The organism is Nonomuraea sp. B19D2, assembly GCF_040137845.1.
Taxonomy (GTDB): Bacteria; Actinomycetota; Actinomycetes; order Streptosporangiales; family Streptosporangiaceae; genus Nonomuraea.
This window is the reverse complement of record NZ_JBEFAK010000003.1, coordinates 395,687-506,760: the sequence shown is the minus strand read 5'-3', so window position 1 is coordinate 506,760 and position 111,074 is coordinate 395,687. Positions and strand designations below refer to the sequence as shown.

Sequence of the window (111,074 nt, the reverse complement as noted above, 5' to 3'; positions counted from 1 at the left end):
GTACACTCCACCACCAAATACCTGTCCGGGCACACCGACGTGGTGGGCGGGCTCGCCGTGTTCGCCTCCTCCTCGCTCTACGAGAAGGTGTGGCACTTCGCGATCGAGCTCGGGGCCTCGGCGGATCCGTTCGCGGCCTGGCTGTCGCTGCGGGGGCTGCAGACGCTGGGGTTGCGGATGGAGCGCCACTGCTCCAACGCGCGTTTCCTCGCCACCCGCCTCGCTGAGCACCCCGCCGTCACCGCCGTGCACTGGCCGGGGCTCGCCTCGCATCCCTCGTACGAACTGGCCGGGAAGCTGCTGTCCGACTTCGGCGGTGTCCTCTCGTTCGACCTCGCCGGCGGGCGGGGGGCCGGGGAGAAGTTCATGAGCTCCGTACGCCTGGCGCTGCTCGCTCCTTCGCTCGGGGGCGTGGAGACGCTCGTCCTGCACCCCGCCACGACGTCGCATCGTGCGCTGAGCGCCGAGGAGCTGGCCAGGAGCGGGATCGGCGAGGGCACCGTACGCATCGCGGTGGGCATCGAGCACCCCGAGGACCTGTGGGCCGACGTGTCCCAGGCCCTGGCATAGTGGCCATTGTGGATTATTCGGATGTGCTGACCGCGGCCCATCGCATCGACGGGCACGTGCTCCACACGCCGGTCCTCGAGGTCTCGCCCGGGGTCTTCTACAAGCTCGAGCTGCTGCAGCACTCGGGGTCGTTCAAGGTGCGGGGGGCGTTCAACCGCATGCTGTCGGCCGGGGAGCTGCCGCCCAGCGGGGTGATCGCCGCCAGCGGCGGCAACCACGGGCTGGCGGTGGCCTACGCGGCGCGGGCCCTGGGGGTGCGGGCGGAGATCTTCGTGCCCGAGGTGACCAGCCCGGTGAAGGTGGCGGGGCTCGCGGCGCTGGGGGCGGACATCACGCAGACCGGTGCCATCTACTCCGACGCCGCCGAGGCCGCCGCCAAGCGCGCCGCGGAGACGGGGGCGCTGGTGGTGCACGCGTACGACCAGGCCGAGGTGGTGGCGGGGCAGGGGACCACGGGGCTGGAGATCGTGGAGCAGACGGGTGGCGTCGACACGGTGGTGGTCGCCGTCGGCGGGGGCGGCCTCGCCGCGGGGATCACCCTGGGCACCTCCGGCGGCGCGTCGAGGCGTTCCCCCGGGGCCGCGTCCGGCGGCGGGCCGGGACGTTCGCCGGGAGTCGCCGCTGAACCCGGGGCGGTGGCCCGGCCGCGGATCGTCGCGGTGGAGCCCGAGCGGATCCCGACCCTGCACGAGGCGCTGCGGGCAGGGAAGCCGGTGCCGGTCGAGGTCGGCGGCGTGGCGGCCGACGCGTTGGGCGCCACCAAGCTCGGCGCCATCCCGTTCGGGATCCTTTCGTCGCCGCGGGTGCGGAGCGTGCTGGTGAGCGACGAGGCGATCCTGCAGGCCCGGCGTACGCTCTGGGCGCGGCACCGGGTGGCGGCCGAGCCCGCGGGCGCGACCGCGTACGCCGCCCTGCTGTCGGGCGCCTACACCCCGGCGCCGGGGGAGCGGGTGGCAGTGGTGCTGTGCGGCTCCAACACGGACCCCGCCACGCTCACCACCTGAGCCGCCCCTCGTTACGGAACGACGTCCCGCGTCAGCTGTACGTGTGCTCCGGAGCGGGGAAGGCGCCCGAGGCCACGTCGGTGGCGAAGGCGCGGACGGCGCGGTCCATCTCCTCGGCCAGGTCCGCATAGCGCTTGACGAAGCGGGCCGGCCGCGGCGTGAGCCCCATCATGTCCTGCCACACCAGGACCTGCGCGTCCGTCCCCGCGCCCGCCCCGATGCCGATGGTCGGGATCGCCAGCGACGCCGTCACCCGCTGCGCCAGGTCGGCCGGCACGCACTCCAGCACCACGGAGAACGCCCCCGCCCGTGCCAGGTCCTTCGCGTCCGCCATGAGCTCGTCCCCCGACTGCCCGCGGCCCTGGACGCGGTAGCCGCCCAGGACGTTCACCGACTGCGGGGTGAGCCCGAGGTGGGCCATGACCGGGACCCCGGCCGAGACCAGCGCCTCCACCTGGGGCAGGACGCGACGGCCGCCCTCCAGCTTGACCGCGTGGGCGCCCGCCTCCTTCATGAAGCGCGCCGCCGACTCCAGCGCCTGCTGCGGCGAGGACTGGTACGACCCGAACGGCAGGTCCGCGACCACGAGGGCACGTGACGAGCCGCGCACGACGGCCGCCGTGAGGGGCAGGAGGTCGTCGACCGTCACGGGGAGCGTGGAGTCGTACCCGTAGACGACCATGGCCGCCGAGTCGCCCACCAGCAGGACGGGGATGCCCGCGTCGTCGAACACCCTGGCCGTCATCGCGTCGTAGGCGGTGACCATGGGCCACCGCTCTCCGCGCTCCTTGGCGGCGGTGAGGTCGCGAACGGTGACCCGGCGCCCGGAGGCGCCCCCGTACAGCGTGGTTGAAGAGGACATGAGTGTTGAACCCTCCAGAAACGTCTCGAGGCGCCCCAGCGGCGTCCCCGGACTTCTTCCGATGATGTCACGCGCCGTCAGGCGGCCGAAAACCTGTGGCGAAACTGTCGGTGCCTGTTGCCAGAATCGGTGAGGAGGTTGACAACAACATGGCTCTCGACCCTTACCGACGACTGCTCAAGATTCCGGGTGTCCCCGCGTTACTGCTGGTGGGGCTGCTGGCGCGGATTCCGTCCACGGCGATGGGCATGACGCTGACCCTGCACGTCGCCGTGGCGCTCGACCTGGGATACGGCAAGGCCGGCCTGATCACCATGGCCAACACGATCGGCATGGCGATCGGGTCGCCGCTGTCGGGGAGGTTCGTCGACAAGCACGGCCTGCGTCCCGTGCTCATCGTCACGACCGTGGCGCAGGCGGCGTTCTGGGCGTGCGCGTGGGCGCTGCCCTACCCCGTCCTGATCGGGGCGGCGGCGCTGGCCGGGCTGCTGGCGCTGCCGGTCTTCAGCGTGACCAGGCAGTGCCTGGCCGCGCTGGTGCCGGTGCCCCAGCGCCGCAGCGCGTTCGCGCTCGACTCGATGCTGGTCGAGCTGTCGTACATGGCGGGTCCCGCCCTCGCGGTGGCAGGGCTGACGGCGTTCGGCAGCGGGGTCACGATGATCGTCATCGGGGTCGGCACGACGGCCGCCGGCCTGGGCCTCATCGTGCTCAACGCGCCCACCCGATCGGCCGACGAGCTGGCGGAGCAGGCGGTGAAGGTGCCCAGGCGGCAGTGGATCACGCCCGGGTTCGCGGCGCTGCTCGGCACTACCGCGGCGGCCACGTTCGTGCTCATGGCGACCGAGCTGTCGCTGGTCGCGACCATGAACCAGGCCGGCCAGACCGAGTGGGTGGGCCTCGCCGTGGCCGTCTGGTGTGTTTACTCCCTGATCGGCGGCTTCGTGTACGGCGGCCTGTCACGTGGCTTCTCGCCCCTGACGCTCATCGCCTCCATGGGCCTGCTCACCATCCCGGTGGGGCTGGTGAGCGGCGGCTGGCAGTGGCTGGTCCTGGCGCTCGTTCCGGCCGGGTTGCTCTGCGCGCCGTCGCTGTCGGCCACGGTCGACCTGCTCTCGCGGTGGGTGCCCACCGGGGCGCGCGGCGAGGCGATGGGCTTGCACGCCACGGCCCTGCTGATCGGCGGCGCGGCCGCGGCCCCCATCGTGGGTGCGGTGATCGACGGGAGCGGACCGGTGTGGGGGTTCGTGGTGGCGGGCGTGGTGGGCGTGGCCATGGTGCTCGCCGCCGCCCCGTTCTGGTCCCGGCGCCCTCCTGAGCAGCCCACGCCGCCGCTTGGGGAGGAAGGGGCGGCGACGGGCATGCCGGCGACGACTTCATCCTCCGGGGGGTGAGGCGGAGTTCACCCAGAGTTTACGAAACGGGACCGTTGCGTATCGGAATAGCTTGCGATACGGTGTCGTTGCGAAACTCAGGCGTATCGAAATTAAGGAATGCTGCCATGAACGACACAGTCGTGGACCCGAGGACGGGCCATCCACGCCGCTGGGGGATCCTCGGTGTGCTGGTGTTCAGCCTGCTGGCCGTCGTGCTGGACAACACCATCCTCAATGTGGCGATGAAGACCATCGCCGACAAGACGGTCGGTTTGGGGGCGACGCAGAGCGAGCTGGAGTGGGCGATCAACTCCTACACGCTCGTGTTCGCCGGTTTGCTGTTCACGTTCGGCGTGATCGGCGACCGAACAGGGCGAAAGCGGATGTTGTTCATCGGCATGGCGCTGTTCGGGCTGGCCTCACTTGCCAGCGCCTACTCCCAGGATCCGATGCAGCTGATCCTGGCGAGGGCGGCGATGGGCATCGGCGGCGCGGCGATCATGCCTGCGACGCTGGCGATCATCTCCAACATCTTCCCTCCCGGCGAGCGGGGCAAGGCGATCGGCATCTGGGCCGGTGGCGTGGGCCTCGCGGTGGCGATCGGACCGATCACGGGCGGCCTGCTGATCGAGCACTTCTGGTGGGGCTCGGTCTTCCTGATCAACGTGCCCATCGTGATCATCGCCATGATCCTCATCGCCACCTTCGTGCCCGAGTCGCGTGACCCGAAGCCGTCCAAGCTCGACCCGGTCGGCGTGGTGCTGTCCATCATCGGGCTGGTGGCCGTGGTCTACGGCATCATCCGCGGCGGCTACCTGGGCACCGTGGCGAGCGCCGAGGTGCTGGTGCCCACGCTGATCGGCCTGGTGGTGCTGGGCGTGTTCGTGTGGTGGGAACGGCGTATCGACCACCCCATCTTCGATGTGCGCAACTTCGGCAACGTCCGCTTCAGCTCGGCCATCGGCATGATGGGCATGGTCTTCTTCGCGATGATGGGCGGGATGTTCTTCCTGACCTTCTACCTGCAGATCGTGCTGGGCTTCTCGCCGGTGCAGGCGGGGGCGTTGATGATCCCGTTCGCCGCCGCACAGCTCATCTTCGCGCCGCTCAGCCAGCGCGTGAACGAGCGGTTCGGCGCCAAGCTGTCGGCCACCGTGAGCATGATCGTGGTGACGGCCGCCCTGGCCAGCTACGCGCTCATGGACCAGGACACGCCGATCGTGCTGATCGAGCTCGTCTTCTTCGTCCAAGGCGCCGCGATGGCCAACATCATGCCGCCCGCCACCACCGCCATCATGGAGTCGCTGCCCAGGGAGAAGGCCGGTGTCGGCTCGGCCATGAGCAACACCGTCCGCCAGGTGGCCGGTGCGCTCGGCGTGGCCGTGCTGGGCTCGGTCCTGTCGTCCAACTACCGCAGCGAGATCAGCCCCTCGCTGGCCGGGCTGCCCGCGAACGTCCAGCACACCGCGGGCGAGTCGCTCGTGCAGACGATGGGCGTCATCCAGGGGCTCGGTGACAAGGGGCAGGCGCTGATCAAGCCGGCGTACACCGCGTTCATCGACGGCATGCACGTCACGGCGCTGGTGTCGGCAATGATCGCGTTGGTCGGCGTCGCGGTCGTGGCGAAGTGGATGCCGGGCAAGGCACGCCCGGTGCAGCAGGCGGAACAGAAAGAGCCAGCGGTAGTGTGAGGCCCACGATGACGATCCAGGAATCGGGGACTGCCCGCCCGGCGGGGCGTCCACGTAGCGAGAAGGCCGAAAAGGCGATCATTGAGGCCACCCTCGATCTGATCGGCGAGGGCATGGGCATCTCCGAGCTGTCCATCGAGGCCATCGCGTCGAGGGCGGGCGTCGGCAAGACGACCATCTACCGGCGCTGGTCCAACAAGGAGGACCTGGTCGTCGACGCTCTCGCCACGCTCAAGGCGCCGCTGCCCCCGCTTGCCGGCACGTCGGTGCGCGACGACCTGATCTCCCTGCTCGACCTCATGCGCCGGGAGTCGGGCGACACCCGCAACCGCTGCGTGATGAACATCGCGATGAACGAGTCCGACCGCTACCCGCAGTTGAAGGCGCGCTTCATGAAGCGCGCCGTCGAGCCCCGCAGGGAGGCGATGCGCGCCGTGATCGAGCGCGGCATCGCCACCGGCGAGCTCCGCGCCGACCTGGACGTCTCCATGGGCATGGCCATGCTCACCGGCGCCATGATGTGGCACACCAAGTGGGCCCCGGCCGGAGACCTCGCCCCGGATCTCGCCGAACGTGTCGTGGATGCGGCCCTCGCTGGAATGGCGCCTTAACGGCTTCCACGGCCACCGAAGGCTTGCCGGACCCCGAGGCTGGGGAGGCCCATGTACGGCTTCCTCGCCTCGGGCCGCCCACGTGACCGCCGCTCCGGCTACCGGTGGTGGCGAGCTTGTGCTCCTTGACCCTCACTTGGAGTGCTCCCCACGGATGAATCCGAGGGATTCCGGCCGTCCCAACCGTGCGGCTATGCGCATGGTCGCGACGCTGTTGCTTGGCGGTTCACCTTCCGGCCCCGCATTCGCGGGTTTCCACGCCCCAACTCACGATCCCGTTCTGGGTGACGCGAGCTCCGCCCTCCCGGCGGTGAGTAGGTACTGCCTCGGCCTCACGCGTGGGCTTGGTTATCACTCACATGTTTCGACCGCGACCCACCATACCCGCACGGGGTGCGCCACCGCAGCCTGTTCCCGTCCAAGCACGCTTCCGTCCTGGCGGGCACTCCCGCGCCGGGCTTCCCCCCTGGCTGAAGCCAGGGGTCCGCGCCCGGCATCCTCGATTGACGTGATGTGATGCCTTAGCTTCTGATCACAACAACGGAAAGGAGCCGATGATGCCTGGAGCTGTGATCATCGGAGCGGGGCCGGGGATCGGCCGGTCCGTCGCCCGCCGGTTCGCGCGGGAGGGGCTGCCCGTCGCCCTCGTCTCGCGTACCGGGACGGCGCTCGATCTGGACGGGGTGCTCACGTACAAGGCCGACGTCGCCGACGAGGACCGGCTCCGCGAGGCCCTCGACGCGGCCTCCGCCGACCTGGGCACGCCGGACGTCGTGGTCTACAACGCCGCGATCATCCGGCCCGACCCGCCCGGCGAGGCGAGCGCGCGGTCCCAGCTGGAGGCCTGGGCGGTGAACGTGGTGGGCGCGCTGGTCGCGGCCGCGCACGTGGCGCCCGCGATGGCCCGGCGCGGCGGCGGGTCGTTCCTCGTCACCGGCGGGATGCCCGAGCCCAAGGCCGGGTACGTCAGCCTGTCGCTCGGCAAGGCGGGCGTGCGGACGCTGGTCGAGCTGCTCGACCAGGAGTACGGGCCGTCCGGCGTGCACGTGGCGAGCGTCACCGTGGCCGGGCCGGTCGCGCCGGGCACGGACTTCGACCCGGACGACATCGCCGAGCACTACTGGCGCCTGCACACCCAGCCCCGCGACGGATGGGAGCGGGAGGTCCTCCACGCCGGCGGTGGCGTCAGGATGTGAGCTTCCAGAGCCAGTCGACGACGGATAGGAACGGAGGCCCTGCACACCCGGTGGCGTCAGGGCGTGAGCTTCCAGAGCCAGCCGACGGCGGGGAGCCCGAGCCGCCCGGCCACCCGCTGGGAGGAGTGGTTGTCGGCGCCGGTGCTGTAGAAGAGGGGGATGTCCGGCAGGAGGCCGGCCCACATGGCGGTGGTGGCCGCCGCGTACCCGCGGCCGCGGAAGGCGGGCGACGTCCAGGTGCCCGCCTCGGCGCCCTCGGGGGTCAGGCGCGCGCTGTGGCAGACGGCGGCGACCTGCCCGTCCTCGACGATCATCGCCCACGGCGCCCCCTCGCGGCCGCCGAGGAGCGCGTCCCATTCGCCGGGTGTCCAGTTGGCGGGCCGCAGCGGGCGTACGCGCTCCGCGTGCGCCGGATCGTCCGACCCGAGGACCTCGGCAGGCACGTCGAAGCGGACCGGCGGGCGGATCAGGTAGCACGGCCCTCCGGACACCGCATGGCCGTCGCCCAGGAGCGCGCGGCACCGCGCCAGGACGTCCGGCGGGTGTCCGGGAGGCGACGGGACACCCCGGGAGACGAGGTCGAGGAGGCGCGCGGCGAGCGCATCGGGCACGCGCCCGGACACCGCCGCGGTCATGCCGTCGGCCGCCACCCCGATCACCACGTCCTCCGGCCCCGGCAGGCGGCCCCGCTCGTCGAGCCGCCAGATGACGCCCAACTCGACACGAAGCAGCTCCACGCTCATGGCGCCTCCAGTGTGAACGCCGCGACCCTGCGGAGCAGTTCCACGCTCATGGCGCCTCCGGTGCGAACGCCGCGACCCTGCGGAGCAGGCCCACGCTCACGGCGCCACCAGCGTGAACGCCGCGCTCGCCGCGACCCGGCCGTTGACGATCACTTCGAGCTCCCTCGCGCCCGGCGGCTCGTCGCGGGTGGTGACCGGGCGGAAGGAGTGGCTCTTGCGCGCGGTGAACGTCGCCCCCGCCTCCGCCGCCTCGCGCTGGGCCAGATGGAACACCCGCCGCGACCCCGGCCAGGGCCCGCTGGGTGAAGCGGGCCCGCGGGAACGGCGCCCACGCGGCGGCGAGCCCGTCTGCCAGCACGGCGACGGATCCGGCGTTGATCAGGTCTTTCAGCGGTTGAGCCACGGCGGCCACTGTGCCAGCCGCCACCGACAATTCCCTGTCACGCCTGGCCGGTGGTTTCCCGCCACCTGTTGGTGATGGGGAGGCGGCGGTCGCGGCCGAAGTTCTTCGGCGTGATCTTGGGGCCCGGCGGATACTGGCGCCGCTTGTACTCGGCCAGGTCCACCAGCCTGATGATCCTCGTGACCAGCGCCGGGTCGTGGCCCGCCGCGATGAGCTCCTGCGAGCCCATGTCCTTCTCCACGTAGTCGTCCAGCAGGCGGTCGAGGATCTCGTACGGCGGCAACGAGTCCGTGTCCCGCTGGTCGGGGCGGAGCTCGGCGCTGGGCTCCTTGGTGACGGAGTTCTCCGGGATGGGGGTCTTCGCCTCGAGCAGGAACTGGGGCAGCGAGTTGGCGTTGCGCCACCTCGCCAGCTCCCACACCATGGTCTTCGGCACGTCCTTGATGGGGGCGAAGCCGCCGGCCGAGTCGCCGTACAACGTCGAATAGCCGGTCGCGAGCTCGCTCTTGTTGCCCGTGGTCAGCACCAGGTGGCCGTGCTCGTTCGACAGGCCCATGAGGATCATGCCGCGCACCCTCGCCTGGAGGTTCTCCGCGGCCAGGCCCGACAGGTCGATCTCCTTCTCGAAGGCGCTGACGATGTCGGCGATCGGGACGATCTGCGAGGTCACGCCCTGCCTGCGGACCAGCTCTTCCGCGTCGGCCAGCGAGTGGTCCGAGGAGTAGCGGGACGGCATGAGCACCACGTTGACGCGCGACGGGCCGATGGCGTCGGAGGCGATGGTGGCCGTCAGCGCCGAGTCGATGCCGCCGGACAGGCCGAGGATGACCGACTCGAAGCCGTTCTTGGCCACATAGTCCCGCACGGCCAGGACCAGGGCCGAGTAGACCTCGGCGGGCAGGTCCAGGCGCTCCGAGATCGTCGACGGAGCCGGCTCATAGGGCTCCACGGGGGTGGCGGACAGCACCATGCGGTCCACCGTGATGGTCGTGCCGTCGCCCGCGTCGTACGGGACCGAACCTGTCTCCGCCTCCGAGACCGGCAGATCCAGGTCCACGACGAGCAGCTCCTCCGTGAACTGCCCCGCCCGCGCCACGAGCGAGCCCGAGGCGTCCACCACGATCGAGTCGCCGTCGAAGACCAGCTCGTCCTGCCCGCCGACCTGGTTCACGTAGACGAGCGCGCATCCCGCCTCACGCGCCCGCCGCGCGCACAGCTCCAGGCGTACGTCGTCCTTCTCCTTCTCGTACGGCGACGCGTTCGGCGCGATCAGCAGCCCGGCGCCCGCCTCGCCCACGACGGACACGGGACCGCCCTCCTGCCAGAGGTCCTCGCACACCGCGATCGCCACGTCCACCCCGTGCAGCCGGAAGATCGGCATCCGGTCGCCGCGCACGAAATAGCGGTATTCGTCGAACACCCCGTAGTTGGGCAGATGGTGCTTGGCCGTCCGGGTGACCACCTCGCCCTTGTGGAGCAGCGCCGCCGCGTCCAGCGGGGCGCCCTTCGGCTGGCCCGCCCGGGGCGCGAGCCCCGCGCGGTCGACGTAGCCGACGACCACGGGCAGGTCTCCCAGGCCCTCCTGCTCCAGCCTCCGCGCCACCTCCTCCAGTGCCCGGATGCTGGCGTCCACGAAGGACGTACGCAGTACGAGGTCCTCAACGGGATAGCCGGTGAGGAACATCTCGGTGAAGACCACGAGATGAGCCCCGCGCTCGGCGGCGTCACGGGTCCACGTGATCAGCCGGTCGGCGTTCGTGTCAAGGTCGCCGACGGTCGGATTCGTCTGTGCCAGGGCAATACGCAGTTGGGCCACGCCGCCAAGCCTAGTACGGTGGGATTTTTATCGTCAAAGCGACGAAAAGCAAGGTTTTTCCCCGGGTGTCACTAAACCTGACTCGTACGCGGCCATGACCAGCTGCGCCCGATCGAGCGGGCCTCCCTATGGGGTGCGCGATCGGGCTCGAGGCGCAGACGGGAGACACGTACCGTTCCTTGGCGCTGAGCAGGATTGAGTCCCGCGCAGTGGCGCGCCCCGAACGGTCTTGGGCGCACCGGTCCCCCACATACAGCCCTGGGCGGCGACGCACGTCCCGCGTGCGGTCCGATCCAGAGCGGCGGGATTCCGGACGACCTGGTTATGTCCGGCACGGCCACAGGCAAGCGGGGAGGCCCCGACCCATCGCTCCGGTGGAACGGAGGCCCCGAAAGCCGATGCCGTGCCAGCTGTCCCAGATCGCATACGGAGCGTACATATACCGTTCTGTCAACGGACCTGCCCACAACCGCTGATCGCGGTCAGCGGCGTCTGATGGCCGGCCCGAGCAGGAGCATGCCCGCCGCCGACACCATCCCCACCCCGCCGATCGTGAACCACAGCGCCCACGTCCCGATCTCCAGCAGCGGCCCGCCGATCAGCGGCGCCAGCACCGCCGCCAGCGACCAGGCGAACCCGAACAGGCCCGAATACCGCCCCCGCAGCTCGGCCGGGGCGAGCGCGGCCACGATCGTGCCGGCGATGCCCGCCTGGATGATCTCGCCCATCGTCCACACCGCGATCGTCACCGCCAGCCCGAAGGTGTCGTGGACGAACGTGGTCATGGCGAACCCGAGCGACATCACCGCGACCCCCAGCGCGAAGGTGCGGGAGGCGTCCCTGCGTCCCAGCCACCCCGACACCAGCGGCTGGACGACGACGATCAGCACCCCGTTCAGCGCCATGGCCAGCCCGTACTGGCCCGGCGACAGTCCCACGACCTCCGTCATCGCCACCGGCAGCATGGTCATCGTCTGCGAGTAGACCAGCGCCATGGCCATCGTCACCAGCGTGAAGCTCACCATCACCCGGTCCCGCAGCACCACGCCGAACCCGCCGGCGGACTTCTCGGCCGCCGGCCTGGTCTCCGGGACGGCCCGCCACACCAGCACGGCGAAGGCCACGCTCGACAGGGCGTCGATCCAGAACAGCCAGACGAACCCGAGCCCCGCGAGCCAGCCCCCGGCCGTCATGCCGACCGCGTAGCCGAGGTTGATCGCCCAGAACAGCAGCCCGTACGCCCGGGGCCGCTCCTCGGCCGAGACCAGGTCCGCGACCAGGGCGTTCGAGGCGGGCCGGTAGATGTCGATCACCAGCCCGAGCACGAACATCGAGGCCAGGATGGCGGGCAGCGAGGTGCTGTAACCGAGCGCCAGCATGGTCACGGCCGTGGCCAGCATGCCGCCTGACAACGTGGCCCGGCGCCCGATCCGGTCCGTGAGCACCCCCGCGAGTAACTGCGACAGCAGCGAGCCCGCGCCGAACAAACCCATCACCAGGCCGGCCGCCGTCACCGACAGGCCGCGGCTCTGCGTCAGGTAGACGCCGGTGAAGGGCATGACCATGGTGCCCAGTCGGTTCACCAGCGTGCCGCCCCACAGAGCCCAGAACGGGCGGGGCAGCCCGCCGAGCTTGGAACGGAGGAAGGATGCACGGTCAACAGTTGCGCTTGTCACGCGACAAAGCTTGATGTTCCGGGTTTGTCGGGTGCGAACGATTTAGTGCACGCTAAAAGCATGTCCGTCTCGTGGGTGATGAAGCCGGAGGACGTGGCCCGGATCCGGTTCGCGTTCTCGCCTATGTGGGAGCTGGTCGCCAGCCTGCGCACGCTGCAGAAGCCGGCCCGGCACTCGATCCACCTGCCCTGGCTCAAGGCCGTGCGCCCCCGCCTCGCGGGGCTCGACCTGGCCGAGCTGTTCGCGCTCGTGCCCCTGACCGGTTACATCGCCGACTTCATCACGCCGCCCCCCGACACGCCGATGCCGGAGTTCGCCGCCGAGCTCGACCGGGTCAGGCGCACGCCGCCTGAGCTGGCCCGCCAGGAGGCGGCGAAGATCGTGGGCACCGACCGGGCGCTGCTCGAGCGGTTCATGGCCGACCCGGAGGCGGGCGTGGCCAGGGTGGCCGGCACGCTGCAGGCGTACTGGGAGAGGGGCTTCGCGGAGTTCTGGCCGCGCGTCTACGGGGTGCTGGAGCGGGACGTGCTGCGCCGCTCGCGGCAGCTCGCCCAGGGCGGGGCGCACGAGCTGTTCGCCGCGCTCGATCCGGCCGTGGTGTGGACGGGGGAGCGGCTGATCATCGACCGGCCGTGGTGCGAGGCGGGCGGCCTGCACGGCGACGGGCTGGTGCTGGTGCCCAGCGCGTTCTGGGCGCCGGCCGTCGCGGTGATGACGGCGCCGTACCAGTCGATGCTGGTCTATCCCGTGCTCGGCGTGGGCACGCTGTGGGAGCAGGGGCCGCCGCCCGCGCCCGGCGCGCTCGCCGCGCTGATCGGCAAGAGCAGGGCGCAGATCCTGCTCGCGCTCGCCGAGCCCGCCACCACCTCCGCCCTGGCCGCGCGCATGGCGCTCACGCCCGGCGCGGTCAGCCAGCACCTCAGCGTGCTCAGCGGCGGCGGTCTCGCGGTGGGGATGCGGGTCGGCAAGCAGGTCGTCTACCGCCGCACCCCCACGGGCGACACCCTGGCGGGTCAGGCGTAGCGCTTGGACTCCAGGAGCCAGTCGAGGTGGGCGCGCGGCGCCGCCAGGTACGCGCACGCGACCTTGCTGACGTCCCGCGCCTGCTTCGGCTCCAGGTCCTCCAGCGGCAGCCGCCTGGCGGCCTTGTGCATGTCCTGACAGCGCGCGGTGATCCGGTCGAGCACCCAGGCCGTCGCCTCCCGCTCGCCCAGCCCGAGCTGGCGCATCGCGAGCACGACGAAGTTGTGCACGTCGCCGCGCTCCTTCGGCCGCGAGGCCACGTCGTTGCACCACGCCGTGACGTCGCTGCAGGCGCTCACGAGCTGCTGCCACGGCTCGCCCTCATGCACCCACGCCGGCACCTCCACCCGCAGGCACGGCTCGACCAGGTCATAGAGGTACGGCCCCACCGTGCCCCTGCGCAGCGCCGGGTACTCCTCCAGCGTCGGCATCCGGCCCGCCGCCCTGTTGTCGGCCTCGGTACGGCAGGCGTCGTGCTGGCGCTGCAGCCCGACCGCGAACCTGGCCCGCCACCGGTCGCTCATCCGCGCGCTCGTCACCCGCCACAGGTCCGCGAACGCCGCCTCGAGCGGATGCCGCGCCGCGCCCCTGAGCATGCCGTCGAAGATGTCCAGCGGGCACGACCCCTCGTCCAGCTCGTCGTCCAGGTGGAACAGCCACGTCAGCCACTGCGCGAACAGCGCCGCCGCGGCCGCGTCGAACTCGGCGAACGCCCGGCCCGCCATCCGGTGGTAGCCGACGCCGGGCGCGGCGCGCAGCCCGGTCCTCCTCGCCCAGTCGATGACCGCGGCCTCGATCGCGTACACGGCCGGGTGCATCCTGCACGGGGCCGCCATCGCGGGCACCCGCTCGGTGAGCGGCAGCAGCGCCAGCGCCGCCGAGCCGCCCCTGCGCGGCAGCGGCAGCATCGAGGTCAGGGCCGAACGCAGCGCGGTGCGCGCGCTGGCGAACATGGTGGCGAACACGGTGGTGCTCGTGGTGGTGTTCACGGAGGTCTTCACAGAGGTCTTCACGGAGGTTTTCTCGGACGTCTTCACAGCGATCTTCACGGCGCTCTTCACAGGGGGCCGAAAAGCCAGTTGCCCGCGGCGCTGGGGTCGTCGCTGAGGTAGTAGTCGGCGGCGGCCAGGACCAGCTCGTCCACGGTGAGCACGCCCCTGCCCGTCCGGTCGAGCCGGTCGAACGCCTCGTCCACGTCGTCGTAGGCGACGCCGAACGCGCTCAGCATCGTGCGGAACTCGCCGGGGCCGATCTCCCCGTCCCGGTCGGGGTCGCACAGCTCCGCCACCGCCACCGTGGCCGGCCGGAACACCGCGTCATACCGGTCGCCCGTGACGAACGCCGCGATCATCCCGGTACGGAAGTCCGGGCGCGCGATGGCGAAGTCGGGGTCGCGCTCGAGCGTCTGCGACAGCGTGGACCAGATCCCGTCGAAGCTGTCGACCAGGCTGGCCCCGGTGAGCGAGGTGGGGGACTCTCCGAAGCCCACCAGGATGCGGGCGCCCAGCCCCAGCAAGTCCTCACGCTCGACGACGCCGTTGCCGCCCGCGTCGATGTGGTCGAATGCCCGATCGAGCTTGTGATTGAGCAGGTCGATGGCCACCAATGCCTCCCCCGAGACTGACTGCGTGATCACATTAAGTCGGGGCGGGGGGCTTTGTCAGTGAGGCTCGCACCGGCACCCCCCGTAACGTGTGTGAAACACGGACACGGCATGCTGGTAGTTAGACCCGTACTGTCAGATAGAGGGGACGCCGTGGACCGCCAGCAGGAGTTCGTGCTCCGCACGCTCGAGGAACGCGACATCCGGTTCATCCGGCTGTGGTTCACTGACGTGCTCGGCTTCCTCAAGTCAGTCGCGATCGCCCCGGCCGAGCTGGAGGGCGCGTTCGCGGAGGGCATCGGGTTCGACGGCTCGGCCATCGAGGGCTTCGCCCGCGTCTACGAGTCGGACATGCTCGCCAAGCCCGACCCGGCGACGTTCCAGATCCTGCCCTGGCGCAGCGAGACGCCGGGCGCGGCGCGCATCTTCTGCGACATCCTCATGCCGGACGGCTCGCCGTCCCACGCCGACCCGCGCTGGGTGCTCAAGCGCACGCTCGCCAAGTGCGCCGACATGGGCTTCACGTTCTACACCCACCCGGAGATCGAGTTCTTCCTGCTGAAGAGCCGGCCCGAGCCCGGCCAGCGGCCCGAGCCGATCGACTCCGGCGGCTACTTCGACCACACGCCCCACAGCGCGGGCCACGACTTCCGCCGTCAGGCGATCATGATGCTGGAGTCGATGGGCATCTCCGTCGAGTTCAGCCACCACGAGGGCGCGCCCGGGCAGCAGGAGATCGACCTGCGTTACGCCGACGCGCTCACGACGGCCGACAACATCATGACCTTCCGCCTGGTCATGAAGGAGGTCGCGCTCGAGCAGGGCATCTGGGCCTCGTTCATGCCCAAGCCGTTCACCGAGCACCCGGGCTCCGGCATGCACACGCACATGTCGCTGTTCGAGGGCGACAGGAACGCCTTCTACGAGGCCGGGGCCGAATACCAGCTCTCCAAGATCGGCCGGTCGTTCATCGCCGGGCTGCTCAAGCACGCCGCCGAGATCACCGCCATCACCAACCAGTGGGTCAACTCCTACAAGCGGCTCTGGGGCGGCGCCGAGGCCATCGCGGGCCAGGGCGGCGAGGCGCCCTCCTACGTGTGCTGGGGCCACAACAACCGCTCCGCCCTGGTCAGGGTGCCGATGTACAAGCCGCACAAGGGCGGCTCGACTCGCATCGAGTTCAGGTCGCTCGACTCGGCGTGCAACCCGTACCTCGCCTTCGCGCTGATCCTGGCGGCCGGGCTGAAGGGCATCGAGGAGGGCTACGAGCTGCCCGCCGCGGCCGAGGACAACGTGTGGACGCTGACCAGCGCCGAGCGCCGGGCCCTCGGCATCCAGCCGCTGCCCGGCTCGCTCAACGACGCGATCGCGGTCATGGAGCAGAGCGAGCTGGTGGCCGAGACGCTGGGGGAGCACGTCTTCGACTTCTTCCTGCGCAACAAGCGGTCGGAGTGGCGCGAATACCGGCGCCACGTCACCGAGTTCGAGCTGGGGCGCTACCTGCCGGTGCTCTGAGCGTCCCGATGCTCGCTCGCGCGCGCCTCGTCGAACACGATCTCCTGGAGCAGGTCCGCCCCCGCCCGGTCCATGATGTGCGCGCCGATGGCGGGCGCGGGATCGCCGCTCTTCGCCCTGCTCACCAGGCTTTCCCAGCTGCGCTGATGGCGGGCGAACGTCTTCGGCGCCACCACCCGCCCCCTGGCCCGCTGTCCTGCCAGCGCCACCTCCGGCGGCGCGTCCAGCAGGAGCAGGTGGAAGCTCGCGCGGTGCCTGCGGGCCAGCCAGGCGAAACCCCGCAGCACGTACGGGCCGCAGCCCCGGTTGTGCGCGATGACCGAGTGGCCGCGGGTCAGGGCCTGGCGGATGCGGCTCAGATGGGTGACGAAGACGACGGCGCGGCGTACCGGCTGGGGGGCCCAGCCGAGCCGCCCGTACCAGTGCCGTTTGGCCTGGAACGAGTCGATCACCGCGACCGTGCCCATGGTGACGGGCAGGCTCTCGGCGCCGTGCAACCCGTACAGGCGTCGCAACAGGGTGGTCTTGCCCGCACCCGGAAGCCCCGTCAAGATGACCAGGGATCCTGACGGATACCGCAACCGTGCCCCCTGCACAGGCCCACCCCCCGCTTTCTCTCGCATCGCCGTGCCCCTACAGCCTCCCCGAGGCCCGCCGAAGATGCGCACCCCATCGGGCACCGGCCCGTATCGGCGGATTGGTCGCGGGGCGGGGGGAAGCCGGGATAAGGTACTCCCAACGCCTTGATCGGCCTCACTCTAGGTGCAAGTCCGGAGTGAGGCCGATTTTCGTTGCTTCTGACCCCCGAGTCACATCCCGGCGATGTGCGGCACATAGCGTCTCGATACACCTGGTGGCAGGCCGGTCGGGATGGGTCGGGAAGTTTCGGGCCCCGTCGAGGCGTTATGTGGTGGTGCCGATCAGCCTCAGGACCCCCGAGATCTGGCGAAACCGGGAGTCCAGTAAAATCGGCCTACTCCTTTTGGCATTTCCGGACTTCTCGCCATATATGGCGATATTGGAGGATGTGGCATGACGACGGCTGCCCTGCAGACCGTGTTGACCGTTCCGGAGCGTTTCCGGGGCCCCGCGGGAGTCGCCAACGGCGGCTGGATAGCGGGCACCATGGCGGAGGCGCTGAACGGTGGTCGATCAGCCGTCGAGGTCACCCTGCACGCGCCCACGCCCCTGGAGACCGAGCTGCGCCTGGAGCACGTCGCCAACTCCGTGTCCCTCTCGGACGGCGACAAGCTGCTGGTCGAGGCCATCCCCGTGGCGGAGGACCTGGAGGGCCCGGGGTTCGTGCCGTTCAACGACGCCGCCCGCGCCGAGGCGGGGTTCGTGGGCCTGAAGGCGCACCCGTTCGCCGAGTGCTTCGCCTGCGGCCTGCGCGAGCCGGGCGACGGCCTGCGCATCTTCCCCGGCCCGGTGGAGGGCACGGACCTGGTGGCGGCCGGCTGGCGGGTGCCGTTCACGGTGACGGGCGAGGACGGGGTGCCCGTGTCGATCGTGGGCGCGGTGCTCGACTGCATCACCGGCTGGGCCCACTTCGGCCCCGGCGAGTCCGCGCTGCTCGGGCGGCTCGCGGTGCAGATCCACCGCCCGGTCAACCCCGGCGGCCGCTACTCCGTGGTGGCCCGCCCGACCGGCCGCGACGGGCGCAAGATGTACGGCCAGAGCGCCATCTACGAAATGGACGGCACGCTCGTCGCCGCCGCCCGCGCGACCTGGATCACGCCACGCTGACCTGCGCCACCGAACGGCCCCTGAGCAGCTGGCAAGCAGCTCAGGGGCCGTTTCGCGCTCAGGTCACGGCACCGTGCGCCCGCACCCACGCGCCCCCGCTCGGAGGTGGCGAGGTCCGGCGTTCGGGTAGCGGGAATCAGGCCGGTGAGGTGAGGTGGGTGACGACGGCCGACGCGCAGCGGTCGTCGAACAGGATCGTGTAGTGGTTGCAGTCCGGGATCACCTCGTCCCGCAGCCCCGGGAGACGGGCGGACCAGGGGCGGGCCAGATCGTCGGGAAGGAAGCCGGCGTCCTGGTTGAGCAGTCCGCGGGGCGCTCTGAGCAGGGAGAGCGGTGACCGGACGGATTCGAGGGCGGCCGCGATGGCCTCCGGCTCCAGCCGCAACCAGCGCCCGTCCTGCAGCACCGCCTCCTCGACCGCCCGCGACCGCAGCGCCCCGTCGGGGCCCGTCAGGTCGTAGCGGACGTACGCCTCCACGTCGGCGTTCCAGTGGCCGGCGAAGGCCGGATGCGCCTTGAAGAAGTCGGCGTACGCGTCGGCGGTGGGGAACGTCTGGCGCAGCCGGGCGATCGCGGGTCCGAGCGTGGCTTCCATGACCTCGTCGACGTCCGCGTCCTGCGGCAGCGGCGGCAGCGGGAGGCCGCCGTCAACCAGCACCACCCGTGCGAAGTCGCGCTCCGCGGCGGCCAGGGCGGCGACGTACGCGCCCATCGAGTGCCCGGCCAGCACCGCGTCCGGACCCGCCCCGATGTGGTCGGCGACGCGCAGGACGTCCTCGGCGTGCCTCGGCAGCCCGTACGGACCGGGCAGTGCGGCGCTGTGCCCGCGACCGCGCAGGTCCATCGCGACCAGGCGCCATCCCTCGGGCAGCCGCCGCCCCACCGCGCCCCACGCCATCAGCGAGGCCGTGATCCCGTGCACCGCGATGATCGTGCGCGGCCCCGTTCCGAAGGTTGCGATGCGCTGACCGGCGACTTCGTCGAACTCGAATCCCATAACCGGAGCTTAGGGACAAATATCACACCACGGTATGCACGGGCCTAGATCGGCAGCCTGCCCACGTGGCGGATAAATTGCCTGATATGCGTATCACCGTGATCGAGCACGAGGCCGAGGCCGGCCTCGGGTACCTCGGCGAATGGCTGGGGCTGGCCTGCGACGTCGTACGGCCGTACCTCGGCGAGGAGATTCCCGCGCGCCCGGCGGACGGGCTGATCGTGCTCGGCGGTGCGTCGGCGGCCTGGGAGGACGAGCGGAGCCCCTGGCTGCCCGCCACCCGCGACCTGCTGCGCCTGGCCGTCGAAGAGAGCACGCCCATCCTCGCCATCTGCCTGGGGGCGCAGCTGCTCACCCTGGCCTGCGGCGGCACGGTCGAGCGGGGCGCGAACGGGCTCGAGGTGGGTGCTCGCGAGGTGGTCGCCCTGCCCGCGGCCGGCGATGACCGGCTGTTCGCGGGGGTCGGCACGGCCGTGGCGGTCCAGTATCACCAGGACGCCATCACGCGGCTGCCCGACGGCGCGGTGCCGCTGATGACCGGCGCCCAGTATCCGAACCAGGGCTACCGGCTCGGTGCGGCCGCGTGGGCGGTGCAGTTCCACCCCGAGGCCACGCCGGAGATCTTCGCCTCCTGGACCGCCGAGCCCCGCCTGGACGCGGCCGAGGAGCTCAACGCCGAGGTCAAGGCCGCCGAGGGCGCGCTCGTCGCCACCTGGCGGCCGGTGGCGGAGGCGTTCGCCGAGGTGATCAGAGCCGGCGGTCGCGCCTGAACCTCGACCTCCGGCGCCGCCCCCACCGGCCCTTCCCGGCCGCCATGATCGGCGCGGCGCCGATTCCGGGGGTGCGCGATCGGACGAGGGCCGTGCCGGCGCGGGGCACGGGGGTCCGTGCCGGGGCGGGAGCCGTGGCGGTGCCCGTCCCGTGCGCACGGGGCCGGGTGAGCGCGTGGGCCAGGGCGTGGACGCCGCCCACGACCAGCGGGAACGCCGCCGGTCCCGCCCAGCCGGAGGCCCCCGCCCGCACCGGCACCCCGGCGGCCCGCAGGCGCCGCCAAGCCCACACCGAGAACGGGATGACCACCAGGGGCGCGGTCACGATCCCCGGCGTGTAGCCCCGCGCCACCGCGGCCTGCCCCAGGTGCGCCACCCCATGGGCGCCGAACCCCAGCAGCGCGGCCTGGAAGACCGGGCTCCGCCCGCCCGTACGCGCCCCCAGCGCCGAGGCCCCCGCCACCACCCCGCCCATGAGCCCGATGGCTACGTTCACGTGCCGCTGCGACACCTCGGGGACCCACGGCCACCGCTCCCGGGCCTTTCGCGCCCAGCCCGCCATGGTCGCCAGCTCCTCCGCGTCGTGCACCGCCCAGGCCACCAGCAGCCCCCACGTGACGGTCGAGGGAACCATCGAAGCCACCTCCATAGAAACGCAACGCAACGTTGCGTTTCTATGGTACGCCGGAAGTGGCTGTCAAGATGGAGGGGTGCCCAGGATCGAATCCACCGCCGCGAGGCTCGCCAAGCTCGGCTTCGCCGATGGCGCCCGGGCCGCCCAGCTCGTCCGGCAGGCAGGACCCGACGTGGAGGACCTCCTGGAGTTCCTGGTAGACGTGGCCGACCCGGACCAGGCGCTGGTCTCGCTGACCCGCCTGGCCGAGCGCGAGCCCGCCGTGCTCGACACCGTCCGCGGAGACGGAGACCTCCGCGCCCGGCTGCTGGCCGTGCTCGGCGTCAGCGCCGCACTCGGCGAGCACCTGGTGCGCCACCCCGGCCAGGTCGCGCTCCTCGCCGAGCCGCAGCTGGGCGACGCCCGGGCGGAGCTGCTGCGGGCGGTCGGCGCCGAGCCGGGGGAGGCCGCCACCGGCGACGACCCGCTGAAGGCGCTGCGCGTGGCCTACCGGGGCAGGCTGATGCATCTCGCCGCGCGCGACCTCATGGGAGAGGCCACGCTGACCGAGGTCATGGCGGAGCTGTCCGACCTCGCGGGCGCCGCGCTGGAGGCCGCGCTCGCCATCGCGCGGGCCGAGGTCGACGACAGCCAGGTCCGCCTGGCCGTCATCGGCATGGGCAAATGCGGCGCCAGGGAGCTCAACTACATCAGCGACGTAGACGTGATCTTCGTGGCCGAGCCGCGGGAGGGTGCCGACGAGACCAAGGCGCTGCGCACGGCGACCCGGCTGGCCCAGGCCATGATGCGGGCCTGCGCCGACACCACGTCCGAGGGCTCGCTGTGGGAGGTGGACGCGGGCCTGCGGCCCGAGGGCAGGTCGGGCCCGCTGGTGCGCACGCTCGGCAGCCACCTGGCCTACTACCGGCGCTGGGCGAAGACCTGGGAGTTCCAGGCGCTGCTCAAGGCCCGGCCGGTCGCGGGCGACATGGAGCTGGGCGCCGCCTATGTCGAGGCGGTCAACGAGCTGGTGTGGTCGGCCGCCACCCGCGAGCACTTCGTCGAGGACGTGCAGGCCATGCGCCGGCGGGTCGAGGCGCACGTGCGCGCGGAAGGGGACCGCCAGCTCAAGCTGGGGCCGGGCGGGCTGCGTGACATCGAGTTCGCGGTGCAGTTGCTCCAGCTCGTCCACGGCAGGCTCGATCCCCTGCTGCGCCGAAGGGCCACCCTGCCAGCGCTGGCCGCGCTCTCCAGGGGTGGGTACGTCGGCCGCGAGGACTCGCGCGGGCTGGCGGAGGCATACTCGTTCCTGCGCCAGGTGGAGCACCTTCTGCAGCTGCACCGGCTGCGGCGCACCCACATCGTGCCCTCCGGCGAGTCCGATCTGCGCAGGCTGGGCCGGGCGCTCGGCATGCTGCCCGACCCGGTGGGGGAGTTCACGGCGAGGTGGCGGCGGCACGCCAGGGAGGCGCGGCGGCTGCACGAGAAGCTGTTCTACCGGCCGCTGCTGCAGGCCGTGTCGAGGCTGCAGGAGTCGGAGGCGCGGCTGTCGGCCACGGCGGCGAAGGCCAGGCTGGAGGCGCTCGGCTACGTCGATCCCGCCGGTGCGCTGCACCACATCGCCGCCCTCGCCTCCGGCGTGTCCAGGCGGGCCGCGATCCAGCGCACGCTGCTGCCCGTCATGCTCGGCTGGTTCGCCGACACGCCCGACCCCGACGGGGCGCTGCTCGGGTTCAGGCAGGTGAGCGACAAGCTGGGCAGCACGCCGTGGTATCTGCGACTGCTGCGCGACGAGACGGCGGTGGCGGCCAGGATGGCGCGCGTGCTGGGCACCAGCCGCTACGCGACCGGCCTGATCCTGCATGCGCCCGACGCGGTCGCGATGCTCGGCTCGGACGAGGAGCTCGCCGTGCGCTCCCGGGAGTCGCTGCTGAACGAGGCCTCGGCGGCGGTCTCCAGGCACGCGGGCGATCCCGAGAGCGCCGTGGCGGCCGTGCGGGCGCTGCGCAGGAAAGAGCTGTTCCGTACGGCCGTGGCCGACATCTTCGGGCTCATCGACATCGAGCGGGTCGGGAGCGCCTTGTCGGCCTTGACGGATGTGACCCTCCAGGCCGCGCTCGACGCCGCCCTCGCCAAGGTCCCGGACGTCACGAGGTTCGCCATCATCGCCATGGGCCGGCTCGGCGGCATGGAGTGCTCCTACGCCAGCGACGCCGACATCATGTTCGTGCACTCGCCGCTGCCCGGGGTCGAGGAGCGCGAGGCCACGGACGCCGCGTTCGCCGTGGCCAACGAGGTGCGCCGGCTGCTCTCGCTGCCCGCCCCCGACCCGCCGCTGATCATCGACCCCGACCTGCGTCCCGAGGGGCGGCAGGGGCCGCTGGTGCGGACGCTGGCCTCCTACCGCGCCTACTACTCGCGCTGGTCGTCGCCGTGGGAGTCGCAGGCGCTGCTGCGGGCCAGGTTCTCGGCGGGCGACCGCGAGCTGGGCGAGCAGTTCACGTCGATGACCGACGAGCTGCGCTACCCGCAGGGCGGGCTGCACGACGACGCGGTCAGGGAGATCAGGCGGCTCAAGGCCCGCATGGAGGCCGAGCGCCTGCCGCGCGGCGCCGAACCGGCCCTGCATACCAAGCTCGGGCCGGGCGGGCTGTCCGACGTGGAGTGGGTGGCCCAGCTGCTGCAGCTCCGCTACGCGGGCACGCTGCCGTCGCTGCGCACCACCCGTACGCTCGAGGCCCTGCGCGCGGCCGCGGGGGAGGGCCTGCTCGCGCCGGCCGACGAGGCCGTGCTGGCCGAGGCGTGGCGCTTCGCCTCCCGCATCCGCGACGCGATCATGCTGGTGAAGAGCCGCGCCGGCGACAGCGTCCCGCGCGACTCGGGGGAGCGCAAACTGATCGCCCAGACGCTCGGCTACCCGCCGGACGGCTCGGAGGACTTCCTGGACGACTACCGGCGCGTGACGCGCCGCGCACGACAAGTAGTGGATAGAGTTTTCTACGGGGCTTGATCAAGCCTTCCAACGGGTGTATCAAGGCGCGGTGTTATCCGTTTACGTGGATCTGGCCCTCGGCCTGGTGGTGTCGTTCCTGCTGCTGTCGCTGCTGGTGAGCGGCCTGAACGAGGCATTCGTGCGGCTGCTCGCCATCCGCAGCAAGTTCCTGTGGGCCTACCTCAGGGACACCATGGACGGCTCCGACAAACAAGGCAGGTCATGGCTGCCGGCCAAAGTGCGTGACGTCTTCGCGGCGTTGCCCTTCGTCCGCGACCCGCGCCCCAAGCACAGCGACCAGCCCGCGCCGGCCGAGCCCGGGGTGGTCCCGGCGCAGGAGAGCAAGGCCGAGGACGCCATGGTCAACCTGCTCTACCAGCGCGTCCAGGAGATCGACCACCCGAAGCGGGGCCGCACCAGCATCGCGAACATCCCGCCAGGACGCTTCGCGGTGGCGCTGATGGAGCTGGCGGCGGGCGAGCCGGACGGCGTCGAGGGGTTCCTGGCGAAGCTCAAGGAGATGCGCAGCCCTCTCTACGGCCACCTCAAGGGCGTGTGGGAGACGGCGCAGCGCGACCTCGACCGGTTCAGGCAGGGGGTGGAGACCTGGTTCGACGGGGAGATGCAGCGGCTGTCCATGCTCTACAAGCGCTACGTCAAGTGGGTCGTCGCCGTGCTCGGCCTGCTCGTGACGCTGGTGTTCACCATGGACGGGCTGGAGTACGCCAAGACGCTGCTGCGCGACAACGCCTTCCGCGCCTCCGTGACGGCCGTCGCGGAGTCGGGGCCCGACGCGTACAACGAGCTCAAGGCGCGCTGCACGGGTGGTGACCCGGTGCCGTGCGTCACCGAGACGCTCAGCGAGCCCGCGCTGGTCAGAATGCTCGGCCAGGCGCTGGTCAGCGTGTCGATCCCGGAGCAGGGCGACCCGTCCATCCAGTGGAACGGCGCCCTGTGGTGGGACCGGATCACCACGCCGAGCCACTGGCCCGGCTTTCTCCTGACGTACGTGGCGCTGCTGTTCGGGGCGCCGTTCTGGTGGGACGTGCTCCGGCGCATCACCGGCATCAGGTCCCGGCGGTGAGCCCCCTCCGGCCGCCACGGAGATCCCGTGCGCGGCCGGCGTGACCAGGGCGCTTTGCGGGACATTGGCCGATCAACCGTGCGGTCCTATCGTGGATCGGATGGAGACGCAGCGTTTGATCATGCGCAGATGGCGCGATGAGGACCGGGAGCCCTTCGCCGCCATGAACGCCGACCCCGAGGTGATGGAGCACTTCCCGGCCCCACTCACCCGCGCGGAGAGCGACCACTTCGTCGACAGGATCGAGGAGGAGTTCGACAAGGCCGGCTACGGGCTGTGGGCGCTGGAGGTGCGCGAGAGCGGGGAGTTCATCGGCTTCACCGGCCTGATCTGGCAGACGTTCGACGCGCCGTTCCTGCCCGCGTGGGAGGTGGGGTGGCGGCTGGCGCGCCCTGCCTGGGGCCACGGGTACGCCATCGAGGCGGCCAGGGAGGCCGTCAGGTACGCCTTCGGCGAGGCGGGGCTGGACGAGATCATCTCCATGACGGCCAAGCGGAACACCCGGTCCCAGGCCGTGATGAAGCGCCTGGGAATGAGCCATCTGGCCGATTTCCACCATACGCGGCTCGACCCGGACAGCCCTCTCTACCCCCACGTGGTTTACCACCTCAAGCGTCCCTAGGCACGTCAGGCGCTCATGGCGTAGAGGACGTCGCGCAGGGCAGGCTCGCGGCCGCGTAGCCAGACCAGCCGCAACGCCAGCGCCGGCGCGTCGAAGTCGAGCGCCACCAGCGCGCCGGAGGCCAGGTCGGGCTCCAGCGTGAAGTCCGGTAGGAGCGCGCTGCCGAGCCCCTGCCTGGCCCATTCGCGGGCGGTGGCGATGCTGGTCAGCTCCCTGCGCGGCACCTCCACGCCGAACACCCGGTCGGCCGCCAGCCGGATCGAGCAGCCGTCGGCGCTGACCAGCAGCGGCTCCCGGTCGCCGTCCGGCGCCGCGACCAGCAACAGCCTGACCTCGCCCACGTCCAGGAAGTCCAGGTCGGGTGCCGGGCTGGGCCTGAACCGGTATCCGGCGGCGGACCTCGGTCCGGCGGTGGTGGTCTTCGGCCCGGCGGCGGACCTCGGTCCGGCGGTGGCGCCCGAGCCCGTACTCTCGGGCACGGTGAAGCCGAGCCCGCCGATCCGCAGGCCCGTGTCCAGCAGCAGCGCCGCGTCCACCTCGCCGCTCGCCACCGCGGCCAGCAGCGGCTGGCGGGTGAGCGAGTACACGTCCACGTCCAGGTCGGGGCGGCGTTCCGACAGGCGGCGGATCACGGCGGGCAGCCGGGCCGCGGCCAGCATCTCCAGCGCGCCGATCCGCACCCGGCGGCGCTGCCCGGTGACGGCGCGGCGCACCTCGTCGGCGTGGTCGAGCAGCCCCTGCGCCCGCGCCAGCAGCGTGGCGCCCTGCTCGGTCAGGCGCATGCCCTGGGGCGTGCGCTCGAACAGGGAGACCCCGAGGCTCTGCTCCAGCCTGCGCACCTGCTCCGACACGGTCGCGGGGGCGAGGCCGAGGCTGTTCGCCGCCCCGGTGACAGTGCCCGCCCCGGCCACAGCGACAAAACCCCGTACCTGGCGCAGATCCATAGATGTCAGCATACGGTTTTCCCGAACGCCCCCTCAGATCATGCCTGTTGAGGGCGGATGCGGCGGTTCAGCAGGCTGAGGCGCATGATGTTCGGATTCTCCCTCGCCTACTTCCTCGTGATCCTCGACACGACCGTGCTGACGATCGCGCTGCCCGACCTGCGGGCCTCGCTGGGCGGCTCGCTGGCCGGGCAGCAGTGGGCGGTGAACGCGTACACGGTCGCCTTCGCCGCCTCGCTGCTCACCGGGGGAGCGGTGGCCGACCGGTACGGCGCGGCCCGGATCTTCAAGGCGGGGGTGGCGGCGTTCGGCGTGATCTCGCTGCTGAGTGCCGCGGCGCCGCACCTCGGCGTGCTGATCGGGCTGCGCGCCCTGCTCGGCGTGGCGGGCGCGCTCTGCACGGGCGGCTCGCTCGGCCTGCTCGCCCAGCTCTTCCCCGACCCGGCCGCCCGCGCCCGCGCCACCGGCCTGTGGGCCGCCATCACCGGCAGCGCGCTCGCCGCCGGCCCGCTGCTCGGCGGCCTCCTCGTGGACCTGTACGGCTGGCACGCCGTCTTCCTGCTCAACCCGCCCATCGCCCTGATCAGCCTGCTGAGCATGCGCCGGGTCCGCTCGCCGCGCGGCCACCGCCTGATCGACTGGCAGGTGCAGGCGCTGGCCTGCGTGTTCCTGGGCCTGGTGGCGGCGGCCCTGATCGACGCCTCGCTGGTGGCGGGCGCTCTGGCGCTGGCCGCTCTGGCGGCGCTGGTGCTGGCGGAGCGCCGCAGCCACGCACCGGCGCTGCCCGGCGGCCTGCTCGCCGCCACCTGGCCGGAGCTGCTGGCGGGCACGGTGGCCAACTTCGCCTTCGCCGGCGCCCTGTTCGTCCTCACCCTCCTCCTGCAGGACACCCGTCACCTGACCCCGCTGGCCGCCGGGCTGGCCTTCCTCCCGCTGACCCTCCCCATGACCGTGAACCCGCTGCTCACCGGCCGGCTGGTGGCCCGCTTCGGCCCCCGCCCGCCGATCCTGGCCGGCCTCGCCCTGCTCGCGACCGGCCTGACGGGCGTCGCCTGCACGGACGCTCTGGCGCCGTGGCTGGTGGTGACGGGGTTCGGGCTGTCGTTCGTGCTGCCCGCGCTGATGGCGGGCATGGTCAACAGCGCGCCTGCGGGCACGGCCGGCACGGCGGGCGGCGTCCTGAACGCCTTCCGCCAGGTCGGCGCCACGCTCGGCGTGGCGGTCATGGGCGTCATCGGCCACCCTCTGCCGGCGGCGGCCGTCCTGACCGCACTGACCTGCGCCTGCTACGCGGTGGGCGCCCGGCGTGCCCGCCCGGCCGTCCTGACCTGACGCACCTGCGCGGGGTATCGTGATCGGCGCGGCGAAGGGCCGAACGGCCGAGTTCCACGACGGGGATGACGAGGTGACCGTGCGTTTCCAGCATTCGAGCGACATCTGGCGTGACTTCCCGGAGCTCGTCCCCGGAGTGCTGTTCGCGCAGGGCATCACGGCGGACGTCTCCGTCGATGACCAGGTCGCCCGGTTCGGGGAGCTGGCCGCGAAGCGGCTCGCGAGCTCCTCGGAGGGGGAGTTGCCGGAGATCCAGGCGTGGCGGCGGGCGTTCTCGAAGATGGGCCTCAAGCCGACCCAGTACCGCTGCGCCTCGGAGTCGCTGCTGCGGCGCTTCAGGAAGGAAGGCGCGCTGCCGCGCCTGCACCCGCTGATCGACCTCTGCAACGCGGTCTCCATCGCGTACGCCATCCCGGTGGCGGTGTTCGACGTCACGAAGATCTCGCAGTACGTGGAGGTCAGGTATGCGGCGGGCGACGAGACGTACCTGACCTTCTCCGGTGAGACGGAGCACCCGCCGCCCGGCGAGGTGATCTTCGCCGACGCGGAGGGAAGGGCGCACGCCCGCCGCTGGACCAACCGCCAGAGCGGCCACTCGGCCGTCCGCGACACGACCTCAGAGGTCCTGATCGTCGCGGAGGCGCTGCACGACACGGCCGGTACGGACATCGAACGCCTGACGGCCACCATCGCCGACGAGCTGGCCGCCCTCTGGCCCGGCGCCTCGAAGGCGGCGACCCTGACCCCGTCCTCTCCCCGTTTCGAGTTCTAGCTGTTCATATGGCTTCCTCTTCGCTCACCGGCGTGAGGCCGGCGGCGCGGAGCCGGCGGGCCTCCCCGCGGGCGATCTGCCTGTGCAGCACGGCCAGCTCGCGCGCCTGCCGCTCCAGCTCGCTCTCCATGCGAGCCATTGCGCCCTCGTAGGTCTCCCTGGCCCTCTTGTAGGCGTCGGCCTCGACCTGGTGCAGAGCGGCGCGCTCGGCGGCCTCGGCGTTCTTCCCGGCGCTCTTGGCGGTGGCGATGGCTGCGGCGACGGCCGCGATGATGCTGGCCACCGCGCCGATGACGGCCACCGTCACCGCAGTGAGGTCCATCGGGGCCTCCGGCATCGAAGGGGGTTCAGGCCCGGCGGCGGGGCTTTATCGGTCATGGGGGTCATCCCACCTCCCCGGTGTAGCGAGATGTTGCGTCCCTGTTTCGGACGCTACAACATGCAACATCACTACATCAATGCGCAGCACCGGTCGGCTCATAATGCGCTGATGTTGGAGCCGAAAGCGTCGGGGCGCAACATCTGTGCTACAACTTGCAACATGGGCGATGACGGCAGGCGGGCGGGTCCCGCGCGGCCCTTCCATGAGCGCGTCAATCAGGAGCGGATCAAACGCGGCTGGACCCAGCTGAAGCTGGCGGAGCAGTCGGGTGTCGACCGTGCCACCATTCACCGGATGCGGGCGGCGAAACCGCAGCCGGACACGGTGTTCGCGCTGGCGGCGACGCTCGGCATCGACCGGGATGAGGCGCTGCGGCTGGCCGGTCTGGTGCCGGGTCGCGTGGGCGGCCAGGGCGAGTCGGTGCCCGCGCTGGCTGAGGACCCCGAGATCGAGGAGTTGCTCGCGAAGCTGCCGGCGCGGCGGCGCGCGATTCTGGAGCAGTTCAGGGATTCGGAGCGTGACCGCGTTCGGCGGCTGCAGGAGCAGGCCGAGGCCGAGGCGGCCGAAGCCGGCAGGCGTTTCAAAGAGCTTGTCCGCGTTGAAGTAGAGGAATCTGAATAGTCCTGAAAGCGGGAATCGCTGCGTTCTGCGGCAATTCTCTCGACTACTCTTAGTGGCCACCTGGCTGCACCGAGTTCTTTTACTCGACGCGATCTTCGACGCAATGTATTTCGGAGATTATTTAAGCGATGCTACGAGCAGCGGAAACTGCTCCGCACCGTACAAAAGGGGGGCCCAATGCGTCACATCCTCCCCATCGCCGCAGCGCTCCTGTGGCTCGCCAACATCGTCTACGTGGCGGCGATCCCCTGGATGCCTCTGGCGTGGCACGAGAGCAGCCACCTGGAATCGGTCCAGTTGCTCACCGTGGGGGCCGCCGTCGCGGCCACCATCGCATGGCAACTGCACCGGCAGGGGATCGAATATCGGATCGGATACCGGCACGGCCGCGCCGATCGATGAACGTACGGGGCACGGTGGACAGAGCGCGACAGCACGGGAACCGGCCCAGGTACTCCTCCACGGCCTCGGCCACCGGCTCAGAGAAGGGAATCGTCCGCTCGCGATCATGCTTGGCAGACCGAACAACAGCTTCGACCCGAGCATCTTCACCTGCTTGGCCACCTCGCCGTCTTGAACATCTCTGACCACTTGATCGGAATTTTGCAAGGGGGTCCGCGCTTCGGTAAAACCGGCCAGCAAACGGGGGACGCGCGGATCGGCGTCAAGCCACCCGGTCGATCTTCCACTTCTGGGTCGGGGTACGAATAGACCCACAGGCCAGCCCTTGTCCTAGAACCACCTTCTCTGACTTCTTCTCCGACGAGTTGTGGATTCCCACACATCCACCCTTTCCGAAGTTTGATACCTCGAAGTGGTCGCCTTTATTCTCCCAGTGCCAGAACTGGGTGGCATCACGCGGGGGACCAGGGGGTGAGCACTTGCCTGTCACCAGTGCCTGCGGGAGTCCCTTTAACGGTCATGCCCAGGCAGAGACCATTATGTTTGTTGCTCAGCTGTGCAAAGGCATCGCCGGAGGCGCTCTTGAAGGGAGCTCGCAGGATCCAGATCTGTGACGGGTCGGCGGCGGCGGTGGCGTTGCATGGCAGCTGCTCGACATCTGACGGCGTACGGCTCGGGTTGCCCGCGGCCGTGATGCTAACTCCCATGCACATGTTGGTCCCCTTGTTCCTGAATCTGCGGGCGGCTTGGGCGGCGTTTTCGGTTCCTGTGTGGCGCTCGGTTAGTTGATTCTGGGTCGAAGGAGGCGCGTAATATCCGCTCCCTGGCGTGGAGGCTGAAACGACAGGCGTGCTCGCGACCAGGAGTGCAGCGGTCGTGCCGGACAACGTCGCAGTCCGATGAGCGATTCGCATGATTCCTCTCCAATGTCTGGATATATGACCTTTCTACCCGAGATGCCCGATATATACCTCGTCGTGCATCGTGTCCTGCACATGTGATGTCAGCCTCTTGGCCATAACCTTCCGATTTGCGGGGGCGCATCCAGAGAATTTGGCGTGCTGTTGGAGAAGCGCGCCATCCTCGCCGAATCCAGATGGCGGATGAGGAGGCGGATCGGCGACGGGCTGGGACATGGTGGGATTCGGGCTGTGGTGGCGGTGGCTGGGGCATCCGAGTCCACGGTGCGCGCCGGGGTGCGCAGATCTGCTGCTCAACCCCTTGTCCGTGGCTCTGGCTAGTCAGCGGCAGAGCAGGTCGTTCATGACTGCGGGGAGAGCGTCGGGGGTGGTGGCGTTCCACGACGATGCCGTCGGGCCGGACCAGGAGCGGGCCGTAGGGCCAGCCGTCGATCAGTTGGGCACCGGCCGTCGCCCACACCGAGTCTCCCGCGTCCGTGAGCACCGTGAAGCATGAGCCCGCCAGGTCGAGCGAGGAGACGCCGTCTGCGACCCACAGGTGTGGGACGCGAGAGCCGACCGAGCCGTCCAGGTCCAGCGCCAGGTCCTCCGTCGAGGGCCTTGAGGCGTTGTCGATGCGCAGGGTGGCTGCCGAGCTCGGCTCGGGCACCACCTCGGTCTACCGGTATGTGACCAACCGCGATGAGCTGCTCGACCTGATGGTCGACGCGGTCAGGGGCGAGGACCTGCCGCATCTGCCCTCGGGCGACTGGCGAGCTGATCTGGCGCAGATCGCGTATGGCCAGCGCGAGTTGATGTTGCGCCATCCGTGGCTCGCTACCCTGCTCGGTTCCCGCCCGGCGCTCGGCCCGCACTCGCTGCGCCAGGTGGACTACGCGCTGGCGGCGGCCGAGTCCGCTGGCTGCGGATCCGACACGGGCGGCCAACGTCGTCGCTGTCATCGGTGACTACGTGCTCGGTGCCGTGTCACGCGAGCTCGCCGAGCTCGAGGCCCAGCGCCGTACAGGACAGAGTGAGGACGAGTGGCGCGCGAGCGTCGCGCCGTACATCCGCAAGGTTGTCGAGAGCGGTGCCTACCCCCACTTCGCCAGACGGGTCGTCGAGGCGCGCGACCCAAGTTTCACTGAGCAGTTCACCTTCGGGCTCGAGCGCATCCTCGACGGCATCAGCGCAGGCTGAACCCCGACCAGCAGGCCTCCGGGGCCTCCAGGGCGACCTGACTTTGCGTCTGTGACACGGACTACCTGGGGCCTCGAACCGGCATTCGGCCGCTGGTTGAGCTCAGCCGGATGTAGGCCACCAGGTGGTGGAGCCACTTTCCGACACGCTGGACATCGCCGGCGTGTGGCTGGCCGGCCGCTGCCTGGCGATGAGGTGACATGCCGCCCGTTGTCCACGGCGGCCGCCATCCGTGGACACTGGCGTTGCTCGGAGGAAGCAGCGGAACGCTCTGGTCGCACGTGCCCGACCTCAACGCCCTAGTGCAGGCAGCGATCGAACGTCGTGCCATCGAGCACGCCAAGCGCGAAGCCGAGGGAACGGCACATTTTCCGCGGGGTCCCTGGGCCCTTCCCTCGGTTATACGGCGTCGTACAAGGGGATGATCTCGCCGCTGTCCTTAGCCAGCACTGTCCGGACATGCCAGCCGATGGCCGCCGCGTAGCGGCCGACCAGTTCCATGGTGGCCACGTCGCCGCGCTCGATCTGTGAGACTCGGCCCTTGGTGACGCCCATGCGTTCGGCCACCTGCGCCTGCGTAAGCCCTTCCTGCTTGCGTTGTTCGGCGAGCCGTTGGCCGACCACGTAGGCGTCGATCTCACGCCGCGCCTGCGCCCGCTCCTCCGGCGTGAACTGGGCCGCGACCGCTTCCCGATCCCACTTGCTGTGTCCGCTCACCGCTGCCCCTCTTCCGCTTCCCGTTCCTTTAAATACTGCTCGTAGCGCGCTTCCGCCCAGGGGATCCACTTGCGGTACCAGCCCAACCAGTTACCGGACTTGTCGCCGCCGATCAGCAAGTTCGCCTCACGCCACGGGTCGAACGCGAACAGAATACGGATCTCGCTGCCCCCGACGATCCTGGCCGCAACTCCTTAAGGTTGGCTATCTGAGTTCATTTCAGGGTATCTATCAGGGGTCGCCCCAGAGCTGGGCCGGTCTCGGCGATTAGGTCGACGGCCTCGATGATCCGGAGCTGACTAGCACGGTCGAGACCCTGGAACCAGTCCCAGAGCTCGTCGGTCTTGTTGATTTCCCATGCCACTCTTGAAGTATAGGTTTTTCTATACGTATAACGGTAGCCGGAGCCGCGACAACATGCCAGATCCGACCGCCGGAATTGCGAAAGGCCTGGAGCCCTCATCGGGCCCGGGCCTTTCGATCAGATCGGATCAGACGTCGTAGTAGAGCTCGAACTCGTGCGGGTGCGGGCGCAGCCGGATCGGGTCGACCTCGTTCTCGCGCTTGTCGGCCACCCACGTCTCGATCAGGTCGGGCGTGAAGACGCCGCCTTCGAGCAGGTAGTCGTGGTCGGCCTCCAGGGCGCTGAGGACCTCGGGGAGCGAGTCGGGCACCTGCGGCACCTTTTGGGCTTCCGCCCGACCGGATACAGTAGAACTGTTGGAAAATCCGACAGTTAGAGGAGCCATCGTGTCTGTTATGTCAGTGGCTCGCGCCAAAGTACGTACCAAGGCGCAGCTCACCCTCCCCGATGAGATCCGTCGAGCCCTGCATATCGGCGAAGGGGACGAGGTCGAGTTCGCCGTGCACGACGACGGCACCGTGACTGTTCGTGGCTTCGTGTCGATTCCCGCCGATCAGGCGTGGTTCTGGACGCCTGAATGGCAGGCTGGCGAGGGGCAGGCGACGGCCGACATAGCTGCCGGCCGTACCACCTTCCATCGCTCTGCCGAGGACATGTTCGCTCACCTTGACTCAAGCGACGACGACTCGAGCGACGACGCCTGATGCCCACCTTTGAAACGGCCGGCCGCTTCGAGCGCGACTGGCGAAAGCTGACTGCCGAGCAACAAACGAGATTCCGAAAGGTGATCACCGAGGCGTTCATACCCGACATCGTTGCTGACGGGCCGTTCCGCGGGGGGCTTCGCGTGAAGGGCGTGACCGCCTACCCGGGCGTGTTCGAGATGACCTGGGCTCCGGACGGTCGAGCCACCTTCGCTTATGGTGACGAGCGAATCCCCGGTGAAGTGCACATCGTCTGGCGCAGGATAGGCACTCACGACATCTTCACTCCGCCGCCCGGTCCGTAGGACACATCCGGTCATGCGAAACGGCCCAGAACCGCAGCCGGTTCTGGGCCGTTTCGCGTGGGGCCAGACTAGATGTCGTAGTACATCTCGAACTCGTGCGGGTGCGGACGCAGCCGGATCGGGTCGACCTCGTTCTCCCGCTTGTACGAGATCCACGTCTCGATCAGGTCAGGCGTGAAGACGCCGCCCTCGAGCAGGTAGTCGTGGTCGGCCTCCAGCGCGCTGAGCACCTCGGGCAGCGAGCCGGGCACCTGCGGGATGTTGCGGGCCTCCTCCGGCGGCAGCTCGTAGAGGTCCTTGTCGACCGGCTCCGGCGGCTCGATCTTGTTGCGGATGCCGTCGATGCCCGCCATCAGCATGGCCGAGAACGCGAAGTACGGGTTGCACGACGGGTCGGGCACCCGGAACTCGATGCGCTTGGCCTTCGGGTTGGAGCCCGTGATCGGGATGCGGACGCAGGCCGAGCGGTTGCGCTGGGAGTAGACCAGGTTGACCGGGGCCTCGTAGCCGGGGACCAGGCGGTGGTAGGAGTTGACCGTCGGGTTGGTGAAGGCCAGCAGCGACGGGGCGTGCTTGAGCAGGCCGCCGATGTAGTGGCGGGCCGTGTCGGACAGGCCCGCGTAGCCGACCTCGTCGTAGAAGAGCGGCGAGCCGTCCTTCCACAGCGACTGGTGGCAGTGCATGCCCGAGCCGTTGTCGCCGAAGATCGGCTTCGGCATGAACGTGACCGTGTGGCCGTACTCGAGGGCCGTGCTCTTGATCACATACTTGTAGAGCATCAGGTTGTCGGCGGTCTTGAGCAGCGTGCCGAACTTGAAGTCGATCTCCGCCTGGCCCGCCGTGCCGACCTCGTGGTGCTGCATCTCGACGTCGATGCCGCACTCGATGAGGTTGCGCACCATCTCGGAGCGCAGGTCGGTGAAGTGGTCCATCGGCGGCACCGGGAAGTAGCCGCCCTTGTAGCGCGGCTTGTAGCCGAGGTTGCCGCCCTCGGTCGCCTTGCCGGTGTTCCAGGCGCCCTCGATGGAGTCGATGTAGTAGTAGCCGGCGTTCTGCTTCGTCTCGAAGCGCACGTCGTCGAAGATGTAGAACTCGGCCTCGGGGCCGAAGTAGACCGTGTCGGCGATGCCGGTGCCCTTGAGGTATTCCTCTGCCTTGCGCGCCACGTTACGCGGGTCTCGGCTGTAAGCCTCGCCGGTCAGCGGGTCGTGCACGAAGAAGTTGATGTTGAGCGTCTTGTGCTGGCGGAACGGGTCCACCACGGCGCTGGACGGGTCGGGCAGCAGAAGCATGTCGGACTCGTGGATCGCCTGGAAACCGCGGATCGACGAGCCGTCGAACATGAGTCCGTCGGTGAAGACGCTCGCGCTGAAGTTTTCTACCGGGAAGGTGAAGTGGTGAGTCGTCCCCGGCAGGTCGGTGAACCTGACATCGACGAACTGCACCCCTTCGTCACTGATGAACTTCAGGACGTCGTCGGCGGAGTTGAACACTCTCGAACCTCCCTGGGGACTGGCCATCATGCCGACGCTAGGACGTGGCCGTTTCCGTATGGTGTCTCGTTTGTTTCGCACATGTTACGCAGGTCAGGTGGCCTGTGACGCGGTGCAACCCGTGCCTTCATCCTCTTCCTGCTCATACGGATCCTTCGGCAACCCCGTGGGCGTGACGCTTTCGGGAGGCGAGTCCTTGTAAACGGGATGCACGAACGCGTCGTGCGTGTCGCAGCTGGCCGGGGTGGTGCTCGGGCTCCAGGGGTCCGGCCAGACGACCATGCGCCCGGATTCGCGATAGAGCAGCACACTGCCGATGGGCTGGGCGACGAGCCTGATGGTGGTCTCGGGCCGGCCCGGGCGATGCACGGCATAAACGACCAGATGGTTCAGCCTCACCTTGACGCCGTGCCTGCCGTCCTCCTTGAAGGTGTCCAGCGTCGCTCGTCCGTGCACCTTGATCACATCGGTGGCGAGCTCGGCCGTGCCCGGCGCGAAGCGGATGACGTATCCCAGAGCGCCCTCGTCGTTGTGCCGGAGGTTGTCGAGAAAGTCCGCGCGCAGCTCGGCGGGCAGGAGTTCGGCGAACGCCGCCGCCTTGCCGCCCATGAGCGTCTTCTTGTCCAGGAAGGCCGCCGCGAGCAGTTCCCGCGTGCGCTCCAGGCCCTTGGCCACGTCCTTCTCCGACAGCCCGCCCAGCGCCTTCGCCTCCGGCATCACGAAGCCGGCGACCCCCTCGGCGTACTTCTCGGCAGGGGATCCGGCGAACGGGCTCGGCGGCTCCTCCTTGCCGCCGTCGGCCCGATCGTCGCCCGAGCCCTCCGCCGGACCCACCGTGAGCTCGAGCGACGGCGCCGTGCCCACCGGCTCCTCGGGCACCGCGCCCGAGGGGGCGAGCAGGTCGGGGCGGAAGGTCACGACCACGCCCGCGGACGCGATCAGCCCCGTGATCACGGCCATCGCGATCCAGGCCCGGCCGATCCGCCGCCGGGGGGCCGCCTCCCTCTCGGGTAAGCCCGAGCGGCTCTCCCGGGCTGAGCGCCTTTCTAAGCGGTCTGCACGCCGCTGCTCTTTCGCGCCTTTGACGGCCGCGGCCCGCATCCTGCGCTGTTGCTCTTCGTCGATCTGCGCGACCAACTCGTTGAAGCGCGCATCAAGGTCATCCCCGTGTGGCATGGCGTACATGATGACCGCTGCGCGACGCGGTTGGGTCACAACGCGGACCGGCCCACCGGGCGGCTACCGTTGAAGGCATGAGCAGCAAGGAGCCTCGCTGGACGCAGACCTGGCTGGGCGGGGTCAGGTCCGCAGGGGTCGATCTCGGATACCCGGGGCAGCGTCTGGGCCTGCCCGAGGAGGGCAGCGGGTCGATCGCCGGCTGGGGCCGCAGGATCGCCGCGCTGGTCATCGACTGGATGATCTGCACGTGGGTCGTCGTGCAGCTGCTGCTCAGGATCGACCCGGCCGAGCAGCCGTGGGCGCCCGCGACTGTCTTCGCCCTGCAGTACCTGATCCTGGTCGGGTTCATGGGGCAGACCTTCGGGCACCGGCTGGCCGGCATCAGGGTGGCCGCGATGGACGGCGGCGACCCCCGCTGGCTGCCCGTGCTGGTGCGCACCGTGCTGCTGTGCCTGGCCGTGCCCGCCCTGATCTGGGACCGCGACCACCGCGGGGTGCACGACCGCGTGTCCAACACCATGGTCGTCCGCATGTAGTCCGCCGGCCTGCGCTGCCCTCATGGGGCCCGGCGGCCGGGCGCGCGATGGGTAGCATTGCAGGGCAGCCGACGGAGGAGCGACGGGATGGCCGTTCTGATCCGCACGAGTGACCTGCCCGCCAAGCAGCGCCACGACGCCTGGCGGACCATCGTGTGCGACACGCTCGGCCCACTCGACCTCCGGATCGACCCCGACGCCCCGCTGCGGGGCGAGATCGAGGCCGGGCAGCTCGGCCCCGTGAGCGTCGGCAGGGTCAGCACCTCCACGCCCCACAGCGTGCACAGGACCCCGGGCCTGATCCGCCGTGACAGCCCGGAGCTCTACCGCGTCGTCCTGGCCATGGCGGGCAGCCCGCGGGTGGCCCAGGACGGGCGGTACACGCAGCTCAGCAGGGGCGAGTTCGCGATCTACGACTTCACCAGGCCCTACGAGCTGGCCTACGACTCGGCGGTGCAGCTCGCGGTGTTCAGCCTTCCCCACGACCTGCTGTCCCTGCCGAACGGCGCCTTGGACGCGCTCACCGCAGTCCCCGTCACGGCCGAGTCGGGCACCGCCGCGCTGGCCGTGCCCCTGCTGCGCCGGGTGGCGGCGGACATCGAGACGTACCGACCGGAGAGCGCGGCCCGGCTGTCCACGGTGGTGACCGATCTGATCAGCACCGCCGTCGCCGAACGCGTCGAGCAGACGCGGTCGTTACCGCAGGACTCCCGGCAGCGCATGCTGCTGCTGAAGATCCATGCCTTCATCGAGCAGCGGCTGGGCCAGGCCGACCTCGACCCGGCCACCGTCGCGGCCGCGCACCACGTCTCGGTGCGCTACCTGCACCGGCTCTTCGAGTCCGAGCACACCACGGTGGCCGCCTGGATCAGGCAGCGGCGGCTGGAGCGGTGCCGCGCGGAGCTGGCCGAGGGCGGCACCCGGTCCGCGAGCGAGATCGGAGCACGGTGGGGGCTACCGGACTCGGCCCACTTCAGCAGGCTGTTCAAGCGCGCGTACGGGATGCCGCCCGCCGAGTACCGCCGCGCGAACATGGTGCACTGAACGTCAATCCGCCTGGCACCCAGATCCAAGACCGGCGACCCCTTCCATCGGCAGACTGAAGGCACATCGAAGGAAGGGATGAGGAAATGCAGCTGTTCGTCAACCTGCCGGTCAAGGATCTCGAGCGGTCGAAGAAGTTCTTCACCGAACTCGGCTTCAACCTGTTCGGCATGGGCGAGGAGATGGCGTCGGTGGTCATCAGCGAGGAGACGCAGGTCATGCTGCTGACCGAGCCGACGTTCAGCTCGTACATCACCAAGGAGATCCCCGACGCGGGCAAGAGCACGGAGGCGATCCTGGTGCTGGGCATGGAGAACCCCGCCCAGGTGGACGAGCTGGTGGACAAGGCGATGGCGGCCGGGGCCACCCCTGCCGGGGTCAAGCAGGAGGACGGCATCAGGTACCAGCGCGGTTTCGCCGACCTCGACGGGCACCACTGGGAGGCGCTGTGCCTGGTGCAGCCGGCCGGATGAGCGGCAAGGCGACCTCCGCGGACGGCACCGTCATCGCCTTCGACCGCTACGGCGCGGGACCGGCGGTCGTCCTGGTCCACGGCGCGTTCACGGCCAGGGGGCATGCCACGCTGGCCGGTGTGGCGGCCGGCCTGGCGCCGTGGTTCACGGTGTACGACTACGACCGCAGGGGGCGAGGCGACAGCGGGAACACCCCGCCGTACGCCGTCGAGCGGGAGATCGAGGACCTGGCCGCCGTCATCGGGGCGGCGGGCGGGTCGGCCATGGTGTTCGGCGGCTCGTCGGGAGCCGCGCTGGCGCTGGAGGCCGCGGTACGCAACCCGGCGATCTCCAAGCTCGCCCTGTGGGAGCCCCCGTACCACGTGGACGACAGCGCGCCCCCGCTGCCGGACGACTTCGCGGCGCAGCTCGACGCGCTGGTGAGGGCGGGCAGGCGGGGGGAGGCGGTGGAGCGGTTCCTGGTGGAGGCGGCCGAGGCGCCCCCGGAGGCGGTGGCCGCGATGCGCGCGCAGCCGTCCTGGCCGGAGCTCGAGGCGCTGGCCCACACCCTCGCCTACGAGGCCGCCGTGCTGGGGCCGGGCAACGCGCTGCCCGCCGAGCGGCTGGCCGCGGTCAGGCAGCCGACGCTCGTGCTCAACGGCGAGGACAGCCCCGGCTGGATGTCCGACGCGGGGCTGGCGGTCGCGGAGGCGGTGCCCGGCGCGGTGCGGCGGGTGCTGGAGGACCAGGCCCACAACGTGGCCCCCGAGGCGCTGGTCCCCGAGCTCCTGGAGTTCTTCGTCGCCGCCTGAGTCGCGCCGCCAACGACGTACGGTCCGGTCTTCCGGACGTCCGGCGACCTGGTGAAGACTGCGGTGGTGGACTTCGACGAACTCATCGCCAGGCTTGACCTCAGCACCAAGATCCGCCTGCTCACCGGGGCCGACATGTGGTCGCTCCCGCCGCTGCCCGAGATCGGCCTCGACCGGCTCGTCATGAGTGACGGCCCGATCGGCGTACGCGGGGAGCAGTGGAGCTCGGCCGACCCGTCGATCGCGCTGCCGAGCCCGACCGCGCTGGCCGCCACGTGGGATGTGGACCTGGTGCGGCGGGCCGGCGCGCTGCTGGCGCAGGAGGCCAGGCGCAAGGGCGTGCACGTGCTCCTCGCGCCCACGATCAACCTGCACCGCTCGCCGCTCGGAGGCCGCCATTTCGAGTGCTTCTCCGAGGATCCGTACCTGACGGGGGAGATCGGCGCGGCCTACGTCGAGGGCGTCCAGGAGGGCGGCGTCGCCACCACGCCCAAGCACTTCGTGGCCAACGACTTCGAGACCGACCGCTTCACCGCGGACGTCCAGGTGAGCGAGAAGGCCCTGCGGGAGGCGTACCTGCGGCCGTTCGAGCGGGTGGTGCGGGCGGGAGCGTGGGGCCTCATGACGGCCTACAACTCCGTGAACGGCACCACCATGACCGAGCACGCCGAGCTGGTGAACGGGGTGCTGAAGGACGAATGGGGGTTCGACGGGTTCGTGGTGTCGGACTGGACGGCGCTGCGTACGACCGAGGCCGCCGCCATGGGCGGCACCGACGTGGCGATGCCCGGCCCGTCCGGCCCATGGGGCGAGAAGCTGGCGGCGGCCGTGCGGGAGGGCCGCGTGCCGGAGTCGGTCGTGGACGATCGGGTGCGCCGCATCCTGCGCCTGGCCCAGCGCGTCGGCGCCCTGCGCGGCCCAGAACCGCACTCTGCGCCGCCTCCCGCCGGGGAGCGCGTCGACGGGGTGGCGCTGGCCCGCGAAGTGGCCACGCGCGGCTTCACCCTGCTGACCAACGACGGCATCCTGCCGTTCCGGCAGGTCCGGACGGTCGCCGTGATCGGGGCGGCCGCCGCGGAGGCCCGCATCATGGGCGGCGGGAGCGCGCAGGTCTTCCCCGACAGGATCGTCTCGCCGCTGCAGGGCCTGGCCGAGCGGGCCGAGGTCCGGTACGCGCTCGGCACCGACCCCCGGATCCGCCTGTCGCCGCTCCCCGGCCCGGTCACGGCCACGTTCCTCGACGCGGAGGGCACGGCGCTGGCCGAGCAGCCGCTGGCCGCCGCCGAGGCGCGGTGGATCGGCCAGCTGCCGCCCGGCGTGGACGGCGACCGGCTGAAGGCGGTCCGGCTGCGCACCACGTACACGCCGGACATTTCGGGTGAGCATCAGCTGTCCGTCGCCGGGGTGGGGGCCTTCACCGTCGTCGTGAACGGCGAGACCGTCTTCGACGAGGCCCTCGAGGCGGACGGTGACGACCCGGCCGCGGCGTTCCTGTCACCGCCCGAGCGGCGGGTGAGCCTGCCCATGACCGCCGGGGAGCCGTACGAGGTGGTCGTGACGCACCCGGCGGGGGCGTTCGGCGGCATGGCGTTCGTGTCGTTCACGGTCGGCCACGCGGATCCGAGCCCGGGCGAGGAGGCGCTGCTGGCCGAGGCCGTGCGGGTGGCGGCGGAGTGCGACGTGGCGGTGGTCGTGGCCGCGACCACGCCGGAGGTGGAGAGCGAGGGCTTCGACCGCAGGGACCTCAGGCTGCCCGGACGGCAGGACGAGCTGATCCGCGCGGTCGCCGCGGCCAACCCGCGCACCGTCGTGGTCGTCAACGCGGGCTCGCCGGTCGAGATGCGGTGGACCGAGGAGGTGGCGGCCGTGCTGCTCACCTGGTTCCCCGGGCAGGAGGCGGGGGCGGCGCTCGCGGACGTGCTGTTCGGGGACGCCGAGCCGGGCGGGCGGCTGCCCACGACGTGGCCGCGGCGGCTGCAGGACGCTCCCGTGGTGAACGTGACGCCGGTGGACGGTGTGGTGGCGTACGAGGAGGGGGTGTCGATCGGGTACCGGGCTTGGGAGCGGTCGGGGCGCGCGCCCGCGTTCTGGTTCGGGCACGGCCTGGGCTACACGACCTGGTCGTACGACTCGATCGCGGCCGAGGGGACGAGCGGGGCGGCTGCCGTCACTGTGGCCGTCACCAACACCGGCGATCGTGCGGGCCGCGAGGTCGTGCAGGTGTACGTCTCCGGGGTGCTGGCCGGGTTCGACGTGGTCGAGGCCGCGCCGGGGGAGACCGTGCTCACCACGATCTTCCTGCCGGAGCGGGCCTTCCAGGTCTGGGACGGCGGCTGGCGGACGGTCGAGGGCGAGTACGCGGTCGAGGCGGGCCCCAGCGTGGGCGATCCTCGTCTGTCGGCTACCGTAAAGGTGTAAGCCGCGCGAGAAATGGCCGGGTCGCGTTTTCCGTACCGCACCAGTTGGTTTGTATCCTTCAGAGCATGGCAAAGTCCGAGGAACCAGAGAAGCCGGGGCGCATCAAGCAGCTCCGCATGATCGCGCAGATCATCAAGCAGGCCAACCCCAAGGGGATGCCCCTCGTCTTCCTCTCTGCGGTGGGCACGCTGGCGGTGGTCGTCGTGATCGGCCTGGTCACGGACTACTTGTGGTATTCGCTGTTCATCGGCGTGCTGGCCGCGCTCACGGTCGGGTTGGTGGTGTTCGGGCAGCTCGCCCAGAAGGCCCAATACTCGATCCTGCACGGCCAGACCGGCGCCGCGGCGGCGGTGCTGCAGGGCATGCGCGGCAACTGGCAGGTCACCCCGGCCATCGCGGTCAACCGCGACCAGGACCTCGTCCACCTCGTGGTCGGCTATCCCGGCGTCGTGCTGGTGTCGGAGGGGCCCGGCAACCGGGTGGCGAAGATGCTGGCGGCCGAGAAGAAGCGGGTCGCGCGCGTGGTGCTGGGCATCGAGATCTACGACATCCAGTGCGGTGACGGCGAGGGGCAGGTGCCGCTCGGCAAGCTGCAGCGCCACCTGATGAAGCTGCCGCGCAACCTGAAGAAGCCCGCGGTCAACGAGGTGAAGGACCGCCTGCGCTCGCTGCCGAAGAACATGCCGATGCCCAAGGGCCCGATGCCCAAGGGCGCCCGCATGCCGCGCGGCCCCAAGATGCGCTAGTGCTGTCGAGTTCGTCGCGGGCCAACCGCTGGTGGTGGGACGGCAACGCCGACGACTACCAGGTCGAACACGGCGAGTTCCTGCGTGACACGGGGTTCGTCTGGTGCCCCGAGGGCGTGGACGAGGCCGACGCGCGCCTCCTCGGCGAGGTGCGCGGCCGGCGCGTGCTGGAGATCGGCTGCGGCGCGGCGCAGTGCGCGCGGTGGCTGGTGACTCAAGGGGCGCGGGTGGCCGCGTTCGACATCTCTCACCGGCAGCTGCGCCACGCCCAGCGCATCGACCTCGACACCGGGCTGCACGTGCCCGTGGTGCAGGCCGACGCCGAGTCGCTGCCGTTCGCCGACGACGCCTTCGACGTGGCCTGCTCGGCGTTCGGCGCGCTGCCGTTCGTGGCCGACCCGCTCGCGGTGTTCCGCGAGGTGCGCAGGGTGCTCAGGCCGGGCGGCCGGTTCGTGTTCTCGGTGAGCCACCCGATCCGGTGGGCGTTCCCCGACGACCCGGGGCCGCGCGGGCTGACCTCCGACCGGTCCTACTTCGACCGCTCCCCCTACGCGGAACGGGACGAGAACGGCACGGTCACCTACGTCGAGCACCACCGCACCATGGCCGACTGGGTGAACCTGCTGGTGACCTCCGGGCTGACCGTCACGGGGCTGCTGGAGCCCGAGTGGCCGGAGGGGCACGAACGGGTGTGGGGCGGCTGGAGCCCGCTGCGTGGCCGCCACATCCCCGGCACGGCCATCTTCAGCACTGTCGCCTAGCCGGGCGAGGCCCCGCATGAAGCAGCCCCAGGACCGCGTGTGGCGGGTCCCGGGGCTGGCGGGTGGTGGTCAGGCCGTCTGGCGGGCCTGGATGGCCTGCTGGTAGAGGCGGCCGGCGCGGTACGACGAGCGCACGAGCGGCCCGGAGAGCACACCGGCGAACCCGATGGCCTCCGCCTCCGCCTGCAGCTCCACGAACTCCTCCGGCTTCACCCACCGGTCCACCGGGTGGTGGCGCGGCGTGGGCCGCAGGTATTGGGTGATGGTCAGCAGGTCGGTGCCCGCGGCGTGCAGGTCGCGCATGGCCGAGACGACCTCCTCACGCGTCTCGCCCATGCCCAGGATCAGGTTGGACTTGGTGACCAGCCCGGCCTCGCGGGCCATCGTGATCACCGCGAGCGACCGCTCGTACCGGAACGCGGGACGGATCCGCTTGAAGATCCGCGGCACCGTCTCGACGTTGTGGGCGAACACCTCGGGCTTGCTGGAGAAGACCTCCTCCAGCTGGTCGCGGTTGCCGTTGAAGTCGGGCACCAGCAGCTCGACGCCGCAGCCGGGCAGCAGCCCGTGGATCTGGCGCGCCGTCTCGGCGTAGAGCCAGGCCCCGCCGTCGGGCAGGTCGTCGCGGGCGACGCCGGTCACGGTCGCGTACTTCAAGCCCATCTGCTGGACGGACTCGGCCACTCTGCGCGGCTCGTCGCGGTCGTACTCCTTCGGCTTGCCCGTGTCGATCTGGCAGAAGTCGCAGCGGCGCGTGCACTGGTCGCCGCCGATGAGGAAGGTCGCCTCGCGGTCTTCCCAGCACTCGTAGATATTGGGACAGCCCGCCTCTTCACAGACCGTGTGCAGGCCCTCCCGGCGCACGAGCGATTTCAGCTCGGTGTATTCGGGGCCCGTCTTCAGCTTGGTCTTGATCCACGGGGGCTTGCGCTCGATAGGGGTTTCGGCGTTACGCACCTCCAGGCGGAGGAGCTTTCGGCCTTCAGGAGCAACGGTCACCCACTCAGCTTACGTCTCCCCGGAAACCGGCCTGTTCCTGGGTCAGGAGATGAGGCCGAATCCGCGGATGGCCCGCGTGTAGTGGCCGAGCAGTTCCTCGTCGACGCGTTCCGACTCGCACGTGCCGAGCCGGTCATCTGCGGAGAAGGTCCTCTTCGTGGAGTTCGTACGACTCCATGCCCAGCGCCTCGGCCAGCCGCTTCTCCGCGATCGGCATGACCTCCTCGACCACGATGCGACGGCCCGTCTCCGCCGACAGCGAGGAGACGCCCACGTCGGGGAGGCCGCACGGCGCGATGCGGTTGAACCAGCGGGGGTCGTTGGCGCAGTTGAGCGCGAAGCCGTGCATGGTGACGCCGCGCGCGACGCGCAGGCCGACCGCGCCGAGCTGACGGTCGGGCAGCCCCAGGGTGGCGTCGCCGACCGCCCAGACGCCGCCGCGCCCCCGCACGCGTCTCGCCGTGACGCCGAAGTCGGCGCAGATCTGGATCATGGCCTCTTCGAGGCGGCAGGCGTAGGTGACCACGTCGGTGACGGCGACGATCGGATAGGCCACGAGCTGCCCGGGACCGTGCCAGGTGAGGCGGCCACCCCGGTCGACGTCGATGACCGGGGTGCCGTCGGCGGGGCGCTCATGCGGGGCGGTGCGCTTGCCCGCGGTGTAGACGGGGGCGTGCTCGAGGATCAGAACGGTGTCGGTCAGCTCTCCGGCGACCCGCTTGCCGTGCACCCAGCGCTGCAACGACCAGGCCTGCTCGTAGGGGACGTCGACACCGAGGCGGACGATGGCGAGTGCGTGGGGATCGTCCCCGTGGATGGGGCGCATGAGCCTATTGTGCCGTTCCCTCACCCGCGAAGGGTAATCAGGGGGTCAAGAGTCGTGGCTCGATCCTGAACTCCTTGACGCCGCCTGCCCCGTCGCTCTCCACCCGGTAGGCGTAGCCGCCCGGCTCGACGGTCACCGCCTGGATGAACTCCGTGCCCACGTAGTGGAGCCCCACGCCCTCGTCGGCGGCGTACCCGCTGGGCAGCTCGCCGCTCGCCACCGACTCCTGCAGCAGCCGGCGGCGCTGCGGGTCGGAGTCGTAGTGGACGCCGCACGAGTAGGGCAGGAAGCCGAGGCCCTCGGCCCACACGCGCAGGTCGGGACCGAAGGAGTCGGTGTTGCCGCCCACGTGCCAGCACAGCGCGCCCGCGCTCTGCCCGGACAGCACCACCCCGGACCGCCACGCCTCCTCGAAGGCCTCGTCGTAGCCGTGCAGCCGCCACAACGCCATCAGGTTGGCCACGCTGCCGCCGCTGACGTAGATCATGTCCTGCTCGAGGATCCAGGCCTGCGGATCTTCGACATTGGGCATGGGGAACACCGTCAGGTGGCTCAGCTCGACGTCCCACCCCGCGAAGGCGCCGTACATCTTGAGCAGCCACTCGTCGGAGTCGCCTGTCGCGGTGGCGAGCAGCCCGAGCTTCGGCCGGTCCTGTCCCGTGAGGTCGAGGCCGTAGCGCAGCAGCGGGCTGGCCTCGATGAAGCTGTAGCGCCTGCTCGGGCGGAACGATCCGCCCCCGATGGCGAGGATGTGTGACTGTCCTGACCGGCTCATGTCAAGATTCTCCCACCTGTTGAAGGACGCACGGCTCCCTAGAGTACGGCGCTCAGCGCCTCGTCGAGGCGGGTATGGGCGAACCCGTAGCCGGTGTCGAGCAGCTTCTTCGGCTGGAGGCGGTGACTGGGCAGCAGTGCCTCCCGCGCGAACTCGCCGAGCCCCGCGGACAGCGCGAAGGCCGGCACCGGGATCGGCATCGTGCCCTTACGCAGGGCTTTTCCGAGTGCGCGGGTGAACTCGGCGTTGGTGACGGGCGATGGGGAGGTGAAATTGACTGGCCCGGTAATGTCACGATTTTTCAGCACATGCACCGCCGCCCCGACCCAGTCGTCCACGCTGATCCACGACCAGTACTGCTTCCCCGACCCGAGCGGCGCTCCCAGCCCGATCCTGAAGATCGGCACCACCCGCTCGAGCATCCCGCCCTCCCTGCTCAGCACCAGCCCGGAGCGCATCAGCACCGTCCTGACGCCGGCCTCACCCGCCCGCCTGGCCTCGCCCTCCCATTGTTCGCACATGTCCGACAGGAAGCCGGTGCCCTTTCCCTGGCTCTCGTCGATCACCCGGTCGCCGGTGTCGCCGTAGAAGTCGACCCCTGACGCCGACATGAGCACCTCCGGCTTGCCGGACAGCCCGGCGATCGCGTCGACGAGGACCTTGGTGCTCTGGACCCGGCTGGCCAGGAGCTCCCGCTTGTACGCCTCGCTCCACCGCCTGCCCCCGATCGACGCCCCGGCCAGGTGCACCACGGCCTGCGCGCCGTCGAGCGCGGCCTGGTCGATCTCCTGGCTGCTCGGCTGCCAGTACGCCTCGTCGGCCGCGCGCGGCTCTCGCCGTACCAGCCTGACGACCTCGCGCCCCTCGTCCCGCAACGCCCGCACCAGCGCCGACCCGAGCAACCCCGACGAGCCCGTCACGATGATCGCCATAACGCCACACTACGCCGCCCCGCCGCCCGCCCGCCGATGCGCCGTCGATGCGCCCGCCCGTGTCGCGCGGCACGATGGCGCGCATCGCACGACCACCGCCACCGAACGGGGCGCGTCGCACGGCATCGCGCCACAGCGCGCGACCACCGTGGGCGCGTGTCGCCGGCCCCGGCCTCGACGTCCCAGGAAAGCGAAAGGCCGGGCGGCCCCGGAAAAGGGAGCCGCCCGGCCGGGCGAGCCAGTGGCTACGCGAGACCGAGCTGGGCCTCGAAGCGTCCCTCCTCCAGACGGCGCTTGACCGTCGTCAGGAAGCGGGCCGCGTCCGCACCGTCCACCAGGCGGTGGTCGTACGTCAGCGCCAGGTACACCATCGACCGCACCGCGATGACCTCGCCCTCAGGCGTGTCGATCACCACGGGCCGCTTCACGACGGAACCGGTCCCCAGCATGCCGACCTGCGGCTGGTTGAGGATCGGGGTGTCGAACAGGGCCCCGCGGCTGCCGGTGTTGGTCAGCGTGAAGGTGCCGCCCGTGATCTCGTCCGGCGTCACCTTGTTGGCGCGCGTGCGCTCCGCCAGGTCGGCCGTCTTGCGGGCCAGCCCGGCGAGGTTGAGGTCGCCGGCGTTCTTGATGACCGCCGCGATCAGCCCGCGCTCGGTGTCGACCGCGATGCCCAGGTGCTCGACGTCGAAGTACGTGACCTCCATGGTCTCGTTGTTGATCGTCGCGTTGAGCTTCGGGTGCTGCTTGAGCGCCTCGACGGCGGCCATCTCGAAGAACGGCATGAACGACAGCTTGACGCCCTCGCGGCGCAGGAAGTCGGCCTTGGCCTGCTCACGCAGCCGCGCGATCTTGGTGACGTCGACCTCGACCACCGTGGTGAGCTGGGCCGCCGTCTGCAGCGACTCGACCAGCCGCTTGGACATCGTCTGGCGCAGCCGCGTCATCTTCTCCGTACGGCCACGCAGCGTCGTGTCGACCTCCACGGGCTCGGGCGCCGCGGCGACCGGAGCCTGCGCGGCCGGAGCGGCGGCGGGAGCGGGCTGAGCGGCGGGCGCCGGAGCCGGCACCGGAGCGGCCTGGGCCGCGGCGGCCTTCTCGCGCTGCGCCTTGGCGGCCTCCAGCACGTCCTGCTTGCGGATGCGGCCGCCGACGCCGGTGCCGGTGATCGAGTCGAGGTCGACACCGTGCTCGTTGGCCAGCTTGCGCACCAGCGGCGTCACGTACGGGCTCTCACCCGACGGCAGCGGCGAGGGCTCCGCGACCGGGGGAGCGGCCTGCGCGGCGGGAGCCGGGGCAGGCGCGGGAGCGGGCGCCGGCGCGGGGGCCGGAGCCGGAGCGGGCTGCGGGATCGAGGAGACCGGGGGAGCCGGCGCGGGCTCGGGCTCGGGCTCCGGCTGCGCAACCGGCGCGGGGGCGGCCTCGGGGGCCGGGGCGGCGGCGCCCGCCTCGGCCTTCTCGTCGATGACGGCGAGCTCGGCTCCGACCTCCACCGTCTCGTCCTCGGCCACGACGATCTTGGTGAGGACACCCGCGGAGGGCGACGGGATCTCGGTGTCCACCTTGTCGGTCGACACTTCGAGGAGCGGCTCGTCGGCTTCGACGCGCTCGCCCTCCTTCTTCAGCCAACGGGTTACGGTGCCCTCGGTCACGCTCTCGCCGAGCTGGGGCATCTGTACGGAGACCGGCATCGTTATCTTCTCTCGCGTTCTGATCTCGAGGGCTTGGACTAGTTGTGTACGTGCAGCGGCTTGCCGGCCAGGGCCAGCATCGCCTCACCCATGGCCTCGGACTGGGTCGGGTGTGCGTGGATGAGCTGGGCGACCTCTGCGGGCAGCGCCTCCCAGTTGTAGATCAGCTGCCCTTCCGTGACGAGCTCGCCGATGCGCCGGCCCACCATGTGGACACCGACGACCGGGCCGTCCTTCTGGGCGATGACCTTCACGGCGCCCGAAGTGCCGAGAATCTGGCTCTTCGGGTTTCCCGCGAGGTCGTAGACCTGTTCGACGATCTCGATGCCGCGCTCGGCCGCCTGCGCCGAGGTGATCCCGACGGAGGCCACCTCGGGGTCGGAGTAGGTGATGCGCGGCACGCCCGCGTAGTCGATGGGCGGCGGGTTGAGGCCGGCGATGTGCTCGGCCACCATGATCCCCTCCGCGAACCCCGCGTGCGCGAGCTGCAGGGTCGGGATCAGGTCACCGATGGCGTAGACGCCGGGCACGGAGGTCTGGCAGTGCTCGTCGACCACCACCGCGCCGCGCTCGATGGCGACGCCCTGCTCCTCGAAGCCCATGCCCGCCGACACCGCGCCCCGCCCGACCGCGACGAGCAGCAGCTCGGCGTCGAGGGTCTTGCCGTTGGCCAGCGTGACGACCACGCCCGTCTCGGTGGTCTTGGCGCCGTCGAAGAAGACGCCCAGCTCGTACTTGATGCCGCGGCGGCGGAAGGCCCGCTCCAGCAGCTTGGAGCTGGACTCCTCCTCGGTCGGCAGCAGATGCGGCAGCGCCTCGACGATCGTGACCTCGGCCCCGAACGAGCGGTAGACGCTGGCCAGCTCGACGCCGATCACGCCGCCGCCCAGCACGATGACGGAGGTGGGCACGCGGTCCATCTTGAGCGTGTGCTCGCTGGTGATGACGCGCTCGCCGTCGATCTCCAGGCCCGGCAGCGTCTTGGGCGCCGAGCCGGTGGCGAGGACGAGGTTGCGGCCCTCGTAGACCTCCGAGCCGACCTGGACGCGGTTGGGGCCGACCATGCGGCCCTCGCCCTCGACGATCGTCACGCCCGCGCCCTTGAGCAGGCCCTGCACGCCCTTCCAGGCCCGCGTCACGATCTTGTCCTTGAACGCGTGCACGCCCTGCACGTCGATGCCGTCGAAGCGCGCCTTGACGCCGAACGACTCGCTCTCGCGGGTCTCGTCGGCGACCTCGGCGGAGTGGAGCAGGGCCTTCGTGGGGATGCATCCCCTGTGGAGGCAGGTGCCGCCGATCTTGTCCTTTTCGATCAGCGCGACCGACTTGCCCAGCTCAGCCGCCCGAAGCGCGCAGGCGTAACCGCCGCTGCCGCCACCTAGGACGACGATGTCATAGGCCACAGGAAGGCTCCTTGTCGGGGTGTTCGTGATGCCGTCATCTTTTCATTTGTTTCAGATGCTCGCGTGCCGCTCTGCGAGTCCGATGAGAGTGCGGGTGATGGCGCCCGTGCCGCCCTTCGGGGTGTAACCGTACGGCTCGCCCTTGTTGAAGGCGGGGCCGGCCATGTCGATGTGGGCCCAGCGCACGCCCTCGGGCACGAACTCCTTCAGGAAGATGCCCGCCGCCAGCATGCTGCCCCAACGCTCGGGCTGGAGGTTGGCGATGTCGGCGACCGGTGAGTCGAGGCCCTTGCGCAGCTCCTCGGGCAGGGGCATGCCCCACGCCCCCTCGCCTGCGGCGCCGGCGGCCTCGACGACCAGCTGCCTGATGTCGTCGTCGTTGGACATGACTCCGGCCGTGCGCCAGCCGAGCGCGACGATCTGCGCGCCCGTGAGGGTCGCCACGTCGACGATCAGGTCGGGCTGGTCCTCGGCGGCCCTGGCGATGCCGTCCATGAGCACCAGGCGGCCCTCGGCGTCGGTGTCGAGCACCTCGACCGTCTTGCCGCTGTAGCTGTGGATGACGTCGGAGGGGCGCTGCGCGGTGCCGCTCGGCAGGTTTTCCGCCAGGCAGAGGTAGCCGACGGCGTTCACCGGCAGGCCGAGCCTGGCGATGCCGATCATGGCGCCGAGCACCGCGCCCGCGCCGCCCATGTCGGACTTCATCCAGTCCATCGAGGCCGACGGCTTGAGCGACAGGCCGCCGGAGTCGAACGTGATGCCCTTGCCCACGAACGCCAGCCGCTTGCCGGCCTCCGGGTGGGTGTAGGCGAGGCGGACCAGGCGCGGCGGGTTGGCCGAGCCCTGGCCGACGCCGATGAGGCCGCCGTAGCCGCCGTCCTTGAGCTGCTTGTCGTCGAGCACCTCGACGGTCAGCCCGACCTTGTTGCCCTCCTGCTCGGCGATCTCGGCGAACTTGGCCGGCCACAGGTGGGAGGGAGGCGTGTTGACCAGGTCGCGCACCAGGGCGACCGAGTCGGCCAGGACGCCGGCGCGCCCGGCGACGGCGCCGGCCTGGCCTGAGACCACGGTGAGCTCGGCGACCGGCGCCTTCTGCTCGCCGTTCGTGCGGTAGCGGGAGAAGGCGTACGCGCCGAGCAGCGCGCCGAGCGCCACGGCCTCGGCCTCCTCCGGGGTGTCGGCGGGCAGGGCGAGCGCGGCCCTGGCGGTGCCGGCGAGGGACCGTACGGCGGCGCCGGCGGCGCGGCGCAGCCCCTCGGTGTCGGGGGAGTCGCCCAGACCGACCGCGACCAGCAGCGGGGCGGCGATGGCGCCGAACGTGGGCAGTTTGGCGAGCTCGCCTGCCTTGCCGGAGAAGGCGACGGCCTTGAGGGAGTCGGCGAGCTTGCCGCCGAAGGCGGCGTCGAGGGACTCGGCGCCCGCGGCGGCCCGTGGGCCTTCCTGGCCTGACCTGAAGCCGACGATCAACGCGTCGGTGTCAAAGGAGACTGGATCTGCTGAGTTCAGCCGCACAGTGGTCACGTAAACCGATGCTATCCAGGTCTTCTACGTACTCACAAACAGGGGTTCATCCTACCAATAGACAGCATGTGCGATGGTGCTAGTGTCATTAGCACCATGTTGCTGACGCTGGACCTGAACGACGCGCGGCCCCTGCACGAGCAGGTGGCCGGCGCCATCCGCCGCGCCATCGGGGAGGGGTCGTACCGCCCCGGCGACCGCCTGCCCCCGGCCCGCGATCTGGCCCAGGATCTCGGCATCAACTCCAACACCGTGCTGCGCGCGCTGCGCGACCTCCGGGACGAGGGGCTGCTGGAGTTCAGGCGGGGCCGGGGGGTCAGCGTGGCGGGGCGGGCGGACGGCCGCGCCCTGCTCGCGCAGCGGGCGCGCGAGCTGCTGGAGGAGGCCAGGAAGTACGGCTACGGCCGCGAGGACCTCATCACCATCCTGGAGGAGCTGCCATGAATCCCCGCCGGCTCGAGATCGGCGTCGACGACGCCGAACGCGGCGCATCCCTCATCAACGCCCTCATCGCGGAGCGAGTGGACCAATGAAACGACCTCTCCTCATCTTCATCGTCCTGGCCTTCGGGCTGTCGTGGGCGGTGGCCCTGCCCCTCTGGCTCGGCGACGGACTGGCCTCGCCGCAGCTGGCCTGGGTGGCCACGCTCATGATGTTCACGCCCACGGCCGGCGTGCTCGGAGTGTGGGCCGTCTCACGCACGCCGTTCCGCGAGTGGGCCAGGCAGACCGGGCTCACCTTCGGCGACCGCAAGAAGCGCACGGCCGTGCTGCTGGTCGTCACCTGGCTCGGGGTGCCGCTGCTGGCGTTCCTCGCGATGGGGCTCAGCGCCGCCGCCGGGCTGGTCTCGCTGGACCTCGACCAGCTCAGCTTGCTCAGATCCGCACTGCGGGCGCAGGGCGTGCAGGCGCCCGCCGACCTCGGCACGGTGGCCGTGCTCCAGATCGTGGTGGCGGTCGTCGCCGGGCCCGTGCTGAACGCGATCCCGGCACTGGGGGAGGAGTGGGGCTGGCGCGGCTGGCTGCTGCCCCGGCTCGTCTCCTCGAACGGCATGCTCGCCGGGCTGGTCTTCACCGGCGCCATCTGGGGCGTCTGGCACGCCCCCCTCACCCTGCTGGGCTACAACTACCCGCGCCTCGGCTCCTGGTCGGCGCTGTTCTTCATCGGCTTCTGCGTGCTGTTCGGGGTGCTGATCGGGTGGCTGCGGCTGCGTACGGGCAGCGTGTGGCCGTCCGTCGTGGCCCACGGCTCACTGAACGCGGTCGCCCCGCCCGCGCTGCTGCTCGGTGACGCCGCCGCGCCGCCGAACGAGGTGCTGGTCGGCGTGACCGGCCTCGTCGGCTGGGGCCTGCTGGCACTGGCCGGCGCGGCCCTGCTCCGCTTCTCTCCGGTACGCCGGGCGCAACCGGCCGCCTGATCGGGCACGCGCTCAGCCGGCTGTCGCGTACACCACCAGCGCCGCGGCCGTGGCGGTCTCCACGAGCGCGCCCAGCACGTCACCCGTGATCCCGCCGAGGCGCCGCCGCGCGTGCCGGAGCAGCAGCAGGGCGGCGCCCAGCCCGGCGAGCAGGCCGAGCGGCAGCAGGATCACGCCCCACGCCACCGGCTCGCTGTTCGAGAAGACGACGCCCAGGGCGAGCGCGGCGACGCCGAGCAGGGTGACCAGGGTGACGAGCCAGACGGCGGGGCGGCGTACCGTACCCGCGACCATCGCTCCGAGCCCGTCGGGGCGTGCGGCGGGGACGCCCGCCCGGCAGGCCCACGTCAGCGCCAGCCGCCCGGCCACGCAGGCCGTCACGAACGGCGCGAACCCGACATCGGCCACCGCGGCGACCTGGATGGCCAGCGTCAACACCAGGGTCATCACCCCGAACGGCCCGATGTCCGACTTCTTCATGATGTCGAGCGCGTCAGCGGCGGGCTTGCCGCTGCCCAGCCCGTCGGCCAGGTCGGCGAGCCCGTCCAGATGCAGCCCGCGGGTCAGCACGGCCAGCAGCCCGACCGCCAGCGCCGCCAGCAGCAGCGGCGGACCGGGCAGGAGCAGCGGCAGCCCGGCGACGAGGCCGAGCGCGAGCCCGACTGCCGGAGCCAGTGCCATCGCGTGCCCCGCGACCTCCCGATCCACCCGCACGACCCGTGCCGGGAAGATGCTGAGCGTGCCGATCGCGAGCCACAGCCCGTGCCCAAGGCGCATGGCCGACGATCCTAGGCCCACTAGTGTGGCGGGATGCACGTGGTTGAACTCGAAGGCGTAGGTGTCCGAGTTGTCGGAAAGTCGCTGCTGGACGGCGTCGATTGGCAGGTGGACTACGGCGACCACTGGGTGATCCTCGGCCCCAACGGCGCGGGCAAGACGACGCTGCTCTCGCTCGCGGGCGCCGTACGGCATCCCAGCGAGGGCACGGTCAAGGTGCTCGGCCACAGGCTCGGCCGGGTGGACATGCGGGGGCTGCGCCGCCACATCGGCCTCGTCGCGGCCAGCCAGCGGCTGATCGACGAGGAGCTGATGGAGCAGGAGGGGGCGACCGCGCACACCGTGGTGCTCACCGGGCACACGGGGACGAGCGTTCCGCTCTGGGACAAGTACGGCGACGCCGAGCGGGACAGGGCCAACCGGCTGCTGGCCGACCTGGGGTGCAAGGACCTCGCGGACCGGCCGTTCCGGGTCTGCTCGCAGGGCGAGCGGGCCAGGATCAGGGTGGCCAGGTCGCTGATGGCGGACCCGGCGGTGCTGCTGCTCGACGAGCCGTTCGCGGGGCTGGACCTGCCGGCCAGGGAAGACCTGATCAGCGCCGTCGAAGACCTGGCCACGACCCGGCCCGTCCTCACCACCGTGACGGTCACCCACCACCTGGAGGAGGTGCCCGCGACGACCACGCACGCCATGCTCATGCGGGACGCCAGGGTGCTGGCCGCAGGCCCGGTGGACGACGTGCTCACCCCCGCCCACCTCTCCGACTGCTTCGGCCGCCCCCTGCACGTGGACCGCCTCGACGGCCGCTGGTACGCCAGAGCCGTCCGCCCCTGACCGCTCCCGGCTCGCCCCAGCCCGGGCGAGCGTCCCGCGCCCCCTGGCCGCTCACAGCTCGAGAAGGCGTCCGGCGACCACCAGCGCCACGTATTCGGATTCCGCGGCGAGGCGTTCGTTGAGGCGTCCGAGCGCGTCCCTGAACGCCCGCCCGCTGGCCGTGGCGGGCACCACGCCCATCCCGACCTCGTCGGACACCGCCACGATCCGCACCGGCGCCTGCCGCCACGCCGCCACGAGCGCGTCGCAGCGCTCACCGACCGGGGCGCGGTCCCCCTCCCAGGCCCCGTGCTCGTCGAACACCGCCGCCAGCCATGTCCCGAGCCCGTCGACCAGCAGCGGTGTGGAGGCGTTCCGGATGGCCGCGGCGAGGTCGGTGGTCTCGACGGTGGCCCAGTGCGCGGGCCGCCGCTCCCGATGCGCCCGCACCCGCGCCGCCCACTCGTCGTCGCCCGCGCCGCCCGGTCCTGTGGCGACATAAGTGACGTACGGCTCGGCCGCCAGCCGCAGCTCCGCCTCGGCCGACTTCCCCGACCGCGAGCCGCCCAGCAACAGCGCCCGCCACGGCGCCCCACCCTCCGGGAGGGCGGGTGCTGGCCGGCCGGGCCCGACCTCCAACTCCGTCCCGTCGGGAACGGCGAGCGCGCCCCACAACCGCAGCCGCCTGGCCAGTTCCTCCGCCGAGCGGACCCGGTGATCCAGCCCGACGGCCACCACCAGGGTCCGGTCGTCCACCAGCCCGGCCCGCCGCAGCTCCCCGAGCCGTTCCGGCCGGTCGAGCAGGTCGATCAGCACGATGTCGTATCGGGGAGGGCCGTCCGCGGGGACCGCGTGGCCGGGCGGGAGGCAGAGCAGCCGGGAACCGCCGGGGCAGACCAGCCCCAGCCCGCCGGCGCAGGACCGGTACCCGGCCGGCAGGTCGCCGTACGGGAACCGGACCACGCCATCCACGATCAGCTCGAGCGGGCGCCGATTGCCGGACGGGAGCCCGGCGCACGAGGCGCACCGGCACCCGGGCTCCGGCCACCCCGTACCGCCTGCCGTGCCGGAGAGAAGGATTTTCACCGCGCCGAGCGTACAAACCGCCGCACGTTCCGCCCACGGCCGGGTTCCGGTCCGGCCGTCGCCGCTGGAACGTTCCAGGTCAGCGGCAGGGGCGCGCGCACATGGAGCGTGTGGCAGACGGATCAGCAGGGGCGGAGTGGGGGAAAGGAAGTAATGCGGCCCCGAGGGCGGCTCCGGCCGCAACACGATACGCGCGCAGCATCGATTGACCTCCGAACTCGGGAGTAGGGTTCCAGTGCCTGCGGAGGGTGCACAGGCGGACCCGCGGAAAAGGAGCGTATGGCATGACATGGCGGTGGCGTTATGAAAATGCAAATGGTGGTGAGGTGACGGATCGCCCTTTGCCGCGAGAAGTTTTCCCGAGCCAGGCGGATGCGGAGTCCTGGCTCGGTGAGAACTGGCGTGACCTGCTCGAATCCGGAGTCGAGCAGGTGGCGTTGCTCGATGAGGACCGCGTGGAGTACACGGGATTGTCATTGCGCCCCGAGTGAGTCCGGGTAATTGAAAAACCCCTTGAGCGCCATTGTGGCTCAAGGGGTTTTTGTCTGGATACGGGTTACGGGCGGGTACGCGGGCTCTGCGTCTTGGCCGGGTCGCGCTCCACGACCGGGCCGAGCACGTCGTCGATCCGCTTGAGCACGTCGGCGTCCAGCTTGACGCCCGACGCCTTCACGTTGTCGCGCACCTGCTCGGGCCGGCTGGCGCCGACGATGGCGCTGGAGACGTTCGGGTTCTGCAGCACCCAGGCGATGGCCAGCTGCGCCATGCTCAGGCCGAGGTCGGCGGCGATCGGCTTGAGCTCCTGGACGCGGGTCAGGACGTCGTCGTTCATGAACCGGGCGATCATGGCGCTGCCGCTCTTGTCGGTCGCCCGCGAGCCCTCGGGCGGCTGCTGCCCGGGCAGGTACTTGCCCGTGAGCACGCCCTGGCCGATCGGCGACCAGACGATCTGGCCCACGCCCTCCTTCTCGCTCAGTGGCACGATCTCGCCCTCGATGATCCGCCACAGCATCGAGTACTGGGGCTGGTTCGAGACGATCCGGTCGAAGCCCATCTCGTCGGCGATCTTCAGGGCCTGGGCGATCTGGTCGGCGTTCCACTCGCTGACGCCGATGTAGAGGACCTTGCCCTGGCGTACGAGGTCGTCGAACGTCTTGAGCGTCTCCTCGAGCGGCGTCTCGTAGTCGAAGCGGTGCGCCTGGTACAGGTCGACGTAGTCGGTCTGGAGGCGGCGCAGCGAGCCGTTGATGGACTCGGTGATGTGCTTGCGTGACAGGCCGCGGTCGTTCTGGCCGGGGCCGGTCGGCCAGTAGACCTTGGTGAAGATCTCCAGCGACTCCCTGCGCACGCCCTTCAGCGCGCGGCCGAGCACCTCCTCGGCCTTCGTCGCCGCGTAGACGTCCGCGGTGTCGAACGTGGTGATGCCCTCGTCGAGCGCCGCCTGCACGCACAGCTTGGCGGCATCCTCCTCGACCTGGGAGCCGTGGGTCAGCCAGTTTCCGTAACTGATCTCGCTTACTTTGAGACCGCTGCGACCGAGGTGTCGGAATTCCATGGGTCTGACTTTAATGCCGACCCATGTGGTGATCGGTTTCGGGATAGGGTGCGCGACGTGCTGAAGCTCGTACGGCTGGCGCTGACGGCGGCCATCCTGACCGCGATAGCGGTTCGGCTGCGCCGGCGCGCCCAGATGCCCGACAAGCAGCCTTCACCGCCCCCGGCGCCGCGACTGGCAGGGAGCAGGCGGATGGGCCTGGTGTGGGCCGCCATTGCCGGGATCGTGGCGCTGACGCTGGGGGCCGCCCTGATCCCTACGGAGTCGCAGGAGGCGGCCGCGTCGGAGTGGCGCGCCTACCAGGCCGGGCAGGCGGCGCTCCCGGCTGGGACAGAGCGCTCGCCCACTCCCGCCACCGGACCGCCCGCCACGAGCACCCCGCCGCCGGTCGCCACCGCCGTCCCCAGCCGGCCGCCGGCCGAGATCCCCGACCCCAACTGCTCGCCCGTCCGGCGCCCGGTCACCGTGCGGCCGATCGACCCTGAGGTCAAGCGGGCCGTGGACCGGCAGTGGCGGCGGATCGAGCGGTGGCTGAGGGCGAACGCGCCCAGGACGTACCGGACTCTCGCCGGACCTGGCAGGGCGCGCACGATCGCGATCGCCGAGTCGCAGATGGGCGTGGACTTCCCCGACGACCTGAGAGCCTCACTCCTGCGCCACAACGGCTCGCGGGGACGGTCGGTCTTCGGCTTCTGGTACGACGGCGCCGACGCTCTCGGCGTCCGCCAGATCAGGGACACCTGGCGCCGGCTCTGCTCCTGGGAGCGCACCGACCTCGGGAGCGATCCCGCCGTCGAATACTGGAACGGCCGGATGATCCCGTTCCTCCATTTCGCCGAGCGTGACTCGGAGAACATGGAGTACGCCGTGGTCGACTCCACCGGGGGTGCCGTCGGGTGGGACGACACGATCTCCGGCATGGGGCCTCGCCTGCAGTCCACGTACGCGCTGCTGCGGGCCGTCGCCGACGCCCTGGAGCACGGCAGGGCGGTCGACGGCTGGCGGCCCGCCGTCCAGCGAGGGGTGCTGCGCTGGGACGACGTCGGGGACGGCAGCCCGTGAAGGCCGGTGCGGCTATTTCCCGGTGCGGCTATTTCTTCGGCGGCACCGGCTTGCCGCCCGGCAGCACCGTGGGCGGCGGGAAGCGGAGCTTGCGGATCTGCAGGGCCCGCATCGCCGCGTAGAAGCCCACGCCCCTGAGGCTCTCGTCGGGCAGCTTCGCCGCCACCTCCCGCTTCACCTTCCAGGCCACGTAGACCGAGGTGAACAGCACGCCGATCATCATGATCGGCCACCCGATGGTGACCACGTAGCCCAGCACCTGGGCGCGGATCGTCATCGGCCACGGAATCCACGTCGCCAGCAGGATCAGCAGCGAGAAAGGCAGGAAATACTGGCTCGGCAGCCGCCGCGAGTCGACCCAGTTACGCGCGAACTTGCGCGCCGGGCCCTTGTCGCGAACGGGAAGATACTTCTCCTCGCCTGCCAGCATGCCCTTGCGGGCCCTGTCGCGCTCGGCGGCCTGCTTGGTCCGCATTTGGCGATAGGCCTCTTTGCGGTCTTTGGGCGCATGGACCGGCTGGCGCCGCCTGCTTTCCTGCTCACGGCGCTTGGGTGTGGGACGACCTTTACCTTGGGGCTTAGGATCGTCATCGGGGACGGGGGTGTCGTCCACGGAGGTTTGGGAACGGCGTCGCAACACGACGTCAACCCTACCTGGACTGCAACTTAGTGACGCCCTCGTGCGTTATGCGTAGGGTAATCCCAAGGCGGCTGCGCTGCATTGGGTGAACACCAGCACGACCTAGAAGGGGACGGCCGACGCGCATGAGCGTGATGAAGAGACTTTCGATGATCTTCAAGTCCAAGGCCAACAAGGCCCTGGACAAGATGGAGGATCCACGCGAGACCCTTGACTACTCCTATCAGCGGCAGCTCGAGCTGCTGCAGAAGGTGCGCAGGGGCGTTGCCGACGTCGCCACGTCGCGCAAGAGGGTGGAGCTCCAGATGACCGGCCTCGAGAAGCAGGCCCAGCGCTACGAGGAGCAGGGCCGCAAGGCGCTGTCCGTGGGGCGCGAGGACCTGGCCCGCGAGGCGCTGCAGCGGCGCGCCAATCTGCAGACGCAGATGGCCGACCTCAAGCTGCAGCACGACAATCTGCAGGCCGAGGAGGAGAAGCTGACCACGGCTTCCCAGCGGCTGCAGGCCAAGGTCGACGCCTTCCGTACGAAGAAGGAGACGATCAAGGCCACCTACACCGCCGCCGAGGCGCAGACCCGCATCAACGAGGCGTTCTCCGGCATCTCCGAGGAGATGGGCGACGTCGGCCTGGCGATCCAGCGTGCCGAGGACAAGACGGCGCAGATGCAGGCCCGTGCGGGCGCGATCGACGAGCTGCTGGCCAGCGGCGCGCTCGACGACTTCACCGGCACCCGCGGCGACGACATCCAGGCCGAGCTCGACCGCATGGGCGGCGGCATGGACGTCGAGCTGGAGCTGGCCAGGATGAAGGCCGAGCTGGGCCAGGGCCCCGCGCCGCAGAGCGCCATCGAGCAGGGCCAGCCGCAGCAGCAGGCCCAGCCCCAGGCGCAGCCGCAGCAGCACGGTCAGAGCCACACCCAGCAGCTTCGCCAGCCCGGGGAGCCGGCATGATTGTCAGGATCATGGGCGAGGGCCAGGTGGAGATCTCCGCCGACGACATCGCGGTGCTCAACGAGCTCGACACCGAGCTCGAGGCGGCCATCGAGGTCGGCGACGAGCCGGTCTTCCGCGCCAAGCTGCACGCGCTGCTCGACAAGGTGCGCCAGGTGGGCAAGGCGCTTCCCGACGACAGCCTTGAGCCGTCAGAGCTGATCCTTCCCCCCGCGGACGCCTCGATCGAGGAGGTCCGGGAGATGCTGGGCGACCAGGGCCTCATCCCGGGCTGATCCCCATGGGCACGCGGTTCGCGTCCGACCGCGGGTTGACCACTCGCATGGCCGTGACGATGTTCCTGCTCGGGTTGCTCTATGTCGTGTTCGTCGGCGTCCTGATCGCACTCGGCGTGCGGGCGCTGACCGTGCTGGTGATAGCTGGGGGTCTGCTGTTCGTGCAGTACTTCCTGTCCGACCGCATCGCGCTGTTCGCGATGCACGGGCGGGAGGTCTCGCCGCAGGAGGCCCCCGAGTTGCACGGCCTGATCGACCGGCTGTGCGCGCTCGCCGACATGCCCAAGCCGCGGGTGGCGATCGCGGAATCCGACGTCCCCAATGCGTTCGCCACCGGCCGCAACCAGAAGAACGCCGTCGTCTGCGTGACGACCGGCATCCTGCGCCGCCTGGAGCCTCAGGAGCTCGAAGGCGTGCTCGCACACGAGTTGTCGCACGTCGCGCACCGCGACGTCGCCGTCATGACCGTCGCCTCGTTCCTGGGCATCGTGGCGGGACTCATGACCAGGTTCGCCCTCTACACGGGCCTCGGGGGCCGCCGCAACGGCAACCAGGGCGGCGTGCCCGTCGGCCTGATCATCCTGCTCGTCTCCGTCGCCGTGTACGCCATCAGCTTCCTGCTCACCCGTGCCCTGTCGCGCTACCGGGAGCTGTCGGCCGACCGCGCGGGCGCGCTGCTCACGCAACGCCCGTCCGCCCTGGCCAGCGCGCTGGTGAGGATCAGCGGCGACATGGCCAGGATCCCGACCCAGGACCTGCGCGAGGCGGCGCCGTTCAACGCCTTCTACTTCGCCCCGGCGGCCCGCCCGGGCGAGTCGCTGGCGAACCTGTTCTCCACCCACCCGTCGCTCGACCGGCGGCTGGAGCAGCTGGCGAACATCTCCAAGCAGCTCGGAAGGGGCTGAACCCCGATGAGCTGGCTCGACGCGCTGCTGGGCCGGTCGAAACCGGCCAAACCCAACCTCGACGCGCTGTTCGCGCTGCCGTCCGCCGCCGTGACGCTGCAGGCCGCGACCGGGCTCGTGCCCACCGGCCGCGGCTCGGTGGCGTTCAGGGCCGCGGAGGGCGGCGCGTTCGCCACGCTCGAACGCGACGTCAAGGCGCTGCTCGGCGAGCGCGTCGAGGAGTCGCACGACTCCTACGGTTACACCTGGCTCCTGGTGCGCCGCTCGCCCGACCAGCTCGGCGACCTGGTCACCGAGCTGCACGCGGTCAACTCGTCGCTGGAGTCGGCCGGGTTCGGACCCTCCCTGCTCTGCTCGCTGGTGTCCTTCGCCGGTCAGGACGACGACAGGCGGCTGGCGATCGTGTACCTCTACAAGCGCGGGACGTTCTACCCGTTCGCCCCGCTTTCCGGGCAGCGGCGGGACAACGCGCTCGAACTCCAGGTCAGAGGCGTCCTCGAGGGCGAGCTGCCGCTGGAGAAGGACCTCAGCCGCTGGTTCCCGGTCTGGGGCGCGCCCGGTCTCTGACTGAGCCGACCACTACTTCGAGTGATCTAATGATCACGTGGAGCGAAGGTTGTACGTGCTCGCGGCCTGCGCGCTCATCGTGGCGGCGGTGCTGGGCAGCGCGTGGATCACCGGCCAGTTCACCTCGCCGGAGGTCGACAGGACCGACGGGTACGTCAGCGAGCTGGCCGCCCGCGACCAGCCGTGGACGCGCCTGTTCCGGGTCAGCGACGCGCTGTCGGGGCTGGCGTGCGCGTTGGGGGTGGCGCTGGTGCCGAGGGCGGCGCGCGAGGGGCGGGGCTGGCTGGCGCTGGCCGCCTTCGGGCTGCTCACCCTCGCGGCCGGGCTGTTCCCGCTGGACTGCGCCACGCTGAGCGACCCGTCCTGCGGGCGGCGGTCCATGTCGCCCGCGCACTACGCGCACCTGGTGGCGGGCATGCTGGCCACGGCCGCCGTGCTGGCCGCGATGGTGCTGCTCAGCGCGCGATGGCGCTCGTGGGTGTCGTGGCTGTTCACGTGGCTGGGGCTGGCGGCCACGCTGCTCGTGCTGTCGGCGCACGCCGACCGGCACGGGGTGGGGATCGCGCACCGGGCGCAGCTGACATTGTTCGCGATCTGGCTGGTGTACGCGGCGCTCCACCTGCTCGTCTCGGACGACGTGACCGCCCGCACGACGGCGCCGCCCGGGGGCGTGCGGCCGCATGTGGTCGAGCAGGGAGCCGGGCCCGCCGTGCTCATCACCGCGGGGCTCGGGGGCGCCTGGTTCCACTGGGACGCCGTGGCCGCCCGGCTGGCCGCGAGTCATCGCGTCATCCGCTTCGACCGCCCGGGTCTCGGCCTCAGCCCGTGCTCGCCCGACCCGCCCACCCTGTACGGCGAGGCCGCCCGCCTGGCCGCGCTGGCCCCCGCGCACCCGGATCGAGTGATCGTCGTCGCCCAGGGTGTGGCCTGCTGGCACGCGGAGGCGTTCGCCAGGCTGCACCCGCTCCGCGCGGCCAAGCTCGTCCTGGTCGACCCGGCTGGCACCGGTGACCGCAGGCTGTTCGCGCCGGCCGGGAGCGCCGGCCGGTGGCTGCCCGCGCTGGGCGGCACGTGGGGCGCGGCCGCCCTGGCCCGCCTCGCGGGGCCCGTGGCGCACCGGCTGCTCACCGGCGGGCGCGACCCGTACGGCGTCTACCGCGTGGGCAAGGTGCTCGCCGCGGTGGCGGGGGAGTGGCTGGCCCGCCGTGACATGGCCGAGGACCTGCGCCGGATGAGGGCGGACAGGCCGATCCCCGACGTACCGGTCACGGTGATCAGCACGGGCGCGCGCAACACGGTCCGGGAGGCCGGCCTGCTGTCCGCCCGGCTCGTGCGCCTGCCGGAGTCCAGGCGCCGGGTACAGCTGCGGAATCCGCAGGCGATCGCCGACGCCGTCCGCATATGAGCCGTGCGTCCTAGGATCGATGCGGAACCCGATCTGAGGGGGTAGGCGTGGACATCACCGTCGTCGGCGAAGGCGCCGTGCTGGCCGCACCCGACATCCTGCGGCTGCACGCGGGCGTCGAGGTCCGCAGGGCCTCCGCCGCGGAGTCCTTCAGCGCCGCCAGATCCGCCGCCGCCCGGCTGGCCGAGGCGCTGGCCCGGGCGGGCGTCGCCGCGGAGGACGTGCGCACGGTGGAGCTGTCGCTGGGGCCGGAGTACGAGGCATACCCCAAGGTGGCCGCGTACCGGGCCGTCCAGGGCGTGGAGGTGGTCGTCCGCGACCTGACGCGGGCCGATCATGTCATCGACACGGTGGCCGGAGTCGGGGAGGAGGCCAGGTTGAACGGTGTGGCGTTCGAGGTGTCCGACTCGTCCGGCTTCTTGAAGGAGGCCAGGGCGAGGGCGTTCCGGGACGCCGCCGCCAAGGCCGCCCACTACGCCGAGCTGGCCGGGCGCCCCCTGGGCAGGGTGGTCTCGGTGAGTGAGGAGCTCAAGGGCGGCGGCCCGCAGCCCCTGCGCCACATGGCCTTGGCGGCGGCCGAGAGCGATGCGTCCATCAGCCCCGGTCGCCAGACGCTGACGGTGACCGTCCGGCTCGGCTACGACTTCGCCTAGACCTGTCTCTCCGCACGTCACCGCGACCGCCTCGCGCCCCTCGCCGTACGTCGGCGGGCGGAGAACGGGCCTAGACGGCTTCGGCGGAGAGTGAGTCGAGCCAGTCGAGCAGGCGCGCGCCCTGGCGGTTCATGATGTCGGGCTCGCGCAGGGCGTTGGCCAGCAGGGACATGCCCTGGTAGGCGCCCACCAGCGTCAGGGCGAGCCCCTCGGGGTCGGGCAGCCCGAGCTCCCCGAACTGGCGTCCGACCCAGTCGATCAGCAGCCGGATGACCCTGCCCGCCGCCGCATCCAGGCCGCCCTCGTCGCGCTTGTCGAGCTCGGCGGCGAGCGTTCCGGTCGGGCAGCCGTAGCGGGCGGCGAGGTCACGCTGGCTGACCCAGGTCTCCACCAGGCTCCTGAGCCGTTCCCTCGGGTCGTCGAGGCGGTCCAGGCGGTCGGTGAGTATCTCCAGCTGCCGGGCGTGCTCGGCGAGCGCGGCCGCGACCAGGTCGTCCTTGGTCTTGAAGTAGTAGTACACGTTGCCCACCGGGACGTCGGCGGCGCGCGCGATGTCGGCGATGGTGGTGCGCTCGACACCCTGCCGGTGCACGACCTGGGCGGCGGCGGCCATCAGCCGCTGCCGCTTGGCGGAGGCGGCCTGCACCCTGGACCGCGTTGAGTCAGTCACCTGACTAACTATAGGTGCCGGAGTCGTGCTATGGTCCTTCACAAGTGAGTCAGCCGACTAACTAACTTTGAGGAGAATCATCATGATCGTCGTCACGGGAGCCACCGGAAACGTCGGCAGGACCCTGGTCCGGCTGCTGGCCGAGGCGGGCGAAGAGGTCACCGCGGTGTCGCGCCGCATCACCGGCGCGGACGTGCCCGAGGGTGTGCGCGCGGTCGCCGCCGACCTGGCCGACGCCGGGAGCATGCGCCCGGCCCTGGCGGGTGCCGACGCAGTGTTCCTGCTCACGAGTGGCGATCTGTTCGCCGCGGAGCCCAAGGAGATCGTCGCCGCGGTGAGCGGCCCGGGCAGGGTGGTCCTGCTCTCGTCGCAGGGTGTGGTGACCCGTCCGGAGAGCGCGTCCCACGGCCGCTTCGGGGCGGAGGTCGAACGCGCGGTCATGAACTCGGGCGCGCGATGGACGATCCTGCGGCCGGGCGGATTCGCCTCCAACAGGTTCGCGTGGGCCGCGCCGGTCCGTGCGAGCCGCACGGTCGCCGCGCCGTTCGGCGACGTCGGGCTGCCGGTCATCGACCCCGACGACATCGCCGAGGTCGCGGCCACGGTGCTGCGCGAGCCCGGCCATGACGGCCGGATCTACGAGCTCACCGGGCCGGAGCCGGTGACCCCGCGCCAGAGCGCCGCCGCCATCGGGGAGGCGCTCGGCGAGGTGGTCACGTTCGTGGAGCAGAGCCGCGAGGAGGCTCGGGCTCAGATGCTCGCGTTCATGCCGGAGCCGGTCGCGGACACCACCCTGGCCATCCTCGGCGAGCCGACCCCGGCCGAACAGCGGATCAGCCCGGACGTCGAGCGCGTGCTCGGCCGGGCTCCCCGCCCGTTCGCCGCCTGGGCCCGGCGCAACGCCGCGGCCTTCCGCTGAACGCACCGCGGAGGGACGCAACGGCGCCGGGCACCATCGGACCGCTGCCCGGCGCCATGCTCCTCCCCGCGCCCGCTTCGGGGGCTACGGGAGGGCCAGCATGCGGTCCAGGGCGACCTTGGCCCAGTGGGCGGTGTCCTCGTCCACCGTGATCTGGTTGACGACCTCGCCCAGCACCAGCGACTCCAGGGCCCACACCAGGTGCGGCAGGTCGATCCGGTTCATGGTCGAGCAGTAGCACACCGTCCTGTCCAGGAACGAGATGCTCTTGTCGGGGAACGTCTGGGCCAGGCGCTTGACCAGGTTGAGCTCCGTGCCGATCGCCCAGCTCGAGCCCGCCGGCGCCGCCTCCAGCGTCTTGATGATGTGCTCGGTCGAGCCCACGTGGTCGGCCTTGAGCACGACCTCGTGACGGCACTCGGGGTGCACCAGGACGTTCACACCGGGGATGCGGGAGCGTACGTCGTCGACCGAGTCGGCCGTGAAGCGGCCGTGCACCGAGCAGTGGCCGCGCCACAGGATCATCCTCGCCCGCTCCAGCTGATCCTGGGTGAGGCCGCCGTTCGGGCGGTGGGGGTTCCAGACGACGCAGTCCTCCAGGGACATGCCCATCTCCAGCACCGCAGTGTTACGGCCCAGGTGCTGGTCGGGCAGGAACAGCACCTTCTCGCCGCGCGAGAACGCCCAGTCCAGGGCGCGGCGGGCGTTGGAGGAGGTGCAGACCGCGCCGCCGTTCCTGCCGCAGAAGGCCTTGATGTCGGCGCTGGAGTTCATGTACGTGACCGGAATCACCTGGTCGGCCAGACCGGCGTCCTCCAGGGCGTCCCAGCACTCCTCGACCTGGTCGAACGTGGCCATGTCCGCCATCGAGCACCCGGCCGCCAGGTCAGGCAGTATCACCTTCTGCGGATCGGCCGTCAGGATGTCGGCGGACTCGGCCATGAAGTGCACCCCGCAGAAGACGATGAACTCCGCCTCCGGCCGGGCCGCCGCCTGCTGGGCCAGCTTGAACGAGTCGCCCGTCACGTCGGCGAACTGGATGACCTCGTCGCGCTGGTAATGGTGCCCGAGCACGAACAGGCGGTCGCCGAGCGCCTCCTTCGCCTTCCTGGCCCGCTCCACCAGGTCGGGGTCGGAGGCGGGCGGCAGCTCGCCCGGGCACTCGACCCCCTTCTCGCTGTGCGGATCGGCGCCCCGGCCGAGGACGAAGAGCGGCAGCCCAGTCTGGGTGGCCATGGCCATACCCCCTTATCGTCGAATTGACGATACTCATGATGGCACACGGACGAACCTGCTTATTACGGGGGTGGGCGCTCCGGGAATGTGTGGCATGGGCCAGGTGTTGGTAGCGTCATTAGTAGGACGTCAGAAACAGACAGCCGGGTTAGGGAGTCAGCAGATGACGGTTGAGAGCAGCGAGACCACGGCGCAGGGCCTGATCCTGACTGACGCGGCCGCCGCCAAGGTCAAGAGCCTGCTCGAGCAGCAGGGCGAGGAAGGTCTGCAGCTGCGGGTCGCCGTGCAGCCGGGCGGTTGCTCCGGCCTGCGCTACCAGCTCTTCTTCGACGACCGGTCGATGGACGGCGACGTGGTGTCGGACTTCGGGGGCGTCGGGGTGGTCACCGACCGCATGAGCGCTCCCTACCTGATGGGGGCCACGATCGACTTCGTGGACACCATCGAGAAGCAGGGCTTCACCATCGACAACCCCAACGCCACGGGCTCCTGCGCCTGTGGTGACTCGTTCAACTAGGGGTGGCTTGCGCGGTCCCGCTTGCTTCATGTGAGCGGGACCTTCGCGTATTCTCGTGGGGCTCATAGGCCTGCTGACAACGAGGAAGAAGAATCCCGTGCGCATCGCCGTTACCGGCTCCATCGCGACAGACCACCTGATGACCTTCCCAGGAAGTTTCGGCGACCAGCTGATCGCCGAGCAGCTTGACCGGGTGTCACTCTCGTTCCTGGTCGATGACCTTCAGATCCGTCGCGGCGGTTGCGCCGCGAACATCGCGTTCGGCATGGCCTGCCTGGGCCTGAAGCCGGTGCTCGTGGGCGCCGTCGGCAACGACTTCGCCGACTATCGGTCGTGGCTGGAGCGCCACGGCGTCGACTGTGACTCCGTGCACATCTCGGAGACCCAGCACACCGCGCGCTTCCTGTGCACCACCGACCAGCACCACAACCAGATCGCCTCGTTCTACACCGGCGCCATGGCCGAGGCGCGGCTCATCGAGCTGCAGCCCGTGGCCGGCCGCCTGGGCGACCTCGACCTGGTGCTGATCAGCCCCAACGACCCCGACGCGATGCTGCGCCACACCGACGAGTGCCGCCAGCGCGGCATCCCGTTCGCCGCGGACATCTCCCAGCAGCTCGCGCGCATGGCGGACGAGCAGATCCGCCAGCTCGTCGACGGCGCCGCCTACCTCTTCTCCAACGACTACGAGAAGGGGCTCATCGAGCAGAAGACCGGCTGGTCCGACGAGGAGATCCTGCACCGGGTCGGCGTCCGGGTCACCACGCTCGGCCCGAAGGGCGCGGTCATCGACCGGAGGGGCGAGCCGTCCATCGCCGTCGCCCCGGCCCCCGAAAGGGGCAAGGCGGACCCCACCGGCGTCGGTGACGCCTTCCGCGCCGGGTTCCTGTCGGGCCTGGCCTGGGGGCTGCCGCTGGAGCGCTGCGGCCAGATCGGCAACCTGACCGCCACCCACGTGCTCGAACGCGTCGGCGGCCAGGAGTACGAGCTCGGCCAGCAGGTCTTCCTCGAGCGTTTCGCCGCCGCCTACGGTGCCGGCGCCGCGGCGGAGATCGCCGAGTTCGTCCGCTGTTACCACCCGTAACAGTTGTAAGCCGCCCCGCCCGACATGCGGCGGGGCGGCGTCTCGCGGCCCTGGCTCTTCCGATACGGCCCAGCGCCTCGTCAGCCCCTCGCGTACACGTGGTGCATGAACTCGGCGAGCTGGGCGTCAGGCAGGTGCTTGGCCAGGTCGGACTCGCTGATCATGCCGACGATGCGGTCGTTCTCCAGCACCGGCAGCCGCTTGATCTGGTTCTCCTCCATCTTGGTGAGCGCTTCGTCCACGCTCGTGTCCGGAGTGACGAAGACGAGCCCGCCGGCCAGCTCGCCCGCCGTCACCTTGGACGGGTCGTGACCCGCCGCGATGCACTTGATCACGATGTCGCGGTCGGTGATGATGCCCTTCACGCGCTCGTCCGGCCCGCACACGGGCAGCGATCCAACGTTGCTGTTACGCATCAGCTGCGCCGCCCGGTCGAGTGTCTCGTGCGCCCCGATACACTCCGCTCCCGGACTCATCAGGTCACGGGCGGTCTCGTGCGGATGTCCGCTTGTCATGAGCTTTCCCCCGAAGGTCGGTGACTTCGTACGGGAAGCCCCTACCCATGCATTTCGGGAAAAGTCAGTAGTTGCGCCTCACGTGGATCGCCCAGCCGCCCTCGGGCAGCTCGTACGAACCCACGTGCCGGTGCGACTTCAGCCTGCACCACGCCGGCACGTCCGTATAAGCCGCCGGATCGTCGGCCAGCACGGCCACGACGGCGTTGAGCGGGACGTAGTTGATCTGCTCGGCGAGCATGATGATCGGGATCGGGCACTTCTTCCCGAGCGCGTCGATCGTCAGAGCCGGCTGGGTAACCTCGGTCATGCGACTCCCGCGTCCTGGCGGATGCGGCGCACCAGATCGGGCAGCACGGCGAGGAATCTGTCGACCTCGGCCGCGGAAGTGCCCCTGGGCAGCGACACCCGGACATTGCCATGCGTCAGCACGCCCATCGCTTCAAGAACGTGCGATGGACGAAGCGTACTAGCGGTGCACGAGCTTCCTGACGAAACGGCGAAACCAGCCTTGTCCAGCTCGGTCAGCAGCGCCTCCCCGTCGACGTACAGGCACGAAAAGGTCACGATGTGCGGCGCCCGCTCAACGGGGTCGCCGATGACCTCCACGTCCGGGACGATCTTCGGCACCGTCTCCCTGATCCTCCCGACGAGCTCGGACAGGCGCGCCTGCTCCTGCGCCGCGTCCGCGGCCATCGCGCGCAGGGCGGCCGCCGCCGCCACGATGCCGGGCACGTTCTCGAACCCCGGCACCCGCCGCCGCTCCCGCTCGTCCTCCGGCAGGAACGAGCGGAACCGCGTGCCCTTGCGCACCACCAGCACGCCCACCCCCGCGGGGCCGCCCCACTTGTGGGCGCTGGCGGTGAGCACCGACCAGCCGTCCGGCATCGGCATCCTGCCGGCCGTCTGCGCCGCGTCCACCAGCAGCGGAACCCCGTGGGAACGGCAGGCCGCGGCGGCCTCGGCCACCGGTTGCACGGTGCCGACCTCGTGGTTGGCCGTCTGCAGGCAGGCCAGCGCGGTGCCGGGACGGGAGACCGCCTCGGCGAAGCGGTCGAGGTCGACCCGGCCCGTCAGGTCCACGCCGACCGTCTCGACCGTGCCGCCGTCGCGTTCGTGCACTCCACCGGCGTGCAGCACGCTGGAGTGCTCGACCGCGCTCGTCACCAGGTGGCGCCCGGCCCTGCGCCTGCCGTGTAGGGTGCCGAGGACGCCGAGATGCACGGCCTGCGTGCCGGATGAGGTGAACGACACCTCCTCCGGGCGCGCGCCGAGCGCCTCGGCCACCTCCGTGCGGGCCTGCTCGAGCAGCAGGTGCGCGCGGCGGGCCTGGCCGTACAGTCTCGCGGGGTCGGCCCAGCCGACGTCGATCGCCGCCAGCAGCGCCTCGCGTGCCTGAGGGTGGAGCGGCTCGCTCGAAGCCGCGTCGAAGTACGCCACGAGACTTATCGTCCCACTTGCGGCGCCATCGAGGGGTCGCGCGGTAGGGCGAGGCACCTGCACGCTAATGTGTCTGCAATCAGCTGTGCATCTGGAAATAGGAGCGCCCAAGAGAGAGACTCTTGGGCTTCATCTGTGGGGTAGGCGATCCGTGAGTCCGACTCGCCGTACGACGCGGCGTTCGTTGGCCCGGCGCAGGGTGCCGCGCGCCGCCGCTTTGGCGTTGCTGCTGGCCACTGCTACGGCGTGTGCTAATGACGTACCGAAGGCTGACTGGTCTCGCGGCCTTCTTCCCGAGCATGTCACCGAGCAGGGTGACGTGGTCCAGAGTCTGTGGAACGGGGCCTGGATCGCCGCCCTCGCCACGGGCGCCGTGGTCATCGTTCTGATCGTGTGGGCGGCCATCTTCCACCGCAAGCGCAAGTCCAAGGCGGACCTCCCGCCGCAGGTGCGCTACAACCTGCCGATCGAGATGCTCTACACCTTGATCCCGCTCGTCATGGTGTCGGTGTTCTTCTTCTTCACCGCCCGCGACAGTGAGACGCTGACCAGGGTGGACGGCGACGCGACCGTCAAGGTCAAGGTCGAGGCGTTCCAGTGGAGCTGGCGCTTCACCACGACCGTCAACGGCAAGACGCTGCAGCCGGTCGCGGGTGTGCCGGTGAGTGACTACCACCAGGGCCCCCAGCTGGTCCTGCCGACGAAGACGAAGGTCGAGTTCGACCTGTCGACCGACGATGTCATCCACTCGTTCTGGGTGCCGGAGTTCCTGTTCAAGCGGGACGTCCTCCCCGGGATCAAGGAAGACAACCCGGGCCGCAAGTTCCAGATCACGACCCTTGACCGGACGGGCGTCTTCGCGGGCCGCTGCGCCGAGCTGTGCGGCGTCGACCACAGCCGCATGCTCTTCTCGGTGAAGCTCGTCCCGCAGCAAGAGTTCGACCAGTACATCGCGACACACCAGGCTGGGAGCGCCCAGTGACCGCCATCCACGAACCCCTACGCGCGTCGGCCAGGCCCGTCACCAAGGGCCAGGTGATCGCCAAGTGGCTGTCCTCCACTGATCACAAGATCATCGGGCACCTCTACCTGATCACGTCGTTCGCCTTCTTCCTGATCGGCGGCGTCATGGCGCTGGTCATGCGGGCCGAGCTGGCGCAGCCGGGCATGCAGTTCACCAGCAACGAGCAGTTCAACCAGCTGTTCACCATGCACGGCACGATCATGCTGCTGATGTTCGCGACGCCGCTGTTCGCCGGCTTCGCCAACGAGCTGATGCCGCTGCAGATCGGCGCCCCCGACGTGGCGTTCCCGCGCCTCAACATGGTGAGCTACTGGCTCTACCTGTTCGGCAGCATCATCGCCGTGTCGGGCTTCTTCACCCCGGGCGGCGCGGCCTCGTTCGGCTGGTTCGCCTACACGCCGCTGTCCAACGCGATCAACTCGCCCGGCATGGGCAGCGACCTGTGGATCATGGGCCTGGCCCTGTCGGGTCTGGGCACGATCCTCGGCTCGGTGAACTTCATCACCACGATCATCTGCATGCGCGCGCCCGGCATGACCATGTTCCGCATGCCGATCTTCACCTGGAACATCCTGCTCACCAGCATGCTCGTGCTGATGGCCTTCCCCGTGCTGGCCGCCGCGCTGCTCGCGCTGGAGTCCGACCGCAAGCTCGGCACCCACATCTTCGCCTCCGAAAACGGCGGCGCGATGTTGTGGCAGCACTTGTTCTGGTTCTTCGGCCACCCCGAGGTGTACATCATCGCGCTGCCGTTCTTCGGCATCGTGAGCGAGATCCTGCCGGTCTTCAGCCGCAAGCCGATCTTCGGTTACATCAGCCTCGTGGTCGCGACGATCTCGATCGCGGGTCTGTCCATCACGGTCTGGGCGCACCACATGTTCCCGACCGGGCAGGTGCTGCTGCCGTTCTTCTCGTTCATGACGTTCCTCATCGCGGTGCCGACAGGTGTGAAGTTCTTCAACTGGATCGGCACCTTGTGGCGAGGGCATCTGTCGTTCGAGTCGCCGATGCTCTTCTCGGTCGGCTTCCTCGTCACCTTCCTCCTGGGCGGTCTGACGGGCGTCATCCTGGCCTCGCCGCCGCTCGACTTCCACATCAGCGACACCTACTTCGTCGTCGCCCACTTCCACTACGTGGTCTTCGGCACGGTCGTGTTCGCCATGTTCGCGGGCTTCTACTTCTGGTGGCCCAAGTTCACCGGCAAGATGCTCAACGACAAGCTCGGCAAGCTGCACTTCTGGCTGCTGTTCATCGGCTTCCACACGACCTTCCTCATCCAGCACTGGCTGGGCATGCTGGGCTTCCCGCGCCGGTACGCCGACTACAGCGCGGCCGACGGCTTCACCGACCTCAACATGATCTCGTCGGTGGGCGCGTTCGTCCTGGGCGCCTCGACGCTGCCGTTCTTCTACAACGTCTGGAAGACCTGGCGCAGCGCGCCCAAGGTCACGGTGGACGACCCCTGGGGCTACGCAGGCTCGCTCGAATGGGCGACCTCCTGCCCGCCGCCGCGGCACAACTTCACCTCGCTGCCGCGCATCCGGTCCGAGCGCCCGGCGTTCGACCTGCACCACCCGCACGTTTCGGCCAAGCAGGCGCAGGAGGTTGAGGCCTGATGAGAGTCCAGGGTTGGCTGTTCCTCGCGTGCGGCCTGTTCTTCGCCGGCGTCGACGTCGCCTACTGGTTCTGGACCAAGGCGGCGACGGGCCAGGGTGAGCCGGTCGGCACCACGGCCATGGCGATCTCGGTCGGGTTCGCGTTCATGGTCGGCTACTACCTGATGTTCACCGCGCGCCGCATCGGCGCCCAGCCGGAGGACAACAAGCAGGCCGACATCAGCGACGGCGCGGGCGAGATCGGGTTCTTCAGCCCGAGCAGCTGGTGGCCGCTGTTCCTGTGCCTGGCGGCGGCCTTCGCCTTCACCGGGTTCGTGATCGGCTTCTGGATGTTCCTGATCGGGCTGTTCCTGGTCATCATGGCCATGGTCGGGTTCGTGTTCCAGTACTACCGGGGTCACTTCTCGCACTGACCTGTTTGCCGAAGCGGGCGTCTCTCTTGAGGGGGGACGCCCGCTTTTTGGCGTTCTTTACCGGTATGCGGATGTGGTTAATCGATCACTGAGGGTAATAAAGGAGACGGAAGCGGTTCGTTCGTGGACGAGGGAGTCATTCGTGGGACACGTAGCGAAGGGATCGGCCGGTCTGCTGGCCGTGGCACTGCTGTCTGCGTGCTCAGCGGGCGGCGCACCGAAACCTACTGGCGGGATGGCGATGGCCGGAGGGGCCCAGGGGCCCTCTGTGACGTTCTCTCCGCGGGACAAGGCCGCGAACGTGCCCACGGACCAGCCCCTGGTGGTCTCGGCCCGTACGGGCACGCTCAAGAGCGTACGGGTGGACGGCGGCAGGTCCGGCCCGCTGGCGGGCGTGCTCAGCGCCGACGGCACCCGCTGGCGCAGCAACGTCACCGCCAGGCCCAGCACGGCGTACACGGTCACCGTGGTCTCCGTGGACGGCGCGGGCAAGGAGAGCCAGACCACCAGCACGTTCTCGACGGTCAAGGGCGACAAGGCGTTCGACATCAAGACGATCACCCCGAACAAGGAGGACACCGGGCTGACGGTCGGCGTCGGCATGCCCGTCATGATCGCCTTCGACAAGCCCATCGCCGACCGGGTGTCCGTCGAGCGCAACCTCACCGTCCGCAGCTCCAAGCCGGTGGAGGGGGCCTGGCACTGGTTCGACGACAGCCACGTGGACTTCCGGCCGGAGAAGTACTGGCCGGCGCACACGAAGGTCCAGGTGGAGGCGAAGCTCGCCGGCGTGCGCGGCGGCCCCGGCATGTACGGCAAGCGCGACGTACGGCTCGACTTCAAGATCGGTCGTGAGCAGATCACCAAGGGCAGCACCGACGAGCACGTGCTGATCGTCCGGCGGGACGGCAGGAAGATCCGCGAGATGCCGATGAGCGCGGGCCAGGGCGGGGTGTGGAAGTACCACACGACCTCGGGCGTCCACCTGGCGATGTCGCGCGAGCCGGTCACGGTCATGACCTCGCCGGATGCCGGCCCGGGACAGGCCGGGTACTACTCACTGACGGTCTACAACACCGTCCGCATCTCCAACAGCGGCGAGTACGTGCACAGCGCACCCTGGTCGGTGGGCTCCCAGGGGAACTCGAACGTCAGCCACGGCTGCGTGAACATCAGCCCGGCGAACGCCATCTGGTTCCTCAAGAACACGCTGATCGGGGATCCGATCATCATCACGGGGACACCGCGGAAGCTGGAGCCCACGAACGGCTGGGGGCACTGGCAGGAGAACTGGAAGGAGTGGCTCAAGTGGAGCGTGCTCAAGGGCGGCCCGACCATCACGTTCTGATGCCGGTTCCGTAACGCCCCGGCTGTCACGCCGGGGCGCGCACGTCACCGCAAGCAGCCCACCTGCCGCCGGGTCGCGCCCGATTTCACGAGGGCGGTGCCATTTGGAAGGCCGCGGAGTGGCGCCGTCAGGCGCGGCTGAAGGAGGCGCTGGCCTCGACCCAGCGGTCGAGAGTGGCCGCGGCCGCGCCCGAGTCGATGGCCTGGACCGCGCGGGCGTAGCCCTCGGTCATGGCCGCGTCGAGGTCGTCGCCGGGCCCGTTGAGCGCCACCAGGGCCGCGGCGGCGTTCAGCAGGACGGCGTCGCGCACCGGACCCGTCTTGCCCTGCACCAGGTCGCGTACGGCCTGGGCGTTGAACGTCACGTCGCCGCCCCGCAGCGCGCCCGCGTCGGCGCGCGGGATGCCGAGGACCGTCGGGTCGAAGGTGGCCTGCGTGGCCGTGCCCTCCTTGACCACCCAGACCGTCGAGGTGCCCGCGATGGTCAGCTCGTCGAGCCCGTCGTCGCCGCGGAACACCAGGGCCGAGACGCCGCGCTCGGCGAAGACGCCGGCCAGGACGGGCAGCATGCGCGCATCGAAGACGCCGATGGCCTGGGCGGCGGGGCGGGCCGGGTTGGTGAGCGGGCCCAGGAAGTTGAAGACCGTGGGCACGCCGATCTCCTTGCGCGGCGGACCGGCGAAGCGGAGCGCGGGGTGGTAGACCGGGGCGAAGCAGAACGCGATGCCCGCCTCGCGCGCCACCCGCGCGGTCTGCTCGGGCGTGAGGTCGAGCCGGATCCCCAGGTGCTCAAGGACGTCGGCCGCGCCGCACGAGGACGAGGCCGCGCGGTTGCCGTGCTTGACGACCCGGGCGCCCGCGGCGGCGGCCACGATGGCGGCCATCGTCGAGACGTTGACGGTGTGGGCGCGGTCGCCGCCCGTGCCGACGATGTCGACCACGGGCCCCTCCACGCTCAGCGGCGTGGCCAGCTCCAGCATGGTGCGGGCCAGGCCCACCACCTCGGCCACCGTCTCGCCCTTGGCACGCAGCGCGACTGCGAACCCGGCGATCTGGGCGGGCGTCGCGGCGCCGGACATGATCTCCCGCATCGCCCAGGCCGTCTCGTCGGAGGTGAGGTGCTCCCCGGACAGGAGAGCGGAGAGCAGGGTGGGCCAGGTCGTCCGGGAGTCCATGGGCACCTACTTGGCGTTGAGTCGGGTGGCGGAGCGGCGGCGCATCAGGTCGGCCACCGTGTCGGCGAGCACCATGGGCTCCAGCGGCTGCGGCACGACGGCGTCGGCCTTGGACCATTCGGCCAGCCAGCGGTCGTCGCGCCGGGCGATGAGCAGGCAGATGGGCGGGCAGTCGTAGACCTCGTCCTTGGCCTGGCGGGAGACGCCCATGCCGCCCGCGGGCTGCGTCTCGCCGTCGAGGACGGCCACGTCGATCTCGCCTGAGCCCAGCCACTGGTGGACCTTGGGCTCGGTGGCGCACTCCACGATCTCCACGAGGGGTACGTCGGCCGCGGGGCGCCTGCCGATGGCCTGGCTCACCTCAGCCCTGGTGGCGGCGTCGTCGCTGTAGACGAGGACCCTCATCGTGTCGCCGGTGCTCCCAGTGGACGTCACTGTCGCGCTCACTATCCCTTGTAGCGGTATGGTCACCTCGGATGGTACCGGTGCGCGGCTGTGCATTCCCAGGCCACCATGTCTGACAGGGCCTTTTGAGGCGATTATCCCAGGTTGCCTACCGGTTTGTACCTGCTAACCGGGGGGTCGTGCGCGGGACCGACCACTGAAGCCGCAATAATGCTGCCCGTGGCGACAGCATCCGCAATAACTTCGACGACGACAGCACAGTCGTACCGCAGACCCAATCTGGTCAGTGTCGGGACGATCGTCTGGCTGTCCTCTGAGCTCATGTTCTTCGCGGCGCTGTTCGCGATGTACTTCACCATCCGGTCGGTGAGCGAGGGCAACGGCCTCGTCTGGGGGCCCGCGCTGCACAAGGCGGGCCTCGAGGTCGCAGAGGGCGCTCACCTGAACATCCCGTTCGCGACGGTCAACACGATCATCCTGGTTCTGTCGAGTGTGACGTGCCAGCTCGGTGTGTGGGCCGCAGAGAAGGGGCAGGTGCAAAAGCTCCGCTTCTGGTACATCGTCAGCTTCCTCATGGGCGCGGTCTTCGTGGCCGGGCAGCTGTACGAGTACGGCGAGCTGGCGTCGGAGGGCGCGACCCTGTCCGCTAACGCCTACACCTCGGTGTTCTATCTGACGACGGGCTTCCATGGCCTGCACGTGACCGGTGGCCTTTTCGCGTTCCTGTTCATGCTGGGACGCACGTACGCCGCGAAGCGCTTCACGCATGAGCAGGCCACCAGCGCGATCGTCGTGTCTTACTACTGGCACTTCGTAGACGTCGTCTGGATCGGTCTCTTCTCGACCATCTACATCATTCGTTAAGGAACGGGATCTCTGTGACTAGGATCACCGCTTGGCGGCGGCATCCCCTCGCGAGATACGCCGTCCTGATTTTGGCGTTGGCGCTGGTCGGGATGGTATACGCCGCTTTTGTCCAGGCGGGTAAGCCTGCCGACGCGGCACTGGCGGCAGGCAAGGTCGATGACGTGGCCGAGGGCAGGAGCCTGTTCGTCAAGCACTGCTCCAGCTGCCACGGCATGAACGCGGAGGGCGTCAAGGACAAGGCGCCCACGCTCATCGGCGTCGGCGCCGCGGCCGTCGACTTCCAGATGAGCACCGGCCGCATGCCCGCCGCCAACCCCGGCCCGCAGGCTCCGCGCAAGCCGCTCGCGCCCTGGGTCGACGAGACGAAGATCAGGCAGATCGGCGCCTACGTGCAGTCGCTGGGCGGCGGCCCGCAGGTCCCCGCCTCGGAGCACGTCGACCCCAAGCTCGGCGACGCCGGCAAGGGCGGCGAGCTGTTCCGCGCCAACTGCATCCAGTGTCACAACTGGGTCGGCGCCGGCGGCGCCCTCACGCAGGGCAAGTACGCCCCCAACCTCAACTCGGCGACCCCCACGCAGATCTACGAGGCGATGGTCACCGGCCCGCAGGCGATGCCGGTCTTCAACGACTCGACCATCACGCCTGAAGAGAAGCGCAGCATGATCGCCTACATCACCCAGGTCCGTGAGCAGAAGGACCCGGGAGGTTTCGGCCTCGGGCGCATTGGACCGGTCACCGAAGGTCTCGTAGCGTGGATCGTGGGCCTCAGCGTCCTCGCACTCGCCGCCATCTGGATCACCGCGAAGAAGCGACAGAAGTCATGACAGACAACGAGCACGAGATCGAGCAGCCCGATGAGCGCGTACCCAAGCGCGTCATCGGCACCCCCGCGCCGGGCACCTCGATGCTCGGCACCGCGGAAGCGGCGGACGTCGAGAAGGAAGTCCCCGGCGTCACGCTGCCCGACGAGACCAAGGCCCGCAAGGCCGAGAAGATCGTGGCGCTCTGCTACACGATCACGTTCCTGGCGGCCATCGCGTTCATCATCTCCTACGTGGTCTTCCAGGTCGGCAGCCCCGAGGCGACCGGAGTGTCCAACTTCGCGCTGGGCACCTCGCTGACGGTGGCGATCCTGGGGCTGGCGATCGGCATCGTGATCTGGGTCCGCCAGATCATGCCGAAGTACTCCCTGATCCAGGAGCGCCACCCGATGGCCTCCGAGGAGGACGACCGCGAGGTCGTGGCGGACACGTTCGTCCAGGGGGCCAACGAGAGCGGCTTCGTCAAGCGCAAGTTGCTGCGCCGCACGCTGCTGCTGGCCGCCGCGCCCCTCGGCCTGGTGCCGCTGGTGCTGCTGCGCGACCTCGACAACAGCAAGATGCCGGGCGCGAAGTTCAACAAGACGCTGCGCCACACGGTCTGGGGTGAGAAGACCAAGGAGGGCAAGCCGCTCAGGCTCGTCGTCGAGGGCACCGGCCAGCCGATCCGGGCCGCCGACTTCAACTCGCCCGGCGGCATCCTGTCGGTGGTCCCCGAGGGCTACCAGCACGACCTCAACGCCCTCGCCAAGGCCACGCTGATCCTGATCAAGTTCCGCCCGGAGGAGATCAAGAGCGGCGTCCGGCAGAACTGGACGCACGACGGCATCGTGGCATACTCCAAGATCTGCACCCACGTGGGCTGCCCCGCCGCCCTCTACGAGCAGAACACCCACCACATCCTCTGCCCCTGCCACCAGTCGACGTTCGACGCGGCCGACGGTGCGAAGGTCATCTTCGGTCCGGCCGCCCGGCCGCTGCCGCAGCTGCCCATCACCGTCGACGCCGAGGGCTACCTCATCGCCCAGGGCGACTTCGAGGTGCCGGTCGGCCCCAGCTACTGGGAACGCGGTGACGCCGAGCAGGCGGCCAGGGAGAAGGGAGGCCAGGCATGAGCGAGCTCAATGCCGTTCCCAAGGGCATCGCGGGCCCGTCGACGTTCCTCGACGACCGCCTCGGCGGGGCCAACTTCCTCAAGCGCAACCTGCGCAAGATCTTCCCGGACCATTGGTCGTTCCTGCTGGGCGAGATCGCGCTCTACTCGTTCGTCATCCTGCTGCTGACCGGTACGTTCCTGACGTTCTGGTTCAAGCCGAGCATGATGGAGATCGCCTACGACGGCTCGTACGCGCCGCTCAAGGGCGTGATGATGTCGGAGGCCTACGCGTCGTCGCTGGAGATCAGCTTCGACGTCCGTGGTGGTCTGCTCATCCGGCAGATGCACCACTGGGCGGCCCTGATGTTCGTGGCCGGCATGATGGTCCACATGCTGCGGGTGTTCTTCACCGGCGCCTACCGCAAGCCGCGCGAGCTCAACTGGCTGATCGGCGTGCTGCTGCTGACGCTGGCGCTGCTCGAGGGCCTGACCGGCTACTCGCTGCCGGACGACCTGCTCTCCGGCGCGGGTCTGCGGATCACCGAGGGCGTGGCGATCTCGCTGCCGCTGGTCGGTACGTACATCACGTTCTTCCTGTTCGGCGGGGAATATCCGGGTGAGGATGTCATCGCCCGGTTCTACTCGCTGCACATCCTGCTCATCCCGGGCATCCTGCTGGCGCTGATCTCGGCGCACATGGTGCTCATGTGGGTGCAGAAGCACACCCAGATGCCGGGCAAGGGGCGTACCAACCAGAACGTGGTGGGCGCGCCGTTCTACCCGGCCTTCATGGCCAAGGCGGGGGCGTACTTCCTGTTCACGCTCGCCACGGTGGCGGGGCTGGCGACGTTCACCCAGATCAACCCGATCTGGCTGTTCGGCCCGTACACGCCCGCCGACGTGTCGGCCGGCTCGCAGCCCGACTTCTACATGGGCTTCCTCGAGGGCGCGCTGCGCATCATGGTGCCGTGGGAGATCAACCTCTTCGGCACCTCCCATGCGGGCACGCTGCCGCTGAGCGTGATCATCCCGGCGCTGGTGCCGATGGGCATCATCATGACGGGGCTCGCGCTCTACCCGTTCATCGAGCGCTGGGTGACGGGCGACAACCGCGAGCACCACGTGGCCGACCGGCCGCGCAACAACCCGCACCGCACCTCGATCGGCATGTCGGCCATCACGTTCTACGGCGTGCTGTGGCTGCTCGGCGCCAACGACGAGATCTCGGCGACCTTCAACATCAGCCTCAACTGGACGACGTACGCCGGGCGTGTGCTGATCTTCGTGGCGCCGGCGCTGGCGTACCTGATCACCTACCGCATGTGCCTCGGCCTGCAGCGCTCCGACTCCGCGGTCGTCTCGCACGGCGTGGAGTCCGGCGTCATCAAGCGGCTTCCGCACGGTGAGTTCATCGAGGTCCACACGCCGCAGGCGGACGACATCGAGGCCCACGTGCGCGGTAAGGAGCCGGTGGCGATGCTGCCGGTGGCCGAGGACGCCGCGGGCATCCCGCCGAAGGGCATGCGCGGCCCGATCGGCAAGCTGCGCGCACGCATGTCGAAGGCGTACGGCGGGGAGAAGATCCCGCTGGACGAGGGGCACGGGCACGGGCACGAGGAGGAGCACGCCGCCATCGGCTCCGGTGGCGACGACCGCAGCCTCACCCACTGACCCACCCTCTTCGCCACACCTGACGGCGGGCCCGGACGACACGTTCGTCCGGGCCCGCCGCCATTTCCACGCCACCTGCCGGGCCTCATCGCGCGGGGGAGCGGCCGGCATGCCAGAGACCAGGCACCGACGAGCGAACGGGCCTCACCACGCGCGGGAGCGGCTGTGGGGCGCTTGGCGGCCGCACTTCACGCCGCCTCAGGGGTACGGCGTCGCGCACTGGGGAGCCGAACGGGTGGGCTCGCGTTGCCGGTGCCGCGCCGTCGTGCGGGGCGGCGAACGGGTGGGCTCGCGTTGCCGGTGCCGCGCCGTCGTGCGGGGCGGCGCGAGAAGGTGGCGGCTGAAGCGGCCACCCGCCGAAGGACGGCGATTCGCGCGCCCGGTGAGCGGGCGCGGCTGCCGGAAAGCGGTCAGTCGGCCTCGGGGAAGCCGATGGAGAAGGCGGCGTCCAGGTCGTGCTTGGAGTACGCGCGGAAGGCGATGTGCGTCTCCGTGTGCAGCACCCCGGCCACCTTGTTGATCCGCCCGGGCACCACCTCGGCGATCTCCTCATAGGCGGCCACCCGCACCATCGCCATCAGGTCGTAGTCGCCGGTGATGGAGTAGACCTCGCTGACCCCTTCGATCTCGGCGATCGTCTGGGCGACCTCCGGGATCCGGTCTACCTCTGCGTTGATGTGGACGATAGCCGTGACCATGCATCAACTCTATCGTTTCACCTCAGAGGTCGCCCCTCCCGGCTTCGCCGCTGATCGAGATGCCGGTACGCCAGGTCGATGCGGGTCTTGTGGCGGGCGGCGCCCCAGGCGGGCAGGCTCCACTCGCCGTCCACCTCCACCAGCCGCACCCCGGGCGACTCCAGCCAGCGCAGGATGCACTCGGTCTCCTCGGCGCTGGCCGCGTGGATCGGGCCGGGCCCCGGGATGACGGCCTCGGCGGTGGCCGTCAGGGATGCCACGAACGGGGTCGGATGGGCGCCCTTCGGCATGACGCCGGCCGCCGCGAGCCGCCCGTAGCGGATGACGTGGATGTCCCAGCCGCCGTCGAAGGCCGGGCTGGCGGCCACTAACTGCGGGATGCGGGTGATGGCGCTCAGCCGCTGCATGCGGGCCGCCGTGCGGACGAAGGAGGCCAGGCGGTCGCGGTCGACCGACGCCTCCTCGTAGCGCTGCTCCACCGACAGCCGCTCCATGCGGGCCGCCACGGCGGTGAAGACCAGCGAGGCGTCGAGCGTCATGGCCCGGCGCGCGCTCTCCGCGTGGACCGCGTATTCCTGCCGGCTCTCCTTGCCCTCGCAGGGCGCGCCGCAGCGGCCCATGTCGTGGAGCACGCAGGCCGACCGCCGGGTGCGCAGCGTGATGGGCTGGGTGCACTGGCGCAGGGGGACCGCCTCGTGCAGGGCGATGCGGGCGTCGTCGGCGGCGCGGGCGCTGGTGAACGGGCCGAGGTAGGTGGCCCCGTCGTCCTTGATCTCGCGGACGATCGACAGGCGCGGGAACACCTCGGTGGTGAGCTTGAGCCAGAGCACCTTCTCGGGGAAGCGGGAGCGGCGGTTGTAGCGGGGCTTGGCGCCGCCGATCAGGCGCAGCTCCCTGACCTCCGCCTCCAGGGCGGTCGAGCAGACGATGTGGCGCACCCGCTCGGCGATGCCGATCATCTCGCGGATGCGGGGGCGGGTCTCGCCCGCCGTGAAGTAGGAGCGCACGCGGTTGCGCAGGTTGGTGCTCTTGCCGATGTAGAGCACCTCGCCGCGCTCGTCCTCGAAGAAGTAGACCCCGGGGGCGTGCGGCACGGACTCGGCCAGGTGGCGCTTGCGCTGCTGCTCCGGCGTGGGGGCGCGGACGAACGACTTGAGCTCTTCGAGCGTGTGCACCTGGAACGACCCGGCCCGCTCGATCAGCCCGTGGAGCACGTCGACGGTGGCCCTGGCGTCCTGCAGGGCGCGGTGGCACGGCTCGGTGGAGCTGCGGAAGAACCTGGCCAGCGTCGCCAGCTTGGCGTTGGGGACCTCGTCGCGGGTCAGCACCCGGCGGGCCAGGTCGACGGTGTCGACGACCGGATTGGCGGGCGGGGGATAGCCGTGGGCGGCACAGGCGGCCTTGACGAAGCGGGTGTCGAAGCCGGCGTTGTGGGCCACCAGGGTCGCCCCGCGGATGAACTCGAGAAAGCTCGGCAGCACCGCCTCGATCCGCGGGGCGGCCGTGACCATGGCGTCGGTGATGCCGGTCAGCACGGAGATGAACGGCGGGATCGGCCCACCGGGATCGACCAGCGTCGAGAACTCGCCGAGCACCTCGCCCGCCCGGACCTTGACCGCGCCGATCTCGGTGATGGCGTCGTCGGACGGGGCGCCGCCGGTCGTCTCGAGGTCGAACACGACGAACGTGACGTCGCTCAGCGGAGTGCCGAGCTCGTCGAGAGTGCCTTGAACCGCGTCCACGATCCAAGACCATAGAGAGGGGGACCGACAGGAACGAATAACCATCCCTCTTGATCCTTAGTTACCCTTCCCTGTATGTCCGCGGGAAGACTTGCCGGCCGCTATGCCCTGCTGCGCCCTCTCGGCGCGGGCGGCATGGGAAAGGTGTGGCTGGCCAGGGATGAGATGCTTGAGCGTGATGTCGCGGTCAAGGAGCTCACGCTGGCCGAAGGCATGTCGCCGAAGGAGCGTTCCGACTCGGTGAAGCGGGCCGTGCGCGAGGCGCAGGCCACCGCGCGGCTGCGGCATCCCGGCATCGTGGCGCTGCACGACGTGGTCGTGGAGCAGGATCGGCCCTGGCTGGTCATGGAGCTGCTGCGGGGCCGCACGCTGGGTGAGACGGTGCGCGAGTTCGGACCCATGCCGGCTGACTATGCCGCGCGGGTCGGCGCCGACGTGCTGGAGGCGTTGATGGCGGCCCACGCGCAGGGGATGCAGCACCGCGACGTCAAGCCGGGCAACGTGTTCCTGACCGAGAGCGGCCGGGTGGTGCTCACCGACTTCGGCATCGCCAGGCAGGAGGGCCAGGCCACGCTCACCGAGCAGGGGCTGATGATCGGCTCGCCGGGGTTCATCGCGCCCGAGCGGCTCGCCGGCGAGCCCGGTGGCCCGGCCAGCGACCTGTGGTCCCTCGGCGCCACGCTCTACGTCGCGCTGACGGGCGCGCCGGCCTACGCGGGGTCTGCGGCCCAGCGGGTGCGCACGACGCTGACGGAGCCGGCACCGGTCGCTCCGGGGCCCCTGGGTCCGCTGCTGGCGGCCATGATGGCGCAGCACCCGGCCGCCCGCCCCGACGCGCGGGTGGTCGTGCCCGCGCTCAGGCAGGTGGCCGCGGGCGGGCAGGCGCCGCCGCTGCCGGTCAGCCATGACGCGACCGCGCCCAGCAAGGTCGGCCGGCGCGGCGGCAGGGCCGCGCTCTGGATCGCCGCCGCGTCGGCGCTGGTCCTCGCCGCGGGCGGCACGACCGCCTTCCTCGTCCTGCGGGACCGGGCGGCCGCGGTGCCGGCCGCGTTCACCGCGCCGATGGACGTGTGCACGCTGCTCAGCCGGCAGGACGTGGGCAGGCTGCTGCGTACGCAGAGTCCCCCGAAGGCGCAGCCGAGCTCGGACGGCGACGGCCCCGAGTGCAGCTGGCCGGTCACCAACACCGGCGTGGGCCTGCAGGTGCAGAAAGACTCCGACACCGTCGACCCCTGGTCGATGACCACGGTCTCGGCCAAGACGCTGTTCCAGAATCAGAAGCGCTACTGGGAGAGGTACGACACCGCCGACTGGACCTGGCCCGAGATCGGGGTGAAGACGAGGCAGCAGGCCAAGCGCACCCCGGTCCACCAGGTCACCGGCCTCGGCGAGGAGGCGTTCGGCTTCGAGCTGAAGGGCACCACGGGCCGCGTCCACACCGCGCAGGTCTTCTACCGCCTGGCCAACCTGGTGGTCGTCGTCGAATACACGGCGCTCGGCGACAAGCAGACCGACGAGGGGATCAAGCAGACGGCGCTGAAAGCGGCGCAGGCGAGCGAGCAGGCGTTGCGCAATGCCGGATGACCTCTATCTGCTGGCCGGCCGCTACCGCCTGATCGAGCGGCTCGGGCAGGGCGGCGCGGGCACGGTGTGGCGGGCCATCGACGAGATCCTCGACCGCCAGGTCGCGGTCAAGCAGGTACGCGTGCCGGACGGGCTGACGCCGCCCGAGCGGGCGGAGTTCGCCGGCATCGCGATCCACGAGGCCAGGACGGCGGGCAGGCTGCGCGACCCGGCGATCGTGCTCGTCCACGACGTCGTCCTGGAGGGCGACCAGCCGTGGATCATCATGGACCTGGTCAGCGGCCGCTCCCTGGACAAAGTGATCAAGGAGCAGGGGCCGCTGCCGCCCGGCTACGTGGCCGCGGTCGGGCTGCGCGTGCTGTCGGCCCTGGAGGTGGCCCACGCCAGCGGCATGCTCCACCAGGACGTCAAGCCCGCGAACATCCTGCTCGACGCCGACGGCTCGGCCATGCTCACCGACTTCGGCATCGCGACGCAGATGGGCGGGCAGGGCGGCAGGTTCGGCTTCGCGGGCTCGCCCGGCTACATGGCACCCGAGCGGCTCAACGAGCAGCCCTCCGGCCCGGCGTCCGACCTGTGGTCGCTCGGCGCCAGCCTCTACACCGCGGTGGAGGGGCGTGCGCCGTTCGAGCGGGAGCTGGCCGCGGCGGTGGCGGCGGCGGTGCTGCTGCACGAGCCGCCGTTCCCGATGAGGGCGGGCCGCGAGTTCGGCGGCCTGCTCATGGCCATGCTCGCCAAGGACCCGGCGGCCCGCCCCACGACGGCACAGGTGCGCCAGGCGCTGAGCGCCCTGGCCGGGCCCGCCCCGGTTCCCCGGCGCCGGTGGTGGCTGGTGCCCGCGGTGCTCGCCGCGGCCGTGGCACTGGGCGCCGGCGGCTGGTACGCCGCGGGCGCGCTGGGGAGCGGGCCCGAGACGGGCAGGTTCGCCAAGACGCCCGACCCCTGCACGCTGCTCAGCGACGCCCAGGCCGTACAGATCGTGAAGGACAAGCCGAAGCGCACGCTCACCAGACCGGGCGAGTGCCAGTGGACTGTGCGCCTGGGCATGGCACGTAAGGACCGCCTCACCGTGCGCACCTGGGCTGAGCAGCCTGACGGCGATCTCAGCGGCCCGCAGGTGGCGCTGCGCCGCTTCGCCAGCGAGAAGGCCAGCCGCACCGCGGCGAAGGGCACGGAGGGGCGAGTCGCCCGCGGTTCGGTCGGCGACGTCAAGGGCGTCGGGGAGGCGGCGATCATCCAGAACAGCTTCGAGGTCTCCGCGAGCTCCAGCGCCGAGGGCTTCTCCACCAGCACGGTGCTCTTCCGCACGAGCAACCTGCTCGGCGAGGTGGTCTGGCATCGTGCCGACGTGCCGGCCTCGGCCCCTGTGGACAAGGAACCGGCGCTCGCCGCCGCCCGCCTGGTCTCGGCGGCCCTGTCCAAATGAGCCGGTCAAGATGAGAACAGCAAGCACCTTGCAAGGGGCGTGACTAGGATGTTTCACCCCAAGTCAGGGCAACCCCAGGAGTGCCAGTGAATCCCGGTAACGAGTGGGAGCCGCCCACCGACCCGTCCCAGCCGCCGGGCAGGCAGTTCGGGCCGCCGAACCAGCCCCCCGCAATGCCGCCGATGCCGCCCCCGCGGCCGAACCAGCCCCCGACACTGCCACCGATGCCGCCCCCGCCGCCGCGGCGGCCCGCCTGGCTGCTGCCCACGCTTGCCGCCGCCCTCGTCGTGGTGGTCGCGGCGGGCGGGGTGGGCGTGTACGTGGTGGTGGAGAAGGTCTCCGGCGCCGCCAAGCCGCCCACGGCCAGGAGTGCGGCGCCGTCGCAGTCCGCCACCACCGCGGCGGCGGGCCCCGACGTGTGCGCCATGCTGCCCGAGGAGGAGGCCGACCGGCTGGTGCCCGACGCGACCGTCTCCAAGAGATCCAAGGACGGCGATTACACGGTCGACTTCATCTGCAACTGGAAGAACGACCGCATCTCGTTCGGCGAGTTCTGGCGCAGCAGGGAGATCGACGTACGGATCGAGCAGCACAAGGGCGACGGCGCCAAGACCGGCCGGGCCATGGCACAGAACTCGTACGAGGTCGAATACCAGGGCGGCAAGTACAGGGAGACCGCCAAGCCCTCGCTCGACCCCGGCGACAAGGAGTACATCTCGCCGATGAAAGACATCCCGGGCGTCGGTGAGGGCGCGTTCGCGCAGTACACCTGGCGCCGGGGCGGCAAGCTGCTGTGGTACTCCTACGGCCTGGCCCACGCCCGGGTCGGCGACGTGACGATCGAGGTGAAGTTCCAGGCCGGGCAGCAGCGCAAGGACGCGCAGATGCTGTCCAGCGAAGGCACGCAGTCGATCACCGAGGAGAACGCCATCCGCGAGGTGAGCGGCCTGGTCGGGCACTTCGCCAAGGGCGTGGCGGCCTGGCAGAAGCAGCACCCCAACGTGCTGGCCCAGGCCGAGCCGTCGCAGGCCACGACCACGCCGAGCGCGCGGCCGACGCCCTCACCGACCGTGCTGGCGGAGTTCCCGGCCGACTGCGCGGCCGTGACGGAGGTGGCCACGCGGCTGGTGCCCCAGCCCACCACCCGGGCGCGCGGCACCGAGGCCGGCGCCGACGCCCAGACCGAGTGTCGCTGGCTCAACCTCGACCTGCCGGGCGACGGCGAGGGGGCCAAGAAGATCCGCAGTGCGCTGATCACCGTGCACCGGTTCACCAACCGGGCGGGCACGGCCGACGAAACCGCCGCCAAGAGCTACTACGCCAGCGAGTACAGCGGTGACAAGCACATGGCGGAGTCGTCGATGGGCGGCATCTCCTGGGGCAAGCTGACCGACGTCAAGGGGCTGGGCGACCAGGCGTACCAGCAGTTCATCCAGAACCGGCACAGCGAGGTCTCCGCGTCCACCGGCACGGTGCTGATGCGCAAGGGCTCGGTCGCCGTCAGGATCGACTACTCCGGCCACCAGCGGCCGAAGGACGAGCCGACGAACTCGCCCAAGGTCCAGTTCATGCCCCAGAAGGAGGCGATGGACGGGGTGCTCGCCCTGGCCAGGGCGTACATGGGCCAGCTCGCCAAGCAGCCCGCGGGCAGCTAGGAGGGGGCGTCGCGGAGGCGCTCCACGCGGATGCCGCGCAACAGCGCCTCCGACACCAGCACGGCGGCCAGCAGGCCGCGACACCGACGACGGCCGCGACGGGCACGGCCGCGTCCGCGTGCGGCAGCGGCGGCGTGACCGGGGGCTCGGCGAACTGCCACGCGGGCGCCCGACGCCTCCAGCGCGGCCAGCTCGTACGTCCGCCTCCTGGCCGCCGTGAAAGCGCGAGCACGGTACGCCCGAGCGCCAGCGGCCAGCGCGGACACCTACAACAACAGCGCGAGCCCCGGCCCCTGCCCGGCGAAGGAGGCGGCCAGTTCGGCCACGGTCCGTCGCGACACCACGCTCATCCCGTGCTCCTCGCGAGCGCCGGTCCAGGCACCACGCGGGGATCATCCCCCTGGGCGCTTATCCGCGTCAACGGTTAATGAAGCTGCAACCCGGTTGCAAGTGATCCAAATACCGTTATGTCCTGCAAGACCTGAGCCGCGGGATCGGGTTTGTCCAGTACAGGGGCATGGGCAAGCCGGGGGGATCACGCGGCTCATTGCTTTTCGCGGACCAGGAACGGCTGGAGCAGCCCGGGAACCGCTCGAGCCGCGAGTTCCAGGCCGTCGGCACGGCCAACGTCCACCACGTCGTAGTGGCCCTTGCCCGCGGCGGTGATCGCGGAGACGGTGAGCAGGCCCGAGCGGCGCTGGAAGTACGACTCGCTGATCGTCCACCCCGAGATGCCCTTGCGGTCGAGGGCGATCGTGTGCCGCACCACCGCGCCCTGCCTGGTGACGAGATGGCGGCCGCCCAGCGCGTGCCCGAGGCTCCTGGCGCTCTCCACGGCCGCCCATATCCCGAACGCCAGCGCAACCACCGGGACCGCCCAGACGGAGACCCGCAGCCAGGACCACGGGACCAGCCAGGACACCGGCCCGGCGACCGCGGTCAGCACGGCGGCCGTCACCAACGCCCGCACGACCCGCCTCCGCCTGGCCGCGGCCGGATGCGTGACCAGCACCGGATCGGCGCCCAACGCCGCCGCGACGTCCGGGCCGGATGCGCCTGCCGCCGGGTACGGCGCGGCGGCCTGCGTGGCGTGCCGAGGTGCAGTCGAGGCCGGCTCGATCGCGGCCGTCGTGACCGGTGCCGGGGTGTCGGCGATCTTGGCGGCCAGGTCCCAGGCCAGGGCGCGGGGGAGTGGCGGGGTGAGGGCGGCGACGTCCTCGGTCTCGTGCTCGGCCGCCTTGCCGAGCCCGGTGGCGATGGTCTTGACGCGGGCCCCGCCGCCCAGCCGGAGCAGCAGTGGCTCGCTGATCTCCACGCCGCGCAGCCGGCGTTCCTCCAGGGTCAGGGAACGGGTGGTCAGCAGGCCGCGCCGGAGCCGGAGCCGGCCGGGCTCGCGGTCCAGCCGGTAGCGGCCCCACGACTCGGCGAACAGCAGGACGGCGCCGAGGACGCCGGCGGCCAGGTTCACCGCGAGAAGCAGCGGGACCGCCACCAGCGGCCGCGCCGTCACCCAGTCCCACAGGCCGCTCGCCGCCCGGGTGCCGACGCTCTCCACCCCGAACGCGTTGAGAGCCTTGTAGAGGCCCCCCAGCACCAGCGCGGCCCCGGTGAACGTCCACACCGACAACGGCGCGTACCTGATCCACGACCAGCTCAGCTCCACCAGCGGCCCCTCGTCGCGAGCGGGTTCCTCGCCCTGGCGCAGCAGGGTACGGCGCAGGGACTCCGCGTCGTGCCTGGTCAGCGGGTCGAGTACGAGCTCGGTGGCCTCGGCCGAATGCTCGCCCGTACCCACCTTGACCACGGTCAGGCCGAAGGCCCGGCGCACCGGGTCGGCCCTCAGGTTCACGCTGCGCACCCGTTCGAGGGGGATCGAGCGGTGCTGGCGGACGGTGATGCCCGAGCGCAGTTCGAGGCGTTCGGGGGTGAGCCGCCAGCGGGTGGTGCGGAGCCTGGCCACGTCGTACGCCACCACGGCGGCCACGACCAGCACCGCGGCCGCCGCGCAGACCGCCACGACGCCGACGGGCGGCCAGTCGCTGCCCGTCAGGAAGCGCGCCAGCGCGGCCACCACGCCCGCCGCGATCGCCAGCGACTTCACCCCGGAGGCCCACAGACTCCGCCCGGCCAGCCCCCGCCAGCCCCCGCCCGCAACGGCCGCTGTGCCCTCAGCGCGTGATCTGTCTCCAACGGGTACTCCGCCCCCCACGGGCGCTCCACCTCCCACAGGTACTCCTTCGCCCACGGGCGCTCCACGGCCAACGGCCGTCCCGCCGTCAATGGGCGGCTCAGCGTCAACAGGCGGCCGGGCGTCCCACGAGGCCGATCCGCCCAGCCCCCACGGCTGTTCCTGGGACGGCCCGTCTGTGCCGCGCGGGGGAGAGCCGTTCACGTCGTGTCCTGCGGTGCGGTGCGCGCGAGAGCCGTTCACGTCGCGTCCCCCGGCGTCGCCTGCGTGCTGGCGGTCAGGCGTTCGGCCAGCTCGGCCGCCACCTCGTGGTCCAGCGCCTCGATCTTGACGGCCCCCGCAGACGAGGCGGTGGTCACCGTGATGTCGGCCAGCCCGAACAGTCGCTGCACCGGCCCCCGCGCGGTGTCGACCCGCTGGATCCGCGACATCGGCGCCACCCGCCAGGTGTGGGTCAGCCACCCCTTGCGGGTGTAGACCGCCTGGTCGGTGACCTCCCACCGCTCCACCCGATAGAAGGCGCGCGGGGCCACGAGGGCCAGCACCACGCATCCCGCGGCGAAGACCCCCACGCACGCGCCCAGCCAGACCGGCCGCGAGGTGAAGATCCAGTACGCCGCCACCGCGGCGACGGCCACCGGCACCATGAGGATCAGCCACTGCACCGTCCACCAGGCGACCGCCCGCGGGTCGGCCTGGTTGCGCGGCGGGCGCAGCGCCACCTGCGAAATCCCGGTCACTCCCCGCCCTCCGCCTTCTTCGCGGAGTCGGCCACGGCCAGCAGCGCCAGCCCGAGCACCCCGATCACGATGGCCGCGAACACCTCGTACCCCTCAAGGAACGGCAGCCGGTTGACCACGAGCAGGTCGCGTGCCCACCGCCACCATCCGAACAGGGTGTTCAGCAGGCCGCCCAAACCCTGCAGGAGCAGCAGCCAGCCGAGCACCGTCAGCATCGACTTCATGGGTCCAAGCGTCGTCGCGGGGGAGCGGGGCCCGCGACGGCCGTAGGTCTCGGCCGGCATCGACTTTGGTCGCTGTCGCCGTACCCATGGCAGGGCCTAACCTCGGTGAGCGTGACGGAACTGCGGGGGGACGGCGCTCACGCCCACGAATACCGGTGGGCGCTGCCGTCGGTGCTGCTCGGCGACGGGCGCGAGGGCCGCAGGGTGCGCCGCTCGACCCGCGACTGGATCGTCGACATCCTCATGTTCCTGCTCGCGTGCGGGGTCACTCTCGTGAGCCTGCCGGAGCTGCAGGACGAGCCCGAGCCGTTGCTGGCGCTGGAGCAGGTGGTTGGGGCGCTGTCGTGCGTGGCGGTGTGGCTGCGGCGCAGGTGGCCGGTGGGGCTCGCGCTGGTGACGACGCTGCTCTCGTCCTACCTGGAGCTGGCGGGTGGAGCCTCGATCGTCGGGCTGTTCACCGTGGCGGTGCACCGGCCGTTCAAGGTCTCAGGCCCGATGCTGCTGCTCTCGCTCGTCACCCTCGCCCCGTACCTCATGCTGCGGCCCCAGAACGAGCTGGACGCGAAGTGGGCGGCGGCGTTCGGCGTGACGATCGTGCTGACCGTGTTCGCGTGGGGCGTCGTGATCAGGGCCAGGCGGCAGCTCGTCTGGTCGCTCAGGCAGCGCGCCGACAGCGCCGCGGAGGAGGCCAAGCGGCTCGAGCGCGAGCGCATCGCCAGGGAGATGCATGACGTGCTCGCGCACCGCATCTCCATGCTGAGCCTGCACGCGGGCGCGCTGGAGTTCCGGCCGGACGCGCCCGCCGAGGAGATCGCCAGGGCCGCCGGGGCGATCAGGACCAACACCCATCTGGCGTTACAGGACCTGCGCGAGGTGATCGGCGTGCTGCGCCACGCGCAGCCGGACGGCGGCGACCCGGTGCCCGACCGGCCGCAGCCCACGCTCGCCGACCTGTCCACGCTGGTCGAGGAGTGCCGCCACGCGGGCATGGACGTGCGCCTCGACCTGCGGGCCGGCGGCGAAGCGCCGGGAGGGCTCGGCCGCAACGTCTACCGCATCGTCCAGGAGGCGCTGACCAACGCGCGCAAGCACGCGGGCGGGACGCCTGTGGACGTTGCGGTCTCGGGAGCGCCGGGCGAGGGGCTGTCCGCGGAGGTGCGCAACCCTCTGTGGGCCCGCCACGGGCCGCGCCTGCCGGGTGCGGGGGCGGGGCTCATCGGGCTGGCGGAACGTGCCGAGCTGGCGGGAGGCCGGCTGGAGCACGGCGCGACCCCCGACGGCGAGTTCGTGGTACGCGCGTGGCTACCGTGGCCGGTGGAGACTGGGGAGGATGCATGATCAGGCTGCTGATCGTCGATGACGACGCGATGGTGCGGGCGGGGCTGTCGATGATCCTGGGCGGTGTCGGCGACATCGAGATCGTGGCCGAGGCTGGCGACGGGGCCGAGGTGCCGCCGCTGGTGGCCGAGCACCGGCCCGACGTGGTGCTGATGGACATCCGCATGCCCGGCGTCGACGGGCTCACCGCCACCGAGGCGCTGCGCCGCACGTCCTCGCCGCCCGAGGTGGTGGTGCTGACCACCTTCCACGCCGACGCGCAGGTGCTGCGGGCGCTGCGGGCGGGGGCGGCCGGGTTCCTGCTCAAGGACATCGCGCCCGGCGACCTGGTGCAGGCCATCAGGAAGGTGGCCGCGGGCGAGCCGATCCTCTCGCCCGCGGTGACGCGCCAGCTCATCACGCACGTGTCCGACGGCGGGGCCGGGGAGCGCACCGAACGGGCCAGGAAGCTGCTCACCCGGCTCAGCGAGCGGGAGCGGGAGGTGGCGCTGGCCGTGGGGCGGGGCAAGTCGAACGCCGAGATCGCGCGCGAGCTCTACATGAGCGTGCCCACGGTCAAGGCGCACGTCTCGCGCATCCTCACCAAGCTCGATCTCAACAACCGGGTCCAGGTGGCGCTGCTGGTCTACGACGCCGGTACGTAGTCACCTCGCGAGCAGCTCCTCGATCGTGGCCCGGTGCAGCACCAGGTCGTCGGGGTCGTCCGGGGCGGGTTGTTCGCCGAAGTGGATCCGGCGTTGCCACACCCTGGCCATGACGATGCCGTGCCGGAGGGCGGCATACATCTCGTAGAAGTCCATGTCGCGAGGCTCGTATCCGGTTAATTCCCGATATTTCCGGCAGACGTCGTCGCGGCGCATGAAGCCGGGCATGCCGGGAAAGCCCATGGCAACCGTGAGGTCCTGGAAGAAGCGGTGCAGAAAGATCATCCAGGACAGGTCCAGCTCGCGCGGGCCTACGGCGGCCATCTCCCAGTCGAGCACGGCAACCGGGGTGAAGTCCCGGAACATCATGTTCCCGATCCGGGCGTCGCCCCAGCACAGGACGTCCGGCCCGGGCTCCTGCGGCCAGTGCGGCTCCAGCCAGCGGAAGGCCCGCTCCAGCAGCGGGATCCGCCGCTCGCCGTGCGCCCACTCGTAGTAGGCGCGTTGTGCCTCGACGTGCGCGCGCAGCCCGCCCGGTCCGAGCGGGGCCAGCTCCTCAGTCGTGAACCGGGTCTGGTGCAGCGCCGCCAGGACCGCCACGGCGGCGTCCTGCAGCCTGCGCTGGTCCGCCGGCGCGGCGTCCAGCAGCCAGCTCCCGAACGTGTAGGGCATCACGTCCGGCGGCACCTCGCCGTCCTCGCGCTCCATGACGAGGAACGGCGTGCCGAGATGATCGGGATCCGGTTCGAACCAGAGGGCCCTGGGCGCTGGAATCCCAGCTTTTTCCCTGGCCAGACGCATGATCCCGAACTGTGCCCGCAGGTCGTAGGAGGGGAACACCGGAACGGCCTCCACCGCAGGTGCGAGCCTGGCTACGCAGCGCGTTCCTCCTCCGTCCCAGACGGCGGTGAAGAACAGGGTTTCGCTGGACATGCCGTTCTCGGACGGCCGGGACACTTCGGACACCGAAGCACTCTCGCCGACCCTGCCGCGCAGCCAGACGGCCAGGCGTTCGCGCAGCTCTTCCAGGTCGCGGGTGGAGGTGCGGATCTCTTCTGTCACGGTCGGCCTCCCGGGTGAGCGCCTGCTCCGGCTCAGTCGTATACCGCCAACCAAGCGCTCGTCCATACATGGGTGACCGTTACGGTCAGGTACGCGGCAGCCGTACCCTTGTCTGAAAGGGCATGTCACGAAGGGACAAGTGGGATGAGTTCAGCGGGTGAAGGCCTGTCTCGCCCGCTTCCCGAGCAGGTGCGGCTAAATGTCGTCGATCTGGCGTCTCAGGTCCTCGGGACGATGCCCGCTGCCTCCGTACCTCCGCCGCTGCGCGGGATCGCCAAATTCGACCCCCGTAAGCGGGCCAAGCTCGGCAGCGCGCCCATCGCGGCGCAGCTCGAGAACGACAAGAAGTTCCGCGAGCTGGTGGCCGAATCGGTGGCCGCCGGCTGGCCCGAGCTGGTCGCCTCCCTTGCCGAGGGAAACGTGCCGCCCGCCGCCGACCCCGTGCTCGTGGCCGCGGCCGCGTACCTCACCAGGCCGCCCGGCTGGGCCGAGATGATCGAGGTCGCCCGCACCGACCTGGAGCAGTCGGCGGTGGCGGCCGAGGGGTCGGAGCGCGAGGAGGCGGTCGCCCGGCTGCGTGAGCAGCTCGCCGCGCAGAAGAGCGCCGCCAAGGAGGAGGCCGACCGGCTGCGCGAGCAGATCAGGGCGGCCCGCGCGGAGAACTCCGACCTGCGGCGCAAGCTGCACGACGCCCGCGAGCGGGCCAAGGCTGCGGTCAGTCGCGCCGAGGAGATGGAGCACGCGGCTGAGGAGGCCAGGACGGCCGCCTCGGCCTCCTCCGTCGCGGGCGAGTCCGAGCTGCGGCGGCTGCGCGAGCGCCTGGCGGACGTGGAGAAGCAGCTCGAGGCCTCGCGCCGGGCGGCCCGCGAGGGCAGGAGCATCGAGGACGCCCGCATCAGGGTGCTGCTCGACGCGCTGCAGGACGCCTCCGCCGGGCTGCGCAGGGAGCTGGCCCTGCCCACGACGATCACCCGGCCCGCCGACTCGGTCGCCGCGATCACCGGCGAGCGGCCCGGCGTGCGCGGCGTGCCCGCACGCGCCCTCGCCGACGACGATCCGCAGCTGCTCGACCAGCTCCTGGCCCTGCCGCAGGTCCATCTGATCATCGACGGCTACAACGTCACCAAGACCGGCTACGGCACCCTCACCCTCGCCGACCAGCGCAACCGGCTGATGACCGGGCTCGGCGGGCTGGTGGCGCAGACCAGGGTCGAGGTGACCGTGGTGTTCGACGGGGCGGAGCTCAACGCCCCCGTGCAGGTGGTGGCGCCGCGCGGGGTGCGGGTGCTGTTCAGCGACCCCGGGGAGATCGCCGACGACCTGATCCGCCAGCTCGTCCGCGCCGAGCCGCCCGGCCGGGCCATCGCCGTGGTGTCGTCGGACCGCGAGGTGGCCGAGTCCGTCAGGCGGATGGGAGCCAGACCCGTTCCGTCTGGCTTGCTGCTGCGCAGGCTGGGGCGGGCCTAGATTACGGACCGGCTGGTTGGCGCTCCATCACGATTTGCTGCGTTTAGGGGATACCTCACCCGCCACTTCTGTACTATTTCGCCCCAGATATCATCCCTGGGAGGCGACACAGTGAGGTTTGGCAGGGTGCCGGTGGCCGCGGGTCTCGCGTTCGGGCTGCTCCTGTCCCCGATAGGCCCCGCCCTCGCTGATCCCAAACCCACGCTCCGGCAGGCCAAGGCCAAGCTCGAGAAGCTCAACGACAAGGCCGACAAGGTCGTCGAACGGTTCAACACGGCCAATGAGCGGTACAAGACGGCCAAGAGCTCGTACACCAAGCTGAACGACAGCTACAAGCGCAAGCTGGCGACCGTCGCGGACCTGCGGGCCGAGGTGATCGGCATGGCCGTCAACAGCTACAAACTCGGCAGCGACCTGACCTCCTTGCCCGGGCTGATCGGCACGGACAACCCCGAGGCCCTGCTGACAGCGCTGACGCTGACCGGGCAGCTGTCGAAGGAGCGGGCGGAGAAGCTGGCCGCGTTCGACCGCGAGAACCGCGGGCTGAAGGCCGAGCGCGACAAGGCGGAGGAGGCGCTGGAGGTCGCGGACAAGGAGCGGGACGGCGTCGAGAAGGAACGCGCGGAGATCCTGAAGCTGATCTCCCAGCAGAAGAAGCTGCTGAGGAGGCTGGACGCCTACAATCCCGGCAATCCGAACAGCGTCGGCATCAAGTACACGGGCCCGGCCTCCGGCAACGCCGCCGCCGTCCTGCGCTTCGCCTACGCCCAGGTGGGCAAGCCGTACATCTACGGCGGGACCGGTCCACGGGGCTATGACTGCTCGGGCCTGACCCAGGCGGCATGGCGCGCCGGCGGCGTGTCGTTGCCGCGTACGACGTGGCAGCAGTGGGCGTGGGGGGCCAACCGCAAGGTCGATTTGACGGATCTCCAGCCTGGGGACCTCATCTTCACCTCGGGCCTGGGTCACGTCGTCATTTACGCCGGCAACGGGAACATCGTCCACGCGCCCCAGACCGGCGACGTGGTCAAGGTCGTCAAGCTCTCCGCCTACGGCGGCCCCATCGTGGGCGTCGTCCGCCCGTAGGCGCGCTTACCGGGCCCTCACGCGCTGAGTGGCTGAACGATCGCTCGTGACGTCTTCTACTATGCACCATAGTTTATGGCGCGGGAGTCTGCATAGTCAGGGCCTGATGGAGACGCGGCAAATGTGAAAAAGGCGACAATCGCGATCTGACAAACGCCTGCGAAAAGAAGTGTGAGCAGTGTCACATTTCGGTAACAGAGCCTGGTGCTCCAGCAGCGATTTCCACTCTTACAAACCGCTTTATCTGATCTTTACAGGCCATGTCTCGCTTTGCCGATTCTTGACGGTTCGGCGTAGCTTCTGGCGACGTCGCGGTGAACGAGCCATGTCCTCCGCGAACCCGCATCGGTCCCTACCGATGCGAGACAGATAAAGATCCGCTGGTCACCGCCCCGTATCCCCGTGTCAATCCCTTGATCGGGCGGTGGCCTGCCGAGTCCGTGCAGCCAGGAGGCACGGAGCCGGGGACCCAGCGATCCCAGTAACCCAGGGATCAGGGGTGAATCGGCGCGTAGATCGCGCCGTAGGGCTACTTCCAGGCCCGAATCCGTCAGCTAACCCGGTAGGCATTCGTGGAAGACTCAAGGAGAAATCCTGTCTACCTCCCCGCATAACCCCCGTCTGTCCCGCTTTGCCCTGAGTGGCGTAGCGCTCACGATGACCGTGACGGCCGGAGGTCTGGTCCTCCATGCCCCAACGGCTCAGGCGGCCACCAGCACGTCGGCCTCGACGGCCAAGGCGGTCACGACCGCCCAGACCTCGACGTCGGCCAAGGCCGCAACGCTCAGGGCGGTCAAGGTCGCCCGGCAGAAGTCCAAGGCCCGCAAGGCTGTCTCAGCCGCCAAGAACCAGATCGGTGACCCGTACCGGTACGGAGGCACAGGTCCTGGTTCGTTCGACTGCTCCGGCCTCGTCCAGTACGCCTGGAAGAAGGCCGGGGTGAAGATCCCGCGCGTGGCAAGCAGCCAGTTCGCCCGCATCGGGAACAAGGTCTCCTGGCGGCACCTCCAGCCCGGCGACCTGCTGTTCTTCAACGGGCTGGGCCACGTGGGCATGTACGTCGGCAAGGGAAGGATGATCCACTCGCCGCGGACAGGCGAACGGGTGCGCATCGACAAGCTGGGCGGATGGCGTAAGGCGTCCTTCGTGGGCGCGGTCCGACCCGGCCTGTGACCAAGCCCCGCCCGAACCCGTTGGTCCGGGCGGGGCTCGTCCCACCGCGTCGGCGCACACGTAAGCGCGGCCGATGTGGCCCTTGTGGGGCGACTACGATCGGGCATCGTGTCCAGGTGGGTGAGTCGGCGGGTCGCGGTGGTCTCCATCGTGCTCCTCGCCGTCGCCCCAGCCAGCGCCCCCACCCCCGATTCTCCGGCCCTCCCGCCGGGGGCCCGCAACCTGTGGCGTGACGACGCGTTCGTCGTCCGTGGCGCGCGGTCCGTCGTCGTCGGCCACCACACCCCACCCGGTGAGCTCCGCGAACTCGCGCGCAGAGCCGACGTGGCCGGGCAACGGGTCTCGGACGTGCTCGGCCGGCCAGTACGACCGCTGATCGTCGTTCCCCGCTCCGCCGCGGAAGCGGCCAGGCTGGCCGGGGTGGGGCGGGTCGACGGGCTGGCCGCGGTGGCCGACGGCGGCCGGGTGATCATCGTCCCCGAGTTCTTCGCCAAGCTGAACTCCACCGGCAAGGACGTCGTACTGGCCCATGAGCTCACCCACGTCGCGGCGGGCACCGACCGCCTGCCCGTCTGGCTCTACGAGGGGTTCGCCGACTACGTGGGATACCGCGACTCCGGGCTCCCCGTGCGGACCGCCGCCGCCGAGCTCGCCGCCGAGGTGCGGTCCGGCCGGTTGCCGGGTGAGTTGCCCGGACCTGCCGCTTTCGCGGCCGACGGGCGGGACCCCCTGCGGCTCGCGCGGGCGTACCAGGAAGCCTGGCTGGCGTGTCGCTTCATCGCTGACCGGTTCGGTGAGGAGACCCTGGTGAGGCTCTACCGTGATGCCCGGGCAGTCGGCGTCGATCAGGCACTCGCCGCGCTGGGCCTCTCCGCGGCCACGCTGACCGCACGGTGGCGCGACTACGTGCGAGACCAGCTCGCGTGAGGGGGAGGCTGATGGGCGAACGGCGAGACACGGACGACGTCGACGGGGTAAGCGCCGGACAGGGGGCGGTGGCGGATGAGGGCTCTGGGGAGGGTGTGTCCGTGAACGGGGACGGGCCGCGCGAAGCCGCGGATGAGCGGCGGCTGAGGCGGCAGGCGGCGGTGGCGGCCGTGCTGCTCGGCCTGATCATTCTGGCCGTGGCGGCCTTCAGCACCCCCTGGCGCCTCCTGGCCTCTGGGCCGCCAGACCCCGCACGCGACTTCACCGCCGCGCAGATCGCCAGGAGCAGGGCGTTCGACGCGGCCGCCACCCTGCCGAGCTACCTGTCGCTGGCGCTCACGCTCGTCCTCGCCGGGCTGCTCGTGGCCACCCCGTTCGGCGCGAAGGCGGTGGGCTGGCTCAAGGGCCCCCGGTGGGTACGGGTGGTGCTCGGCGTCGTCGTCATCACCGCCATCGTCGAGCTGGTCAAGCTGCCGCTCAGTATCTGGTTCGAGACGCTGCTGCGCGATTTCGGCCTGTCCACCCAGGACTGGGGGTCCTGGGCCGGCGACCGGCTGAAGAACATCGGCGTCGAGGCGTTCCTGCTCTGCCTCACGCTGCTCGTGCTCGTGGCGCTGGCCCGCAGGTTCAGGCGCTGGTGGATCCCGGCCGCCGTCGGCGCGTTCGTGCTGACGGTGGTGGTGTCGTTCGTCTATCCGGTGGTGTTCGAGCCGCTGTTCAACGACTTCACGCCCATGCGGCAGGGTCAGCTCCGCACGAGCCTGCTCGCCATGGCCCAGCGCGACGGCGTGCCCGTCGAGGACGTGCTGGTCGCCGACGCCTCGCGCCGGACGACGGCGCTCAACGCGTACGTGTCCGGTTTCGGCGCCACGCGCCGGATCGTCGTCTACGACACGCTGCTCAAGGCCCCGCAGCCGGAGGTCCAGCTGGTCGTGGCGCACGAGCTGGGCCACGCCAAGTACAACGACGTACTCCACGGCACATTCATCGGCGCCCTGGGCGCCGCTCTGGGCGCCATCCTGCTGTTCCTGGTGTTCGACCCGGTACGCCGCCGCACCGGCGTCACGTCGATCGGCGACCCGCGCGCGGTCGGCGCGATCATGGGCCTGATGACCATCGGCTCACTGCTCATGGGCCCCGCCCAGAACCTGGTCAGCCGCCACATCGAGGCCAGGGCCGACCTGCACGCGCTCGACCTGACGCGCGATCCGGCCACGTTCGTCGCGATGCAGAAGCGCCTCGCCGTCACCAACGTTTCCGACTTGTCGCCGGATGCGGTGGAATATGTGCTCTATGCCTCCCATCCCTCCAGCCCAGAGCGCATCGCCATGGCCCGCGCATGGGCCAAGCTGAACGGCGTCCCAGTGCAGTGACACGTGCCGTGACCGATGCCGCGACCGACGGCGTGCCCAAGGTGCTCATCGTCACGAACGACTTCCCGCCCAGGCCCGGCGGCATCCAGTCGTTCGTGCACGGCCTCGCCCTGCGAACGCCGGGCGTGGCCGTCTACGCGCCCGCCTGGCCGGGCTGCGCGGAGTTCGACGAGCGCCAGCCGTACCCGATAGTGCGGCATCCGACGCGGCTCATGCTGCCGACCCCCGCCGTCGCGCGCAGGGCGGCGCGGCTGGTGGCCGAGCACGGCGCGCAGACCGTGGTGTTCGGCGCGGCGGCGCCGCTCGGGCTGCTCGCGCCGCGCCTGCGCCGGGCGGGCGCGCGGCGCGTGGTGATGCTCACGCACGGCCACGAGGCGTCGTGGGCGAGCGCGCCGGGCTTCCGCGCGGCGCTGCGCAGGATCGGCGAGCACGCCGACGTGGTCACCTACCTGGGCGAGTACACGCGCCGGCGCCTGGTCGCCGCCATCCCCCCCGGCAAGCTGGTACGGCTCGCGCCCGGCGTGGACCTCACCCAGTTCCGCCCCGACGCCCCGAAGGCCGAGTTGGGCCTGGACGGCAGGCCGGTGGTCGTCTGCGTGTCGCGGCTGGTGCCGAGGAAGGGCCAGGACCAGCTCATCAGGGCCTGGCCCGCGGTGTTGCGGGCGGTGCCGGACGCGGTGCTGCTGCTCGTGGGCGGCGGACCCCACCGCAGGACACTGGAACGGCTGGCGGGCGGGCAGGAGTCGATCAGGTTCACCGGCACGGTGCCCGCCGCCGGCCTGCCCGGCTACTACGGCGCCGCCGACGTGTTCGCGATGCCGTGCCGTACCCGGTGGAAGGGGGTGGACGTGGAGGGGCTCGGGATCGTGTTCCTGGAGGCGTCCGCCACCGGGCTGCCGGTGGTGGCGGGCGCGTCCGGCGGCGCTCCCGACGCCGTGCGGCCCGGCGAGACGGGGCTGGTCGTGGACGGCGAGGACGCGGGCGAGGTCGCCCAGGCGATCGTCGAGCTGCTGAGCGACCCCGAGAAGGCCCGCAAGATGGGCGCGGGCGGGCGCGACTGGATCGCCCGCGAATGGGCGTGGGACCACGTGGCCGCCCGCTTCCACACTCTCCTCTAGCCCTTGGCGGCCCCCAGCGTCAGACCCGCGACGAACTGCTTGTGCAGCGTCGCCGGCGTGACGCCGATCTCCGCCGCCACCTCCGCCAGCGGGCTCCCCGAGCCGGCGTGGGAGCCGGCGGCGATGGGGAAGTAGGCAGGAACGCGATCCCGTGCTCGGCCGTGTAGTCCACCACGGGCTCGTGCCGGCGGGTGGCCAGGTTGTACACGTTCTGGACGCTGGCGATCGGCGTGATCTCCGACGCCTGGCGCAGCTCGTCCACGCTGACCTCGGCTACCTGCCCTCGTAGAGCTCGTCGATCTCCTTGGCGAAGTCGCGCAGGACCAGGTTGCGCTTGACCTTCAGCGTGGGCGTCAGGTGCCCGCTGTCCTCGGTGATGTCGCCGTCCAGGATCGTGAACTTCTTGATCTGCTCGGCCTTCGACACCTGCAGGTTCGCCCGGTCCACCGCCGCCTGGACGTCCGCCAGCACCGCGGGATCCTCGCGCAGCTCCGTCACGGAGGCGCCGGCGGGCAGTGCCTCGGGATCGAGCGTGATCAGGGCGGCGACGAACGGGCGCCCGTCGCCGACGATCATGGCCTGGGAGATCAGCGGGTGGGCGCGCAGGGCGTCCTCCAGCGGCCCGGGGGCGACGTTCTTGCCCGCCGCGGTCACCAGGATCTCCTTCTTGCGACCCGTGATCTTCAGGTAGCCGTCGGCGTCCAGCTCGCCGATGTCGCCCGTGTGGAACCAGCCGTCGGCGTCGATCACGTCGGCGGTGGCCTCGTCGTTCTTCCAGTAGCCGGGGAAGATGTTCCTCCCCTTGGCCAGGATCTCCCCGTCGTCGGCGATGCGCAGGGTCACGCCGGGCAGCGGCTTGCCGACGGTGCCGATCTTGTTGGCGTACGGCATGTTGACCGTGCACGGCCCTGTGGTCTCCGTCAGGCCGTACCCCTCGAAGACCTCGATGCCGACGCCCCTGAAGAAGTGGCCGAGCCGCTCGCCCAGCGCGCCGCCGCCGGAGACCGCGGCCGAGAGGCGGCCGCCCGTGGCCGCCCGGAGCTTGGTGTACACCAGCCGGTCGAACAGCGCGTGCTTCAGCCGGAGCCCGAGCGGCGCGCCGGTGGCGGAGACGCGGCTCGAGGCCATCGCCACGTCCACGGCGCGGGCGAAGATCTTGCCCTTGCCGCCCGCGATGGCCTTCTGCTCGGCGCCGTTGTAGACCTTCTCGAACACGCGCGGCACGCCCAGCAGGAACGTGGGCTTGAAGTCCTGCAGGTCGGGGGCGACGTTCTTCATGTTGGGGGTGTGCGCGATGACCGCGCCCGCCTCGATCAGCACCACCTGGATGATCCGGGCGAGGATGTGCGCGAGCGGCAGGAACAGCAGGGCCGCCGGGTCCTTGGTGTCGAACAGCGGCTCCAGCGGGCCGCGCAGCACGTTGAGCGCGGTGAAGAGCAGGTTGTCGTGGGTGATGCGGCAGCCCTTGGGCCGTCCGGTGGTGCCCGAGGTGTAGACGACCGTGGCGAGGTCGGCGCAGACCACCTGCTCGCGCCGCTGGTCCACGTCGGCGCCGGAGACGTCGCCCGGGTCCAGGGCGCCGTCGATCCGCCAGACCGCCTTCAGCTCGGGCGCGGCCTCCCTGACGGTCTCCTCGTGCTCGTCCAGCTCGACGAAGACCGCCTTGGCCTCGCTGTCGGACAGGATCCACCGGACCTGCTCGGCCGACGACGTCTCGTAGACCGGCACGGTGACCGCCCCGATCGTCCAGATGGCGTAGTCGACCAGCGTCCACTCGTATCGGGTGCGCGACATCAGCGCGACCCGGTCGCCGTGCGAGATCCCCGCCGCGATCAGCCCCTTGGCCACCTCGACCACCTGGTCGCGGAACTCCGACGCGGTGACCACCGGCCATCCCGCGTCGGTCTTGCGGCGCATCACCACGGCGCCCGGCTCCTGCTCGGCCCGCCTGAAGACGATGTCGGACAGGCTGGCGGAAGCAGGCACATCGACCAGGACGGGAACGCTGTACTCGCGCACGGATCAAACTCCTCTTCGGGGACCGCCTGGACGTTACCGCGTCAAGTTACGGACGGGTAGTCTCAACGCTCACGCTAGCAGCCATGGTGAATAGGATCTGCCCCATGAAGATCCATGTCGTCAGCGACGTCCACGGCAGAGCCGACGCGCTGGCCAGGGCGGGCGACGGTGCGGACGCGCTGATCTGCCTGGGCGATCTGATCCTCTTCATCGACTACGACGACCACGGGCAGGGCATCTTCCCCGACCTGTTCGGCGCCGAGCAGGCCGCGGAGTTCATCGCGTTGCGCACGGCCAAGCGGTTCGACGAGGCCAGGGCCATGTCGGCGCGCCTGTGGGCCACGCTGGGCGGCGACCCGCGCGAGCACATCGAACGCCACGTGCGCTCCCAGTACGAGATCCTCTTCGCCGCCATGCCGACCCCGGCCTACCTCACGTACGGCAACGTGGACCTGCCGCGCCTGTGGGGCGACTACCTCAGGCCCGGCCTCCACGTGCTCGACGGGCAGGTGGTGGAGATCGGCGGCCTGCGGTTCGGGTTCGTGGGCGGGGGGCTCCAGACGCCTTACCGCACGCCGTACGAGATCGGCGACGAGGAGTACGCGGCCAAGGTGGAGGCGGTCGGCGAGGTCGACGTGCTGTGCTGCCACATCCCGCCGGCCGTGCCCGAGCTGCTCTACGACGTCGTGGCCAGGAGGTTCGAACGCGGCAGCGAGGCCACGCTGGCGGCGATCAGGCGTACGCAGCCGCGCTATGCCCTGTTCGGCCACGTCCACAACCCGCTGCACGCACGCACCCGCATCGGCCGCACCGAATGCGTGAACGTGGGCCATTTCCGGGGGAAGGGCGTTCCGTTCGTCCTCGAGTGGTGACCCAAGCGGCCGCTCTGTTGAGCGGTCCACCGCAAGTCGCGGGTTGTGCACTACGGTGGGCCGCGTGCAGCGGTCCACCGCAAGTAGCGGATTCTGCACTACGGTGGTCGCATGGCTGACCGCACCACTTCGAGCACCACCATCAGCGCAGGCCGGCCCGAGGTCATGGCAGTGATCGCGGACTTCCCCTCCTACCCGGAGTGGGCCGGACAGGTCAAGAGCGCCGAGGTCCTCACCAGCGACGGCGACGGCCGGCCGGAGACGGTGCGGTTCGTCCTCGACGCCGGGATGATCAGCGACACCTACACCCTCGGCTACACCTGGCAGGGCGACGACGGCGTGCGCTGGAACGTGGTCGAGCCGGGGAAGATGGTCTCCGATCTCCGCGGGAGTTACCGGCTCGCCGACACGGGCAGTGGCACGGAGGTGACGTACGAGCTCACGGTCGATCTCAGCGTCCCCATGATCGGCATGATCAAGCGCAAGGCGGAGAAGGTGATCGTGGACACCGCGCTCAAGGGCCTCAAGAAGCGCGTCGAAGGCCGCTGAGTTGAGTCCCCGGGTTCTGCTCTTCACCGGAAAGGGCGGCGTCGGCAAGACCACGGCCGCCGCCGCCACGGCCACGCTCGCCGCCAGGCGCGGGCTCAAGACGCTGGTCGTCTCGACCGACACCGCGCACTCGCTGGCCGACGCGCTCGCCGTCGAGCCCGGCGAGATCGCGCCGGGCCTCCACCTCCACCAGGTCGACACGCAGAAGTCGCTGGAGCGCCACTGGGGCGAGCTGCAGCAGTACGCCAAGGGGGTGCTGAGCGAGCTGGGCCTCGACGAGATCACCTCCGAGGAGATCACCGTGCTGCCCGGCGCCGAGGAGCTCATCGCCCTGCTCGAGCTGCGCGAGCACGCCCGCGAGGGCCGCTGGGACGTGATCGTGGTCGACTGCGCGCCCACCGCCGAGACGCTGCGGCTGCTGGCCCTGCCCGAGGCGCTCGACTGGCACGTCAGCAGGCTGCTGCCGGTCGGCCGCAAGCTCGTGCGGCTGGTCTCGCCGTTCGTGCGCAGCGTGGCCCACGTCAGCGCGCCCGGCGAGGAGGTCATGAGCGCGGGCGAACGCCTGCACCGCGGCCTCATGGAGGTGCGCGAGCTGCTCACCGGCGACCACGCCTCCGTGCGGCTGGTGCTCACGCCGGAGTCCGTGGTGCTCGCCGAGGCCAGGCGCACCCTCACCTCACTCAGCCTGTACGGCTACCGCGTCGACGCCGTCATCGCCAACCGGGTCTTCCCCACCGGCGGCGCCGACGAGTGGCGTGCCCAGTGGGCGGCGGCGCAGTCCAGACTGCTGGCCGAGGCGGAGCAGTCGTTCGCCCCGCTGCCCATCCACGTCGTCCCCTACCTGCCCGCCGAGCCCGTCGGCGAGGACGTGCTGGCCTCGGTGGGCGAGGCGATGTACGGCGAGTGGGACCCGTTCGCCGCACACGCCGTCGAGCCGCCGCTGCGGATGAGCGCGGACGAGCTGGTGCTCGCCCTGCCCGGCGCCGACCGCGGCGACGTCGACCTGGCCCGCAAGGGCGACGAGCTGATCATCACGGCCGGGCCGTACCGGAGGATCCTGGCGCTGCCCACGGCGCTGTCCCGCAGGAAGATCAGTGGAGCCGCGCTCCGGGACGGCGTGCTGCGGGTAGGTTTCAGCCCGGGGAGCGAATCCGCAACCTGATGAGTTGAGGAGGATGAGCGACCCATACGCAGGGAGGGCCCATGACCGAGAGCAACAACGGCAACGACAAAGACCCGATCGGCACCGTCGCCGACGAGGCGCGCAAGCTGTTCGAGTCGATCCAGGGGCGGGCGACCCGCCAGGTCGGCAAGAGCGTGTTCAACTCGTTCACCGGCGGCGGCCGCAGGGAAAGAGACGTGTGGGAGGAGGCCGTGTCCGAGCCCCATGACGAGTACATCTGCCGCGCCTGCCCGTGGTGCCGGGCCATCGCGGCGCAGCGTGAGTCGGGTGGCGACGTGACGGGCCACCTGATGGCCGCGGGCGGCGAGCTGTTCGCCGCGTTCCGTGGCGCGATCGACGCGTTGAGCAAGCCCGCCCCCCGCGGGCCGCGCGACGACCGCGATCGGCGGGACCGCCACGACAACGTGGAACACATAGATCTGGGATAGGGAGAGGCGGGGCAATGCTCACGATCGGTGTCGATATCGGCGGGACCAAGGTGGCCGCCGGTGTGGTCGACGACAAGGGCGAGATCGTCGAACACGCGCTCAGGCCCACCGCCGCCGACCGCCCCGACCTGGTGGCCGAGACGGTGGCCGACGTCGTTCGCGAGCTGAGCGCGGGCAGGGACATCGAGGCCGTCGGGGTCGGCGCCGCCGGGTTCGTCGACGAGACCCGCTCGATCGTGCGCTTCGCCCCCAACCTCGCCTGGCGCGAGGAGCCGCTGCAGAAGAAGATCAGCGGCCTCGTCGGGCTGCCGGTCGTGATCGAGAACGACGCCAACGCCATGGCCTGGGGCGAGTCCAGGTTCGGCGCCGGGCGGGGCCAGTCCCACGTGGTCTGCATCACGCTCGGCACCGGCATCGGCGGCGGCCTGGTCTTCGACGGCGCACTCTACCGCGGCCGCTGGGGCATGGGCGCCGAGCTGGGGCACATGCAGGTGCTGCCCGGAGGGCGCCAGTGCGGCTGCGGCAACGTCGGCTGCTGGGAGCAGTACGCCAGCGGCCAGGCCCTCGTCAAGGACGCCAGGGAGATCGCCGAGGCGCGCCCGGAGCAGGCGAAGATCCTGCTCGGGCTGGCCGGCGGCAAGATCGAGGGCGAGGAGGTGACCAAGGCCGCGCGGCTGGGCGACGAGGCCTCGCTGGCCGCGTTCGCCAGCCTGGCCGACTGGCTCGGCCAGGGCATGGCCGACCTGGCCGGCGTCCTCGACCCCGGCTGCTTCATCGTGGGCGGCGGGGTCTCCCGTGCCGCCGATCTGTTCATCGACCGGGCCCGCCAGGCCTTCGCCGAGCGGCTGACCGGCCGCGGCCACCGGCCGCTCGCCGAGATCAGGCTGGCCGAGCTGGGCGCCTCCGCGGGGGTGGTGGGCGCCGCCGACCTGGCCAGGCGGCGCTGACGATCAGGGTCGCGACCTACAACGTACGCGGGATGCGCGACAGCGTGCCCGCGTTGACCCGGGTGATCAGCGCCATGCGCGCCGACGTGCTCTGCGTGCAGGAGGCGCCGAGGCTCAGGAAGGGGCGGCGCAGTGCCCTGGCCGCCGCGGCGGGCATGCGGGTGGCCACCCCCGGCAGGGTGGGCGGCGTGGCCGTGTTCACCGGCCCGCACGTCAGGGTGCTGCACGCCGAGAGCCACACGCTGCGGTTCTTCACCGGGCTGGAGCGCCGCGGGCTCGCGCTCGCCGTGGTGGACGTGGACGGGGCCCGCCTGGCGGTCGGCTCCCTCCACCTGGATCTGAACGACCCGGCCAGGGTGCACCACGCCGCCGAGGCCGTGGCGCTGATGGAGCGGGCGGCCAGCCGCTTCGGGGCGACGATCGTGCTCTGCGGCGACCTCAACGAGCAGGCACACCAGCCCGCCTGGCGCTTCCTCGCCGCGCTGCTGGCCGACTGCTATGCCGTGGCCCCCAAGGGCGACGGGCTGACGTTCACGGCAGCCCGGCCCGCGCTCCGCATCGACGCCGTGTTCGCCGCGCGCGACCTGCGTGTCGTGTCGTGCGGGGGAGTCGACGCCCCGATCGCCGATCTGGCCGAGGCCAGCGACCATCTGCCCGTTATCGCAGAGTTGCGAGTTGGGCACTAACGGGCAAGACGTGCCCCCCAGCCCGTAGCATTTGCTCATGACCCGTCGCTCTCAGCGGCGTGCGCTCTCCTTGATCTTGGCGACGTCCGTGGCCTTGACGCAGGTCACGCCCGCCGCGCATGCCGAACCTCGCCGGCCCGCCACGATAGAGGCGTGGCAGCAGTCGACCAGCGTGCGCCTCCAGGCCGACGGCTCACTCTCCGACGTGCTCGCCGTCTCCTCCAGCGACGTGTGGGCCGTCGGCCAGCAGCAGATCTGGGACGTCTGGAAGAACCGCGGCACCATCCGCCACTGGGACGGCAGCGACTGGTCCGAGGTGCCCGTCCGCGACGCCGCGTCCGCGGGAAACCTGCGCGGGCTGGCCGCCGGCTCCGCGTCCGACGTGTGGGCGGTCGGCGACGGGCACGACGGGCTGCCGTACATCGCCCACGGCGATGTCGCGGGGTTCGACCGGGTCCGGCCGCAGGGGCTGCGGGCAGGAGACTGGTTCGGCGGCGTCGACGCCAAGTCGGGGCGGATCGTCGCGGTCGGCAGCCGCGACAAGCAGGGGCTCATCCTCACCGGCCAGGGCAACTCCTGGACCGTGCAGCAGACCAAGGAGGAGGGCGCGCTCTACGCGGTGGCCGGCGGGTTCGCCGTCGGCGACACGGGCTCCGCGCCGCTGATCGTGCACTACTCGGGCGGGTCGTGGAAGTCCATGCCGGTGCCCTCGATCCCCGGCGGCTACCTGCGTGACGTGCAGGCCGACAGCGCCAAGCGGGCGGTGGCCGTCGGCGGCGTCTACCGCGGGCCTGGCGACATCTCGCCCCTCATGCTGGTCTGGAACGGCAAGCGCTGGCACCAGCAGCCGCTGCCCGACTCCGACTCCGACGCCCGGCTCTACGGCGTGACCGGCGACGGCAAGGGCCGCTACTGGATGGCCGGCTACGATCCGTCGCGGGCCACGGAGCCGTTCATGATGCGGTGCGAGAAGGGCGACTGCGAGACCATCCGGGGCGGCGCCCAGAAGGACAGGAGCAGCGTACGGCTCCAGGCGGTGGCCTACCTCGCCGGCAAGGGCGCGGTGTGGGGCGTGGGGCACGCGGTCGACACCCGCGACCGCTACACCGACGTGGTCGAGTCGTTCGCGCCCAAGAGCGTCACCTCGAAGTCCTGACGGCCCCCCACCTCCTCGGGTGGTCCCGGCTCCGCCTCTCCGTCGTGGGCTGAGGCCCCTCGAGCGCTTGCGGCGGTGGCGGCTGCGATGCGCCGTTCCCGCTTCTCGCCTCAGAGGGACCTCAGCCACAGCCGGTGTGGGCGTCTCGTCGCGGCGGGGTCGCTCCGATGCGCCGTTCCCATGGGCGTCTGGTGGCGGCGGGGCCGTGCCGCCACCGCGCGGTCACAGGACGGCGCCGTCGTCCCAGCCGGAGTCGTTGGGCGGGCCGTCGCCCATGCGCACGACCAGTGCCACGAACCCGCCGATGAACGCCGCCACCGCCGTGAACAGCGCCCAGCCCTCCATGTGCCAGCTCGCCATCGCGGCGACCAGAAGGTACGCGGGCCCGCCGAACAGCGCCACCCACGCCAGCTTGGTCGGCAGGTCGAGCTTGGGCAGCGGAGGCGGCGGGGGCGGCTCGAAGTGGCCCTCCCCGTCCTCCTGGTCCTCTTCGGCGGAGTCCTCGTCGGGCTCGGGCTCCTCCGAGGGTTTCACCACCCGGCGGGTGGGCTCGGGGGGGACGTTCTCGCTGTCCGGCCATGGCTGGTCGGCCGAGTCACGCTCGGCGGTGTCGTTGAAGGACGCGACGATCTGACGCCAGACCTCGTCCTCACTCTGGGGCGTCACCTAGATGGGCCTCTCCACAGCGATCGCGACTTCCCCCTGGGTGCGATCAGTCCCTCTGCAAGGGTACCGAGGCATGTGTCCGGATGAAGTCGAGGCTACCGGCAAAGATCCTGTCGGCATCGTTGTCAAGCGTCGCAACATGGTAGCTATCGGTAAGCTCCTCGATCGTGGCCTGCGGGACCTTCTCGCGGATGATCGCCACGCTCGTCGGCTTGACCACGTGGTCCTCCGCGCTGTGGAAAACCAGCAGCGGCTGTGTCACCTTCGCCAGGTCCGCCTGCACCAGCGACCATAGCGCGGGCAGCGACGCGGCCGCCTTCACGGGGGTGCGGGCGTAGGCCAGCTCGGTCACGCCGGGCTTCTTGACGTCGTTCGCGACGCCGGCCACCGACGGCACGAACCACTTGATCAGCGGAGCGAGCTTGAGCAGCGGCACGTCGTTTGCGATCGACGGGTTGACCGCCACCACGCCGCTGATCGCCGAGCCGTGCACCTCGGCGAGGCGCAGCGCCAGGCAGCCGCCCATCGACAGCCCCGCCACGAACACATTCTGGCAGCGTCCCTGGAGATCCGCGAACGCCTTCTCCACCTCGGCGTACCAGTCCTCCCAGCGCGTCCTGTTCATCTCCTGCCACGTGGTGCCGTGCCCGGGCTGGCGGGGCAGCGAGACGCTCACCCCGTGCCCGGCCAGGAACTCCCCCCACGGCCGCAGTGACTGCGGGGTGCCGGTGAACCCATGGCAGAGCAGCACACCGATCTGGCCTCCGTCGTGGTGGTAGGGCTCCGCGCCTGGCATGAGCGGCATAACAGCTCCTTGACGGAATTTCATCCCGGAACTGCCCGATCGTCGCACGTTCCGGGGTGTTTGTGCGAGAGCTGAGGTAGGAGCATGGCGCTCGGGATGGGAAGATGACTATGGTCGCCAGAAACCTGCTGGAGAAGAGGTGCCGGGGTGTTCTACTGGGTGGTCAAGGCCATCTTGGGTCCGTTCCTCCTCGCCGTTTTCCGGCCGTGGACGGAGGGCGCGGAAAACGTGCCCAAGCAGGGGCCCGCGATCCTGGCCGGCAACCATCTGTCGTTCGCCGACCACTTCTTCGGCCCGCTGCAGATCCGCCGCAAGGTCATCTCGCTCGGCAAGGCCGACTACTTCACCGGGCGCGGCGTCAAGGGCTTCTTCACCCGCCTGTTCTTCAGCGGCGTCGGCACGGTGCCGATCGACCGCTCGGGCGGCAAGGCCAGCGAGGCGGCGCTCCGCACCGGCCTGCGCATCCTGCGCGAGGGCCAGATCCTCGGCATCTACCCCGAGGGCACCCGTTCGCCCGACGGGCGGCTCTACAAGGGCAAGACCGGCGTGGCCCGGCTCGCCCTGGAGTCACGGGCGCCGGTCATCCCGTGGGCCATGGTCAACACGTACGAGATGATGCCGCCGGGACGGCCGCTGCCCAAGCTCGGGATCCGGCCCGGGGTCAAGTTCGGCAAGCCGCTCGACTTCTCCCGCTACTACGGTATGGAGGACGACCGGCTGGTGCTGCGCGCCGTGACCGACGAGATCATGTACGCGCTGATGGAGCTGTCCGGGCAGGAATACGTCGACAAGTACGCCGCCAGCGCGCGGGTCGAGATGGAGCGCGCCGCGCGCGCGGCTGCCGCCGCCAAGAGCTGACCTCACCCTGAGGCGCGCAGCACCGCCTCGGTCTTCCGCATGGCCGTGGTCATCGCCTGCAGCTCCTCGCGGCTGAGCCGGTCGATCAGATATTCGCGCACGACCTCCACGTGCCCCGGCGCCACCCGTTCCAGACAGCGCATGCCCGCGTCGGTGAGCACCGCCAGCACTCCGCGCTCGTCGCTGGGGCAGGTGGCGCGTTCCACCAGGCCCGCCTTCTCGAGCTGGGTGATCTGGTACGTCAGTGCGCTCTTCGTCACCACGGCGCCCCTGGACAGCTCGGTCATGCGCATCTGACGTCCGGGTGCTTCGGCGAGCCGCACCAGGATCTCGTACTGCGGGTGCGTCAGCCCGGCAGCGGCCTTGAGCTGCTCCTCGATCCGCCGCTCGAGCAGGTGGGAA

115 protein-coding genes, 1 pseudogene and 1 riboswitch (2 of these 117 running past the window's edge) are annotated in these 111,074 nt (G+C 70.6%); of the genes and pseudogenes, 69 read left to right on the top strand and 47 right to left on the bottom strand.

All coding sequences use genetic code 11. The annotated features are described in order from the left end of the window. Positions 1 to 570, top strand: the 3' end of a protein-coding gene (locus tag ABN273_RS09040) for a trans-sulfuration enzyme family protein (protein WP_349448197.1). The gene continues 618 nt to the left of window position 1, outside the view; the window shows 570 of its 1,188 coding nt (coding positions 619-1,188); its start codon lies beyond the left edge, outside the window; it ends in the stop codon at positions 568 to 570. Between the two features lie 8 nt (positions 571 to 578). Then, positions 579 to 1,574, top strand: coding sequence for a threonine/serine dehydratase (locus ABN273_RS09035; RefSeq protein WP_349448196.1), 996 nt, complete (start codon positions 579 to 581; stop codon positions 1,572 to 1,574). A gap of 31 nt (positions 1,575 to 1,605) precedes the next feature. On the opposite strand, the gene panB is transcribed toward ABN273_RS09035, so the two are convergent. Continuing rightward, on the bottom strand, positions 1,606 to 2,436 hold the full coding sequence (gene panB, locus ABN273_RS09030; protein ID WP_349448195.1) for a 3-methyl-2-oxobutanoate hydroxymethyltransferase: 831 nt from the start codon (positions 2,434 to 2,436) through the stop codon (positions 1,606 to 1,608). 149 nt (positions 2,437 to 2,585) lie between these two features. Here panB and ABN273_RS09025 point away from each other — a divergent pair, with 149 nt between their 5' ends. The 4 genes from ABN273_RS09025 to ABN273_RS09010 all read left to right on the top strand — a co-directional run bounded on the left by ABN273_RS09025 (position 2,586) and on the right by ABN273_RS09010 (position 7,307). Then, a complete protein-coding gene (locus ABN273_RS09025) occupies positions 2,586 to 3,827 on the top strand; it encodes an MFS transporter (RefSeq protein WP_349448194.1) in 1,242 nt (413 codons plus the stop codon). Between the two features lie 107 nt (positions 3,828 to 3,934). Further along, entirely contained in the window at positions 3,935 to 5,500 is a 1,566-nt protein-coding gene (locus ABN273_RS09020; RefSeq protein WP_349448193.1) for an MFS transporter, read from the top strand. Between the two features lie 8 nt (positions 5,501 to 5,508). After that, the gene (locus ABN273_RS09015) at positions 5,509 to 6,111 is read left to right on the top strand and encodes a TetR/AcrR family transcriptional regulator (RefSeq protein ID WP_349448192.1); all 603 of its coding nucleotides are present in this window, start codon (positions 5,509 to 5,511) and stop codon (positions 6,109 to 6,111) included. A 554-nt stretch (positions 6,112 to 6,665) separates the two neighbouring features. Continuing rightward, positions 6,666 to 7,307 (top strand): SDR family NAD(P)-dependent oxidoreductase, encoded by a 642-nt coding sequence (locus tag ABN273_RS09010; RefSeq protein ID WP_349448191.1) that lies wholly within the window; start codon positions 6,666 to 6,668, stop codon positions 7,305 to 7,307. Between the two features lie 56 nt (positions 7,308 to 7,363). On the opposite strand, the gene ABN273_RS09005 is transcribed toward ABN273_RS09010, so the two are convergent. The 4 genes from ABN273_RS09005 to ABN273_RS08990 all read right to left on the bottom strand — a co-directional run bounded on the left by ABN273_RS09005 (position 7,364) and on the right by ABN273_RS08990 (position 11,945). Further along, the gene (locus tag ABN273_RS09005; protein WP_349448190.1) at positions 7,364 to 8,050 is read right to left on the bottom strand and encodes a GNAT family N-acetyltransferase; all 687 of its coding nucleotides are present in this window, start codon (positions 8,048 to 8,050) and stop codon (positions 7,364 to 7,366) included. Positions 8,051 to 8,146: 96 nt separating this feature from the next. Further along, positions 8,147 to 8,323: a YhaZ family DNA alkylation repair protein gene (locus tag ABN273_RS09000; RefSeq protein WP_349448189.1), complete on the bottom strand. Its 177-nt coding sequence runs from the start codon at positions 8,321 to 8,323 to the stop codon at positions 8,147 to 8,149. A gap of 167 nt (positions 8,324 to 8,490) precedes the next feature. Beyond that, positions 8,491 to 10,269, bottom strand: a complete 1,779-nt coding sequence (locus ABN273_RS08995; protein ID WP_349448188.1) for an NAD+ synthase — start codon at positions 10,267 to 10,269, stop codon at positions 8,491 to 8,493. Positions 10,270 to 10,751: 482 nt separating this feature from the next. After that, positions 10,752 to 11,945: an MDR family MFS transporter gene (locus ABN273_RS08990; RefSeq protein ID WP_349448187.1), complete on the bottom strand. Its 1,194-nt coding sequence runs from the start codon at positions 11,943 to 11,945 to the stop codon at positions 10,752 to 10,754. Positions 11,946 to 12,005: 60 nt separating this feature from the next. Here ABN273_RS08990 and ABN273_RS08985 point away from each other — a divergent pair, with 60 nt between their 5' ends. Continuing rightward, a complete protein-coding gene (locus ABN273_RS08985; protein WP_349448186.1) occupies positions 12,006 to 12,968 on the top strand; it encodes a DUF5937 family protein in 963 nt (320 codons plus the stop codon). Here the strand turns inward: ABN273_RS08985 and ABN273_RS08980 are convergent. Both ABN273_RS08980 and ABN273_RS08975 read right to left on the bottom strand, forming a co-directional pair. Continuing rightward, positions 12,959 to 13,981 (bottom strand): terpene synthase family protein, encoded by a 1,023-nt coding sequence (locus ABN273_RS08980; RefSeq protein ID WP_349448185.1) that lies wholly within the window; start codon positions 13,979 to 13,981, stop codon positions 12,959 to 12,961. The genes ABN273_RS08985 and ABN273_RS08980 overlap by 10 nt on opposite strands. A gap of 44 nt (positions 13,982 to 14,025) precedes the next feature. Further along, complete coding sequence (locus tag ABN273_RS08975) at positions 14,026 to 14,571, bottom strand: EF-hand domain-containing protein (RefSeq protein WP_349448184.1); 546 nt, start codon at positions 14,569 to 14,571, stop codon at positions 14,026 to 14,028. A 153-nt stretch (positions 14,572 to 14,724) separates the two neighbouring features. On the opposite strand from ABN273_RS08975, the gene glnA2 reads away from it, so the two are divergent. Continuing rightward, on the top strand, positions 14,725 to 16,086 hold the full coding sequence (gene glnA2, locus ABN273_RS08970) for a gamma-glutamylpolyamine synthetase GlnA2 (RefSeq protein WP_349448183.1): 1,362 nt from the start codon (positions 14,725 to 14,727) through the stop codon (positions 16,084 to 16,086). On the opposite strand, the gene ABN273_RS08965 is transcribed toward glnA2, so the two are convergent. Then, positions 16,068 to 16,637 (bottom strand): AAA family ATPase, encoded by a 570-nt coding sequence (locus tag ABN273_RS08965; protein WP_349448182.1) that lies wholly within the window; start codon positions 16,635 to 16,637, stop codon positions 16,068 to 16,070. The two genes, glnA2 and ABN273_RS08965, sit on opposite strands and share 19 nt — an antisense overlap. 481 nt (positions 16,638 to 17,118) lie before the next feature. Between ABN273_RS08965 and ABN273_RS08960 the strand changes: the two genes are divergently transcribed. Then, positions 17,119 to 17,832: a PaaI family thioesterase gene (locus ABN273_RS08960; RefSeq protein ID WP_349448181.1), complete on the top strand. Its 714-nt coding sequence runs from the start codon at positions 17,119 to 17,121 to the stop codon at positions 17,830 to 17,832. Positions 17,833 to 17,968: 136 nt separating this feature from the next. Here ABN273_RS08960 and ABN273_RS08955 read toward each other — a convergent pair whose 3' ends face one another. Further along, a complete protein-coding gene (locus ABN273_RS08955; protein WP_349448180.1) occupies positions 17,969 to 18,829 on the bottom strand; it encodes an alpha/beta hydrolase in 861 nt (286 codons plus the stop codon). 86 nt (positions 18,830 to 18,915) lie between these two features. Here ABN273_RS08955 and ABN273_RS08950 point away from each other — a divergent pair, with 86 nt between their 5' ends. Continuing rightward, positions 18,916 to 19,599, top strand: a complete 684-nt coding sequence (locus tag ABN273_RS08950) for a type 1 glutamine amidotransferase (protein WP_349448179.1) — start codon at positions 18,916 to 18,918, stop codon at positions 19,597 to 19,599. Here ABN273_RS08950 and ABN273_RS08945 read toward each other — a convergent pair. After that, complete coding sequence (locus tag ABN273_RS08945) at positions 19,577 to 20,233, bottom strand: HXXEE domain-containing protein (protein ID WP_349448178.1); 657 nt, start codon at positions 20,231 to 20,233, stop codon at positions 19,577 to 19,579. The two genes, ABN273_RS08950 and ABN273_RS08945, sit on opposite strands and share 23 nt — an antisense overlap. Before the next feature lie 76 nt (positions 20,234 to 20,309). On the opposite strand from ABN273_RS08945, the gene ABN273_RS08940 reads away from it, so the two are divergent. The 3 genes from ABN273_RS08940 to ABN273_RS08930 all read left to right on the top strand — a co-directional run bounded on the left by ABN273_RS08940 (position 20,310) and on the right by ABN273_RS08930 (position 24,910). Further along, the gene (locus ABN273_RS08940; RefSeq protein WP_349448177.1) at positions 20,310 to 23,222 is read left to right on the top strand and encodes a bifunctional [glutamine synthetase] adenylyltransferase/[glutamine synthetase]-adenylyl-L-tyrosine phosphorylase; all 2,913 of its coding nucleotides are present in this window, start codon (positions 20,310 to 20,312) and stop codon (positions 23,220 to 23,222) included. Positions 23,223 to 23,253: 31 nt separating this feature from the next. Continuing rightward, positions 23,254 to 24,288, top strand: coding sequence for a hypothetical protein (locus ABN273_RS08935; protein WP_349448176.1), 1,035 nt, complete (start codon positions 23,254 to 23,256; stop codon positions 24,286 to 24,288). Between the two features lie 100 nt (positions 24,289 to 24,388). After that, entirely contained in the window at positions 24,389 to 24,910 is a 522-nt protein-coding gene (locus ABN273_RS08930; RefSeq protein ID WP_349448175.1) for a GNAT family N-acetyltransferase, read from the top strand. Positions 24,911 to 24,915: 5 nt separating this feature from the next. Here the strand turns inward: ABN273_RS08930 and ABN273_RS08925 are convergent, their stop codons facing one another. Next, positions 24,916 to 25,854 (bottom strand): LysR family transcriptional regulator, encoded by a 939-nt coding sequence (locus ABN273_RS08925; RefSeq protein WP_349448174.1) that lies wholly within the window; start codon positions 25,852 to 25,854, stop codon positions 24,916 to 24,918. Positions 25,855 to 25,938: 84 nt separating this feature from the next. Here ABN273_RS08925 and ABN273_RS08920 point away from each other — a divergent pair, with 84 nt between their 5' ends. Both ABN273_RS08920 and ABN273_RS08915 read left to right on the top strand, forming a co-directional pair. Then, complete coding sequence (locus ABN273_RS08920) at positions 25,939 to 27,186, top strand: MFS transporter (RefSeq protein WP_349448173.1); 1,248 nt, start codon at positions 25,939 to 25,941, stop codon at positions 27,184 to 27,186. A gap of 19 nt (positions 27,187 to 27,205) precedes the next feature. Next, positions 27,206 to 27,958 carry a B3/B4 domain-containing protein gene (locus tag ABN273_RS08915; RefSeq protein WP_349448172.1) on the top strand — a complete coding sequence of 251 codons (753 nt, stop codon included), beginning with the start codon at positions 27,206 to 27,208 and terminating at the stop codon, positions 27,956 to 27,958. Positions 27,959 to 27,962: 4 nt separating this feature from the next. Here ABN273_RS08915 and ABN273_RS08910 read toward each other — a convergent pair whose 3' ends face one another. Beyond that, a complete protein-coding gene (locus tag ABN273_RS08910) occupies positions 27,963 to 28,280 on the bottom strand; it encodes a hypothetical protein (RefSeq protein ID WP_349448171.1) in 318 nt (105 codons plus the stop codon). A 219-nt stretch (positions 28,281 to 28,499) separates the two neighbouring features. Between ABN273_RS08910 and ABN273_RS08905 the strand changes: the two genes are divergently transcribed. From ABN273_RS08905 to ABN273_RS08890, 4 genes are all read left to right on the top strand, one after another. Continuing rightward, a complete protein-coding gene (locus ABN273_RS08905) occupies positions 28,500 to 28,961 on the top strand; it encodes a helix-turn-helix domain-containing protein (RefSeq protein ID WP_349448170.1) in 462 nt (153 codons plus the stop codon). A 177-nt stretch (positions 28,962 to 29,138) separates the two neighbouring features. Continuing rightward, positions 29,139 to 29,363 (top strand): hypothetical protein, encoded by a 225-nt coding sequence (locus ABN273_RS08900; RefSeq protein WP_349448169.1) that lies wholly within the window; start codon positions 29,139 to 29,141, stop codon positions 29,361 to 29,363. 1,534 nt (positions 29,364 to 30,897) lie between these two features. Next, positions 30,898 to 31,230 carry a TetR/AcrR family transcriptional regulator gene (locus tag ABN273_RS08895; RefSeq protein ID WP_349448168.1) on the top strand — a complete coding sequence of 111 codons (333 nt, stop codon included), beginning with the start codon at positions 30,898 to 30,900 and terminating at the stop codon, positions 31,228 to 31,230. A gap of 16 nt (positions 31,231 to 31,246) precedes the next feature. Continuing rightward, complete coding sequence (locus ABN273_RS08890) at positions 31,247 to 31,462, top strand: TetR/AcrR family transcriptional regulator C-terminal domain-containing protein (protein ID WP_349448167.1); 216 nt, start codon at positions 31,247 to 31,249, stop codon at positions 31,460 to 31,462. Positions 31,463 to 31,861: 399 nt separating this feature from the next. Here ABN273_RS08890 and ABN273_RS08885 read toward each other — a convergent pair whose 3' ends face one another. The 4 genes and pseudogenes from ABN273_RS08885 to ABN273_RS08870 form a co-directional block, all read right to left on the bottom strand. Next, on the bottom strand, positions 31,862 to 32,179 hold the full coding sequence (locus ABN273_RS08885) for a helix-turn-helix domain-containing protein (RefSeq protein ID WP_349448166.1): 318 nt from the start codon (positions 32,177 to 32,179) through the stop codon (positions 31,862 to 31,864). After that, entirely contained in the window at positions 32,176 to 32,298 is a 123-nt protein-coding gene (locus tag ABN273_RS08880; RefSeq protein ID WP_349448165.1) for a hypothetical protein, read from the bottom strand. Before ABN273_RS08880 ends, ABN273_RS08885 begins: the two co-directional genes overlap by 4 nt. Before the next feature lie 95 nt (positions 32,299 to 32,393). Then, positions 32,394 to 32,543, bottom strand: a complete 150-nt coding sequence (locus ABN273_RS08875; protein WP_349448164.1) for a hypothetical protein — start codon at positions 32,541 to 32,543, stop codon at positions 32,394 to 32,396. Between the two features lie 127 nt (positions 32,544 to 32,670). Further along, positions 32,671 to 32,877, bottom strand: a pseudogene (locus ABN273_RS08870) (type I glutamate--ammonia ligase); the annotation flags it as partial. Between the two features lie 61 nt (positions 32,878 to 32,938). Here ABN273_RS08870 and ABN273_RS08865 point away from each other — a divergent pair. Both ABN273_RS08865 and ABN273_RS08860 read left to right on the top strand, forming a co-directional pair. Next, on the top strand, positions 32,939 to 33,247 hold the full coding sequence (locus ABN273_RS08865) for an AbrB/MazE/SpoVT family DNA-binding domain-containing protein (RefSeq protein ID WP_349448163.1): 309 nt from the start codon (positions 32,939 to 32,941) through the stop codon (positions 33,245 to 33,247). Beyond that, a complete protein-coding gene (locus ABN273_RS08860) occupies positions 33,247 to 33,552 on the top strand; it encodes a hypothetical protein (RefSeq protein ID WP_349448162.1) in 306 nt (101 codons plus the stop codon). Before ABN273_RS08865 ends, ABN273_RS08860 begins: the two co-directional genes overlap by 1 nt. A 68-nt stretch (positions 33,553 to 33,620) precedes the next feature. Here the strand turns inward: ABN273_RS08860 and glnA are convergent, their stop codons facing one another. Both glnA and ABN273_RS08850 read right to left on the bottom strand, forming a co-directional pair. Beyond that, complete coding sequence (gene glnA / locus ABN273_RS08855) at positions 33,621 to 35,045, bottom strand: type I glutamate--ammonia ligase (RefSeq protein WP_349448161.1); 1,425 nt, start codon at positions 35,043 to 35,045, stop codon at positions 33,621 to 33,623. A 93-nt stretch (positions 35,046 to 35,138) separates the two neighbouring features. Then, complete coding sequence (locus ABN273_RS08850; RefSeq protein ID WP_349448160.1) at positions 35,139 to 36,221, bottom strand: hypothetical protein; 1,083 nt, start codon at positions 36,219 to 36,221, stop codon at positions 35,139 to 35,141. Between the two features lie 77 nt (positions 36,222 to 36,298). Between ABN273_RS08850 and ABN273_RS08845 the strand changes: the two genes are divergently transcribed. The 7 genes from ABN273_RS08845 to ABN273_RS08815 all read left to right on the top strand — a co-directional run bounded on the left by ABN273_RS08845 (position 36,299) and on the right by ABN273_RS08815 (position 42,993). After that, positions 36,299 to 36,760, top strand: a complete 462-nt coding sequence (locus ABN273_RS08845; protein ID WP_349448159.1) for an RDD family protein — start codon at positions 36,299 to 36,301, stop codon at positions 36,758 to 36,760. Positions 36,761 to 36,847: 87 nt separating this feature from the next. After that, the gene (locus tag ABN273_RS08840) at positions 36,848 to 37,804 is read left to right on the top strand and encodes an AraC-like ligand-binding domain-containing protein (RefSeq protein ID WP_349448158.1); all 957 of its coding nucleotides are present in this window, start codon (positions 36,848 to 36,850) and stop codon (positions 37,802 to 37,804) included. A gap of 86 nt (positions 37,805 to 37,890) precedes the next feature. Beyond that, the gene (locus ABN273_RS08835; protein ID WP_349448157.1) at positions 37,891 to 38,277 is read left to right on the top strand and encodes a VOC family protein; all 387 of its coding nucleotides are present in this window, start codon (positions 37,891 to 37,893) and stop codon (positions 38,275 to 38,277) included. Continuing rightward, positions 38,253 to 39,068 carry an alpha/beta fold hydrolase gene (locus tag ABN273_RS08830; RefSeq protein ID WP_349448156.1) on the top strand — a complete coding sequence of 272 codons (816 nt, stop codon included), beginning with the start codon at positions 38,253 to 38,255 and terminating at the stop codon, positions 39,066 to 39,068. Before ABN273_RS08835 ends, ABN273_RS08830 begins: the two co-directional genes overlap by 25 nt. 66 nt (positions 39,069 to 39,134) lie before the next feature. After that, entirely contained in the window at positions 39,135 to 41,486 is a 2,352-nt protein-coding gene (locus ABN273_RS08825; protein ID WP_349448155.1) for a beta-glucosidase, read from the top strand. Between the two features lie 65 nt (positions 41,487 to 41,551). Next, a complete protein-coding gene (locus tag ABN273_RS08820) occupies positions 41,552 to 42,232 on the top strand; it encodes a DUF4191 domain-containing protein (protein ID WP_349448154.1) in 681 nt (226 codons plus the stop codon). Beyond that, positions 42,232 to 42,993: a class I SAM-dependent methyltransferase gene (locus ABN273_RS08815; protein WP_349448153.1), complete on the top strand. Its 762-nt coding sequence runs from the start codon at positions 42,232 to 42,234 to the stop codon at positions 42,991 to 42,993. The genes ABN273_RS08820 and ABN273_RS08815 overlap by 1 nt, the downstream gene beginning before the upstream one ends. Positions 42,994 to 43,062: 69 nt before the next feature. On the opposite strand, the gene lipA is transcribed toward ABN273_RS08815, so the two are convergent. From lipA to ABN273_RS08780, 7 genes are all read right to left on the bottom strand, one after another. Beyond that, on the bottom strand, positions 43,063 to 43,992 hold the full coding sequence (gene lipA, locus ABN273_RS08810) for a lipoyl synthase (protein WP_349448152.1): 930 nt from the start codon (positions 43,990 to 43,992) through the stop codon (positions 43,063 to 43,065). Positions 43,993 to 44,125: 133 nt separating this feature from the next. Beyond that, complete coding sequence (gene lipB / locus ABN273_RS08805) at positions 44,126 to 44,818, bottom strand: lipoyl(octanoyl) transferase LipB (RefSeq protein WP_349448151.1); 693 nt, start codon at positions 44,816 to 44,818, stop codon at positions 44,126 to 44,128. A gap of 37 nt (positions 44,819 to 44,855) precedes the next feature. Continuing rightward, positions 44,856 to 45,593 (bottom strand): Type 1 glutamine amidotransferase-like domain-containing protein, encoded by a 738-nt coding sequence (locus tag ABN273_RS08800; RefSeq protein ID WP_349448150.1) that lies wholly within the window; start codon positions 45,591 to 45,593, stop codon positions 44,856 to 44,858. A gap of 38 nt (positions 45,594 to 45,631) precedes the next feature. Beyond that, positions 45,632 to 46,525, bottom strand: a complete 894-nt coding sequence (locus ABN273_RS08795) for a TIGR01777 family oxidoreductase (RefSeq protein ID WP_349448149.1) — start codon at positions 46,523 to 46,525, stop codon at positions 45,632 to 45,634. Between the two features lie 245 nt (positions 46,526 to 46,770). Continuing rightward, on the bottom strand, positions 46,771 to 48,216 hold the full coding sequence (sucB, locus tag ABN273_RS08790; protein WP_349448148.1) for a 2-oxoglutarate dehydrogenase, E2 component, dihydrolipoamide succinyltransferase: 1,446 nt from the start codon (positions 48,214 to 48,216) through the stop codon (positions 46,771 to 46,773). 38 nt (positions 48,217 to 48,254) lie between these two features. After that, the gene (lpdA, locus tag ABN273_RS08785; protein WP_349448147.1) at positions 48,255 to 49,619 is read right to left on the bottom strand and encodes a dihydrolipoyl dehydrogenase; all 1,365 of its coding nucleotides are present in this window, start codon (positions 49,617 to 49,619) and stop codon (positions 48,255 to 48,257) included. Positions 49,620 to 49,670: 51 nt separating this feature from the next. Continuing rightward, positions 49,671 to 51,140 carry a leucyl aminopeptidase gene (locus ABN273_RS08780; protein WP_349448146.1) on the bottom strand — a complete coding sequence of 490 codons (1,470 nt, stop codon included), beginning with the start codon at positions 51,138 to 51,140 and terminating at the stop codon, positions 49,671 to 49,673. 96 nt (positions 51,141 to 51,236) lie between these two features. Between ABN273_RS08780 and ABN273_RS08775 the strand changes: the two genes are divergently transcribed. Together ABN273_RS08775 and ABN273_RS08770 are read left to right on the top strand one after the other, a co-directional pair. After that, positions 51,237 to 51,584, top strand: a complete 348-nt coding sequence (locus ABN273_RS08775; protein WP_349448145.1) for a GntR family transcriptional regulator — start codon at positions 51,237 to 51,239, stop codon at positions 51,582 to 51,584. A gap of 85 nt (positions 51,585 to 51,669) precedes the next feature. Further along, entirely contained in the window at positions 51,670 to 52,557 is an 888-nt protein-coding gene (locus ABN273_RS08770) for a CPBP family intramembrane glutamic endopeptidase (protein WP_349448144.1), read from the top strand. Positions 52,558 to 52,569: 12 nt separating this feature from the next. Here the strand turns inward: ABN273_RS08770 and ABN273_RS08765 are convergent, their stop codons facing one another. After that, positions 52,570 to 53,334 (bottom strand): adenosylcobinamide-GDP ribazoletransferase, encoded by a 765-nt coding sequence (locus tag ABN273_RS08765; RefSeq protein ID WP_349448143.1) that lies wholly within the window; start codon positions 53,332 to 53,334, stop codon positions 52,570 to 52,572. Between the two features lie 33 nt (positions 53,335 to 53,367). Here ABN273_RS08765 and ABN273_RS08760 point away from each other — a divergent pair, with 33 nt between their 5' ends. Beyond that, positions 53,368 to 54,168 (top strand): ABC transporter ATP-binding protein, encoded by an 801-nt coding sequence (locus tag ABN273_RS08760; protein WP_349448142.1) that lies wholly within the window; start codon positions 53,368 to 53,370, stop codon positions 54,166 to 54,168. Between the two features lie 51 nt (positions 54,169 to 54,219). Here the strand turns inward: ABN273_RS08760 and ABN273_RS08755 are convergent, their stop codons facing one another. Then, positions 54,220 to 55,233 (bottom strand): bifunctional adenosylcobinamide kinase/adenosylcobinamide-phosphate guanylyltransferase, encoded by a 1,014-nt coding sequence (locus ABN273_RS08755; RefSeq protein WP_349448141.1) that lies wholly within the window; start codon positions 55,231 to 55,233, stop codon positions 54,220 to 54,222. A 284-nt stretch (positions 55,234 to 55,517) separates the two neighbouring features. Here ABN273_RS08755 and ABN273_RS08750 point away from each other — a divergent pair, with 284 nt between their 5' ends. Then, positions 55,518 to 55,724, top strand: a complete 207-nt coding sequence (locus tag ABN273_RS08750; protein ID WP_225273734.1) for a hypothetical protein — start codon at positions 55,518 to 55,520, stop codon at positions 55,722 to 55,724. 65 nt (positions 55,725 to 55,789) lie between these two features. On the opposite strand, the gene ABN273_RS08745 is transcribed toward ABN273_RS08750, so the two are convergent. Beyond that, positions 55,790 to 56,788, bottom strand: coding sequence for an aldo/keto reductase family protein (locus tag ABN273_RS08745; RefSeq protein WP_349448140.1), 999 nt, complete (start codon positions 56,786 to 56,788; stop codon positions 55,790 to 55,792). Positions 56,789 to 56,845: 57 nt separating this feature from the next. Between ABN273_RS08745 and ABN273_RS08740 the strand changes: the two genes are divergently transcribed. Next, the gene (locus ABN273_RS08740; protein ID WP_349448139.1) at positions 56,846 to 57,850 is read left to right on the top strand and encodes an SMI1/KNR4 family protein; all 1,005 of its coding nucleotides are present in this window, start codon (positions 56,846 to 56,848) and stop codon (positions 57,848 to 57,850) included. A gap of 28 nt (positions 57,851 to 57,878) precedes the next feature. On the opposite strand, the gene ABN273_RS08735 is transcribed toward ABN273_RS08740, so the two are convergent. After that, positions 57,879 to 58,463: a DUF3043 domain-containing protein gene (locus ABN273_RS08735; protein WP_349448138.1), complete on the bottom strand. Its 585-nt coding sequence runs from the start codon at positions 58,461 to 58,463 to the stop codon at positions 57,879 to 57,881. 152 nt (positions 58,464 to 58,615) lie between these two features. On the opposite strand from ABN273_RS08735, the gene ABN273_RS08730 reads away from it, so the two are divergent. The 6 genes from ABN273_RS08730 to ABN273_RS08705 are packed head-to-tail and all read left to right on the top strand — an operon-like array spanning position 58,616 to position 63,245. Further along, positions 58,616 to 59,440: a PspA/IM30 family protein gene (locus ABN273_RS08730; RefSeq protein WP_349448137.1), complete on the top strand. Its 825-nt coding sequence runs from the start codon at positions 58,616 to 58,618 to the stop codon at positions 59,438 to 59,440. Beyond that, positions 59,437 to 59,715 carry a PspA-associated protein PspAA gene (gene pspAA, locus ABN273_RS08725; RefSeq protein ID WP_349448136.1) on the top strand — a complete coding sequence of 93 codons (279 nt, stop codon included), beginning with the start codon at positions 59,437 to 59,439 and terminating at the stop codon, positions 59,713 to 59,715. Before ABN273_RS08730 ends, pspAA begins: the two co-directional genes overlap by 4 nt. Before the next feature lie 5 nt (positions 59,716 to 59,720). Further along, positions 59,721 to 60,620, top strand: a complete 900-nt coding sequence (gene htpX, locus ABN273_RS08720) for a zinc metalloprotease HtpX (protein ID WP_349448135.1) — start codon at positions 59,721 to 59,723, stop codon at positions 60,618 to 60,620. A 6-nt stretch (positions 60,621 to 60,626) separates the two neighbouring features. Then, on the top strand, positions 60,627 to 61,187 hold the full coding sequence (gene pspAB, locus ABN273_RS08715; RefSeq protein WP_349448134.1) for a PspA-associated protein PspAB: 561 nt from the start codon (positions 60,627 to 60,629) through the stop codon (positions 61,185 to 61,187). Positions 61,188 to 61,224: 37 nt separating this feature from the next. Beyond that, positions 61,225 to 62,592, top strand: a complete 1,368-nt coding sequence (locus ABN273_RS08710) for an alpha/beta fold hydrolase (RefSeq protein ID WP_349448133.1) — start codon at positions 61,225 to 61,227, stop codon at positions 62,590 to 62,592. A 47-nt stretch (positions 62,593 to 62,639) separates the two neighbouring features. Next, positions 62,640 to 63,245, top strand: coding sequence for an SIMPL domain-containing protein (locus tag ABN273_RS08705; RefSeq protein WP_349448132.1), 606 nt, complete (start codon positions 62,640 to 62,642; stop codon positions 63,243 to 63,245). A 70-nt stretch (positions 63,246 to 63,315) separates the two neighbouring features. Here ABN273_RS08705 and ABN273_RS08700 read toward each other — a convergent pair whose 3' ends face one another. Then, a complete protein-coding gene (locus tag ABN273_RS08700; RefSeq protein ID WP_349448131.1) occupies positions 63,316 to 63,915 on the bottom strand; it encodes a TetR/AcrR family transcriptional regulator in 600 nt (199 codons plus the stop codon). Between the two features lie 82 nt (positions 63,916 to 63,997). Between ABN273_RS08700 and ABN273_RS08695 the strand changes: the two genes are divergently transcribed. Beyond that, entirely contained in the window at positions 63,998 to 64,834 is an 837-nt protein-coding gene (locus tag ABN273_RS08695) for an NAD(P)H-binding protein (RefSeq protein WP_349448130.1), read from the top strand. Positions 64,835 to 64,918: 84 nt separating this feature from the next. Here ABN273_RS08695 and nadA read toward each other — a convergent pair whose 3' ends face one another. After that, positions 64,919 to 66,076: a quinolinate synthase NadA gene (nadA, locus tag ABN273_RS08690; protein ID WP_349448129.1), complete on the bottom strand. Its 1,158-nt coding sequence runs from the start codon at positions 66,074 to 66,076 to the stop codon at positions 64,919 to 64,921. A gap of 157 nt (positions 66,077 to 66,233) precedes the next feature. On the opposite strand from nadA, the gene ABN273_RS08685 reads away from it, so the two are divergent. Further along, positions 66,234 to 66,587: a HesB/IscA family protein gene (locus tag ABN273_RS08685; protein ID WP_349448128.1), complete on the top strand. Its 354-nt coding sequence runs from the start codon at positions 66,234 to 66,236 to the stop codon at positions 66,585 to 66,587. 97 nt (positions 66,588 to 66,684) lie between these two features. Next, on the top strand, positions 66,685 to 67,671 hold the full coding sequence (locus ABN273_RS08680; protein ID WP_349448127.1) for a carbohydrate kinase family protein: 987 nt from the start codon (positions 66,685 to 66,687) through the stop codon (positions 67,669 to 67,671). Between the two features lie 80 nt (positions 67,672 to 67,751). Here ABN273_RS08680 and ABN273_RS08675 read toward each other — a convergent pair whose 3' ends face one another. The 3 genes from ABN273_RS08675 to ABN273_RS08665 all read right to left on the bottom strand — a co-directional run bounded on the left by ABN273_RS08675 (position 67,752) and on the right by ABN273_RS08665 (position 69,626). Next, positions 67,752 to 68,186, bottom strand: coding sequence for a CBS domain-containing protein (locus ABN273_RS08675; RefSeq protein ID WP_349448126.1), 435 nt, complete (start codon positions 68,184 to 68,186; stop codon positions 67,752 to 67,754). A 64-nt stretch (positions 68,187 to 68,250) separates the two neighbouring features. Continuing rightward, complete coding sequence (locus ABN273_RS08670; RefSeq protein WP_043638353.1) at positions 68,251 to 68,496, bottom strand: sulfurtransferase TusA family protein; 246 nt, start codon at positions 68,494 to 68,496, stop codon at positions 68,251 to 68,253. Beyond that, positions 68,493 to 69,626, bottom strand: a complete 1,134-nt coding sequence (locus ABN273_RS08665) for a cysteine desulfurase family protein (RefSeq protein WP_349448125.1) — start codon at positions 69,624 to 69,626, stop codon at positions 68,493 to 68,495. The genes ABN273_RS08670 and ABN273_RS08665 overlap by 4 nt, the downstream gene beginning before the upstream one ends. Before the next feature lie 151 nt (positions 69,627 to 69,777). Here ABN273_RS08665 and ctaC point away from each other — a divergent pair, with 151 nt between their 5' ends. From ctaC to ABN273_RS08645, 4 genes are all read left to right on the top strand, one after another. After that, entirely contained in the window at positions 69,778 to 70,608 is an 831-nt protein-coding gene (ctaC, locus tag ABN273_RS08660; protein WP_502910975.1) for an aa3-type cytochrome oxidase subunit II, read from the top strand. Further along, the gene (gene ctaD / locus ABN273_RS08655; protein ID WP_349448123.1) at positions 70,605 to 72,266 is read left to right on the top strand and encodes an aa3-type cytochrome oxidase subunit I; all 1,662 of its coding nucleotides are present in this window, start codon (positions 70,605 to 70,607) and stop codon (positions 72,264 to 72,266) included. The genes ctaC and ctaD overlap by 4 nt, the downstream gene beginning before the upstream one ends. After that, positions 72,266 to 72,679, top strand: a complete 414-nt coding sequence (locus ABN273_RS08650) for a cytochrome c oxidase subunit 4 (RefSeq protein WP_349448122.1) — start codon at positions 72,266 to 72,268, stop codon at positions 72,677 to 72,679. Before ctaD ends, ABN273_RS08650 begins: the two co-directional genes overlap by 1 nt. A gap of 268 nt (positions 72,680 to 72,947) precedes the next feature. Continuing rightward, a complete protein-coding gene (locus ABN273_RS08645) occupies positions 72,948 to 74,027 on the top strand; it encodes a L,D-transpeptidase (RefSeq protein ID WP_349448121.1) in 1,080 nt (359 codons plus the stop codon). A 127-nt stretch (positions 74,028 to 74,154) separates the two neighbouring features. Here ABN273_RS08645 and trpD read toward each other — a convergent pair whose 3' ends face one another. Then, entirely contained in the window at positions 74,155 to 75,201 is a 1,047-nt protein-coding gene (gene trpD / locus ABN273_RS08640) for an anthranilate phosphoribosyltransferase (protein WP_349448120.1), read from the bottom strand. Positions 75,202 to 75,207: 6 nt separating this feature from the next. Continuing rightward, the gene (locus ABN273_RS08635) at positions 75,208 to 75,606 is read right to left on the bottom strand and encodes a hypothetical protein (RefSeq protein ID WP_349448263.1); all 399 of its coding nucleotides are present in this window, start codon (positions 75,604 to 75,606) and stop codon (positions 75,208 to 75,210) included. A gap of 210 nt (positions 75,607 to 75,816) precedes the next feature. Here ABN273_RS08635 and ctaE point away from each other — a divergent pair, with 210 nt between their 5' ends. From ctaE to qcrB, 4 genes are read left to right on the top strand one after another with little or no spacing between them, the layout of a single operon-like run. Beyond that, positions 75,817 to 76,470, top strand: a complete 654-nt coding sequence (gene ctaE, locus ABN273_RS08630) for an aa3-type cytochrome oxidase subunit III (protein ID WP_349448119.1) — start codon at positions 75,817 to 75,819, stop codon at positions 76,468 to 76,470. A 14-nt stretch (positions 76,471 to 76,484) separates the two neighbouring features. Then, positions 76,485 to 77,297, top strand: a complete 813-nt coding sequence (gene qcrC, locus ABN273_RS08625; RefSeq protein WP_349448118.1) for a cytochrome bc1 complex diheme cytochrome c subunit — start codon at positions 76,485 to 76,487, stop codon at positions 77,295 to 77,297. Further along, a complete protein-coding gene (gene qcrA, locus ABN273_RS08620) occupies positions 77,294 to 78,406 on the top strand; it encodes a cytochrome bc1 complex Rieske iron-sulfur subunit (RefSeq protein WP_349448117.1) in 1,113 nt (370 codons plus the stop codon). Before qcrC ends, qcrA begins: the two co-directional genes overlap by 4 nt. After that, the gene (gene qcrB, locus ABN273_RS08615) at positions 78,403 to 80,058 is read left to right on the top strand and encodes a cytochrome bc1 complex cytochrome b subunit (RefSeq protein ID WP_349448116.1); all 1,656 of its coding nucleotides are present in this window, start codon (positions 78,403 to 78,405) and stop codon (positions 80,056 to 80,058) included. Before qcrA ends, qcrB begins: the two co-directional genes overlap by 4 nt. A 410-nt stretch (positions 80,059 to 80,468) precedes the next feature. Here qcrB and ABN273_RS08610 read toward each other — a convergent pair whose 3' ends face one another. Next, positions 80,469 to 80,756 (bottom strand): Lrp/AsnC family transcriptional regulator, encoded by a 288-nt coding sequence (locus tag ABN273_RS08610; protein ID WP_349448115.1) that lies wholly within the window; start codon positions 80,754 to 80,756, stop codon positions 80,469 to 80,471. 17 nt (positions 80,757 to 80,773) lie between these two features. Then, entirely contained in the window at positions 80,774 to 82,543 is a 1,770-nt protein-coding gene (locus tag ABN273_RS08605; protein WP_502910974.1) for a DEDD exonuclease domain-containing protein, read from the bottom strand. A gap of 30 nt (positions 82,544 to 82,573) precedes the next feature. Between ABN273_RS08605 and ABN273_RS08600 the strand changes: the two genes are divergently transcribed. The 3 genes from ABN273_RS08600 (at position 82,574) to ABN273_RS08590 (ending at position 87,163) form a co-directional block, all read left to right on the top strand. After that, a complete protein-coding gene (locus ABN273_RS08600; RefSeq protein ID WP_349448113.1) occupies positions 82,574 to 84,082 on the top strand; it encodes a serine/threonine-protein kinase in 1,509 nt (502 codons plus the stop codon). Further along, on the top strand, positions 84,072 to 85,508 hold the full coding sequence (locus ABN273_RS08595; RefSeq protein ID WP_349448112.1) for a serine/threonine-protein kinase: 1,437 nt from the start codon (positions 84,072 to 84,074) through the stop codon (positions 85,506 to 85,508). Before ABN273_RS08600 ends, ABN273_RS08595 begins: the two co-directional genes overlap by 11 nt. An 86-nt stretch (positions 85,509 to 85,594) precedes the next feature. Beyond that, positions 85,595 to 87,163 (top strand): hypothetical protein, encoded by a 1,569-nt coding sequence (locus tag ABN273_RS08590; RefSeq protein WP_349448111.1) that lies wholly within the window; start codon positions 85,595 to 85,597, stop codon positions 87,161 to 87,163. On the opposite strand, the gene ABN273_RS08585 is transcribed toward ABN273_RS08590, so the two are convergent. The 4 genes from ABN273_RS08585 to ABN273_RS08570 all read right to left on the bottom strand — a co-directional run bounded on the left by ABN273_RS08585 (position 87,160) and on the right by ABN273_RS08570 (position 90,315). Continuing rightward, on the bottom strand, positions 87,160 to 87,429 hold the full coding sequence (locus ABN273_RS08585; RefSeq protein ID WP_349448110.1) for a hypothetical protein: 270 nt from the start codon (positions 87,427 to 87,429) through the stop codon (positions 87,160 to 87,162). The two genes, ABN273_RS08590 and ABN273_RS08585, sit on opposite strands and share 4 nt — an antisense overlap. Before the next feature lie 278 nt (positions 87,430 to 87,707). Then, the gene (locus ABN273_RS08580; protein ID WP_349448109.1) at positions 87,708 to 89,372 is read right to left on the bottom strand and encodes a PH domain-containing protein; all 1,665 of its coding nucleotides are present in this window, start codon (positions 89,370 to 89,372) and stop codon (positions 87,708 to 87,710) included. Between the two features lie 218 nt (positions 89,373 to 89,590). Then, entirely contained in the window at positions 89,591 to 90,091 is a 501-nt protein-coding gene (locus ABN273_RS08575) for a PH domain-containing protein (protein WP_349448108.1), read from the bottom strand. Continuing rightward, the gene (locus tag ABN273_RS08570) at positions 90,088 to 90,315 is read right to left on the bottom strand and encodes a hypothetical protein (RefSeq protein WP_349448107.1); all 228 of its coding nucleotides are present in this window, start codon (positions 90,313 to 90,315) and stop codon (positions 90,088 to 90,090) included. Before ABN273_RS08570 ends, ABN273_RS08575 begins: the two co-directional genes overlap by 4 nt. Before the next feature lie 111 nt (positions 90,316 to 90,426). Here ABN273_RS08570 and ABN273_RS08565 point away from each other — a divergent pair, with 111 nt between their 5' ends. Both ABN273_RS08565 and ABN273_RS08560 read left to right on the top strand, forming a co-directional pair. Further along, the gene (locus ABN273_RS08565; protein WP_349448106.1) at positions 90,427 to 91,653 is read left to right on the top strand and encodes a sensor histidine kinase; all 1,227 of its coding nucleotides are present in this window, start codon (positions 90,427 to 90,429) and stop codon (positions 91,651 to 91,653) included. Then, the gene (locus tag ABN273_RS08560; RefSeq protein WP_349448105.1) at positions 91,650 to 92,297 is read left to right on the top strand and encodes a response regulator; all 648 of its coding nucleotides are present in this window, start codon (positions 91,650 to 91,652) and stop codon (positions 92,295 to 92,297) included. The genes ABN273_RS08565 and ABN273_RS08560 overlap by 4 nt, the downstream gene beginning before the upstream one ends. On the opposite strand, the gene ABN273_RS08555 is transcribed toward ABN273_RS08560, so the two are convergent. After that, on the bottom strand, positions 92,298 to 93,359 hold the full coding sequence (locus tag ABN273_RS08555) for a phosphotransferase family protein (protein WP_349448104.1): 1,062 nt from the start codon (positions 93,357 to 93,359) through the stop codon (positions 92,298 to 92,300). A gap of 234 nt (positions 93,360 to 93,593) precedes the next feature. Here ABN273_RS08555 and ABN273_RS08550 point away from each other — a divergent pair, with 234 nt between their 5' ends. The 6 genes from ABN273_RS08550 (at position 93,594) to ABN273_RS08525 (ending at position 100,503) form a co-directional block, all read left to right on the top strand. Beyond that, complete coding sequence (locus ABN273_RS08550) at positions 93,594 to 94,826, top strand: NYN domain-containing protein (protein ID WP_349448103.1); 1,233 nt, start codon at positions 93,594 to 93,596, stop codon at positions 94,824 to 94,826. Between the two features lie 111 nt (positions 94,827 to 94,937). After that, the gene (locus tag ABN273_RS08545; protein ID WP_349448102.1) at positions 94,938 to 95,912 is read left to right on the top strand and encodes a C40 family peptidase; all 975 of its coding nucleotides are present in this window, start codon (positions 94,938 to 94,940) and stop codon (positions 95,910 to 95,912) included. A 420-nt stretch (positions 95,913 to 96,332) separates the two neighbouring features. Next, a riboswitch (cyclic di-AMP (ydaO/yuaA leader) is annotated at positions 96,333 to 96,496 on the top strand. 73 nt (positions 96,497 to 96,569) lie between these two features. Continuing rightward, a complete protein-coding gene (locus ABN273_RS08540; RefSeq protein ID WP_349448101.1) occupies positions 96,570 to 97,085 on the top strand; it encodes a C40 family peptidase in 516 nt (171 codons plus the stop codon). Between the two features lie 108 nt (positions 97,086 to 97,193). Continuing rightward, a complete protein-coding gene (locus ABN273_RS08535; RefSeq protein ID WP_349448100.1) occupies positions 97,194 to 98,012 on the top strand; it encodes a hypothetical protein in 819 nt (272 codons plus the stop codon). Positions 98,013 to 98,023: 11 nt separating this feature from the next. Beyond that, positions 98,024 to 99,385, top strand: coding sequence for a M48 family metallopeptidase (locus tag ABN273_RS08530; protein WP_349448099.1), 1,362 nt, complete (start codon positions 98,024 to 98,026; stop codon positions 99,383 to 99,385). A gap of 8 nt (positions 99,386 to 99,393) precedes the next feature. After that, entirely contained in the window at positions 99,394 to 100,503 is a 1,110-nt protein-coding gene (locus ABN273_RS08525; protein WP_502910972.1) for a glycosyltransferase family 4 protein, read from the top strand. Positions 100,504 to 100,776: 273 nt separating this feature from the next. Here the strand turns inward: ABN273_RS08525 and ABN273_RS08520 are convergent, their stop codons facing one another. Then, positions 100,777 to 102,522, bottom strand: a complete 1,746-nt coding sequence (locus ABN273_RS08520; RefSeq protein ID WP_349448098.1) for an AMP-dependent synthetase/ligase — start codon at positions 102,520 to 102,522, stop codon at positions 100,777 to 100,779. A gap of 104 nt (positions 102,523 to 102,626) precedes the next feature. Between ABN273_RS08520 and ABN273_RS08515 the strand changes: the two genes are divergently transcribed. From ABN273_RS08515 to ABN273_RS08485, 7 genes are all read left to right on the top strand, one after another. Then, positions 102,627 to 103,394, top strand: coding sequence for a metallophosphoesterase family protein (locus tag ABN273_RS08515; RefSeq protein WP_349448097.1), 768 nt, complete (start codon positions 102,627 to 102,629; stop codon positions 103,392 to 103,394). 111 nt (positions 103,395 to 103,505) lie between these two features. Continuing rightward, entirely contained in the window at positions 103,506 to 103,943 is a 438-nt protein-coding gene (locus ABN273_RS08510) for an SRPBCC family protein (protein ID WP_349448096.1), read from the top strand. 1 nt (position 103,944) lies between these two features. Further along, positions 103,945 to 105,105, top strand: a complete 1,161-nt coding sequence (locus ABN273_RS08505; protein ID WP_349448095.1) for an ArsA family ATPase — start codon at positions 103,945 to 103,947, stop codon at positions 105,103 to 105,105. A gap of 41 nt (positions 105,106 to 105,146) precedes the next feature. Beyond that, complete coding sequence (locus ABN273_RS08500) at positions 105,147 to 105,554, top strand: DUF5304 family protein (protein ID WP_349448094.1); 408 nt, start codon at positions 105,147 to 105,149, stop codon at positions 105,552 to 105,554. Positions 105,555 to 105,568: 14 nt separating this feature from the next. Next, positions 105,569 to 106,501, top strand: coding sequence for an ROK family glucokinase (locus ABN273_RS08495; protein ID WP_349448093.1), 933 nt, complete (start codon positions 105,569 to 105,571; stop codon positions 106,499 to 106,501). A 32-nt stretch (positions 106,502 to 106,533) separates the two neighbouring features. Then, entirely contained in the window at positions 106,534 to 107,187 is a 654-nt protein-coding gene (locus ABN273_RS08490) for an endonuclease/exonuclease/phosphatase family protein (protein ID WP_349448092.1), read from the top strand. Positions 107,188 to 107,224: 37 nt separating this feature from the next. Then, on the top strand, positions 107,225 to 108,343 hold the full coding sequence (locus ABN273_RS08485) for a hypothetical protein (protein ID WP_349448091.1): 1,119 nt from the start codon (positions 107,225 to 107,227) through the stop codon (positions 108,341 to 108,343). A gap of 222 nt (positions 108,344 to 108,565) precedes the next feature. Here the strand turns inward: ABN273_RS08485 and ABN273_RS08480 are convergent, their stop codons facing one another. Beyond that, positions 108,566 to 109,009, bottom strand: a complete 444-nt coding sequence (locus tag ABN273_RS08480) for a hypothetical protein (RefSeq protein WP_349448090.1) — start codon at positions 109,007 to 109,009, stop codon at positions 108,566 to 108,568. A 46-nt stretch (positions 109,010 to 109,055) separates the two neighbouring features. After that, positions 109,056 to 109,814: an alpha/beta hydrolase gene (locus ABN273_RS08475; RefSeq protein ID WP_349448089.1), complete on the bottom strand. Its 759-nt coding sequence runs from the start codon at positions 109,812 to 109,814 to the stop codon at positions 109,056 to 109,058. A 147-nt stretch (positions 109,815 to 109,961) separates the two neighbouring features. Between ABN273_RS08475 and ABN273_RS08470 the strand changes: the two genes are divergently transcribed. Next, entirely contained in the window at positions 109,962 to 110,672 is a 711-nt protein-coding gene (locus ABN273_RS08470; RefSeq protein ID WP_349448088.1) for a lysophospholipid acyltransferase family protein, read from the top strand. 2 nt (positions 110,673 to 110,674) lie between these two features. Here ABN273_RS08470 and ABN273_RS08465 read toward each other — a convergent pair whose 3' ends face one another. Beyond that, positions 110,675 to 111,074, bottom strand: partial view of a MarR family winged helix-turn-helix transcriptional regulator gene (locus ABN273_RS08465; protein ID WP_349448087.1) — the 3' portion only. It continues 65 nt past the right edge of the window; the window shows 400 of its 465 coding nt (coding positions 66-465); its start codon lies beyond the right edge, outside the window — the gene reads right to left on this strand; the stop codon is at positions 110,675 to 110,677.

Coding starts and splice junctions, on each gene's coding strand:
- ABN273_RS08695 (WP_349448130.1), top strand. CDS start 63,998: ATGATCGTCGTCACGGGAGCCACCGGAAACGTCGGCAGGACCCTGGTC.
- ABN273_RS08770 (WP_349448144.1), top strand. CDS start 51,670: ATGAAACGACCTCTCCTCATCTTCATCGTCCTGGCCTTCGGGCTGTCG.
- qcrA (WP_349448117.1), top strand. CDS start 77,294: ATGACAGACAACGAGCACGAGATCGAGCAGCCCGATGAGCGCGTACCC.
- ABN273_RS08775 (WP_349448145.1), top strand. CDS start 51,237: ATGTTGCTGACGCTGGACCTGAACGACGCGCGGCCCCTGCACGAGCAG.
- ABN273_RS08560 (WP_349448105.1), top strand. CDS start 91,650: ATGATCAGGCTGCTGATCGTCGATGACGACGCGATGGTGCGGGCGGGG.
- ABN273_RS08865 (WP_349448163.1), top strand. CDS start 32,939: ATGTCAGTGGCTCGCGCCAAAGTACGTACCAAGGCGCAGCTCACCCTC.
- ABN273_RS08540 (WP_349448101.1), top strand. CDS start 96,570: ATGACCGTGACGGCCGGAGGTCTGGTCCTCCATGCCCCAACGGCTCAG.
- lipB (WP_349448151.1), bottom strand. CDS start 44,818: ATGCGCCCCATCCACGGGGACGATCCCCACGCACTCGCCATCGTCCGC.
- ABN273_RS08930 (WP_349448175.1), top strand. CDS start 24,389: ATGGAGACGCAGCGTTTGATCATGCGCAGATGGCGCGATGAGGACCGG.
- ABN273_RS08955 (WP_349448180.1), bottom strand. CDS start 18,829: ATGGGATTCGAGTTCGACGAAGTCGCCGGTCAGCGCATCGCAACCTTC.
- nadA (WP_349448129.1), bottom strand. CDS start 66,076: ATGGCCATGGCCACCCAGACTGGGCTGCCGCTCTTCGTCCTCGGCCGG.
- ABN273_RS08595 (WP_349448112.1), top strand. CDS start 84,072: ATGCCGGATGACCTCTATCTGCTGGCCGGCCGCTACCGCCTGATCGAG.
- ABN273_RS08670 (WP_043638353.1), bottom strand. CDS start 68,496: ATGACCGAGGTTACCCAGCCGGCTCTGACGATCGACGCGCTCGGGAAG.
- trpD (WP_349448120.1), bottom strand. CDS start 75,201: ATGGACTCCCGGACGACCTGGCCCACCCTGCTCTCCGCTCTCCTGTCC.
- ABN273_RS08605 (WP_502910974.1), bottom strand. CDS start 82,543: ATGGTTATTCGTTCCTGTCGGTCCCCCTCTCTATGGTCTTGGATCGTG.
- ABN273_RS09025 (WP_349448194.1), top strand. CDS start 2,586: ATGGCTCTCGACCCTTACCGACGACTGCTCAAGATTCCGGGTGTCCCC.
- sucB (WP_349448148.1), bottom strand. CDS start 48,216: ATGCCGGTCTCCGTACAGATGCCCCAGCTCGGCGAGAGCGTGACCGAG.
- ABN273_RS08905 (WP_349448170.1), top strand. CDS start 28,500: ATGGGCGATGACGGCAGGCGGGCGGGTCCCGCGCGGCCCTTCCATGAG.
- ABN273_RS09015 (WP_349448192.1), top strand. CDS start 5,509: ATGACGATCCAGGAATCGGGGACTGCCCGCCCGGCGGGGCGTCCACGT.
- ABN273_RS08835 (WP_349448157.1), top strand. CDS start 37,891: ATGCAGCTGTTCGTCAACCTGCCGGTCAAGGATCTCGAGCGGTCGAAG.
- ABN273_RS08850 (WP_349448160.1), bottom strand. CDS start 36,221: ATGCCACACGGGGATGACCTTGATGCGCGCTTCAACGAGTTGGTCGCG.
- ABN273_RS08985 (WP_349448186.1), top strand. CDS start 12,006: ATGTCCGTCTCGTGGGTGATGAAGCCGGAGGACGTGGCCCGGATCCGG.
- ABN273_RS08895 (WP_349448168.1), top strand. CDS start 30,898: ATGCGCAGGGTGGCTGCCGAGCTCGGCTCGGGCACCACCTCGGTCTAC.
- panB (WP_349448195.1), bottom strand. CDS start 2,436: ATGTCCTCTTCAACCACGCTGTACGGGGGCGCCTCCGGGCGCCGGGTC.
- ABN273_RS08550 (WP_349448103.1), top strand. CDS start 93,594: ATGCCCGCTGCCTCCGTACCTCCGCCGCTGCGCGGGATCGCCAAATTC.
- ABN273_RS08750 (WP_225273734.1), top strand. CDS start 55,518: ATGACATGGCGGTGGCGTTATGAAAATGCAAATGGTGGTGAGGTGACG.
- ABN273_RS08800 (WP_349448150.1), bottom strand. CDS start 45,593: ATGAGCCGGTCAGGACAGTCACACATCCTCGCCATCGGGGGCGGATCG.
- ABN273_RS08495 (WP_349448093.1), top strand. CDS start 105,569: ATGCTCACGATCGGTGTCGATATCGGCGGGACCAAGGTGGCCGCCGGT.
- ABN273_RS09005 (WP_349448190.1), bottom strand. CDS start 8,050: ATGAGCGTGGAGCTGCTTCGTGTCGAGTTGGGCGTCATCTGGCGGCTC.
- pspAB (WP_349448134.1), top strand. CDS start 60,627: ATGAGCTGGCTCGACGCGCTGCTGGGCCGGTCGAAACCGGCCAAACCC.
- ABN273_RS08515 (WP_349448097.1), top strand. CDS start 102,627: ATGAAGATCCATGTCGTCAGCGACGTCCACGGCAGAGCCGACGCGCTG.
- ABN273_RS08510 (WP_349448096.1), top strand. CDS start 103,506: ATGGCTGACCGCACCACTTCGAGCACCACCATCAGCGCAGGCCGGCCC.
- ABN273_RS08730 (WP_349448137.1), top strand. CDS start 58,616: ATGAGCGTGATGAAGAGACTTTCGATGATCTTCAAGTCCAAGGCCAAC.
- ABN273_RS08945 (WP_349448178.1), bottom strand. CDS start 20,233: ATGGTTCCCTCGACCGTCACGTGGGGGCTGCTGGTGGCCTGGGCGGTG.
- ABN273_RS08610 (WP_349448115.1), bottom strand. CDS start 80,756: ATGGTCACGGCTATCGTCCACATCAACGCAGAGGTAGACCGGATCCCG.
- ABN273_RS08485 (WP_349448091.1), top strand. CDS start 107,225: ATGACCCGTCGCTCTCAGCGGCGTGCGCTCTCCTTGATCTTGGCGACG.
- ABN273_RS08530 (WP_349448099.1), top strand. CDS start 98,024: ATGGGCGAACGGCGAGACACGGACGACGTCGACGGGGTAAGCGCCGGA.
- ABN273_RS09010 (WP_349448191.1), top strand. CDS start 6,666: ATGATGCCTGGAGCTGTGATCATCGGAGCGGGGCCGGGGATCGGCCGG.
- ABN273_RS08950 (WP_349448179.1), top strand. CDS start 18,916: ATGCGTATCACCGTGATCGAGCACGAGGCCGAGGCCGGCCTCGGGTAC.
- ABN273_RS08500 (WP_349448094.1), top strand. CDS start 105,147: ATGACCGAGAGCAACAACGGCAACGACAAAGACCCGATCGGCACCGTC.
- ABN273_RS08765 (WP_349448143.1), bottom strand. CDS start 53,334: ATGCGCCTTGGGCACGGGCTGTGGCTCGCGATCGGCACGCTCAGCATC.
- ABN273_RS08820 (WP_349448154.1), top strand. CDS start 41,552: ATGGCAAAGTCCGAGGAACCAGAGAAGCCGGGGCGCATCAAGCAGCTC.
- ABN273_RS08635 (WP_349448263.1), bottom strand. CDS start 75,606: ATGAGGGTCCTCGTCTACAGCGACGACGCCGCCACCAGGGCTGAGGTG.
- ABN273_RS08650 (WP_349448122.1), top strand. CDS start 72,266: ATGAGAGTCCAGGGTTGGCTGTTCCTCGCGTGCGGCCTGTTCTTCGCC.
- ABN273_RS08570 (WP_349448107.1), bottom strand. CDS start 90,315: ATGAAGTCGATGCTGACGGTGCTCGGCTGGCTGCTGCTCCTGCAGGGT.
- htpX (WP_349448135.1), top strand. CDS start 59,721: ATGGGCACGCGGTTCGCGTCCGACCGCGGGTTGACCACTCGCATGGCC.
- ABN273_RS08745 (WP_349448140.1), bottom strand. CDS start 56,788: ATGGAATTCCGACACCTCGGTCGCAGCGGTCTCAAAGTAAGCGAGATC.
- ABN273_RS08900 (WP_349448169.1), top strand. CDS start 29,139: ATGCGTCACATCCTCCCCATCGCCGCAGCGCTCCTGTGGCTCGCCAAC.
- ABN273_RS08845 (WP_349448159.1), top strand. CDS start 36,299: ATGAGCAGCAAGGAGCCTCGCTGGACGCAGACCTGGCTGGGCGGGGTC.
- ABN273_RS08840 (WP_349448158.1), top strand. CDS start 36,848: ATGGCCGTTCTGATCCGCACGAGTGACCTGCCCGCCAAGCAGCGCCAC.
- ABN273_RS08600 (WP_349448113.1), top strand. CDS start 82,574: ATGTCCGCGGGAAGACTTGCCGGCCGCTATGCCCTGCTGCGCCCTCTC.
- ABN273_RS08795 (WP_349448149.1), bottom strand. CDS start 46,525: ATGGCGATCATCGTGACGGGCTCGTCGGGGTTGCTCGGGTCGGCGCTG.
- ctaE (WP_349448119.1), top strand. CDS start 75,817: ATGCTGCCCGTGGCGACAGCATCCGCAATAACTTCGACGACGACAGCA.
- ABN273_RS08910 (WP_349448171.1), bottom strand. CDS start 28,280: ATGGACCTCACTGCGGTGACGGTGGCCGTCATCGGCGCGGTGGCCAGC.
- ABN273_RS08490 (WP_349448092.1), top strand. CDS start 106,534: ATGCGCGACAGCGTGCCCGCGTTGACCCGGGTGATCAGCGCCATGCGC.
- ABN273_RS09020 (WP_349448193.1), top strand. CDS start 3,935: ATGAACGACACAGTCGTGGACCCGAGGACGGGCCATCCACGCCGCTGG.
- pspAA (WP_349448136.1), top strand. CDS start 59,437: ATGATTGTCAGGATCATGGGCGAGGGCCAGGTGGAGATCTCCGCCGAC.
- ABN273_RS08685 (WP_349448128.1), top strand. CDS start 66,234: ATGACGGTTGAGAGCAGCGAGACCACGGCGCAGGGCCTGATCCTGACT.
- ABN273_RS08760 (WP_349448142.1), top strand. CDS start 53,368: ATGCACGTGGTTGAACTCGAAGGCGTAGGTGTCCGAGTTGTCGGAAAG.
- ABN273_RS08960 (WP_349448181.1), top strand. CDS start 17,119: ATGACGACGGCTGCCCTGCAGACCGTGTTGACCGTTCCGGAGCGTTTC.
- ABN273_RS08920 (WP_349448173.1), top strand. CDS start 25,939: ATGATGTTCGGATTCTCCCTCGCCTACTTCCTCGTGATCCTCGACACG.
- qcrB (WP_349448116.1), top strand. CDS start 78,403: ATGAGCGAGCTCAATGCCGTTCCCAAGGGCATCGCGGGCCCGTCGACG.
- ABN273_RS08860 (WP_349448162.1), top strand. CDS start 33,247: ATGCCCACCTTTGAAACGGCCGGCCGCTTCGAGCGCGACTGGCGAAAG.
- ABN273_RS08475 (WP_349448089.1), bottom strand. CDS start 109,814: ATGCCGCTCATGCCAGGCGCGGAGCCCTACCACCACGACGGAGGCCAG.
- ABN273_RS08675 (WP_349448126.1), bottom strand. CDS start 68,186: ATGACAAGCGGACATCCGCACGAGACCGCCCGTGACCTGATGAGTCCG.
- ABN273_RS08925 (WP_349448174.1), bottom strand. CDS start 25,854: ATGGATCTGCGCCAGGTACGGGGTTTTGTCGCTGTGGCCGGGGCGGGC.